This is a genomic window from Xanthomonas sp. D-109, from assembly GCF_017746095.1.
GTDB lineage: Bacteria > Pseudomonadota > Gammaproteobacteria > Xanthomonadales > Xanthomonadaceae > Xanthomonas_A > Xanthomonas_A sacchari.
Map to the genome: position 1 here is coordinate 114,216 of NZ_JAGHWV010000008.1, position 113,471 is coordinate 227,686.

The window sequence follows — 113,471 nt, forward strand, 5'->3', positions numbered from 1 at the left end:
GGTCACGGCCCACCACTTCGGCCTGAAGGGCGAAACCTTCAACGCCTACGGCGCGGTCAGCCTGGATCGGCGCATTCCCGAAGGCGGCACCGACGTCATCAACCACGTCATGGCCGGCGACCCGGTCAGCGCTGCCAGCCGGCACTACGGCCAGGTCCGCATCTATGCCACGCCCGAGGAAGTCGCCACGCTGCAGCGCGCCGGCTACGACAACAGCAAGGGAAGCTGGGAGGCACGCAATCCTTTCAGTGCGGTCGGCGGGTTGATCGTCGAGTCGCACCGCATGCACAACTTCCTGCCGGTGGACGGCAACGGGCGGCCCGACCGGTCCGTGCTGGAAGATCCGGCGGCGCAGCAGCGCGCCGCGCAGGACGCGCCGATGATCGGCAGGTACCGCGAGGATGTCGAGTCCATGCGCATCGGCACCACGCTTCTGGCGCGCGGCGTGCGCGGGCTGGCCGGTGACGCCATCAATGAACTGCGCGGGCCATTGCCGCCGGGCGAAGGCCGGCAGGGCATCGGTGCGGCGGAATGGCCGGGGCACATGCAGCGGCTGAATCTGCCGAAGACGGAAGCCCGCGAGCCGCAGGGTTGGCACGTGCCGCTGAAGGTGCCGGAGCAGGGGGCGGCAGTGCGCGACGAAGACCCGCTCTTCTGTGCCATCAAGGCGCGATTGCCGGCCGCCACGCCGGATGCCACGGTGAGGCATGCCGCGGCGCAGGCCCAGCGCGACGGCATGACGCGGCCCGAGCAGATCAAGCACGTCATGGTCGACGGCTGCAGTGCCTGGATCGAAGGGTATACGCCGGGGTTCAGGGTGAAGGTCGATCTCTCTGCGGCGCCATCGCGACCGGAAGAGGCGATCGCCTCACCCGCCAAGGGCGGGGCGGCGCTCGCTTTGCCGCAGGCCGACAGCGAGGCGCAGCAGGTGTCTGCACGAGCGCGATGAGCGCTTCGGTCATGTCGTGGCTTCTTTCCCCGCTTGATTGAACCGCACGCCGCGCATCTCCTCTACGCGCTTACCTGCACGGTCTGTCCTGACGACTGCGCTCCGGCTTTGCGGCCGCCGCGCCGCGTCAACCTTGCTTCTGCGCCGGCACTGCAGTGGGTTGCGTTGCCGCAGATGCCTCCCACCCGCACATCCGCCCCTGGTTCTGTTGCTTGAGCCATTCCTGCATCGGCGCGAAATACTCCAGCAGCGGGCCGGCGTCGATGCGCTCGCTGCCGGTCAGTTCCTTGAGCGTGGCTTGCCACGGCTGGCTGGCGCCGCGCTGCAACATCGACCAGAACTTCTGACCAGCTTCTTTGTTGCCGTAGAAAGTGCACTCGTACAGCGGGCCCTTGTAGCCGGCGGCGTCGCACAGGCTCTTGTAGAACTGGAACTGCAGGATGTGCGAGAGGAAGTAACGCGTGTACGGCGTGTTGGCCGGCACGTGGTACTTGGCGCCGGGGTCGAAGAAGTCCTCGCCGCGCGGTGTCGCCGGTGCCACGCCCTGGTACCTGGCCTTCAGCTCCCACCAGGCCTGGTTGTAGCGGTCCGGGGCGATCGAGCCGTCGAACACGCCCCAGCGCCAGCGGTCGATCATCAGCCCGAACGGCAGGAACGCGACCTTGCTCAAGGCCATGCGCATCTGCGCGTTGATCAGTGCCTCGCGGCCGACCTGCGGTGCGCCGACCAGGCCGATCGAATGCAGGTACTGCGGGGTCATCGCCAGCACCACGGTGTCGCCGATGGCTTCGTGGAAGCCGTCGTTGGCGCCGCCCTGGAACAGCGGCGGCAACGGGTTGTAGGCCAGGTCGTAATAGACGTGGCCGAGTTCGTGGTAGATGGTGGTGAAGTCCTCTTCGTTCGGCTTGACGCACATCTTGGTGCGCACGTCGCCGGCCGTGTCCATGTCCCAGGCGCTGGCGTGGCAGACCACGTCGCGGTCCAGCGGCTTGATGAACTGGCTGCGCGTCCAGTAGCTGTCGGGCAGCTTGGGCATCGCCAGCGAGGTATAGAAGTCCTGCGCGCGCTCGGTCATCTGCCGCGCGCTGAGCAACTGCGCCTCGCGCTGGGCCATGAACCGCGCCTCCGGCGAGGTGTCGCCATTGCGTCGCGCCAGCGCCGCGCTCAGGTTGCCCTGGTACTGCCGCTCCAGCGCGTCGGTGATGTCCAGGCTGCCGGCGCCGGGGTAGGGCTGCAGCAGGTCCCACAGGTTGCTCCAGTCCTGCTGCCACATGTTGCCGAGCAGGTGCGCCGGCAGCAGGCCGCCGGCCAGTTCGCCCTTGTCCTTGCCGTACTCGGCGTCGAGCTTGCCGCGCGCGTAGCAGTGCAGTTGTTCGTATAGCGGCTTGACCTGGGTCCACAGCCGGTCGGTCTCGGCGGCGAGTTGAGCCGGCGGCATATCGTAGCCGCTGCGCCACAGCGCACCGGTATCGGCGTAGCCCATGTCGCGCGCGCCTTCGTTGACCAGTTCGACGAAGCGCTGGTAGTCCTTGCGCATCGGTTGCACGGCGCCATGCCAGCCCTGCCAGGCATCCAGTTGCTGGTCGTAGTCGCGGCTGCGGCGCAGCACGTCCTCCAGCTCGCCCAACTGCCGGCAGCGGCGCGCGTCGCCCTCGCCGGTGCAGTAGGAGGCGGCGCCGTAGGCGCCCTCCATCTTCGTCGCCAGCGCGGCCAGTTCGCCCAGCCGCGCCGGATCGCGCGGCGCCGGCATCGCGGTCATCTGCTGCAGCAGGCGCAGTGCGCGGGCGCTGTCGGCCGACATCGGCTTGCCGTCGTAGCGCCGCGCCTGCGCGATCCAGCCGTTGAGCGTGGTCAGCCAGCGCGCATTTGCCTTGGCCGCCAGCCGCTCGCTGTCGCCGTTGATGTAGGTGGCCGACAGCCATTGCGCCGCGGTCAGTTCCGGCAGCAGCGCGCGGTATTCCTCGTTGATGCGGGCGACGAACTGGTCGGCGCTCTCGCCCTGAGGCTGGGCCGCGGCGGGGGCGGCGGTCTCGGCCGCGGGTTCCTTGCGGCAGGCGGACAGCGTCAGCAGGCTCGCGACTAGGCACAGCGCGAGCAGCGGAGAGCGGAGGGTCACGGCGAATCCTTGCAGGGCGATTGCCCGGAAGGCTAGTGGGCCGCCCGCACCGCCGCAAGTTCGGGCGGCACGCCCTCGGCTGCGCCGCCGCGTCCGATCACGCCAGGGCGGCGCGTGGACGCTCGGTCATTGCGGCTTGGCGCACTGCGCGAACAGGTCGCGCGAGCGGTCGTAGACGCCGGTCCTGACCTGCATCAGGCCCAGCACCGACGGGAACAGGTTGTCCTGGTCGGCGTAGCGGCGCGACCGCGCCTGCAGGCAGGCCAGGTCCAGGCCGCGCGCGCTGGCGAAGCCCGGCGAGAACCACATCACCATCGGCACGTGGGTCTGCTCCTGCGGTGCGATCGCGTAGGGCACGCCGTGCAGGTACAGGCCCTTCTCGCCCAGCGATTCGCCGTGGTCGGAGAGGTAGAGCATCGCCGTGTCGTAGTCGGGCATGGCCTGCAGCGCGTCGATGGTGCGCGCCAGCAGGTGGTCGGTGTACAGCAGCGAGTTGTCGTAGGCGTTGGTGATCAGCTCGCGGCTGCAGTTGCCCAGGTCGGCGGTGTCGCAGGTGGGGGTGAAGCGGCGGAACGCGGCCGGGTAGCGCTCGAAGTAGCTGGGGCCGTGGCTGCCGAGCTGGTGCAGCACCACCACGCGGTCGCCGGGCTTGGCACGCACCTGCGCGGCCAGGTCCTGCAGCAGGATCTCGTCCATGCAGCGCCCGTCCTTGCACAGCTGCGGATCCTTGGCGTCGTCCAGGTGCTGGATCTGCAGGCCGTCGCACACGCCCTTGCAGCCGGATTGGTTGTCGCGCCACAGCGTGCTGATGCCGGCGTGCTCGAGCACGTGCAGCAGCGACTGGTGCTTGCGGATGTTGCTCTCGTTGTAGTCGTGGCGGCCGAACGGCGAGAACATGCACGGCACCGAGACCTCGGTGCTGGTGCCGCAGGAGTGCATGTCGGGGAAGTTGATCACGTCGCGCTTGGCCAGCTCCGGCGTGGTCTGCCGCGCGTAGCCGTTGAGGCCCCAGTTCTGCGCGCGGGCGGTCTCGCCCAGCACCACCACCAGCAGCCGCGGCTTGCTGCCCGGCGCGCGCGCGGTGGCCTTGGCATCGTGTTCCAGCGGCAGTTTCGGCGCCTTGCGCGTGGGGCTGTCGGACTTGAAGTTCTGCCGCAGCGCGACCAGGTAGTTGATCGGCGTGGCCAGGTAGCGGATCTCGCGATGGTTGCGCATCATCGCCGACAGGTCCTGGAACGAGAGCATCGCACCGATGCCGCCGAGCGCGAGCATGCCGACCAGGAAACCGGCGCGGATCGCCAGCGCCTTCAGCGGCGAACGCCGGATCAGCCGCACCCGCCACAGCACCAGGATTGGCAGCACCGCGTAGAACAGCAGCGGCGCGATCAGCGCGGGGGTCATCAGCTCGCGCGATTCCTTGTGGTCGGTGGCCAGCACGTTGCGCAGCATGTCCGCGTCCAGGTAGACGCTGTAGCTGTTCATGTAGTGCGCGGCGAACGCGGTGGTGATCAGCAGCACCGTCAGCACCGGCTTGGCGATGCCGCGCCACAGCAGCAGGCCGAGCAGCAGGCCGTGCACCGCCAGCAGCAGCAGGAACAGCGACAGCGCCAGCTTGACGTCGCCGCCGTGGCCGCTCATCGCGCTGCGCCAGAACATGCCGTTGCAGGCCAGGGCGAAGAACGCGCTGGCCGCCAGCGCCAGCATCTCGTTGCTCAGTTGCGGGCGCCAGGCCCACCAGCGAGCACGGGATGCGGTGGACGGCGAGGGCGGTGCGACGGATCGGCTCATGCGGCGGCATCGTTGAAGGTGGAGGGGCGTCGATCGGCCTGCGGCGAGGTCGCGCGCGGCCACAGCATCGCCCGGTACAGGCCCAGTGCCACGCCCCAGCACAGGGCCAGCGTCCACAGGTCGTGCGACATGAAATGCGCGCCGCGCAGCTGTTGGCCGAGACCGAACAGCAAGCCTCCCCCGAGGCCGATCGCCAGCGCTGGCCAACGCCAGGCCGGCTTGAGCGCCAACGCGACGAAGTACAGCCCCACCCAGGCATAGCCGGCACTGGAATGACCGGCGGGGAAGCATACCCCGCGCGGCATGCCCGCCGGGCGGGTCTCGAACAGGCCCACGAAGATCCGCTCGCCGCCATAGCGGACCAGATCCCAGGGGCAGTCCATGTGGGTCACCGACTTCAGCAGCGATACCACGCCGGTGCTCAGCGCCACCGTCAGCAGCAGGTACAGCAGCGGCAGCCGGTAGCGGCGGCCATCGGGACGGCGCCACGCCCACACCGCCAGCGCGGCGGTCACTGCCCACGCTGCGGCGCTGAGCATCTTGCCGTCGTGGTGGATCAGGCTACGGGTCAGCGCCGCGTCCTTCAGCGCCCACTGTCCGCCTTCCCAGCGATACAGCAGGTCGGCGATCCAGAAATCCCCACCCAGGCCCATCAGCGCCGTGCTGGCCAACAGCACCAGCGCCAGCGGCACCCAGAGGTGGGAGAGATAGAAGTACCGACGTGCGCCGAGGTCGGGCGCCGCCGCAGCGGACAATCGCAGGGGCGTACTGATCATGGTCGACGAAAGCGGCCAGGGACGGCGGGAAAGTGGGGGCATGGTCGGGTTGGCGGTGTCGGATAGCTGTCGGAACTGCCGGTGAGAGGGCCAGGGCTTCAGCGAAGGTTGCGCACGGCCGCGGTGATGCAAGCGCCGGGCCATACAAGTCCGTGACCGGCAGGAATGCCAGCCTGAGGATGTCGTGTTGGGATTCCTTCCAGGTTTTGTCGAGATTCGATCAAGGGCGCGCGGCCGTTCTGACTTCGTTCCGACACGCTTCCGCTAGCATGGGCAGGTCCGTCCCCCGAATTCGAGCGCGCCCATGCGGCTGCTGGTCATAGAAGACAACCGGAACCTGGTCGCCAACCTGTTCGACTACTTCGAGGTGCGCGGCCACACCCTGGATGCGGCGCCGGACGGCGTCACCGGGCTGCACCTGGCCACCACCCAGCGCTACGACGCGCTGATCCTGGACTGGATGCTGCCGCGCCTGGACGGGCAGCAGGTGCTGCGCGCGCTGCGCGAGGAACACCACGCCGACGTGCCGGTGATCATGCTGACCGCGCGCGACGAGCTGCCGGACAAGATCGCCGGTTTCCGCGCCGGCGCCGACGACTACCTGACCAAGCCGTTCGCGCTGCCGGAACTGGAAGTGCGGCTGGAGGCGCTGCTGGTGCGCGCCAGCGGCCGCGGCCGCAGCAAGCTGCTGCGTGTGGGCGACCTGCAACTGGACCTGTCCACGCTGGAAGTGACCCGTGGCGGGCGCACCCTGCATCTGTACCCGGCCTGCCGCAAGCTGCTGGAAGTGCTGATGCAGGCCAGCCCGGCCGCGGTCACCCGCGATCGCCTGGAGCAGGCGCTGTGGGGCGACGAGCCGCCGGACGGGGACATGCTGCGTTCGCACATCTACGACCTGCGCCGCAGCGTCGATGGCCCATTCGCGGCCAAGCTGATCCACACCCTGCCGCGCATCGGCTACCGCCTGGCGGTGGTCGGCCCCCACGAGGGCGAGCATGCCGACTAGGGCCGGCCTGCGGCAGCGGCTGACCCTGTGGCTGGTGGGCTACGCGGCGCTGCTGTCGCTGGCGGTGTTCGTGCATGGCTACATCGTCAACGACCAGGCCGAGCAGCTCACCTGGCGCTCGCTGCTGACCTCCGAACTGGACCACTTCCTGGCGCGCAGCGCGGCCGACCCGGACTATCGCTGGATCGACACCCGCACGGTGAGCCTGTACGGCGACGAGGGCGGCGCGCCGCTGCCGCCGGCGGTGGCGGCGCTGGGGCCGGGCCTGCACGACGAAGTGCAACTGGAAGGCAGCGAGAAGGTGGTGCTGGTGCAGGACGTGCGCGGCCGCCGCCTGGCGCTGGCGCTGGACATCACCGAACTGCACGACCACGAGGACAACCTGGCGCTGTGGATGCTGGTGTCCAACGCGGTGGCGGTGCTGCTGCTCGGCGCGCTGGTGGCCTGGGGCATGGGCCGGGTGGTGCAACCGCTGATCGACATGGCCCAGCGCATCGGCAGCCTGCGCCCGGACCGGCCCGGACAGCGCATCGAGGTGCATCCGCGCGCCAGCGCCGAACAGGTGGTGATCGCCGAAGCATTGAACGACTACCTGGCACGCAACGACCTGTTCGTGGAGCGCGAGCGCGCCTTCATCGACAGCACCAGCCACGAACTGCGCACGCCGGTGGCGGTGATCGGCGGCGCCGCCGAGCTGGCGCTGGAGCAGCACGACGTGCCGCCCAGCGTGCGCAACCAGTTGCTGCGCATCCGCCGTACCGCCAGCGGCGTCGGTCAACTCATCTCGCTGCTGCTGGTGCTGGCCAAGGATCCGGCGCGGATGGCGCGCGGCAGCGACCTGGTGCGGCTGGACCAGTTGCTGCCGGAGATCGTCGAGGACCATCGTCACCTGTGCGCGGACAAGCGCCTGGAACTGGTGCTGGCGCCGATGCCGGCGTGCGAGGTGGAGACCCCGTTGGCGATCCTGCAGGTCGCCATCGGCAACCTGCTGCGCAACGCCATCGAGAACAGCGACAAGGGCCGCATCGAGATCACCATGCCGGCGCCGGGCGTGGTCTGCATCGACGATCCCGGCCACGGCATGAGCCCGGAAGAGATCAGCGCGATCTACATGCGCATGGCGCGCGGCGGCGGCAGCCGCGAGGGCAGCGGCATCGGCCTGGACCTGATCGCGCGGCTGTGCGAGCACCTGGGCTGGGCGCTGCACCTGGATTCGCTGGCCGGCAGCGGCACCCGCGCCACCCTGGACCTGAGCAGCGCGCTGAAGCGTTCCGGCGCGTCGCCGCCAACGCCTGCGTCGGAGTGACCGGCTAGTCCGGCAGCAGCCCGCGTTGCGCCAGCCAGGCGCGCGCGTCGTCGGCGTCCTGCTCGAACCAGGCGCGAGTGGAGCCGAGCCGGTAGGTGTAGCCCCAGGCGTCCATGTCCGCCATCAGCCGCGCGCGGCCCACCCCGGGCAGGGCGTCGGCCAGCACGATCTGCAGGTAGCAGGTGGCGTCTTCCTCTTCCACCGAGTCGGTGGCGTCGGTATGCACCTGCGCGCGCCGCAGCGGCGGCAGCACGATCAGGTGGCAGGCTTCGTGCAGCAGCGAATGCACCGGCGTGTCGTCGCGCACGTAGACGTCGCTGGCGATCACCCCGGCCTCCGGCTCGCCCCAGTAGCTGCCGGGAATGGCCGCGCCGTCGGCGACGCGGTGCAGGCTCAGCCCGTAGCCGGCCAGCAGCGCACGCGGCGCGTCCAGGCCGATCGCGCCCACGGTCAGCACCTGGGCGGCGGCAGCGGGAAGGGCGGTGTCGGTCTGCATCGTGTGGAGGTCGTCGGGACGGAAAAGGCGCGACGGACGCGCCCGATCACAACAGGCGGGCGCGTCGCGGCGCCGACCCGGATCGACGCATCAGCCGCGGCGGCTGCCACGGCCGACGCGCGGCCTCAGGGCGTCGGCCCTTCCGGCAGGGCGACGGAGATGTCGAGCACGTCGTGCTCGCCGTCCTTGACCAGGTCCACCTTGACCGCGTCGGCGTCGATGTTGACGTACTTCTTGATCACTTCCAGCAGCTCGCGCTGCAGCAGCGGCAGGTAGTCCGGGCCGCCGCGGTGGCTGCGTTCCTGCGCGATGATGATCTGCAGGCGGTTCTTCGCGGTCTCGGCGGTGTTCTTCTTGGTCTTGAGGAAATCGAATAGTCCCATGCTCACCCTCCGAACAACTTGGTGAAGAAGCCCTTCTTCTCCACGGAGATGAAACGCATCGGACGTTCCTCGCCGAGAATGCGCGCCACGGCGTCCTCGTAGGCCTGGCCGGCCGGGGATTCGGCGTCCAGGATCACCGGCTCGCCCTTGTTGGAGGCGTTGAGCACGTCGCCGGATTCGGGGATCACGCCGATCGCCTTCAGCCCTAGCACTTCCTCCACGTCGGTGATGCTGAGCATCTCGCCGGTTTCCACGCGCGCCGGGCTGTAGCGGGTCAGCAGCAGGAACGCGGGCAGGCTCTTGCCGCTCTCGGCCTTGTGGGTCTTGGAGTCGAGCAGGCCGAGGATGCGGTCGGAGTCGCGCACCGAGGACACTTCCGGGTTGACCACCACCACCGCGCGGTCGGCGAAGTACATCGCCAGGAACGCGCCCTTCTCGATGCCGGCCGGCGAATCGCAGACGATGTAGTCGAAGCCGTCGGCAGCCAGGTCCTTGAGTACCTTCTCCACGCCTTCCTGGGTCAGCGCGTCCTTGTCGCGGGTCTGCGAGGCGGCCAGCACGAACAGGTTGTCGAAGCGCTTGTCCTTGATCAGCGCCTGCTTCAGCGTGGCTTCGTTGTGCACCACGTTGACGAAGTCGTACACCACGCGGCGTTCGCAGCCCATGATCAGGTCGAGGTTGCGCAGGCCCACGTCGAAGTCGATCACGGCGACCTTCTTGCCGCGTCGCGCCAGCCCGCAGGCCAGGCTCGCGCTGGTGGTGGTCTTGCCGACGCCGCCCTTGCCGGAGGTGACAACGATAATTTCAGCCAAAGGACTATCTCCTGATACGTTCGAGGTTGGGCCGCGTCAGTCTTGCGCGGCGATCATGATCTGGTCCTGCTCCAGCCAGACCTGGACGGCCTTGCCACGCAGTTCCTTGGGAATATCGTCCAGCACCTTGTAGTGGCCGGCAATGGCGACCAGTTCGGCGTGGAAATCGCGGCAGAAGATCCGCGCCTCGGTGTTGCCCTGGGCGCCGGCCAGCGCACGGCCGCGCAGCGTGCCGTAGATGTGGATGCTGCCGTCGGAGATCACCTCGGCGCCGGCGCCGACGGTGGCCATCACGGTCAGGTCGCAGTTCTCCGCGTACAGCTGCTGCCCGGAGCGCACCGCGTTCTTCTGCATGCGCCCGGGTTGCGGCCGCGCCGCCGGAGCGGGCGGCGGCGGAGGCGGGGGCGGCGGCGAGACCGGTGCCGGAGCCGCAGCGGGCGCGCCGCCATCGAAGCGCTCGTACTGCGCGCGGAACTTGGCCAGCAGCGGCAGGCCCAGCGCCACCGACAGTTCCTCGATCTCGCGGGTGCCGTAGGCCAGCGCCACCGGCAGCACGCCGGCGTCGCGCAGCCCGTCCAGCAGCGCCTGCGCGGTGGCCACGTCCGGGGTCTGCGCCAGGCCGCCGAAATCGATGATCACCGCGGCACGGCCGAACAGCTTGGGCGCGCGCTGCACGCGCTCGCGCATCTCCTGGCTCAGCCGCGCCACGTCCAGCGTGCGCACGCGCAGGTTGGCGATGCCGACCTGGCCGATCTTCAGTTCGCCGGCCTGCTCGAAGTCCAGATTCACCGACGACACGCTCAGGTCCCGGTCGGGCGCTGCGCCCGCTGCAGACGATGGGCGTGGCCGGCCCAGGGCAGGTCGGGCAGGGTGTCGCCGTAGGTTTCGCGCACCCAGGCGTAACTGCACAGGTCCTTCAACAGCATGCTCGCACGCACCTCCACTTCGTTCATCGTGTTCTGGCCCACTTCGCGGAAGCCGAAGCTGCCATGGAACAGCAGCGCCGCATCGGCGCCGTGATCCAGAAAAACCTCGCACGCCAGTTGCGGGTAGCGCAACTCGGCGTAGCTCTGCACGTCGGCGTAGAACGCCCGGCCGACGCCGCCGCCGCGGCGGCGGCTGGCCACCACGATGCGGTCGATGTAGAAAAACTGCGGGTAGCGCTCGCGGAACCAGGCGAAATTGCTGCTGTCGTGGTCGCTGTCGCTGCCGAAGCCGACCAGGAAGCCGGCCAGGTTGCCGTCGCGCTCGGCGACGCGGAAGTACTCTGCGGTTTCGTAGAAGCGGTGCAGCTTGGCCGGATCCAGCGGCAGGATCGCCAGTCCGGCGTTGTTGTTCAGGGCCAGGACCGAATCGAGCTCGTGCTCGCGCACGTCGCGGATGACGATCGACATTGAGACTCCATTGCTGATGCGCGCGCGGCCCCGTGCGGACCGCAGGGGCGGATTATCGCACGCGCGACCCGGGGCGGCGAGCCGCGCCGGCATGACTTCCGTGGGAGTGCAATGCGCGCCGTTCATCCTAAGATGGCTGCATGTTGGGATATCTCAGCCATACCCGCGTTCTGCGCTATGCCGGCCTGTTCACCTGGGCCGTCATCTGCATGCCGTTGCTGTACCTGTACTGGGAGCCGGTCGAGGAATCGGGACGGATGCCCAGCGGCGAGGTGTGGCTGCTGCTGACCAGCTACCTGGGCTTCGGCGTGGTCTATTTCCTGCTGACCCGGCGCCTGCACAGCGGCGACGGCGTGCGCTGGTACGACCGCGGCATGCTGGTGCTGCTGACCATCTGCGCGCTGGCGGTCGGCTACCTGCACCGGTCGGGGCTGGGCAGCATCCTGATGATGGTGGCGGCGGGGGTGATCCCCTGGCTGCTGCCGGTGCGCGCCGGCGTGGCCTGGCTGCTGCTGAGCCAGCTGGCGGTGCTGCCGGTGTACCTGACCATCGGCTTCCCGCCGTTCGAGGCGCTGATGCAGTCGCTGCTGTACGGCGGCTTCTCCATGTTCATCTTCGTCACCAGCCTGGTCGCGCGCCAGCAGACCCAGGCGCGCGAGGAGCAGCGCCAGCTCAACGCCGAGCTGCGCGCCACCCGCGCGCTGCTGGCCGAGAGCGCCCGGGTCAACGAGCGCACGCGGATCTCGCGCGAACTGCACGACCTGCTCGGCCACCACCTGACCGCGCTGAGCCTGAACCTGGAAGTGGCCGGCCACATCACCGAGGGCCGTGCGCAGGAACATGTGCAGCAGGCGCATACCCTGGCCAAGCTGCTGCTGACCGACGTGCGCGAGGCGGTGAGCCAGTTGCGCGACAGCGGTGCGATCGACCTGGCGGCGGCGCTGCGGCCGCTGGCCGAGCGGGTGCCGTCGCTGCAGATCCACCTGCAGGTGGAGGAGCCGCTGACCGTGGAGGATCCCGAGCGCGCGCACGTGTTGCTGCGCTGCACCCAGGAAATCATCACCAACGCGGTGCGCCACGCCCAGGCCGACCATCTGTGGATCGAGGTGCGCCGCGACGGCCCGCAGGTGGTGATCCAGGCGCGCGACGACGGCCGCGGTTGCGAGACCCTGGCCCCCGGCAACGGTCTGCGCGGCATGCGCGAGCGCCTGAGCCAGTACGGCGGCAGCCTGGACGTGGCGGCCGCGCCCGGTGCGGGCTTCCGCCTGCGGGCCGCCGTTCCCGGCGCCGCCACCCTGCTGCCGCCCGCCGTTTCCCAAGGAGTGCTGTGATGATCCGTGTGTGTCTGGTCGACGATCAAACCCTGGTGCGGCAGGGCATCCGCTCGCTGCTGGCGCTGGACGGCGGCATCGAGGTGGTGGCCGAGGCCAGCGACGGCCGCCAGGCGGTGGAACTGATCCCGCAGGTGCTGCCCGACGTGGTGCTGATGGACATGCGCATGCCGTCGATGTCCGGGCTGGAGGCGCTGCAGGTGCTGTCGCGTGCCGCCGCGCTGCCGCCGACCATCATCCTGACCACCTTCGACGACGACCAGCTGGTGCTGGCCGGGCTCAAGGCCGGGGCCAAGGGCTATCTGCTCAAGGACGTGTCGCTGGAGCAACTGGTCGGCGCGATCCGCACCGTCGCCGCCGGCGGCTCGCTGGTGCAGCCGGCGGTGACCCAGCGTCTGCTCTCGGGCCTGGAGCACATGCGCAACGACTTCGTCAGCCTGGACCGGCCCGACCCGCTGACCGACCGTGAGACCGAGATCCTGCGCCTGATGGCCAGCGGCTTCTCCAACAAGGAGATCGCCAATTCGCTGGGCGTGGCCGAGGGCACCATCAAGAACCACGTCTCCAACATTCTCTCCAAGCTGGGCGTGCGCGACCGCACCCGGGCGGTGCTGAAGGCGTTCGAGCTGCAACTGGTCTGACAAGGCCGGCGGCCTGGCGCCGTCTGCGGCCCGGCCGTGCGCGGCAGATGGTCTGAACGAGACAGGAGGACGGCCCGCGAGGTCGGTAGCGCGCACGCCGGGCGGGTCCTGGGCGACCGGGGGCCGTGGGATGCGGGTCGGCACAGGTCGCCCGCGTCTGTTCCGCGCAGCACAGTGGTCTGGCCTGGGGCCGGCATGCATCAGCCACGCCCGTGCGCTTGGGAGTGCCGCCGTTGCTCGTTCCGGTGCGGTCGATGACCGGGTGCGCCTGCCTGTCCGGTGCCGGCGCCAGGACAATGGTCTGGTCGCCCTCGGTGCCGCGCGCACGGCCATCTCCGGCACCGCGCGAGGCCGTTGCGGCGCAGGGCGAAGCGGCATTCCGTGATGTGCTGACCACGGACAGCGAAGCCTGCTAGGATGGGCGCTTCGCTTCATCAACCCGGCCGTGGGATCGGCCCCGGAGACCTCCTGAATGACCCGTATTATCGAGTTCCTGATCGCCCTGGGGATCGTGGCTGGCCTGTTCGTCATTGTCGGCGTGGTGCTGCCCTCGGAGCGTCACATGTCCGAAAGCGTCGAGACCAACCGGCGCATGACCATCGTCTATGACACGGTCAACAGCCTGCGTCGGTTCAAGGACTGGAACCCCCTGGTGCTGCGCGACCCGCGCATCGAGCTGAAGCTCTCCGGCCCGGAATCCGGCGTCGGCGCGCGTCTGGATTACAGCTCCAAGGAGGGCTACATCGGCAAGGGTAGCTGGACCATCACCTCGACCGAGAAGAACAAGGACGTGGTCATCGCCATCGAGGACGAGACCAAGGGCAAGGACAAGACCACCAGCTTCAAGCTGGAGCCGACCGGCAAGAACGGCCGCAACGTGAAGATCACCCAGGACTACACCGTCAAGTACGGTTGGGACCTGCTGGGTCGCTACGCCGGTCTGTATGTCAGCCGCCACGTCGGCGACGACATCAAGCTGGGTCTGTCGCGCCTGAGCAACGTGCTGGCCACCGTGCCGAACGTGGACTACCGCTCCGACGACACCCCGCTGAAGGACCTGAAGGTCGTCGACGTGCCGGCCGAGGATCTGCTGGTGGTCAACGCCGGCAACATCGACCGCGACAACGACTCCATCAAGAAGTCCATCAAGGACAACCAGGAGTGGATCAAGCGGGTGATGGACGCCAACGGCCTGGAAGCGGCCGGTCCGGTGCGCATCGTCACCACCGACTTCGGCGCCGACAAGTACGCGTTCGACGTCGCCCAGCCGGTGCGCAAGCGTGCCGGTGGCGCGCCGAAGGACGACGCCAAGAAGGATGAGAAGAAGGACGACAAGAAGGACGACGCGGCCGCCGCGCCGGTCGATGCCACCCCGGTTGCCGCCTCCGGCGAGCCGCTGAAGGTGACCATCCCGCAGGGCGCCCCGGTGACCTACGTGCGGACCGAAGCGCACCGTTCCGCCTTCGCCAGCTACACCGGCCACATGGCCGGCCTGGATGCGGCGCGCAATGCGCTGCGTGCCTGGGCCGCGACCAGCGGCTACGACGTGACCGACCGTCCGTACGAAGCCTGGAAGGGCGGCGTGGACAAGGCGTTCACGCCGGAAGGCACCTACGACATCTACTGGGCAATCAAGTAAGTCCTGCCCTGGTGGACGAGTGAACCGGAACGCGCCGCATCTTGCGGCGCGTTCTGTTTATGGGGCCGGCAAAACGCTGCCGCGCTCCCGGAGGAAACCCTCATGCTGACATTCGATCGCCGTGCGCGCGGGCCGTTCTGGCTGTGCAGTGCCGGCGCGCTGCTGGCGGCCGTGTCGATCGGCCTGTCGGCCTATGCCTCGCACGGCGTAACCGAGCCCCTGGCGCAATCGCATCTGCAGACCGCGGCGCTGTACGCCTTCGGTCATGGCGTGGCGCTGGCGGCGCTGGGACGCCGCAGCGAGCGCCTGCTCGGGCGCCTGGCGCTGTGCCTGTTGCTGCTCGGCACCCTGCTGTTTTCCGGCAGCCTGGCCGGCAACGCGCTGGCGCAGTGGCCGACCCGGCTGGCGCCGATCGGAGGCACCACGCTGATGCTGGGCTGGTTGCTGTGGGCGGTGGATGCGTTGCGGCGCTGAGCCGGATTCACGTCGGCACTGGGTGAGGCAGGCCAGGCGCAGCGGATAGGTGCGCAACGACGTACTTGAAACCTTGCGGTTGCGAAGCCGAGGCAGTGCGGCGCGATGCTGTCGCTGCGGCACGCGCGCTGGCGGTCGTGTCCGCGCTGGTCGCCGCGGGGTTTGGGGGTGGGGCGCCGCGCCGCGCTCAGGGTGCGCCGACCAGCTCCACCTGCGTCTGCAATCGCACCCACGCGTCCTGGCTGGGATCGTTGACCGTGACCTGCACGGTGTAGGTGCCGAGCGGGTCGCTGTCCTCGAAGCGCAACTGCACCGACAGCGGCGCCAGTTCCAGCAGGCCGGCGGCGGCCGGCGGGCCCCCCATGCCCAGCGGCCGCATCGGATCCTGCAGGGTGGTGCTGCCGTCGGGGCCGAGCACGCGCAGGCTCATCTGCGCATCGCAGGCGCCGCCGTTGTTGGGGCTGGGCGCGCAGCCGGAGTACAGCAGCGCCACGCGCAGCAACTGGCCGCGATGCACGCGCGCGATCGTGCGCAGCTGCGGCGCATGCGCGGCCTCGGTCTGCCCCCACGCCTGCGCGAACGTGGCGAAGTCGGCGTCGTCGGCGATCTGCAGCGCGGCGGCGAAGGCCTTGTCGTGGCCGCGTTCGGCGCTGTCGGGCACGGCCTGGCCCTGCCGGTCGTGCCATTGCGCGGCGGCGCAGGTGGGCAGTGCCAGGGCCAGGAGGGTCAGTGCCCGCCACGTGGCGGTGCCGGTGCGCGACCGGCGCGTGTGGGAGCGGATCATGTGCGAGCGGCCTCCTGCCAGCACCAGTGCCAGGGTTCGTAGACGATGCCATGCGGGTTGTCGCGCGGATAGCTCATCCGATAGCCGAAGGCATCGGTGTGCGCGCGGAGCCAGGCGAAGGCGGGCGTGCGCTCGAAGCTTTCCTCGGCCGGCGGCTCGCCGGGTGTGCCGATGTCCAGCGCGTGCCCGCTGTGGTGCTCGCTGAAGCCCGGCGCGGCATTGACCGCGAGGATCTGCTCCAGGGTCTGCCCGCGGGCGAACTTGCGGGCGAAGATGCCGAGTTGATACGCGTGGCTGCGATAGCCGGAGATCGCCTCCAGCACCACGCCATCGCGCGCAGCGGCGTGGCGCAGCGCGTGCCAGGCGCGTGCGGCGCCCGCGCTCAGCCACAGCGGGCGGCGATAGCGGTCGGCGCCGGCCGCGTGCAGGGTGGTCGGTTCCGGTTGCAGCGGCAGGCCGCTGCGCTGTGCGTAAGCGTCGGCGGCCAGTCCCAACTGGTCCAGTTGGGCCTGCAGTGCGTGCAGCGGCAACCAGGCGTCGGCATCGCGCGGTGCGCCGCGTGCGGGCAGCGCGTCGAGCCGATCCAGTGCCGCGTCGATGCCGGGTTCGTGCATCAGCCGCGGCACCAGTGCGTGCAGCCCGTGTGCGTTCGCAGTCGCCAGGTAGCGCCCGTCGTGCTTGCGCCGCAGCAGCCAGGTCGCCTGTGCGAGCTGGCGCGCGTCGGCGTTGCTGCGGGCGCGCAGCAATGCGGCCGGCAGCAGTTCGATGGTCTCGGTGTTGAGCAGCAGGTGGGGAACGGTGCGCATCGGCACAGGGTAGAGCCAAGCACCGCGGGCGGCCAGTCGTCGGGCGATCCCGCCGCGCCGCGCACGACGGGGCAGGCGCGGCTCAGAAGAACTCGTCGAGCAACTGATGGAACTGCAGCCGCGTGAGGTCTGGCGTGGCGATGCCGTACGCGGCGAAGAAGTGGTCGGCGAGCGCCGGGCCGAATTCGTCCAGGCAGTTGGCCAGGATCGCCAGGTCCTGGTACGGATCGGCGACCCCGGCGCGGCCGAGATCGATCACGCCGACGACGCGGTCCGGCGCGTCGAGCAGGATGTTGTCCAGCGAGTAGTCGCCGTGGCTCAGCACGCGTTCGCTGGCCAGCGGCAGCAGCGCGGTCATCGCCTGCCACACCGCCTCCGCCGACCAGCCGGCGCGCGCGGCGCCGAAGTCCCCGGTGTCGACCAGGCCCGCCTGCAGCCGGCGCTGCGCCGCGGTCAGACGCAGCGGGTGGCTGGCGTCGAACGGACAGGTGTCGATCGGCGTGGCGTGGAAGGCACGCAGGAACTCGGCCAGCGCCTGCACGATGCGCTCGGCCTGCGCCGGCGCCTCCTGCAGCCACTGGTAGGCGGTCTTGCCCGGCAGCGCTTCGCTCAGCAGCCAGGCGCCGGCGGCGTCGGCCTCGAAATGCAGCACGCGCGGCACGCCGCGCGTTCCGCGCAGCCAGTGCAGCCGTGCGAACTCGTCCACCACGTCGTCGTGCGAGGTGCCGGTGCCGCGCTTGAGATACAGATCCGGCGTGCCGGCACCGTCGAGCCGGTAGACCTGGGCGCCGGCTTCGCCGACCAGATTGCGGTGCCAGTGCAGCCCGTGCAGCCGCGCCGACAGCGTCGGCGGCAGCGCCGGTGCGGTAGTGGGAATCTCGCGGGGCGCTGCGTCGTCCATCGGGCCGATCCTCGAGGCGTCATGTGGAAGGCGACGTCGTCGCTGTCGTCGCGACGCGCGCGGCTGGCGACGAGGACGCGGGTGGCTGGTGTTCCAGCATATCGCCTCGCAGACGCCAGAACGCCCGACGCGGTGTGCTCCACGGATCGGGCGCGTCGCACCGCGAGACCTTGCCGCACCGCGCAGCACGTCGTGCCCTGCGCGGCCGGTCGCAGCAGCGGCCGACGCGGCGAGGCGAGGCGCGCCGGACTCAGGCCATGCGGCGCGCCGTGCTGCGGGTGTCTTCGCCGCTGCGCGCCGTCGCCGCGAGCGTCTGCCATTCCTGCAGCACCTGCCGGGGATGTTCGACGCTGAGCAGCAGCCAGCCGCCCTCGTGCAGCGGAACGGCCAGGACGCGGTCGCTGGTGATCAGGCAGAACGCCTTGTGCCCGTCGCGGGTCCGGTAGTGGCCGGCATGGAAGCCGGGGTAGCCGAAGCCGAGCAGCTTCAAGGCCGGCTTGAAGCCGGTGTGCTCGGACAGCGCGACCACGCGCGCGTTGTCCAGGCGCAGGGCGGCCAGCGGCACGCGCTTGGTCAGGAAGGTCGCGCGTACGTCCACCAGGCCGTCGTGCAGCAGCACGCGCTGCCGCGCGAAGGTGGCGGTGCCGGCCACGCCGATCAGCGCCAGCAGCCCGAAATGCCACCAGAGCGCGCCGGGCCGCGCCGCGTGCAGCGCGAACGCGCCGATCACCGCGGCCACGAGCAGCAGCGGCAGCCACAGCCACAAGGCCAGGCCCAGTCGATGCGCCGGCGCCACCGGATACTGCCGCGCCGGGGAGGGCGACGCGGAGCGCAGTCGGCTCATGGTGCGGCTCCATGGCTGGTGGGCAGAGTACGCACCCAGGTCGCGACATCGGCGATCAGGGCGGGGTCGACGTGGCCGGGCGTCGCGTACTCGGCCGGTCCGGGTGCGCCGCTGCCGGCGATGCCCAGGTGGTTCAGCGCGGCGTAGCGGTGCAGGGTCGCGCGCGGGTCGTCGGCCAGCGCATGTTGCCAACGCTGCCAGTCCGGCGCGGTGACCTGGAAATCGCGCTCGCCCTGCAGCCACAGCACCGGCTGCCCGAGCGCGCGGACGTCGGCGACTGGGTCGACCTGGTCGAACGCTCGCCAGTAGGTGGCGGGCACGTCCAGCGGCGAATCGCTGCGCGCGACCTCGCCACCGCCGCGGACCTTGGCCACGCGGCGCTCGATCTCGGCCAGCGCCGCCTGCCGCTGCGGCGACGGCGGATGTTCCTGGCTCAGCAGGTAGCGGTTCTGTTCGATCAGCAGGTCCAGCAGTGGCCGCGCCGGCGCCGCCCACAGCACGATGCCGGCGGTCTTGCCGGAGCGGCGTGCGATGCGGGCGGCGAGCATGCCGCCCTGGCTGTGGCCCATCACCACGATGCGCGCAGGGTCGATGCCGGGCGTGCGCGCCAGCGCCGCCACCGCGGCGACGGCGTCGTCTGTGGTCTCGTCGTCCATGGTGAACCCCTGGTTGATGCGCCCGGCAAAGCTCTCCGGCAAGGCGAAGGTCCGCTTGTCGTAGCGCAGCACCGCGATGCCCCGCGCGGCGAGCCCGCGTGCGACGTCGAGGAATGGACGGTTCGGGCCGATGGTCTCGTCGCGGTCCTGCGGGCCCGAGCCGTGCACCAGGACCACCGCCGGGAACGGACCCTTGCCCACCGGCAGGGCGAGCGTGCCTGGCAGCGGACCGACCGCAAACGCCTGTTCGCGGAAGCCGGCGTTGGCGGCGGGAGGCGGAGGCGCCGGCGGCGGTGCGGGGGTAAACAGCAGGCCGGCGATCTTGCCGTCCGCGTCGATCGACACATGCGCCATCAATGCGCCGCGCTCGAACTGCAGGCGCTGTTCGATCACCCGCAGCCCGTGCTGCTGGCGTTCGCTGGCCGGGCCGCGCTGCTGCAGCGCGCCCAGTTGCGCGGACAAGGTGTGCCACGCCTCGGCCAGTTTGGCGGGCGGCACCGCCTTGGCCATCGCCGGGGTGAACTCGGCTTCGACCGCGGCGAGGTCGCCGGCCTGCAGGCGATCCAGTAGCGCGCTGGCGGTTTGTTGTGGCGCCGCAGCCAGCACCGTGAGCGGCGCCAGCATCGCCGCCAGTACAGGTGCGAGGACCCGATGCCGGCGCATGTCAGAGCTCCCGCTTGAACATCAGCAGCGGTTTGGTGCCCGGCAGTGCGACGACGTTGACCAGTTCCCAGCCGAGCTTGCCGTGCTTGTTCAGGTCGGCCTGCAGCTCGTCCAGTTTCAGCCCCAGCATCAGATTGGTCTTGGCCTCGACGGTGAGGTATTCCCAGCGCTTGCTCATGCTTTCGGCTCCTTGTCGTCACGCGGCTTGGGCAGCCGCCCTGCCTTGCGCAGCGCGTCGCGCAACACGTATTCGATCTGCGCGTTGAGGCTGCGCAGTTCGTCGTCGGCCCAGCGCTGCGCCGCCGCCAGCACGTCGGCGTTGATGCGCAGCGGATAGGCCTTCTTCTCGCTCATGACCGCTCCTGCCGCGCGGCGTCGCTGCGCCGCAGGTGCAGCAGCATCGACACGATCAGCGCGTTCACCGTCAGCAGCAGTGCGATCGCCACCGCATAGACGCCGGCGCGCTGGCCGCCGGTCCAGTACAGCGCCGCCGCGCCGAGCAGGATCGCCAAGCCGATCAGCGCCCAGCGCAGGCCCAGCCCGCGCGCGCGGTCGTCGCCCTTGCCGCCGACCCAGGCGGCGATGACCAGGGCCGGCAGGCCGGAGAGGGCGAGCGCCAGCGGCGCAATGGCGGCATACATGGGCATCGACACCTCAGTACAGCGAGCCGGCGTTGACGATCGGCTGGGTGCCGCGGTCCGAGCACAGCACGGTCAACAGGTTGCTGACCATGTGCGCCTTGCGCTCCTCGTCCAGCGCGACCACGCCGTTCTTCTGCAGTTCGGCCAGGGCCATCTCGACCATGCCCACCGCGCCGGCGACGATGCGGGTGCGCGCGGCGATCACCGCGTTGGCCTGTTGCCGCTGCAGCATCGCCTGGGCGATTTCCGGGGCGTAGGCGAGGTGGCTGATGCGCGCCTCGATGACGTCCACGCCGGCCTGGGTCAGGCGTTCGTCGAGGTGGCGCTTGAGCTGTTCGCTGATCTCGTTGGGATGGCTGCGCAGCGAGATCTGCCCGTCCTCGTGTTGGTCGTAGGGATAGCTGGTGGCCATCGCGCGCAGCGCCGCCTCGGACTGGATGTGCACGAAGCTCTCGTAGTCGTCGACGTTGTAGACCGCCTCGGAGGCATCCATCACCTGCCACACGATCACCGCGGCGATCTCGATCGGGCTGCCGTCCAGTTCGTTGACCTTGAGCCGGCCGCTCTCGAAGTTGCGCACGCGCTGGCTGACCTTGCGCTTGCTGAAGAAGGGGTTGTTCCAGCGCAGGCCCGGGTCCTTGACCGTGCCCACGTAGCGACCGAACAGGCTCAGCACCGCGGCCTGGTTCGGTTCCAGCGCGTACAGGCCGACCACCAGGAACAGCGCGACGGTCAGCACCGGGATCGCGACCAGCAGGGTCCACGGCATCGCCGACGGCTGCAGCACGCCGGTGGCGATGATCGCCCCGGCGCCGGCCACGAACACCAGGACCAGGCCCACGATCATCGGAATGCCGGGCAGGGAGGAACGGGGCTGCTCTTTCATGGTGGACGTCCTTGGGTGGTTGGACGAAACGATATCAAATTGATATCAGGTTGCAAGAGGCGGGGAGCGGGGAATCGGGAATGGGGAATCGTGGAAGCGGGTTCATGGGGGCGGGCGGGTCTAGGGGAGCCGGCTACCCGCCTGCGTGCGGCATCCGCTTTTGAGGATCGGTAGGGCGCTGAAGTCGCGAGGTATGAAGGGGCAGGTGCTGCGGCGGCAGCCCGGGTGTCGACTTGGCGGGCGTCGGCGGTGTGCATCCATCGGCCGCGTGCTGTCACGCCGGGGACAGCAGACCCAGCGCTTTTACGATTCCCCAATCCCGATTCCCGGCCGCCGAGGCGGCCACTCACCCGCCGAGAATCAGCACCGGCGAGCGGAAACCGCTGAGGTGATGGGTGCCGGTGGCGATGTCGCTGCGGTAGCGGCCGGGGATCTCGATCTGGCAGCGTTTGCCGATGCGCACGCCGGGGCCGATGTCGACCTGTCGGCCGAGCGTGGCCTGGGCGCCGATCTGCGCTTCGGCACCGAGCGTCACGCCGGCCTCGATCCATGCCGAGGCGCCGACCTTGACCGCCGATTCCAGCACCGCCGCCGCGCCGATCCAGGCGTTGAAGCCGATGTCGCAGTGCGCATCGACGATGGCGCCGGCGCCGATCGCGCAGTTCTCGCCAACGCGCGCGCTCGCGGCCACCTGCGCGCCGCGGCAGATCAGCGGCGGCATCCTGAAGCCGCGCGCCTTCAGTTCGCCCATCAGCTCCTGGCGGCGGAAGTTGAGGAACTGCGCGCCCCAGGCGACGAAGGCGGTGGCGCCGGTGTCGGCCAGTGCGTGCAGGGCATCGAGGTCGAAGCGGTAGTCCTTGCCCTGCGCCACGTCCAGCGGATGCAGCACGCAGTCCGGCGCCGCCTCGGCCCAGGCGGCGAGCGCCCAGCGCAGCAGCGCACCGCTGCCGACCACGTATTTGTCAGAGGACATGGCGGCCCTCCATGACATCCATGTACCAGCGTTCGATCTGCATGTTGGCGTGCTCGTAGTCGCCCAGCACCGCGCGCGGGGCGCCGGCGCGCAATCCCGACTGCACCTGTTCCATGATCTCGATGTCCTCGCGCAGCACCTTCTCGGCGCCGTGCAGGTGCCCGAGCAGCACCGCGTCGGAACCCGGGTAGCGCTGCTTCTTGCGCGCGGTGACGTAGTAGACCAGCAGGTCGGTGCGCTGCGCCGACACCGGTTGATGGTGCTCGATGATGAAGGAATAGCCGCCCGAGCCCGAGGCGATGTGCAGGTTCGGGTACAGCAGCCAGTTCAGATACCAGTCGTCGTTGCCGAAACGCTCGACGTGCGCGTGCCAGGGGTAGTGCGCCATCGCCAGCAGTGGTTCGTTGAGGCCGCCGCTGCTGAAATCGCGCAGGCGCGCCAGATGCGCCTCGCGCGAGGCGCTGCCCTCGGCGTGGTAGCGGCGCGCCTCGGCGACGCCGGCATCGTCCATCTGCACCTGGAACTTGACCTGCTGCGCCAGCGTGCGCGCATGCACGAAGCGCGGGTGCAGCGCATCGCGCAGGTTCTCGTAGGCCAGTTTCCAGTTGAAGTCGGCCTCGAAGGTCGCCACCAGCACTTCGTCGTCGAACTGCTCGGAGGCGGCGCGCAGCATCTCCAGCGCCTCCAGCGAGAACTGCGTTTCCAGCGGCATCGGCGCGGGCGACAGGTTCACGAACACCAGCTTGCCGATGCAGGCCACCGCGAAGCGGCGCAGCCGCAGGCAGGCGCGCGCCTCCGGTGCCAGGCGGTAGGCATCGTCCTGGAAGGGGATGTTGTCCACGCCGCCGTCGGCGCCGTAGCGCCAGCCGTGGTAGCTGCAGACCAGCGGACGCACGCCCTGCGGTTGCTGCTGCAGCGGGTTCTGCCGGTGCAGGCACAGGTTGTCGAAGGCGCGCAGCTCGCCGTCGATGTTCTGCACCACCACGTCCACCCCGCACACCGAGCGGCGCACGAAGGCATTGGGCTTGTCCAGCAGCATGCGCGGGGCCACGAACTGCCACAGCGGCTTCATCAGGAGCTCGCGCTCCCGGGCGAACCAGGCCTCGTCGATGTAGGCTTCGGCCGGCATCAGCGAATGCACGGGCGACCCTCGATGGTGCGGCAGGGCGTGCCGTGGCGGTTTCCGACGCTGCGTGCGTGCATGGCGAGACATCCCCGGTGACGCTGCAGAAGATAGCACCTCGCTGCGCGCAGGCGATGGCGTGGCCGGCCCTGTGCCGGCGCGGGGCGCCGGCCCGTTAGAATACGGTCCCCCTCTTCGCGCAGGCGCCGCCGTCATGGTCACTCTGGGAACCCCGCTGTCCGCTTCCGCCACCCGCGTGCTGCTGCTCGGCTCCGGCGAACTCGGCAAGGAAGTGGCGATCGAACTGCAGCGCTTCGGCGTGGAGGTGATCGCGGTGGACCGTTATGCCGATGCGCCGGCGATGCAGGTCGCGCACCGCAGCCACGTGGTCGACATGCTCGATGCGATGGCGCTGCGCGAGCTGATCGCGCGCGAACAGCCGCACCTGATCGTGCCGGAGATCGAGGCGATCCATACCGAAACGCTGGTGGCGCTGGAGCGCGACCTGGGCCAGCGGGTGATTCCGACCGCGCGTGCGGCGCGGCTGACCATGGACCGTGAAGGCATCCGCCGCCTGGCCGCCGAGACCCTGGGCCTGCCGACCTCGCCGTACCGCTTCGTGGACACGCCCGAGCAGTACCGCGAGGCGATCGCCGCGGTCGGCCTGCCGTGCGTGGTCAAGCCGGTGATGTCGTCCTCCGGCAAGGGCCAGAGCACCCTGCGCAGCGCCGCCGACATCGATGCGGCCTGGGAGTACGCGCAGACCGGTGGCCGCGCCGGCGCCGGCCGCTGCATCGTCGAAGGCTTCATCGACTTCGAGTACGAAATCACCCTGCTGACCGTGCGCCACGCCGGCGGCACCGCGTTCTGCGATCCGATCGGGCACTGGCAGAAGGACGGCGACTACCGCGAGAGCTGGCAGCCGCAGCCGATGTCGGCGCTGGCGCTGCAGCGCGCGCAGGACATCGCCCGCGCGGTCACCGACGATCTCGGCGGCTGGGGCCTGTTCGGCGTGGAGTTGTTCGTCAAGGGCGACGAGGTCTGGTTCAGCGAAGTGTCGCCGCGGCCGCACGACACCGGCCTGGTCACCCTGGTGTCGCAGGAACTGAGCGAGTTCGCCCTGCATGCGCGGGCGATCCTCGGCCTGCCGATTCCGGCGATCCGCCAGAACGGCCCGTCGGCCTCGTGCGCGCTGCTGGCGCACGGCGAAGGCGTGCCGCGCTTCGGCAACGTCGACGCCGCCCTGCAGGCCCCGGACACCGCCCTGCGCCTGTTCGGCAAGCCCAGCGTGCACGGCCACCGCCGCGTCGGCGTGACCCTGGCCCGCGGCGGAAGCATCGACGAAGCGCGGCAAACCGCCCGCGACGCCGCCGCCGCCCTCAGCATCGACCTAGACGCCTAGAAGTTCAGATGCAGGGAAAGTGGGCCCAAGCGCGGACCCGCTTTCCCATTCCCCACTCCCGATTCCCCATTTTCGGCTCTCAAGCCGGCGGCGCAAACCGTGCCGCCGCCAGCCGGATGCTCCACACCAGTTCCACCATCGCCAGATTGTTGAGCAGGGCCTCGCCGCCCAGCACCAGCCAATAGCCGGCGCCGTCGACCCAGAACGGCACGAACGACCAGTCCGGCAGCAGCAACTGCGGCTCGCTGTAGAACGCCACGTAGCGGTGCGCGCCATGCCAGCCGCGCGCGCTCTGGCGCTGGGCGAAGCCGGAAAAGTCGGCGGCGGCCACGCTGAGCGTCTCGGCCTGTTCCTGGTCCAGGCCGGCATGGCCCAGGCAGAAGCCGCTGTCGGAGGCCAGCACCGCGCGGCGTTCGGCCGACAGCGGGGCGATCACGTGCTGGGCGAAATCGTCCAGGCGGATTTCCGGCCCCGGTACCGCGCGCCGCAGCAACTGCACCCATTGCTGTTCGCGCGCCTCCTGCAGCAGCCGCTGCGCGTCGCCGCCCACGCGCTGGCGCCATTCCTGCAGCGACAACGCACCGTGCGCACCGAGCAACAGTTGCAGCGCGCGCTGCATACGGTCGGGCGTGGCGCTGGCAAAGCCGTGCAGTACGCCGTGCGGGGTCGGCATCAGCCAAGTCGGTTCGGAGCCGGTCGGTTCGTGGGTGGTCATCGCGGCGCACTCGCGCTGGAAAAGGACAGGGCATCGACGCTGCGGCCGCCCAGCGGCTCGCGCTGCTGCAGCCAGCGTGCGGTGCGGTCCCAGCGGTCGCCCAGGGCCAGCGCGTGGCGGCGCAGTTCGCGGGTGGCGAGCATGAAGGCGAGCTTGTCCTGGCAACTGATGCAGTAGTCCAGGAACTCGCGCTCGCAGCGCGCCGCGGCGATCGGCGCGCCATCGCACAGCGCGTCCACCACTTCGCGCACCATCCGCCGCGAATGATCCGGGCTGGCCCGGCGCACCCGCGCCGGCACGTCGGCCGACGGCCGCGCCAGCACGCTCCAGCGCGTGGCCAGGGCGTTGATCGGCAGCAGCGCGTGGCCCTGGCTGTGGCGCTGGAAGGCCTCGGCCACGTGCGGCGGCAGATGCGTCGCGGCCATCTGCAGCGCCAACTGGCGCAAGGCGATGTCGTGGCGTGGCAGCGCCACGAACAGGTCGGCGAGCACGCCCTGGGTCGGTTCGTTGTCGTGCAACTGCAGCGCCGCATGTAGCCGCGCCAGGTGCGCGGCGGCGTCGCGCGGGTCGCGCAGCAACGCGCGGGCATGGGTGCGCATCACCAGGCGTGCGGGGTCGCGGGCGGGAGTGGTGGCCATGGGCGCCTCAGTCCAGCAGGGTGTCGATCAGGTCGATCATGAATTCGGCGTCCTCCGTGGCCATCGCCTCGAAGCCCTGCTCCAGGCCCAGCGCATCGAGCACCGCCTGGTCGTCGCGGTGCGCGGCATCGCCGAGCGCGAGCAGGGTGTCGCGCAGCACCGGCAGTTGCGGGCCCAGGCGCGGATGCGCCAGCAGCACGTGGCCGATTTCGCACAGCGCGCTTTCCACCAGCGGGCGCAGCCGCGCGCGGGTCAGCCGCGACAGGCCGTGGTAGGCGGTGGCCAGGAACAGGCCGGCGTCGGCTTCGCCCTCCAGCAGCAACCGCGCCACCGCGGCGTAGCTGCTGGCCGGGCGCCAGGCGATGCGTTCCGGCTCCAGGTCGGCCGGTTCCAGCAGGCGCAGGCCGATCAGGCGCACGTCGTGGTTGGCGGTCAGCGCGATGCGGCAGCCGTAGGGCAGGTCTTCCACGCAGCGCGCCGGCGCCTCGGCCGCGGTCGCGATCACCACCTCGTCGGCGCGGCCGCGCGGCCGCACCAGCGGCAGGTAGCCGCGGTCGCGGATCAAGGCGCTGGCGTCGAACGGGCTGGCGTACACCAGGTCGACGACGCTGTCGTCCAGTAGTTGCCGCTGTTCGGCGGCGTCGGCCGGCATCAGCAGGCGCAGGCCGATGCCGGCGCGGCGTTGCAGCACCGTGCTGAGCAGGTACCAGCCGCCGAAGTATTCGGGCGCGAAGTCCGGCGCGACCAGGAACGTGCAGCTCATGCCGGCGTCTCCGCCTGTTCGTCCTGCAGCCATTGCGCGTACAGTGGCTGCAGCGCCTCGATGCGCCGCCGCGAGGGCTTGCGCCGCACCGAGGTGAAGCCGACCACGCGGCCGTCGCGCACGTTCGGCAAGGCGGTGGCGTAGACCCAATAGCAGGCGCCGTCGCGGCGCAGGTTCTTGACGTAGCCGTGCCACTTCTCGCCGGCCAGCACGGTGTCCCACAGTTCGCGGAATGCGCGCCGCGGCATCTCCGGGTGGCGCAGGATGCAGTGCGGCGCGCCGATCAGCAGTTCGCGCGGCCAGCCGCTGAGTTCGACGAAGGCGTCGTTGGCATGAGTGATGACGCCGTCCAGGTTGGTGCGCGAAACGATCAGGCGCCCGTCCGGGTAGGCGACCTCGCGCTCGCTCCAGTACACGGTGCGGCGGCTGCCATCGTGATAGCGCAGCTCGGCGCTGCGGTGCGGCTCGTGCGGCGGATCCATCGGCGGCAGCGGCATGGCGGCGCCCTACAGGATCTGCTGCAGCGCCTGCGCGGCGCGCTTGATGTCCAGGAACACCAGGCCCAGCCTGGCGCTGGGCTTGGCCAGCACGGTGAGCACCGCCTCGCGGCCGGCCGCGCTCATGATCACGTAGCCGAGTTCGCCCTGGATCAGCACCCGCTCCAGCGTGCCGCGCGCCAGCTCGCGCGCGCTGCGTTCGCCCAGCGCGAGCAGCGCCGCCGACATCGCGCCGACCCGGTCCTCGTCCATGCCCTGCGGCATCGCCGAGGCGATCATCAGCCCGTCCAGGGAGATCAGCGCCGAAGCCTCGATATCGGCGGTGGCGCCGTTGAGGCCCTCCAGCGCCTGTTGCAACTGTTGCGTTCGCATGCTCGCCTTCCGCTTGCGCATCCCGACCGGGTGCGGGAGGCATTGGACCGCGTCGGCGCGGGTTTGCCCTTGATCTGGATCAAGGCCGATGGCGGTGCTTGGCGCGGCAGTCGGTCCACGGGCAACGCGGGCCATGGTCTGCCAGAAACAACGCGGCGGCCCATGGGCCGCCGATGCTGGCTGCGCGGGCCGCGTCGCGACCCGCGCTATGTTCTCCCGCCTTCGCTTACGGTCCCGCGGCGACGTCGACCCAGACCAGATGGTGGTCGCTGCCGTCGGCGATGGCGGCGGCGGGATCGCTGGACGCCGGCCATAACACGCCGCTGTCCAGGTAGCGGAAGCTGCGCGACGGCAGCACGTAGTCCAGGCGCATGGTGCCGGCCTTGGGCCCGAAATCGCCGGTGACCTGCTGCGGCGGGCCGCGGTGCGCGACGCCGTTGGCCGCGTAGGCGCGCGTGGTCTCCTCGCCGCCGGCGCTGTGCGGGGTGGGGTATTGCAGCACGCGCGGATGCGTCACCAGCGCACGGATCGCATCGTGGCGGCCTTCGCCGTCGATCACGTCGTTGTTGAGGTCGCCGAGCAGCACGAACTGCGCATCGGCGGCCAGTCCGCCGCAGCGGCCGGCGTCGTCGCACAGCCAGCGCGCCGTGCCGCGGCCGGCATCGTCCAGGTAGTCGCGCCACAGCCGCAGTTCGTCGTGGTTGCGCGCCGCGTTGCGCTTCTCCGCGCCGTCGAACACCGGCGGGGTCGGATGCGCCACCAGCGCATGCAGCACGCCCAGCGGGGTGCGCACCGGCACGTCCCAATGCGATTTCGACGACAGCCGCAGCTGCGCCCACACCGCGTCGCTGTAGAAGAAGCGGCCGGTGGCCGGATCGACCGGACGCAGCGCCCCGGGCATCGCGCTCCACTTGAACAGGCGGAAGCTGCGCACCGCGGCGGTGTCGATCGGGTACCTGGACAGCAGCAGCATGCCGTACTGGCCGGGATGCAGGCCGTAGCCCCAGGCATCGTTGCCGCGCGCGCGGCCTTCGCCGCCGATGTGCCCGTCGTTGTCCAGGTCCAGGCCGCTGGGCACGCCGGTGTTGACCGGCGCCAGGTAGCGGTACGGGTAGCGCAGCGCCGCGCCGCCGTGCGGCTGCGGCACCGCCAGGTAGCGCTGCTCGAACAGGTCGGCCGCGCGGTGCGCGTCGTCGTAGTCGAACTCGTTGAGCAGCACCAGGTCCGGGCGCACCTGCTGCAGCACCGCGGCGATCTTGCGCGCCTGCGCGCTGTCGCCCTGCAGCGCGGCGATCAGGCCGCCGGGTTCGTCGGCATTGAGCGAGGTGTTGTAGGTGGCCAGCCGCAGCGTCGTGGCGGCTGGCGCGGCAGCGTCGGTCATCGTGGAAGAAGTGGGAACGGTGTGCGCGCAGGCGCCGCACAGCAGGGTCAGGGCGAGCAGGAAGAGGCGTGATGTCATGCGCCCAGTTTCGCATGCGCTGCATGTCGGCACGATGGCGCAACCGTCCGCGGCGGCACCGGCTGGGCCGCGCTTCGCCAGTGGCCGTCGGCTAGCCGCCGAGCTGGCGCAGGTAGTCGTCGAAATCGCGCCAGTGGCGGCCGTCGTAGGCCTGCAGCGGCCGGAAGCGGCGCTTGTAGTCCATCTTCTGGTGGCCGCGGATCCAGTAGCCCAGATACAGGTGGCGCAGACCCTCGCGTCGCGCCCAGGCGATCTGCTGCAGGATCGCCAGCGTTCCCAGACCGCGTGCGCCGGCGTCCGGGTCGTAGAAGGTGTAGACCGCCGACAGCGCCTGCTCGGCGATGTCGGTCACCGCCACCGCCAGCAGCGGCCCACGCCGGCCGTCCGGCAGGCGTTGCCGCAGTTCCAGGAAGCGCCCATGCGACCAGCGGCCGATCAGGAACTGGTCGAACTCGTGTGCGCCGTGATCGTCCATGCCGCCGCCGGGATGGCGATGGCGCAGGTAGCGTTGATACAGCGCCAGTTGTTCCTCGCTGCGCTCGGCGGCGACGATGCGCACCTCGATATCGGCATTGCGCGCCAGGCAGCGGCGCTGGCTGCGATCGGGCGCGAAGTCCTCGATCGGGATGCGCACCGCCACGCAGGCGCGGCAGTGGTCGCAGTGCGGGCGGTAGACCAGATCGCCGGAGCGGCGGAAGCCCCAGCTCAACGCCAGCGGATACAGCGCCCCCAGGCGCGGATCGTGCGGGTCCAGCACCAGGTCGCGCGCCTGCCGCTCGGGCCAGTAGCCGCACGCGTGCTGGCCGGTCTGGAACAGCCGCAGGTCGTCGCTGGCGTCGGAGTGGATGGCCATGCGCCGAGCATAGCGCTTCGCCATCGCAGGGGCCGCGACTGTCCGCACCATGAATACGCCCGGCAGCCGGTCAACCGTGGCGGCGACGGGGCGTTGTCTGCAGGGAAGGCGCCACGGCGCCGGCCCGATGCACGGGCCGCCCGCGGCGCCGGACGCCTGCCGTCCCGGCAGGTTCCCATCATCCTCAGGGAGTGACCCATGAAGTCTCGCAATCCGCTGCTTGCCCTGGCCGTGCTGGCCGTGCTCTCCGGTGCCGCCTACGCCGTTACCCCGCCGCCGGCCGATCCTGCCGCGCCCGCCGATGCCGGCGGTATCGCCGCGCTCGACAAGAACGGCGACGGCGTCATCGACCGCAGCGAGGCCGCCGCCGATCCGCGCCTGGCCGAGCATTTCGACGCGCTGGACAAGAACCACGACGGCAAGCTCAGCCGCGACGAGTGGCCGCGTCACGGCCGCCACGGTGGCCGTGGCGGCCCGGGTGGCCCGGGCGAACACGGCGTGCCTGGCGCGATGATGGCCAAGCTGGACACCAACAAGGACGGCCGCATCAGTCGCGCCGAAGCGCAGGCCGATCCCAAGCTCGCCGCGCGCTTCGACAAGATGGACGTGAACAAGGACGGCTACATCGACCGTGCCGACTTCGAGTTGCGCGCCAAGCAGCATCGCGATGCCTGGTTCGCCGCCGCCGACACCAACAAGGACGGCATGCTCAGCCGCGCCGAGTTCGATGCGGCGCAGGCCAAGCGCTGGGCGCATCGCCCGGATGGCCCGCGCGGTGGCGACGCACCGCCGCCGCCGATGCCTGCCCCGGACAGCAACTGAGCCATCCGCCGCGGCGATGGCCGCGGCGTCTCTGCACCAAGGCGCCGATCGACAGCGCCCCTGCGCCCCTCGCGCAGGGGCGTTTTTTTGTGTGGAAGGAAACCTGCTGCCTCGTGTCGCGCCGTCATGCACGGGAGGCGATCATCGGCTGGCTGTCACCATCATGGGCGACAGCGCGCAGGCATCGCCTTGCTCGGCGCGGCTCAGTTGCCGCGCGGTGCCGGCTGCACGCGCACGCGTACTTCGTCGCTGCCGGTGTCCTGTGCCGGCGGCCTGGCCGGCTGGGTCGCGGCGGGTTGCGCCGGTGCGGCGCTGGGCGCGCGGTTGTCGCGATGGCGCAGCACCGTGATCAGCGCTACCGCGCCGATCGCCAGCAGCAGGGCGATGCGGATGCGCCAGGCCCAGCGCTTGCCGCCGTCCGCTTCCACCTGCGAGCGGAACTCGTTCAAGTAGGGCGCACGGCCCTGTTCCGGGTCGCGGCGGGTACTGTCGAGCAGGCCGGCGTCGCGCAGCAGTTCGCGCGCGCGTGGCTGGTCGTTGGCATGCACCACCCACACCGTGGGCTGCGCCTGCGCCGCCACCGGATCGAGATAGCTGAACTGGCCGCTGCGGCGGGTCCGGTAGGAGCGGCCGTTGCTCAGTCGCACCTCGATGCCGGCATCGCGCAGCAGGGCGGCCACGCCTTCGGCGGTTTCCACGCGTTGGCTGCTGAAGATCTGACGCATGTTCGTTTCCTCAGCGCTTTGCCGGAACCTGCGCCGCGGCGTCGGCGTCGGGAACCACGCGGATCAGGCCTTCCTGTGCGGTGCTCGCCACCAGGGTCCCGTCGCGGGTGAAGAACTGCCCGCGCGCCAGGCCGCGCGCGCCCTGCGCGCTGGGGCTGTCCAGCGAGTACAGCAGCCAGTCGTCGGCGCGGAACGGGCGGTGGAACCACAGCGCATGGTCGAGCGAAGCCATCTGCACGTTCGGCGTGTAGTAGCTGATGCCGTGCGGGAAGGTGGCGGTGCCGAGCAGATGGAAGTCCGAGGCGTAGGCGAGCAGCGCCTGGTGCAGTTCCGGCGCATCGCCGACCGGCTCGCTCAGGCGCAGCCACATCTGCTGGAACGGCGGGCGCTTGGGCGGATTCAGTTCGTCGCGCGGATACACGTGGCGGAACTCGAACGGGCCGCCGCGCGAGAGCCAGCGCTGCACCTTGGTCGGCAGCGTCGCCAGCACTTCCGGGCGCGCCGCCGGGGTCGGCTCGATGTCTTCCGGCTGCGGCACTTCCGGCATCTTCAGCTGGTGGGTGGCGCCGTCCTCCTGTTCCTGGAACGAGGCCGCACAGAAGAAGATCACCTTGCCGTGCTGGATCGCGGTGACCCGGCGCACCGAGAAGCTGCCGCCGTCGCGGGTGCGGTCCACGTCGTAGACGATGGGGTGCTCGATGTCGCCGGCGCGCAGGAAGTAGGCGTGCAGCGAATGCACCCGGCGCGCGTTCTCCACCGTGGCCTGCGCCGCCGACAGCGCCTGGCCCAGCACCTGGCCGCCGAACACGTACTTGGTGCCGATGTCGCGGCTCTGGCCGCGGAACAGGTTGTCCTCCAGCCGCTCCAGCGACAGCAGCTCGATCAGTTCGGACACGACGGGGGCGGGCTTGGCGGACAAGAGGCGGGGCCTGGCGACGGACGTGGGCCGATTATACCGGGCCGTCCGCGCGTGCCCGCCTGCCGCCGCGCTCAGCCCTTGCCGAGCCGCGCCGCCAGTGCGCGCAGCGCGGCCTGGGTGTCCGGCGCCTGCCAGTCGTCGATCAAGCGCTCCAGGCCGATGTGCTCGTCGGCCAGCGCCGCGCGCAGGTCGGCGCGGGCGATGGCCCGGGTCTGCAGCATCGGCTGTCGCGGCCGCTTCAGCAGGTCCAGCAGCCAGGCCAGCGCGCGCGCCACCACCAGGTCGGCATCGACCAGTTCGTCGACCAGGCCGATCTCCAGCGCGCGCTCGGCGCTGACCAGGTCGCCGCCGACCAGCAGGCGTTCGGCACGGTGCGCGCCGACCACCCGCCGCAGCAGGCGCTGGATGCCTTCCGGCGCGACCAGGCCGACCTGGGTCTCGTTGAGCCCGATGGTGACCGGGCGCGCCGGCTCGGGGCTGCGCGCCATCACCCGGTAGTCGCAGCACAGCGCCAGCACGCAGCCGCCGGCCGGGGCGTGGCCGGTCAGCGCCGCCACCACCGGCATCGGGCTGGCGGCCAGCGCGCGCGCCGCGCCGAAGAACTGCTGCCAGCTGACGAGCAGCTTGGCGCGGTCGTCGCCGTGACTCAGCAGGTGCGGTACGTCCATGCCGGCGGAGAACAGGCGCTCGTTGCCCGACAGCACCAGGCCGTGCGCGCCGTCGGCGCCGGCCTGCTCGATGGCCTGGATCAGCTGCCGGCACAGGTCGGTGTCCAGCGCATTGACCGGCGGCCGCGCTAGGCGCAGTTCGCGGATGGGGCCGTGGTTGATCACGTCGATGAGCGTCGTCATGCTGCGGTCTGCTTTCGAAGAAGGAACCGCGGCGATGATAACCAAACCATTCGCTGGCGTATTGATGGTGCTGTGCACGGTCGCCACGGCGGCATCGGCCGCGCAACCGGCCTGCGTCACCCTCGAGCAGGGCTGGGTGCGGCTGCCGCCGAATCCGGCGATGCCGATGACTGCCGGCTACGGCGTGCTGCACAACGGCTGCGCCAAGCCGGTCACGGTCACCGGCGCCAGCAGCCCCGGCTTCGGCGATGTGTCGCTGCACGAGACCACGGTCGTGTCCGGTGTCAGCCGGATGCGCGCGGTCGAGCGCGTGCCGCTGGCCCCCGGCGCGCGCGTGGAACTCAAGCCCGGCGGCATGCACCTGATGCTGATGCAGGGCAAGGGCGCACTGACCGAAGGCCAGGCCGTGCCGCTGCAGTTGCAACTGGAAGGCGGCGGCAAGGCCGATGCGACGCTGACCGTGCGCAAGCAGGCGATGTAAGGGGAGCGTCCTCGCGAAAAGGGGCCTCCCCTCGTCGTAGGAGCGGTTCTCGTCCCTTTTGTGGAATCAGCCGCGACGGGCGAAGCCCAGCGTCGGCTGACACCATCCGTCGTCGGGACTGAAGTCCCTCCCACAAGGAGCGCACGCTGCTCCTGCGTGGGTAGGTCACTGCAAAGGGGGCGATGCGCCGGGTCGGACCCGGCGCAAGCGCAGGCGTCAGCTCGTCGCCTTGCGTACGGCCTCAGGCAGCGGCGCGCTCTTGCCGGTCTGGGTGTCCATCCACACCACCACCACGTGGCCGTCGGAATAGAGCCGGCTCTCGTCCTGCTGGTCGACGATGCGGTGGCCGATGGTCACGCTGCTGGTGCCCAGGCGCTCGACGAACAGTTCGACCAGGATGTCGTTGGGCCACACGATCGGTGCGCGATAGTTGACGTTGGTCGCCGCCACCACCGGTGCGATGCGGTCGCTCATCGAGACGCCTTCCACGCCCAGCATCCAGCGCACGCGCGCCTCTTCCAGGTAGGAGATGTACTTGGCGTTGTTGACGTGACCCATGCTGTCCATGTCGCGCCAGCGCACGCTGATCGGAATGCGCGCCAGGATCTTGTGTTCGCTGCTCATCAAACGTCCTTCTTCTTCTTGGTGCCGGTACTGGTGGTGCTCTTGCTGGCCTTGCCGCTCTTGGCCGCCACCGCCTGCTTCTTCGCCGGCTTTTCCGGCTTGACCTTGCGCGGCGGGCGCGCATCGGGCTTGTTGGCCATCGCCGCCGGCTGCTCCGGGCGCGCGCTGGTGGAGGGCAGCATCCGCGCCAGGAACTGGCCGGTGTACGATTGCGGGCAGGCCGCCACGTCTTCCGGCGTGCCGGTGACCAGGATGGTGCCGCCGCGGTGGCCGCCTTCCGGGCCGAGGTCGACGATCCAGTCCGCGGTCTTGATCACGTCCAGGTTGTGTTCGATCACCACCACGGTGTTGCCTTCGTCGCGCAGCTTGTGCAGCACGCCCAGCAGCGCCTCGATATCGTGGAAGTGCAGGCCGGTGGTCGGCTCGTCGAGGATGTACAGGGTGCGACCGGTATCGCGCCGCGACAGTTCCTTGGACAGCTTCACGCGCTGCGCCTCACCGCCGGACAGGGTGGTCGCGCTCTGTCCGAGCTTGATGTAGCTCAGGCCTACGTCGACCAGGGTCTCCAGCTTGCGCGCAATCGACGGCACCGGCTCGAACAACTTCAGCGCATCCTCGACGGTCATTTCCAGCACGTCGTTGATGTTGAAGCCCTTGTACAGGATCTCCAGCGTCTCGCGGTTGTAGCGCTTGCCGTGGCAGACGTCGCAGGGCACGTACACGTCCGGCAGGAAGTGCATCTCCACCTTGATCAGGCCGTCGCCCTGGCAGGCCTCGCAACGGCCGCCGCGCACGTTGAAGCTGAAGCGGCCCGGCGAGTAGCCGCGAGAGCGCGCTTCCGGCACCTGCGCGAACAGTTCGCGCAGCGGCGTGAACAGGCCGGTATAGGTGGCCGGGTTGGAGCGCGGGGTGCGGCCGATCGGCGACTGGTCGATGTCCACGACCTTGTCGAACAGGTCCAGGTGCTCGATCTCGCGGTACGGCGCCACGCTGTGCGAGGCGCCGTTGATCTCGTTGGCGGCCAGGGTGAACAGGGTGTCGTTGATCAGCGTCGACTTGCCCGAGCCGGACACGCCGGTGATGCAGGTCAGCAGGCCGGCCGGGATGTCCAGGTCGACGTTCTTGAGGTTGTTGCCGGTGGCCCCGCGCAGGTGCAGGGTCATCTTCGGGTTGGCCTTGTGGCGCTTGGCCGGGATCTCGATGCGGCGCTTGCCCGACAGGTATTGCCCGGTCAGCGAGCGCGGCGCCTTCAGCAGGTCCTGCACGCTGCCCTGGCCGACTACCTCGCCGCCGTGCACGCCGGCGCCGGGACCGATGTCCAGCACGTAGTCGGCCAGGCGGATCGCGTCCTCGTCGTGCTCGACCACGATCACCGTGTTGCCGAGATCACGCAGGCGGGTGAGGGTGCCGAGCAGGCGCTCGTTGTCGCGCTGGTGCAGGCCGATCGACGGCTCGTCGAGCACGTACATCACGCCCACCAGGCCGGCGCCGATCTGGCTGGCCAGGCGGATGCGCTGCGCCTCGCCGCCGGACAGGGTGTCGGCCTTGCGCTCGAGAGTCAGGTAATCCAGGCCGACGTCGACCAGGAAGCCCAGCCGCTCGGCGATCTCCTTGACGATCTTGCTGGCGATCTCGCCGCGCCAGCCGGGCAGGTCGAGCTGGCGGAAGAAGCTCAGCGCGTCGTCGATCGGCAGCACCACCAGGTCCGGAAGCGGGCGGTCGGCGACGAACACGTTGCGCGCGGCCTTGTTCAGGCGCGCGCCCTTGCAGTCCGGGCACGGCCGTTCGCTGATGTACTTGGCCAGTTCCTCGCGTACCGCCGGCGATTCGGTCTCGCGGTAGCGGCGCTCCAGGTTGGGGATGATGCCTTCGAAGCGATGCTTGCGCTGGGTGCGGCCGCCGGCATCGGTGAAGTAGGTGAAGGTGATGGTCTCGTCGCCGCTGCCGTACAGCACGGCCTGGCGCACGCTCGCCGGCAGCGACTGCCAGGGCGCGTCGACGTCGAACTTGTAGTGCTTGGCCAGCGAGGCGATCAGCTGGAAGTAGTACGCGTTGCGCCGGTCCCAGCCGCGCACCGCGCCGGCCGACAGCGACAGCTCCGGATGCACCACCACCCGCTCCGGATCGAAGAACTCCGCCACGCCCAGGCCGTCGCAGCTCGGGCAGGCGCCCATCGGCGCGTTGAACGAGAACAGGCGCGGTTCCAGCTCCGGCAGCGAGTAGTCGCAGACCGGGCAGCTGTACTTGGAGGAGAACAGGTGCGGCGCGGCCGCGGTGTCGTCCAGCGACTGCACCGCCACCATGCCGTCGGCCAGCTTCAGCGCGGTCTCGAAGCTCTCGGCCAGGCGCTGCTTGATGTCCTCGCGCGGACGGAAGCGGTCGATCACCGCCTCGATGGTGTGTTTCTGGCGCAGCGCCAGCGCCGGCACCGCGTCGATCTCGTACAGCTCGCCGTCCACGCGCACGCGCACGAAGCCTTGCGCGCGCAGTTGCTCGAACACCTGCGCATGCTCGCCCTTGCGCTCGCGGATCACCGGCGCCAGCAGCATGTAGCGCTGCTCCGGGTCCAGGGTCAGCACCTGGTCGACCATCTGGCTGACCGTCTGCGCCTCCAGTGGATAGCCGTGGTCGGGGCAGCGCGGCTGGCCCACGCGCGCGTACAGCAGGCGCAGGTAGTCGTAGATCTCGGTGATGGTGCCCACGGTCGAGCGCGGGTTGTGCGAGGTCGACTTCTGCTCGATCGCGATCGCCGGCGACAGGCCCTCGATGTGATCGATGTCGGGCTTCTCCATCACGCTGAGGAACTGCCGCGCGTACGCCGACAGCGACTCCACGTAGCGGCGCTGGCCTTCGGCGTAGATGGTGTCGAACGCCAACGAGGACTTGCCGGACCCGGACAGGCCGGTGATCACGATCAGCTTGTCGCGCGGCAGGTCGAGGTCGAGGTTCTTGAGGTTGTGCGTCCGCGCGCCGCGGATGCGGATGTAATCCATCGCCATGAAGAGATTCCGGAATGTGCCGGCCGTGGCGGTGCCGCTGGCCAGTGTGGGGGCGGAAAGGGGACGGCAATCGATCAGCGTACCCAGCTTGTCAGGTGGGGGCAATTGCCGCAGATCCCAGCGCCGCCGGGCGCCGGCGGCTGGCTGGTTCAGGCAGCCGCGCCGGCCTGGGGGGCTTGACAGCCCGGGCTCGGCCGGGCTTGACCCTGCCGCGCGCGGCGGCTTACAATCCCGCTCCTGTCTGCCCGAAACGGCACGACGGGAACGACCACAATAACTACAGAGGAAGTCTGGTCATGTACGCAGTACTGGTCACCGGCGGTAAGCAATACCGCGTCGCGCAGGGCGAAACGCTCCGCGTGGAAAAGCTCGAAGTCGAAGCCGGCAACGAGATCACGTTCGACAACATCCTGATGCTGGGCGACAGCGACGGCATCAAGATCGGCGACGCGCTGAAGGGCGCCGCCGTCACCGCCAAGGTCGTGGCCCATGGCCGCGCCGACAAGGTGCGCATCATCAAGTTCCGCCGCCGCAAGCACCACATGAAGCGTCAGGGTCATCGGCAGCACTACACCGAAATCGAGATCACCGGCATCGCCGGTGGCGACAAGAAGTAAGGAGCAGCAGTCATGGCACACAAAAAAGGCGTAGGTTCCTCGCGCAACGGCCGCGACTCCAACCCGAAGTACCTGGGCGTGAAGATGTTCGGCGGTCAGGCCATCGAAGCCGGCAACATCATCGTGCGTCAGCGCGGCACCCAGTTCCACCCGGGCGCCGGCGTCGGCCTGGGCCGCGACCACACCCTGTTCGCGCTGGTCGACGGCAAGGTCGAGTTCTCGGTGAAGGGCGCCAAGAAGCGCCGCACCGTGAGCGTGGTCACCGAGGCGTAAGTCGCCGGTGTCCAGGGCCTGCGCCGTGGCGCAGGCTTGCTGACGAAAGCCCCGCTTCGGCGGGGTTTTTGTTTTGCGGCTGGGAATGGGGAGTGGGGAATCGGGAATGGCAAAGGCGTCTCCCGTGAACTCGCCCTGTCCTGGTTGCGCCAAGCAATGCAGTGATGGATTTTGCCGATCTGTGGCTGCGACATAGAATCGTCGCCGCGGTGACGGCTCGCTTTTCCCATTCCCGATTCACCATTCCCCATTCCCGGTTGTTAATCCATGAAACTCGTAGACGAAGCGGAAATCCAGGTCACGGCCGGCAATGGCGGCAATGGCTGCATCGGCTTTCGCCGCGAGAAGTTCATCCCGCTGGGTGGGCCCGACGGTGGCGATGGCGGCAACGGGGGCAGCGTGTGGCTGGTCGCCGACGAGAATCTCAACACCCTGGTCGACTTCCGCCACCAGCGCGCGTTCCGTGCGCAGCGCGGCGAGAACGGCATGGGCCGGCAGATGTACGGCAAGGCCGGCGAGGACCTGACCATCACCGTGCCGGTCGGCACCGTGGTGATCAACGTCGAGACCGACGAGGTCATCGGCGACCTGGTCGCGCATGGCGACCGCCTGCTGGTCGCGCAGGGCGGCAAGGGCGGCCTGGGCAACATGCACTTCAAGAGTTCGGTGACGCGCGCGCCGCGCAAGGCGACGCCGGGCGAGGAGGGCGAGGAGCGCACGCTCAAGCTGGAGCTGAAGCTGCTGGCCGACGTCGGCCTGCTCGGCTTCCCCAATGCCGGCAAGAGCACCTTCATCCGGGCGGTGTCCGCGGCCACGCCGAAGGTCGCCGACTATCCGTTCACCACGCTGTATCCGAACCTGGGCGTGGTCAGCGTCGAGGCCTATCGCAGCTTCGTGATCGCCGACATTCCGGGGCTGATCGAGGGGGCTGCCGACGGCGCCGGCCTCGGTGCGCAGTTCCTGCGTCACCTGCAGCGCACCCGCCTGCTGCTGCACCTGGTGGATCTGGCGCCCATGGAGGGCGGCGTGGACGGCGTGTCGCCGACCGAGCAGGTGCGCGCGATCGAGCGCGAGCTGCAGAAGCACGACCCGGAGCTGTTGGCCAAGCCGCGCTGGCTGGTGCTGAACAAGGCCGACCTGATGTTCGAGGACGAGGCGCGGGCGCTGGCCGAGCAGGTCGTCGCCGGGCTGGGCTGGACCCAGCCCTGGTACCTGGTCTCGGCGCTGGGCCGCGAAGGCACCTGGCCGATCATGAAGGACGTGATGGCGTTCTTCGACCGTCAGCGCGAGGACGCGCTGGATGCGGCTGCCGATGCCTCCTGAGTTCCGCGCCGTGCGATGGCGCGCAGCGTGGGATGACGCGCACACGAAAAACCCGGCCGAGGCCGGGCTTTTTCGTGGTGCTGCCGGAAGCGTAGGCGCTTCCGGCGTCGACGGCGGCCGATCAGGCGGCGGTCTTGATCGCCTTGATGCGGGCGCTCAGGCGGCTCTTGTGGCGGGCAGCCTTGTTCTTGTGGATCAGGCCACGCGAGCTGAAACGGTCGAGGATCGGCTGGGCGATGGCGAAAGCGGCTTCGGCGCCGGCTGCGTCGTTGGCGTCCAGGGCCTTGATGACCTTCTTGACGGCGGTGCGCAGCATCGAACGCTGAGCCGTGTTGCGCGCGTTGCGCACGACGGTCTGCTTGGCGCGCTTCTTGGCGGACTTGATATTGGCCACGGTGGTGGTTTCCTGGAAAGCTGTGTGGTGGATAAAAACAAGCGGGAGAGTATGAAGCGTCCGAATATTCGCGTCAAGTCAATTGTCAAGAGGGCTGCCGCATGAGCCAGCCGCGCATGCTTCGCGGGCTGCTCTCCTTCAGCAGCATGACCATGGTCTCGCGCGTGCTGGGCCTGGTGCGCGACCAGGCCATCACCATTTCCTTCGGCGCCAACGCCACCACCGACGCGTTCTGGGTGGCGTTCCGCATTCCCAACTTCCTGCGCCGGCTGTTCGCCGAAGGCTCGTTCGCCACCGCCTTCGTGCCGGTGTTCACCGAGGTGAAGGAAACCCGCCCGCACGCCGACCTGCGCGCGCTGATGTCACGGGTGTCCGGCACCCTGGGTGGGGTGCTGCTGCTGGTCACCGCGCTGGGGCTGATCTTCACCCCGCAGGTGGCGATGCTGTTCAATCCCGGCGCCAGCGACGACCCGGCCAAGTTCGGGTTGATCGTCGACCTGCTGCGGCTGACCTTCCCGTTCCTGCTGTTCGTGTCGCTGACCGCGCTGGCCGGTGGCGCGCTCAACAGCTTCCACCGCTTCGGCCTGCCGGCGCTGACCCCGGTGATCCTCAACCTGTGCATGATCGCCGGCGCGCTGTGGCTGGCGCCGCGGCTGCAGGTGCCGATCCTGGCGATGGGCTGGGCGGTGCTGGTGGCCGGCGTGCTGCAGTTGCTGTTCCAGTTGCCGGCCCTGCGCGGGATCGACCTGCTGACCCTGCCGCGCTGGGGCTGGCAGCACCCGGACGTGCGCCGCGTGCTGACCCTGATGGTGCCGACCCTGTTCGGCTCCTCGATCGCGCAGATCAACCTGCTGCTGGACACGGTGATCGCCTCGTTCCTGTACGCCGGCTCGCAGAGCTGGCTGTCGCAGGCCGACCGCTTCCTGGAGCTGCCGCTGGGCGTGTTCGGGGTGGCCCTGGGCACGGTGATCCTGCCGGCGCTGTCGCGGCACCACGTCAAGACCGATCGCGCGGGGTTCTCCAGCGCGCTGGACTGGGGGCTGCGCACCACCTTGCTGATCGCGGTGCCGGCGATGCTGGGGCTGATGCTGCTGAGCCAGCCGCTGGTGGCGACCCTGTTCCAGTACGGCAAGTTCACCGCCTTCGACACGCGCATGGCGGCGATGTCGGTGTTCGGGCTGAGCTTCGGCCTGCCGGCGTTCGCCCTGCTCAAGGTGTTGCTGCCGGCGTTCTATTCGCGCCAGGACACGCGCACGCCGGTACGCGCCGGCGTCGCCGCGCTGGTTGCCAACATGGCGCTGAACCTGCTGTTCCTGGCGATCCTGTACCAGTTGTGGGTGCCGGCCGAGTTGCGCGCGCAGGGCGTGCGCGCGGCGCTGGAGGCGGTGCCGGGCCTGCACCTGGCGCTGGGCCTGGCCAGTGCGGTGGCCAGCTACCTCAACCTGTCGCTGCTGTGGCGCTGGCTGCGCCGCGACCAGGTCTACCAGCCCAAGCCGGGCTGGGGCGGTTACCTGCTGCGGCTGGGCGTGGCCTGCGCGGCGATGGCCGCGGTGCTGGCGCTGTGCCTGCACTGGCTGCCGGCCTTCACCACCATGGACAAGTGGCACCGCATCGGCAGCCTGCTGCTGCTGGTCGGCGGTGGTGGCGTGGTGTACCTGCTGGCGTTGCTGGCACTGGGGTTCCGGCCGCGGGATCTGCGCGAGCATTGAGAAGGGCCGGGAGTGGGGATTCGGGATGCGGGATGCGTAGGGGCGGCTTCAGCCGCGACCTGGGGTGCGGGTGAAGTCCTCGGTCGCGGCTGAAGCCGCTCCTACGACGGTTGGCTGCGCCCGGGCTGTGGCCCCACCCGCTATACTCGACGGTTACGCATCATCGACCGGCGCCTCCTGCGCCGGCGCTTCGGACCGAGGAATGAGCAGGCTGTTTAGAGACGTCGAGGGCGGGACCCTGTTCCCGCAGGGAAGCGTGGTCTGCATCGGCGCCTTCGATGGCCTGCACCTGGGCCACCGCGCGCTGGTGCGGCAGGCGACGGCGCGCGCGCGCGAAGCGGGCGTGCCGGCGGTGGCGCTGAGCTTCGAGCCGCTGCCGCGCGAGTTCTTCGCCCCGGCCGCGCCGCCGCCGCGACTGACCCTGGCCCGGGCCAAGGTGCAGGGCCTGCTCCAACTCGGCATCGACAGCGTCGGCCTGCTGCGCTTCGACCGGCGCATGGCCTCGATGAGCGCGGAGGACTTCGTGCAGCGCGTGCTGGTCGAGCGCCTGCGCGCGCGCGAGGTCTGGATCGGCCCGGCGTTCCGCTTCGGCCACAAGCGCGGTGGCGACATCGCGCTGCTGCGCGCGCTGGGCGCCCAGCATGGCTTCGCCGCCGAAGAGATCGCGCCGGTGCACCTGCGTGAGGAGCGCATTTCCAGCACCCGCATCCGCGAGTTGCTGGTAGCGGGGGAGTTCGCCCATGCCGCCGAACTGCTCGGCCGCCCGTATGCGATCGGCGGCCGCGTGGTGCGCGGCAAGCAGCTCGGGCGCACGCTCGGCTATCCCACCGCCAACCTGCGGTTCGCGCGGACCCCGGCGCTGTCCGGCATCTACGCCACCTGGGTGCACGGGGTGGCGGCGCAGCCGTGGCCGTCGGTGTCCAGCTTCGGTACCCGCCCGACCGTGCAGGGCGTGGAGCCGCTGCTGGAAGCGCACCTGTTCGATTTCCAGGGCGACCTGTACGGTCGCCACATCGAGGTGGAGTTCGTCGCCAAGCTGCGCGACGAGGAAACCTTCGCCGATCTGCCGGCGCTGACCGCGCAGATGCACCGCGACGCCGCGCTGGCGCGGCAACTGCTCGCCGAGCCGGCCGCCACGGGCCTGCCGCCCGTGTCCGCCGCCCCGCGTGCGGACCTCCCCCTGAAGACCACCGACCGGTAACTGCCCGTGACCCAGGACTACAAAGCCACCCTCCATCTGCCGGCGACCGAGTTCCCGATGCGCGGCGACCTGCCCAAGCGCGAGCCGGACATCCTGGCGCGCTGGGAGAGCGAGGGCCTGTACACGCGGCTGCGCGACAACGCCCAGGGCCGGCCGCTGTTCGTGCTGCACGATGGCCCGCCCTACGCCAATGGCGCGATCCACCTCGGCCATGCGGTCAACAAGATCCTCAAGGACATCATCGTCAAGTCCAAGTACCTGTCCGGCTACGACGCGCCGTACATCCCGGGCTGGGACTGCCATGGCCTGCCGATCGAGATCGCGATCGAGAAGAAGTTCGGCAAGGTCGGGGTCAAGCTCGATGCCGAGCAGTTCCGGCAGAAGTGCCGCGAATACGCCAACGAACAGATCGACATCCAGCGCCGCGACTTCAAGCGCCTGGGCGTGATCGGCGACTGGGACAACCCCTACCGCACCCTGGACTTCCATTTCGAGGCCAACGAGATCCGCGCGCTGGCCCGGATTGTCGAGAACGGCCACCTGACCCGCGGCGTGAAGCCGGTGCACTGGTGCTTCGACTGCGGCTCGGCGCTGGCCGAGGCCGAGATCGAGTACGCCGACAAGCAATCGCCGACGGTGGACGTGGCCTATACGGCCCGCGACGGCGCGGCGCTGGCCGCCGCGTTCGGCGCGACCCTGCCGGACGGCGCCGAAGTGGCCGTGCCGATCTGGACCACCACGCCGTGGACGCTGCCGGCCTCGCTGGCGGTGTCGCTGGGGCCGGAGCTGATCTATGCGCTGGTCGAAGGCCCGGCCCGCGACGGCCGCCGCCGCTGGCTGGTGCTGGCCGATGCGCTGGCCGAGCGCGCGCTGCAACGCTACGGCGTCGATGAGGTGGTGGTGCACGGCCGCGTCGCCGGAGCGGCGCTGGAGCACCAGGTGCTGGCGCACCCCTTCTACGACGAACGCGACGTGCCGGTGATCCTCGGCGACCACGTCTCCGACACCGACGGTACCGGCGCGGTGCACACCGCGCCCGGCCACGGCCAGGAGGACTACGTGGCGGTGAAGCCGTACGGGCTGCTGGAGCGCTATGGCGCGGCGCAGATCAACCCGGTCGATGCGCGCGGCGTGTACCTGCCGTCGACCCCGGCGGTCGATGGCACGGAACTCGCCGGGCTGCACATCTGGAAGGCCAACGACGTCATCGCCGACCTGCTGGCCGGGCGCGGGCTGCTGTTGGCGCGTGCCAGCATGGTCCACAGCTACCCGCATTGCTGGCGCCACAAGACCCCGATCGCGTTCCGCGCCACGCCGCAGTGGTTCATCTCGATGGAGCAGGCCGACCTGCGCGCCGAGGCGCTGCAGGCCATCGAGGGCGTGCACTGGTACCCGGCCTGGGGCCAGGCGCGCATCGCCGGCATGGTCGCCGGGCGTCCGGACTGGACGATCTCGCGCCAGCGCACCTGGGGCGTGCCGATCGCGCTGTTCGTGCACCGCGAGACCGGCGAGCCGCACCCGCGCAGCACCGAACTGATGCGCCAGGTCGCCGACCGCGTCGAGGAGGGCGGGGTGGACGTGTGGTATGCGCTGGACGCCGCCGAGCTGCTCGGCGACGAGGCGGCCGACTACGACAAGATCACCGACATCCTCGACGTCTGGTTCGACTCCGGCGTCACCCACGAGGCGGTGCTGACCGAGCGTGGCCTGCCCAAGCCGGCCGACCTGTACCTGGAAGGCTCCGACCAGCACCGCGGCTGGTTCCAGTCCTCGCTGCTGACCGGCGTGGCGCTGGACCACGCGGCGCCGTACCGGCAGTGCCTGACCCACGGCTTCACCGTGGACGAGCACGGCCGCAAGATGTCCAAGTCGCTGGGCAACGGCATCGAGCCGCAGGACATCATGAAGACCCTGGGCGCGGACATCCTGCGCCTGTGGATCGCCTCGGCCGACTACAGCAACGAGATGTCGCTGTCGCAGGAGATCCTCAAGCGCAACGCCGACGCCTACCGGCGCCTGCGCAACACCGCGCGCTTCCTGCTCGGCAACCTGCACGGCTTCAACCCGGCCGTGCACCTGCGGCCGCTGCCGGAGCTGGTGGCGCTGGATCGCTGGATCGTGCACCGCGCCTACGAGGTGCAGGAGCAGATCAAGGCCGCCTACGCGCGCTACGACTTCGCCGCCATCGTGCAGGCGCTGCTGAACTTCTGCAGCGTGGACCTGGGGTCGCTGTACCTGGACGTGACCAAGGACCGGCTGTACACGATGGCCGAGGATTCGCTTGGCCGGCGCTCGGCGCAGACCGCGATGTTCCATGTGGCCGAGGCCTTCGTGCGCTGGATCGCGCCGATCCTGAGCTTCACCGCCGACGAGCTGTGGGGCTACCTGCCGGGCGCGCACCTGGGCAACGTGCTGTTCGCGACCTGGTACGAAGGCCTGGCGCCGTTGCCGGAAGACGCGGCGCTGAGCGCGGCCGACTTCGAGCAACTGCTGGCGCTGCGCGAGCAGGTGGCCAAGGTGCTGGAGCCGATGCGCGGCAACGGCGTGATCGGCGCGGCGCTGGAGGCGGAGATCACCGTCGCCGCCGACGCCGCCACTGCGGCGAAGCTGCAGCCGCTGCAGGAGGAACTGCGGTTCCTGTTCATCAGCGGCGACGTGGTGGTGCGCGAGGCCACGACCGACGAGATCTTCGTCAGCGCCCAGGCCACCGAGAAGCCCAAGTGCGTGCGCTGCTGGCATTACCGTGCCGACGTCGGCGCCGACCCGGCGCATCCGGAACTGTGCGGCCGCTGCGTCAGCAACATCGAAGGACCGGGCGAGGAGCGCCGCTGGTTCTGAGTGCCGTCCCCGGCCGCGCGGCTTGCGCGTCGCCGGGGCCGACGGCGGCGCCGTGGCTGCGGCGTCGGCCATCCTTCCTTTCCTTCTTCGCCCAAGGCGGACTTCCCGCATGACCGCACGACCCAACCCCTCCGCCCTGATCTGGCTGCTGTTGTCGGCCGCGGTGATCGGCCTGGACCAGTGGAGCAAGGCCTGGGTGCTGTCCAGCCTGCCCGAGTTCACCGCGGTGCCGGTGATCCCCGGTTTCTGGAACTGGTACCGGACCTACAACACCGGCGCGGCGTTCAGTTTCCTGAGCCAGGCCGGCGGCTGGCAGCTCTGGTTCTTCACCGCGCTGGCGGTGGGCATCAGCGGCCTGCTGGCCTGGTGGCTGGCGCGTACCCCGCGCGGCGAGTGGCGCAGCGCGCTGCCGTACGCGCTGGTGATCGGCGGGGCGATCGGCAACGTGATCGACCGGCTGATGCACGGCCACGTGGTCGATTTCATCCAGTGGTACGTGGGCGAGCATTACTGGCCCTCGTTCAACATCGCCGACTCGGCGATCGTCGCCGGCGCCATCGGCATCGCCCTGTTCGGCGTGTTCGACGGCAAGGCGAAGCGAAAAGCGGGATAATCGGTGCCACTCTCCCTGTCGAAGCGCCTGGCCCCCTGCGGCCGGCGGATCTAGTTATGGATGTCCTGCTCGCCAACCCCCGCGGCTTCTGCGCCGGTGTCGATCGCGCCATCGAGATCGTCAAGCGCGCCATCGAAACCCTGGGCGCGCCGATCTACGTGCGTCACGAGGTGGTGCACAACCGCTTCGTGGTCGACGACCTCAAGCAGCGCGGCGCGATCTTCGTCGAGGAACTGGACGAGGTACCCGACGGCAACACGGTGATCTTCAGCGCCCACGGCGTGGCCCAGGCGGTGCGCCAGGAAGCCGAGCGGCGCGGGCTGAAGGTGTTCGACGCGACCTGCCCGCTGGTCACCAAGGTGCATTTCGAGGTGGCCCGGCACTGCCGCGCCGGCCGCGACGTGGTGCTGATCGGCCACGCCGGCCACCCGGAGGTGGAAGGCACGATGGGGCAGTGGGACCGCGAATGCGGCACCGGCCGCATCTACCTCGTCGAGGACATCGAGCAGGTCGCCACGCTGGACGTGCAGCAGCCAGAGAACCTGGCCTACACCACCCAGACCACGCTGTCGGTGGACGACACCCGCGGCATCATCGAGGCGCTGCGCGCGCGCTATCCGGCGATGCAGGGCCCGAAGAACGACGACATCTGCTACGCCACCCAGAACCGACAGGACGCAGTGCGCGACCTGGCCAGGGAGTGCGACCTGGTGCTGGTGGTCGGTTCGCCGAACAGCTCCAATTCCAACCGGCTCAGCGAGCTGGCGCGGCGCGACGGGGTGGAGTCCTACCTGATCGACGGCGCCGACGAGATCGACCCGGCCTGGATCGCCGGCAAACGCCGCGTCGGCCTCACCGCCGGCGCCTCGGCGCCGCAGGTGCTGGTGGACGGGGTGATCGCGCGGCTGCGCGAACTCGGCGCCGATGGCGTGTCGGAACTGGCGGGCGAACCGGAGTCGATGGTGTTCGCGCTGCCAAAGGAACTGCGGCTGCGCCTGGTCGACTGACGGTCGCGTTCGGTCGCGCGTTTGTGCGCTGGATGGGCGTATCTGTCGTGGCGCGCGTAGGAGCGGCTTTCAGCCGCGACGGGCGTTCCCGGTAAAGCCTGTCGCGGCTGATCCCCGAAAAGGGGACAAGAGCCGCTCCTGCGAGATGACGTGCTGTGTTTCTTCGCCAAAGCTCACTGGCGCTGCATGCCGCGCGGCCGTCCCTGCGCATCGAACTCGATGCCCACGGTCACGCGATCGCCTTGCACGCCATCGGGCATCCAGCGCAGGCGGCCGCGCCGGCCCACCAGCACGTACACGTGATCCACCTTCTTCGGCTCGGCCTGTAGCGCCTCGCGCTGTTCCTGCAGGGCCGTGGCCACCCGGTAGGCGCCCTCGAAATCGATGTCCTGCAGCGCGGCGGTGTCGGTGGCCGGCTTGAGGAACGGCCCGAACATGCGCGGATTCACCGGCGCCTCCTTGTGCCAGGCCTCGTCGTGGAAGCTGTATTCGTCCACGTGGTCCGGCTGTGCGGGGTCCAGCAGTTCGAGTCCGATCCGGTTGTCGTAGAAATGCACGGCATGGAACACGCGCAGGTCGTGGCCCTGCAGGTCGGGCAGGTCCGCCAGCGCCTGCCGCGCCGCGCGCAGCCGCTGCGGGTCGAACAGCAGGTTGCCGCGTGGTGCCGGCGTCGGCGTCGGCGCCGGCTCGGTGTCGGCAGCGCGGGCAGTCGGGGTCGGCGCCGCCAGCGATTGCGGCTTGGAGGGGGACTGTGGGCTCGCCGCCTGCAGGCGCGATCCTGCCTGCAGGGTGGCGCGGATGGTGTCCCAGGCGCCGCCGGCGAAGGCGAGGCCACCGAGCAGCAGCACCACGCCGGCGAAGACCACGGGGGTGGGCGGCGTCTTCATGTCAGCTCCAAGTCGGCGCGGGCGGGGTGTTGCGGGTCGTACAGCACCGACACGGTGTCGCGCGGCAACTGCCCGACGTCGAGCAGCGACACGAACCGTCGCATCGTCGCCTCGTGCGGGTTGCCCGACGCGTCCTCGAACGCCACGCGGAACTCCACCTGCGGCTGCTCGTTGAGGGTGGTGCCGGTCTGGCGCACGTCCAGCACCCGCGCACGCGCGCGCAGGCCGCGGTACTTCAGGGTCTCGTCGGTGGCGTTGCTGCGGATCACGCGCAGGATCACGCGCAGCGCCAGCACATAGCCGTTGAGCACCAGCGCACTCATCAGCAGCGGGTGGTTGAAGGACAGGAAGGTCCAGCCCATGCCGCGGTTCTGCAGGCGCCAGGCCACCACGTAGGCCGCACCGACCAGGACCACCAGCAGCACGGCGCCGGCCGCACGTCGCCACAGGCTGGCGCGGTCCAGCGCCGGCTCGGCGTCCTCCAGCACCAGGTTCGGGGTGGCGCCCGGCGTGGTGCTCAGCCGCAGCGGCACGGTGCGTCCGCTCTCGAAGCGGCGTTGCGCCGGCTTGCGGTCCACGATCAACACGGTGTCGCGGATGGGCGTGCCGGACAGGTTGTCGAAGGCGAGGGTCAGCGACAACTGCGGCCATCCCTTGACCTCGACCCCGGTCGGGGCGGCGCGTTCGATCAACGCCTCGCGGCGCACGCCGTGGGCGAGCAGGTGGCGCACGCGGTGCAGGGCGCGCCCGGGCATCAGCAGCAGCGTGTCCAGGTAGGCGTAGAGCAGGTGCAGCCACAGGCCCAGCGACAGCGCCAGCAGGGTCAGCGCCCATGCGGGCGTGCTGGGCTGGGCCAGCACGCGTGGCCAGTCGCTGGCCAAGTAGAGGATGCAGGGGAAGGGGATGGCGAAAAACAGCAGGAACGCGAGCCAGAACCAGGCGAACAACTTCACGATGAGCACGGGGATGGGTACGACGGGGGCGGGAGGGTAACCCATCGATTGCGGCGCTTGCGCGAAGGCACGGGCAGCGATTGACCCCGGCCCGGGCCGACGCCTAGAATTGCCAGTTCCGCCGGAATAGCTCAGTCGGTAGAGCGGCGCATTCGTAATGCGTAGGTCGCAGGTTCGACTCCTGTTTCCGGCACCAGTTGTATGAAAAGCCCCGGCCTTGGTCGGGGCTTTTTGTTTGGGATGTGCTGGAACTCGTTGATTCGAAAGGGATTGGCTGCAAGGCGATCGTTGGTCGACGCTCATGTTTTGTTGCGGATGGTTCGTGTTCGCACGAATGGGAGGCGCGTTGATCCTGATCACTTGGCTTCATTCCAACTTACATGGAAGCACCTAATTGCCTCACTGATTGAGCCTCCCCCTGGTATCTCGGCGAATTCTCATGGTAGTGGCAAGGTAGTCCTTGATGAGGTACGTTCCGCCTTGGCAGTGAAGCCAGCACAGGGGGATAGGATGCGCGTATCTCAGCAGTACAAGCTAAAACGAAAGCAGGCGGAGCTCGATTTCGTTGACGTTCCTTTGGATACAGATCTTCCAGTTTTTGTGGAGCCCACCGCAATTCGGGCAATGGACACCCCGTGGTCCAGTGAGTGCGTGGCACTCCTTCAGAACTTCTTTAGAAATGTTCTCAGCGCAGTGCAAAAGGGCGACAAAGCTAGGGCTGTCTCGCTACTTGGGGCGTTGAACGAAAGAAATGATTTTCATCTTGGATATTCATCTGGTAAATCGCGTGGCCACGCATTCGGCAAGGGGTCCGCAGGGTCAGTCTGGGATTCACTTCTGACAAGCAAAGCCGCGAAGTCTGGCGTGCTATCTGACTTGGAAGATACCGCCCTTCTCATCGAAGGCGTGGGTGCTGACATGATCTCTGATGCGGTCTGCAACATAATCCGAGCGCCGCTAATTGAGTACACTCAAGACATGTGCCGGTATTACGGCATTCCTGTGGTCTCAAATGTTTCATCAGGCCCCTGCTGGGACATGCAAGCGCAAAGTTGGGTGGCGAGGCATGTGGAGCTTCCCATGCCGAAGGGTGAGAGTCTCGTGTTGGTCCCAAAGTCGATTGTTCGACTCGCGGGTGCTTACGACGCCGGAACCTACTATCGGCATTATTTGTTGCCGGAGCTACAGAAACAACACTTGGCCAGTGGATCTGGTTTGGTAGAAGTGCTGAAGAGTAAGAAGCGAAGGGTTACGAAGACCGCTTTGATGAAGCACTACGGTAAAGACAAAGATGCTGTGGCAAAATTGACGGAGGATAATCCTGATGTCCTCGCGAAATATAAAAAGGCGAAGGCTGCAGATCCTTCACCTCCGATAAGCAATAGTGCGTTCGCAGAGATTGAGAAAGTCGCTAACGTTCAACTGTACGATCTCTATAAGGCGGTGGTAGCTGTCCCTCCTGGAAGAGCCCGTGCCCACGACTATGAGCGAGCTGTCGAAGGCCTCCTTTCGGCCTTGCTTTACCCATCTCTGATACACCCTGTACGCCAAGCGCCAATCAATCAGGGGCGGAAGATTGTCGATCTCCGGTTTTCTAATTCAGCCACGGCAGGCTTCTTTAGTTGGCTTTCAAAGCACTACACCGCGCCCTATGTCTTCGTTGAATTCAAAAATTACACAGCGGATGTTAAGAATCCAGAGCTCGACCAATTGTCTGGGCGGTTCTCAAAATCCGGAGGGCAAGTCGGTATTCTAATTTGCCGTGCGGTTAGTGATCGCAAGAAGATTGATGCTATGTGCAGGGATGCCGCAAAAGATGGGCGCGGCTACATGATCGTGCTTGACGATGCGGACTTGGAGATCCTCGTCAAGTCAACGACCGCGATGCACTACGATACGTCTAGGACAATCCTAAATGATCGCTTCGATAAGTTGGTGCTTTGAGTGATCATCCTGCATGAGCTGTGCGGCGAGACGATTAGATGGCTCGGATTGACGCACTTATAAATCAATTTTCATTGGAGGGGGTGTATGTCGTTTCCGGCCAAGGTGTACAGAATTCTGATTGGCTCTCCGTCAGATGTCGCGGATGAGAGAAAGATCGTTCCGGAGGCACTTCTTGAGTGGAACGTTAAGAACTCCTTTGACAAGAAGACCGCATTTCTACCGACGAAGTGGGAGACTGACGTTGTTCCGATCATGGGGGGGCGTCCACAGGATTTGATTAACAAACAGATTGTTCTGAGTTCTGACATTCTGATAGCCGTTTTTGGTTTGCGGCTAGGAAGCCCTACTGGCAAGGCCAAGAGTGGGACGGTAGAGGAGATACAGACGTTCATGCAGCTTGGGAAGCCTGTGCTTGTTTACTTCTCCAATAAGCCGGTCTCACCTGGTGAACTAAAGAGAAGCGCAGGGCAGCTCGAGGACCTTTGGAGCTTTAGAGATGAGTGCATGAAGAATGGCCTCATCGGTGAATATTCGTCTACCAACGAACTGAAGGAAATGATCATAGGCCACCTCTCCCTCATGGTTGGTCAGTTTGAAGAAAGCGATGTTGGCCCCCCGCGTGTAAAGGTGAGCGACTCGGACTCGATGGTTGCGGTTGCCGCGTCTCCTCAGACGGGGGACTTCACTGTGGCGCCGGTGGTCGTTGACTACAGCGAGAAAGCTATCCTAGTCAAAGGAAACACCGTTCAGTTCAAAGAGAAATTTCTGGCTGTGGGTGGAAAATGGAATGCACAACTTAAAGGTTGGATCTTCTCTAAGAAGCGCACGGATGAAGTTCGGAAAATTCTTGGAATGAGTGCCTAGTTTCGCTTGCTTCTTGTAGTGCATTTCTACATTGCGAGGATCCGTGGAAGGCTGAGCTTTCGCTGACTTTGGATTCGGACGATCCTCATCCAAACACCGCCTCGCATCCTGTCCTAAGTTGGCCCTATCACCACTTACGGACCACCCGCCTCATGGCATTCGCGCTCACCGACGTCCCAGGGAGTTAGGTGAGGTCCGATGCCGTGGTCGAGATGTCACGCTTCCCAATTAATTTAAAGACATTACTTAAAAGCTTTTATATATACAGGGGGCGTGAAATTGCGCCCACATACCCGGGAAATCCTAGCGTTTTGACCTCAGCTACCGGTACGCGCTGCCGTCTCCGGGGAGAGAGTGAGGCTGAGATTGGAGTGCTTTTTCTGAATCCTTAACTCCATCGTTCGTAGAACTGGTGCGGGCGTAGATTTCACAAGCTTGGCTAGATCGAGTGAGTGCCGCTGCGCGCAGGGCTGTTGCACGCTGTCACGGTTGCACGGGAGTTGAACCTCTACCCCATGCGAAGCGCTATCGAAGCGCATGCTACCGGAGGGTAATCCGCTAGATGCGGGCGACTGTGAAGGTTTCACTGCCTGCAATAGCAAGGGTTGGCGGCCATGTATGAAGCGTGCGGTGGTGTTCGACCTTGTAGGGGTAGCGATAAGTTTTACGGCTCAAGTCTCATCTTTTGCGACTGATATGTACAAGGATGCAACAGACAATCGCCGGGATGGCCGCATGGATCGTTGGACGTGGATGATGGTAAAGATGTATGCGCCCGCATTTGGGGCTTTGGCGCTGGGGCTGCTGCTGATGCTGCCGCTGGGAATGCTCCGAGAGAGTCCGTTGCTTGCAGGGGTGTACACGATGGCGCGATGGCTCCCGGCGTTGGCTATCGCGGTATCGGTCACCGTTGCACTTCTCGCTACTCTAAGGCTTTGGCGCTGGGATCAAGGGTGCAGCGCTTTGGTTTGCGAATGCGGTGGCTTGCTGGGACGGGAGCGTCCTGGGCGTTTTGGTGCTTATCGAAAGTGTCTCGCCTGCAGCCGCAACGTCAATGAGAGGTGCCACACGTAGGCTCGGTTCCGGGGCGCGTACACCGTAAGCCGCTGTCCGCCTTGAGCAGGCGTGAGCCCCACTTGGCTTTCCTTGGGCTTCACGGGCTCGAATCGGCTCAACGTGACGGCTTCCTGGCTTACGAGGCATCTATCGGGACCCTGTCTGCCAGTTGGGTTTCTAAGTCATTGTTCCAAAAGGATATTCAGCCATCTGTGGTGCCAGGAGTAACTGCATCAGTACTGCGATGTTCATATATGACAAATGGGATATGACAAATGGGCGTTGAGGACCTGGATTGACTCGAGAAATAAGTTAAGGTATAGTTAAAAAATAACCAGAGCAAAATGCTCACAAGCAACTTGACTCGATTACCCAGGTCTGTGAAGTAGTAGGCCCTTCTCTAGAATTTTCGGTCCTTGCAGCTTTTGATGCTCAGTTGGCATTTGAAAGTGAATACAGTTCCGGAAGTTTTGTCTACGCTAGCGAAGGAGTACGGGCAATGAATTATGAGTCAAAAAGTTTTCGTTTTTCCTACAATCTGTCCATCAAGCTTAAGACGATGGTGTGCGCGGTTTTCATGGCCGCCATTCTTGCGTTTGGTGGGTCTGGAACATGGCTGGGCTCTTTGGGGTCTTAAATCCCAGCCTTGAGGTGCGAGAGGTTGTTCGTGAGGTGCAAAGAGCCCCGCCAATTCTATAAGCACCCCATGGGGTGCTTTTTACTTGTGCTGCCATTACGTCGCGAATTCAGTGGCGCACGACGGGCTTCCGGGTGTCGTCCCGCCGCTCAGTCTGACGGGTGAAGTTTCCATCGGCGTCATCTGGTGCCCCAGCACCCCGCTAGAGTGGGGTGCTGGGGCTGTCAATCTCGGTTCACTCGAGCTCTGTTTGAGTAAAGTCACTGATGTCTATGGTCCAGTCGCCTACAGTGACTGCTCCGACCATGTGGTAGGGGTCATCATCGGATGGGTTGAAGTATGCGCGTAGCCCTTTCTTGCGCATTTCGGTTATTGCTCGACTCGCACTTTGGGATTGATCGATATAACGACGCAATGTTTCTTCTGCATTTTCGACCACTGCTTGCTGATCAGGGGGGAGTGCCGGAAATACGCTTGGAGAGTTGATGGCGTCCCCTTCGTTGTCTCCATAGGGTCTCTCTATATTCTTTATTGGTTCGACGGCTTTCACGACGTCCCGGATGGAGGTCGGTTTGGAATCGTACATTTGTGTGCGTCCATGAATATTGCTCCCTTACATCATTGACGTAAGGGGCAGGAGTGGAGATAGGTGCGGAGCCTTTTGAAAGGCGCGAGTAGCGTTAAAGAAAAATGGGATTGCCGCTCAGAATGAAATCATCCGCTCATAAGGGCGCCTCAGTAGCTCACTTAGAAGATGGCGGCTTCCGCCGAGTTCTTCCAGGTTGACCTGGACGACTTCCTTAGTTTCAGCGAATTATCCACAACCGCTCATGCGGCTTGGCGCACGAGCTTAGCGAGCCCAAAATCGACAGGCACGCTATGAGTTGTGGCATTCAAGGAAACGCAATCAGGGTTGATTGCTGAGTTGAACCTATCCAAATTTAACGTAGTTGTCAAGCATTCGGTTTTGATTGCTTCCGTTGCTGACGAGCTGACGGAGGAGTGTGGGGCAATCGCCTAGTCCTGTTTGTAAAGCATGATTTCCTTCGTGGCGCGCAGCGCATTGGGCTTGTCTTAGTTGGCGCTTAGCGGGGTAGGTGTGGCTTGCGGTTACGCTTAGCTGGTACGCACTCATGGGCTGGTTGTGGGGCGGTGCGCTAGGCCGGCTAGTTCGAGATCAGCTCGCGCGGGGCAGCTTAGAACTTATGAAGTCGTCCTTGCCTGGCCAAAGCATTGATTTTGCATGGGTTCGTAATGCGTAGGTCGCAGGTTCGACTCCTGTTTCCGGCACCAGTCGTACCCAGAAGGCAGCCGCGAGGCTGCCTTCCTGGTTTCTGCGCTCCCGTTTTTCTGCGACGCAGGTCCGTGCGCGCAACGGCCTGCGACGCCGTGTCGCAGGCGGGTGCGGCAATGTGTCGCACATAAAAACGCGGCCTGGCGCCCGCCCGGGCTTGTCAATGACTTCCGGAGTTGCCGCACGGCAGCATAAAATGCGTCGTTGATCGCGCATGCCGGCCCGGATGCCGCGGCGGACGCGGGACAGCCCTTGTGCGGCGCCCCGCCTCCCGCTCCCGCGCGGTTCGCATCCCCTACGCAATTGGATCGTTCGATGATTCCGTTGAAACAACTCCGGCGCTCGCTGCGCTCCGGTCTGTTGCTGCTGGCCGCGCTGCTGCTGGCCGGCTGCAACTCGGCCATCCTCAACCCCAAGGGTCAGATCGGCCACGACGAGAAGACGCTGCTGATCACCTCGGTGGTGCTGATGCTGCTGGTGGTGATCCCGGTCATCGTGATGACCCTGGCCTTCGCCTGGCGCTACCGCGCGTCCAACACCAAGGCCCGCTACGAGCCGAACTGGTCGCACTCCACCGCGATCGAGGTGGTGGTGTGGTCGATCCCGTGCATGATCATCCTGGTCCTGGCGGTGCTGACCTGGCGCTCCTCGCATGCGCTGGATCCGTACAAGCCGCTGGACTCCAAGGTCAAGCCGATCACCATCGAGGCGGTGGCGCTGGACTGGAAGTGGATGTTCATCTATCCGGAGCAGGGCATCGCCACGGTCAACGAGATCGCGTTCCCGGTCGACACGCCGCTGAACTTCAAGATCACCTCCGACACGGTGATGAACTCGTTCTTCATCCCGCACCTGGGCACGCAGATCTACGCGATGGCCGGCATGGAGACCAAGCTGCACCTGATCGCCAACGAGCCGGGCGAGATGTTCGGCCTGTCGGCCAACTACAGCGGCCACGGCTTCTCGAAGATGGGCTTCGCCGCGCATGCCACCGACCGCGCCGGCTTCGACGCGTGGGTGGCCAAGGTCAAGGCCTCGCAGAAGACCCTGGACCAGGCCGAGTTCCAGGTGCTGGCGGCCAACCGCAACGACAAGGCCGCCTACCCGGTGACGTACTACGCCTCGGTGCAGGATGGCCTGTTCAAGTCGTTGATCGACAAATACATGATGGGCAAGGGCCACAAGATGGAAGGCCACGACGCTCATCCGGCATCGGCTGCTGAGCCGGTCGCCATGTGCACTTCTGGAGACAAGTGATGCTAGGCAAACTCACGCTCGAGGCGGTTCCGTACCACGAGCCGATCATCATGGCGGCCCTTGGCGGCGCCGGCCTGCTCGGCCTGCTGGTAGTGGCGGCCGTCACCAAGTACAAGCTGTGGGGCTATCTCTGGAAGGAGTGGTTCACCTCGGTCGACCACAAGCGCATCGGCGTCATGTACATCGTGGTGGCGCTGGTCATGCTGCTGCGCGGCTTCGCCGACGCGGCGATGATGCGCACCCAGCAGGCGATCGCGCACGGCGGCAACGAAGGCATCTTCCCGCCGCATCACTACGATCAGATCTTCACCGCGCACGGCGTGATCATGATCTTCTTCATGGCCATGCCGTTCATGACCGGCCTGCTGAACCTGATCGTGCCGCTGCAGATCGGTGCGCGCGACGTGGCGTTCCCGTTCCTGAACTCGCTGAGCTTCTGGCTGTTCGTGGCCGGTGCGGCGCTGGTCAACATCTCCCTGGGCGTGGGCGAGTTCGCGCAGACCGGCTGGCTGGCCTATCCGCCGCTGTCCGGGCTGGAATACAGTCCAGGCGTCGGTGTCGACTACTACATCTGGGCGTTGCAGATATCGGGCCTGGGCACATTGCTCACCGGCATCAACTTCTTCGTGACGATCATGCGCATGCGCGCGCCAGGCATGACCCTGATGCGCATGCCGATCTTCACCTGGACCGCGCTGATCACCAACATCCTGATCATCGCCGCGTTCCCGATCCTGACAGTGGCGCTGGCGCTGCTGGGTGCGGACCGCTACCTGGGCACGCACTTCTTCACCAACGACGGTGGCGGCAACGCCATGATGTACGTCAACCTGATCTGGATCTGGGGCCACCCGGAGGTCTACATCCTGATCCTGCCGGCGTTCGGCATCTTCTCCGAGCTGATCGCTACCTTCAGCCGCAAGCGCCTGTTCGGCTACACCTCGATGGTGTACGCGACCTCGTGCATCGGCGTGCTGTCGTTCATCGTGTGGCTGCACCACTTCTTCACCATGGGCTCGGGCGCCAACGTCAATGCCTTCTTCGGCATCACGACGATGATCATCTCGATCCCCACCGGCGTGAAGATCTTCAACTGGCTGTTCACCATGTTCCGCGGCCGCGTGCACATGACCGCACCGGTGCTGTGGACCATCGGCTTCATCATCACCTTCGTCATCGGCGGCATGACCGGCGTGATGCTGGCGATCCCGGCGGTGGACTTCGTGCTGCACAACAGCCTGTTCCTGATCGCGCACTTCCATAACGTGATCATCGGCGGCGTGGTGTTCGGTTACCTGGCGGGCCTGACCTACTGGTTCCCGAAGGCGTTCGGCTTCAAGCTCAACGAGAAGCTGGGCAAGGCCTCGTTCTGGTGCTGGATCATCGGCTTCTTCGTCGCCTTCATGCCGCTGTACGTGCTCGGCTTCATGGGCATGACCCGGCGCATGAACAGCTACAACCATCCGGAGTGGGCGCCGTGGTTGATGGTGGCCGCGGCGGGTGCGGCGATCATCGGTACCGGCATCTTCCTGAACCTGGTGCAGATCGGCTACAGCATCTGGAAGCGCAAGGACAACCTGGACCTGACCGGCGACCCGTGGGACGGCCGGACCCTGGAATGGGCGACTTCCTCGCCGCCGCCGTTCTACAACTTCGCGGTATTGCCGCACATCGATGACCGCGACCAGTTCTGGGAAGACAAGCTCAAGGGCAAGGGCTGGACGCGTCCGGCCAAGTACGAACCGATCCACATGCCGCGCAACACGGCGGCGGGCTTCTGGATCGGCGCCTTCAGCATCGTCATGGGCTTCGGTCTGACCTGGCACATCTGGTGGATGGCGGTGATCGGCCTGGTCGGCATGATCGGCAGCTTCATCGCGCGCACCTTCGATGACGACATCGATTACTGGGTCCCGGCGGAGGAAGTGGAACGCATCGAGAACGCGCGTTTCGCCCTGCTGGAACAGCAACACGCGGCCAACGCCGCAAAGGCGGTCTGAACCATGGCTTCCACGACGCTCGATCCCCACGCCGCCCACGCGGGCGGCCACGACCACGACCACGAACATCACGACGCGGGCGGCAACACCGTCTTCGGGTTCTGGGTCTACCTGATGAGCGACTGCCTCATCTTCGCCGGCCTGTTCGCCACCTACGCGGTGCTGGCCGGTGCGACGGTGGACGGCCCGACCGCCAAGGAACTGTTCGACCTGAAGTTCGTGCTGGTGGAAACCTTCCTGCTGCTGTTCAGCAGCCTCGGCTTCGGCCTGGCGATGATCTCGGCGAACAAGCGCAGCATGGGCGGCCTGTACGGCTGGCTGGCGGTCACCGCGGCGCTGGGCCTGGGCTTCCTGGGCATGGAACTGTACGAGTTCCACCACCTGATCGAAGAAGGTGCCGGCCCCGGCCGCAGCGCGTTCCTGTCGGCCTTCTTCACCCTGGTCGGCACCCACGGTCTGCACGTGGCCTCGGGCCTGTTGTGGATGACCGTGCTGGTGATCCAGATCGCGAAGAACGGCCTGACCCCGCGCAACATGACCCGCCTGGCGTGCCTGAGCCTGTTCTGGCACTTCCTGGACGTGATCTGGATCGGCGTGTTCACCATCGTCTACCTGCTGGGAGCGCTGTAATGGCCAACCATCATTCCTCCGACACGCACGCCGAGCACGGCCACGGCGGCGGCCTGAAGTCCTACCTGGTCGGCTTCGTGCTGGCGGTGATCCTGACCGTGATCCCGTTCGGCATGGTGATGAGCGGGGCGTTCCCGCGCGGCGTCACCGTCATCGTCATCGCGGTGCTGGCCGCGGTGCAGATGCTGGTGCACCTGATCTACTTCCTGCACATGGACCGTTCGGCCGAACAGCGCTCCAACGTGCACGTGGGCCTGTTCTCGCTGCTGATCATCGGCATCGTGGTGGTCGGCTCGCTGTGGGTGATGCACAACCTCAACGTCAACATGATGCATTGAGGGCGGGCACCGCCGCAGGTTCGCGAAGGCCGCCTTCTGGCGGCCTTTTGCGTTCCACGGTCCGGTGCGGCAGCCCTGCAAGGCGCAGGCGGCCGACAGGCGCAATGTCGGCGTCGCGGGTTTTGTGCGATCGGCGTACCGAGGCGACCCGCGCGCATCGGCGCAGGGCGGGCGGCCGCGACGACGCGCGGCGCGCCGCCGTCAGCTGCGGTCCGAGCCGAGCGTCGCGGAGAGTTTCAGCAGGACCTGCGCGTCTTCCGCGCTGAGGCGATCGAGCAGCCAGGTTCTGACCGCGGCGGCGTGGATCGGCCGCGCCGCCGCGATCTTCTCCCGGCCCAGGGCGGTGATGGCCACCGTCACCACGCGCGGTTCGGCGTCGCTGCGGCGGACCAGGCCGCGCGCCTGCATGCGCGTGAGCTGATGCGACAGCCGACTCTTGTGCCATCCCATGGAATCGGCGAGCGCCTGCTGACGCAGCTCGCCCTTGCCCAGATCCACCAGCCGCGACAGCACGCCGAAGTCGCTGCCGGTCAGGCCGGCGTGGTCGGCCAGGTCCTTTTCGACGGCGGCCATCACCGTTTGGCCCATCTGCTTGAAGGCGTGCCAGATCGCCAGTTCGCCTGCGGAGAGTCGTGCGTGTTTCATGCGGGTCACCATAGGTGGCGGCGGTTGACATGGCAACCCGAAGGGCGTACTTCTAGGTTGACGTGACAACCTGTGCGTGTTCGCTGGCAGCGTGCGATGCCAGCCGAGCGGACACCCATTTACCGGAGGCGATGGCGATGTCTGCAATGACGTTCGCAGGTGTGGATGTGTTGATGACCGGCGGCAGCGACGGCATCGGGTTCGGCCTCGCGCGGCGCTTCCTGGCCGCGGGCGCAAACGTGCTGGTCACCGGCCGCGATGCAGGCAAGCTCGACCGCGCGGCTGCGGCCGCGCCCGGCCTGCAGACCCTGGTCAACGACATCGGGGTCGCCGAAGAGCACGAGCGACTGGCGCAGTACCTGCATGCGCGGCATCCCGGGCTGCGCGTGGTCGTCAACAACGCCGGCATCCAGCGACGCGTCGCGCTCGCCGACGACCAGGCGCCCTGGGCCGAGCGCCAGCGCGAGATCGACATCCTGTTCGCGGCCGTCGTGCATCTGAACCATTTGCTGGTCCCGCTGTTGCTGCAGCATGGCGCGCCTGCGCTCATTGCCAATGTCTCCTCCGGCGGCGCCTTCGTCCCGCAGCCGTTCGCCCCGGTCTACAGCGCCTGCAAGGCCGCGCTCCACAGCTATACGTGCAATCTCCGCTTCGCGCTTGCCGCGTCGCCGGTCAGGGTCGTCGAGATCATTCCGCCCGCGGTCCGCACCGCCCTGGCGGGCCCTGGCATGGCCCATGGCGCGGACCTGGACGACTTCTGCGACGCCATCTTCGCCGGCCTCGCGGCGGGGCAGGCCGATGAGCTCGGCTTCGGAATGACCGATACGGCGGAGTTTCGGCAGCGTCTCGACGTGGAGCGTGCCGTGTTCGATGGATTCTCCGGGCGTTTTCCCGTTCGCAGGTATTGAAGCGCGATCTGCCGCGTCTTCGGGCTCGCCTCTCGTCGAGCGCGGCACGAACGGCCGCGCGATCGCCGCAGGCATGACCTATGGCATGGCACGCGGCGGCGGCGCGGGCATAGCATGGGGGTTTGCCTGTCCGCTGTCGTTCGCCCCACTGGAGACCCCATGAACAAGTCCACCGCCTGGATGGCGCCGTTGCTGCTGGCCGCCACTGTCGCGTTCCAGGCCTCGGCGCAGACCGTCCCGCCGCGCGACGTGCCGTTCGCCGGTACGCTGAAGATCGATGTCGACGCCACCGATCTGGCCCATCGCATCTTCCGCGTGCGCAGCACCATCCCGGCCACGCCGGGGCCGATGACCCTGCTGTATCCGCAATGGATCCCCGGCAACCATTCGCCGACCGGTCCGATCGACAAGCTCGCCGGGCTGGTGATCAAGGCCAACGGCAAGGTGCTGCCGTGGACGCGCGACCAGTACGACGTCTATGCGTTCAAGATCGACGTGCCGGCCGGCGTCAGCGAGATCGTCGCCGAGTACCAGTTCCTGTCCTCGCAGGGCGACGGCCAGGGCCGGGTGATGATGACCCCGGAGATGCTCAACCTGCAGTGGAACACCACCGCGCTGTATCCGGCCGGGGTGTACGCGCGCAACATCAAGGCGCAGGCCAGCGTGACCCTGCCGGCCGGCTGGAGCTATGCCACCGCGCTGGAGACCGCCACGCGCAGCGGCGACACGGTGACCTTCAAGCCGATCGATTTCGACGACCTGGTCGACTCGCCGATGTTCGCCGGCAAGTACTACAAGCGCATCGTGCTGGACGACAAGAGCAAGGCGCCGGTGGCGCTGAACGTGTTCGCCGACAAGCCCAAGTCGCTGGAGGCCAAGCCCGAACAGGTCAAGGCGCACGTGGCCCTGGTGCAGCAGATGGACAAGCTGTACGGCGCGCGCCACTTCGACCACTACGAGTTCCTGCTGGCGTTGACCGACAAGCTCGGCGGCATCGGCCTGGAGCATCATCGCTCCAGCGAGAACAGCGGCCCGCTCGACTACTTCACCGAGTGGGACAAGAGCTGGGAGATGCGCGACCTGCTCGCGCACGAGTTCAACCACTCCTGGAACGGCAAGTACCGGCGCGGCGCCGACCTGGCTACGCCCAACTTCAACGTGCCGATGGGCGACAGCCTGCTGTGGCTGTACGAGGGCCAGACCCAGTTCTGGGGCGAGGTGATCGCCGCGCGCGCAGGGCTGTGGACCCAGGACCAGGCGCGCGACATGCTGGCCAACGTCGCTGCGACCTACCAGCGCGGCCGGCCCGGCCTGGCCTGGCGCGCGCTGCAGGACACCACCAACGACCCGACCATGTCGATGCGCCGGCCGCGCGCCTATCGCAGCTACCAGTTGAGCGAGGACTACTATTCCGGCGGGCAGATGGTCTGGCTGGAGGTCAACGCCAAGCTGCGCGAGCTCAGCGGCGGCAAGCGCTCGCTGGACGATTTCGCCAAGGCGTTCTTCGGCATGCACGACGGCGCCTGGGACGTGAACACCTACACCTTCGACGACATTGTCGCCACGCTCAATGGGATTGCCCCGTACGACTGGGCGAGCCTGCTGCGCAGCCGTCTCGATGCGCACGGTTCGTTGGTCGGTGGCATCGAGGCCAGCGGCTGGAAGCTGGTCTATACCGATCAGCCGAACGCGGCCAACAAGACCAGCGAGGCGCGCAACAAGAGCCTGGACCTGAGCTATTCGCTGGGCCTGAGCCTGGACCAGCAGGGCCAGGTGCAGTCCGTGCTGTGGGACAGCCCGGCGTTCAATGCCGGCATCATCGCCGGCAACCGCGTGGTCGCGGTCGGCGGCGCCGAGTACGGCGCCGACGCGCTCAAGGACGCGATCACCGCGGCCAAGGGCGGCAGCACGCCGATCGAACTGCTGGTCAAGCGCGGCGATCGTTACGACACCTTGCGCATCGCCTACCACGGCGGCCTGCAGTATCCGCACCTGGAGCGCATCGCCGGCACGCCGGATCGCCTGAGCGAGTTGTACAAGGCGCGCTGAGGTTGGCCGATGCGGCCGACGACCCGGCGCCATGGCGCGCCGGGTGGTAGGCAGGGTGTGTCATGGCGTCTTGATGTGGATCTTCCGGCCGCTGCGGATCGCCCAAGGCTGCAGTGGCGCCATTCCTGCAGCCAGCGGAGCGTCGTGTGGGAGCGACTTCAGGCGCGACGAGCGGGAAAGGCAACGCCTCCCGGGCAGCGTGCAGTCGGGACTGAAGTCCCTCCCACAAGGCATCGTCTGGGCGCATCGTGTAGGAACGGCTTCAGCCGCGACGCTTCACCGTTGAGGCTTCGCGGCTGAAGCCGCTCCTACAAAAATGCGTGGTTTGCCTGCTGCCGATGCCGCTGGACGGGCGTGGCGCACCTCCGTCGCGGACGCTGAGACCGCCAGCCACTATGCTGGTGCATTGTCTGAGCGGACCAGAAGCAGATGGCGAAAGCGAAAACGGCCTATGTCTGCGGCGAGTGCGGCGCCGAATACAACAAATGGCAGGGCCAGTGCACCGAATGCGGCGCCTGGAACACGTTGAGCGAGATCGTGCTGGAGAGCGCGGCCACGGCCAAGGCGCCGGCCGCGGCGCGACGCAGCGGCTGGGCCGGCAAGGCCGAGACGCCGAAGATCACCGCGCTCAAGGACGTGGAGCATCGCGACCAGGCGCGCGTGTCCACCGGCATCGGCGAGTTCGACCGGGTGCTGGGCGGCGGCCTGGTGGAAGGCGCGGTGGTGCTGATCGGCGGCGACCCCGGCATCGGCAAGTCGACCCTGCTGCTGCAGGCGCTGGCGAAGATGGCCGGCACCCTGCCGGTGCTGTACGTGACCGGCGAGGAATCGCTGGGCCAGGTCGCCGGCCGCGCGGTGCGCCTGGACCTGCCGCTGGACGGCCTCAACGCGCTGGCCGAAACCGGCATCGAGCACATCCTGCAGCACGCCAGCGCGGCGCGGCCCAAGCTGATCGTCGCCGACTCGGTGCAGACCCTGTGGACCGAGGCGTTGACCGCCGCGCCCGGCTCGGTCAGCCAGGTGCGCGAGAGCGCGGCACGGCTGGTGCGCTATGCCAAGGAGACCGGCACCGCGGTGTTCCTGGTCGGCCACGTCACCAAGGAGGGCGGCATCGCCGGCCCGCGCGTGCTCGAACACATGGTCGATGCGGTGCTGTACTTCGAGGGCGAGAGCGGCAGCCGCTTCCGCCTGCTGCGCGCGTTCAAGAACCGCTTCGGCGCGGTCAACGAACTGGGCGTGTTCGCGATGGGCGAAAAGGGCTTGAAGGAAGTCTCCAACCCGTCGGCGATCTTCCTCTCCGGCGGCAGCGCGCACCAGCCCGGCAGTTGCGTGATGGTCACCCGCGAGGGCACGCGGCCGCTGATGGTGGAAGTGCAGGCGCTGGTCGATGCCTCGCCGCTGTCCAATCCGCGGCGCGTGGCGGTGGGCCTGGAGCAGAACCGGCTGGCGATGCTGCTGGCGGTGCTGCATCGCCATGGCGGCATCGTGGTCGGCGACCAGGACGTGTTCGTCAACGTGGTCGGCGGCATCCGCGTGCAGGAGACCGCGGCCGACCTGCCGGTGCTGCTGGCGGTGCTGTCGTCGCTGCGCGACCGGCCGCTGGCGGAGAAGACCATCGCCTTCGGCGAGGTCGGCCTGTCCGGCGAGATCCGCCCGGTGCCCAACGGCGAGGACCGGCTGCGCGAAGCCGCCACGCACGGCTTCAAGCGCGCCATCGTGCCCAAGGCCAATGCGCCCAAGACCGGCACGGTCAAGGGCATGGAGGTGATCGCGGTGGAGCGTTTGTCGCAGGCGTTGGAGGCGGCGAGCGAATAGGCCGCGGCTCGACGGTCGCGTCTTCGCCGTTTCTGCGGGCTGCGTCGCTGCGGATCGCGGCGAGGTGGCACGTGCGATGGCGCGGCCCAGGTCGCTCGGCCGCTGCATCGCGCGGCGGGCGTGGGGGTCTCCGCTCGCACCGTCGGCATGCACTGCATCCATTCGCTGCACCCGGATGTGCGCCACTGGCAATGCTCGCAACCGGCGCATGGAAACTCCGACACAGCGAACGGCGCGCGTCGCCACGCGCGCCGTTGCCGTTGCGGCGCCGCAGTCGCGATGGCGCCCGCGATTGCGTCAATCCTTCCGGTACACCACGCCGAGCTTGTCGATCTCGTCGCCGTCGCGGCCGGTGAAGCCGGCGATGTGCCAGCCGCTGGGTGCGGTGAGCGTGTAGGTCTCGGCGGTCGGCGTGCCGGCGCTGAGGCTGCGGCCCTGGTTGGTGCGCAGGCTCAGCGAGAACAGCCGGGTGTGGCCGTTGTACTGGCCCACGCTCAGCGTGGCCGAGGTCAGTCGTTCGTTGGCCGCCAGGCGCAGCGTGACCGCATCGCCGCCACTGCCGCCGTGGGCCAGGGTGCTGCCGTTGTCCAGGCCCAGCGCGATGCCGTCCAGGCGCTCGGCGCCACGCAGGGTCACGCTGGCGATGGTGCGCTGCTCGGCGCCTTTGGCGATGTCGTTGAACGGCGTGCCGTGCGGGCCGCCGAACTGGTCGCTGGTACGCACGGTGGTGCCGACCGCCCAACCGAACTGCGCGGCCAGCGGGTAGTGGTCGGACAGCGGCTTGCCGGCGCTGTCGTAGAAGTTGCCGTCGTCGAGCTTGTAGCGGTTGGCGACCAGGGTCAGTTGCGGCGCGTCGCGGTACAGGATCTTGTCCACCACCTCGCAGTCGTTGGTCGGCGGGGTGCCGCACAGCAGCGGCGCGGCGCCGGCGGCGGGTGCGCTGCCCTTGACCAGTTCCACCCAGGCATCGGTCAGGCCGTTGCCGGCGATCAGCGTGCGGATGTTGTCCTCGGCGCGGGTGTAGCGGGTGTTGGAGTCCATCATCACCAACACCGCGTTGCCCGCCGACCAGGTCTGGATGAACTGCGAGAGCTGGCTGATGTTGGCGCGCCGCGCGGCCAGGTCCGCGCTCTCGGTGCCGGCGTTGGGATGGGCGTTGTACACGTCCAGCAGCACGCCGTCGTCCAGGCGCACGCGCATGTAGCTGAAGCCCTTGGGGGTGAGACAGTCGGTGCCGTTGCACTTGTCCCACTTGATGCGGGTGAAGTCGTCGAAGCGATAGTTGCTCAGCGTGTTGAGGCCGTCGCCGATCGCCGCGCCGCCGCTGGTGGGCGTGCGATAGGGGTGCTGGTCGCCCGCGTACAGCGTGGCGTGGTAGTTGAAGTCTTCCTGCACGTTGATCAGGCCGTACGGCGCCAGCTTCGGTGCGATCTGGGCGGTGTTGGCGGCCGGGTTGCTGCTGGAAATGCCTTGCGGCAGGCCGGCGACGTTGTAGGTGAGCACGTCGAGCACGCCGACGTCCGATTGCGCGTGGACCACGCCGGCGCAGGCCAGGCTCAATCCGATACCGTAGCTCACGAGGGTGCGTAGATGCTGGATCATGAATCGCCTCTTGCGGGTTGGGAGGAACAGCGGGTGGCGCGAGCGCCAGGGGCGGTGCCGGAAGGCACCGATGCCGCCGCGCGACCGGCCGGGGCCGGCGCACGTGGCGTCATGGGGTCAGGAACTGCGGATCGAGCGCGGTCTCGACCGCGGCGGCGAAGGCCGGCAGCGGGCAGTCGTAGGCGGCATCGCTATGGCTGCATTGCGGAATGAAGACCGCCGACTCCAGCGGCGGCGCCTGCACCGTCAGCGCGCGGCGTTCGCGTAGCTGCGCCAGGCTCTGCGCGGTGTAGCGCAGGCGGATCACGCGTTCGCCGTCGGCGCGGCGCCAGCGCTCGAACACCAGCGCGCCGCCGGGCACGGTCTGGTCGGGCTGGTACCCTTGCAGTTGCCAGTGCAGGTCGAGCATGCCGGCCAGCAGGGTCAGGGTGCCGTCGTGGCCGGACAGCACCACCAGCCGCGCCGCGCCGCCGATCGGTTCGGCGCGCGTGGCCTGGCCGCTGCCGTCCAGCAGCGTCGCCAGCAGCCGCGCCGCCAGCGGCGAGGCGGCCATGCGCGCCACCGCCGGCGCGCGCAGGCGCAGCGCGAATTCGGCCTGGTGCGGGGCGAAGGCGCGCAGCAGGCTGGCCTCGTCGATGCCGCGCCAGCCGAGCGCGGCGAAGTCCTGGCCATCGGCCCAGGCCATCAGCAGGCTTTCGCTGAGGCCGGAGGCGGCCGCGGCCGGGCCTTCGATGCCGGGGATCGCGTCGTCGGCGTCGTCCAGCCGCGCCGGCACCGCATCCAGGCGCAGCTTGCCGCTGCCGGCGTCGGCCGCGCAGGGCCGTTGCGCGCACTGCAGCAGCAGTTGCTGCAGGCTATCGATGGCATCCGCCTGGGCCGCGTTCCAGGCCTGCGCGTCGCCGCCGATGCGGCCGGCGATGGCCGCGCGCATCCTTGCCACTGCGGCGGGATCGCGCAACGCGGGTGCGCCGTCGAACAGCGGGTCGGAGGCACCCTCGGCGACGCTGTGCACCGGGTTGGCGCAGCCCGGGGTCAGCGTGCTGGCCAGCGCCTGCGCCGAGGCGAGGGTGCGCTGGGTGCGGTTGGCCCAGTAGTACGCGGCCGCGCAGCCGTCGCCGGCGAACAGCCCCAGGGGTGCATAGCGCGCGCGGTAGTAGGCGCCGAACAGCCGTTCCAGCGCCGCGCCGTTCGCGGTGAGATAGCCGGCCGGCACCGCGAAGCGCGGCCATGGGCGTGCCGAATAGCGCTCCAGTTGCTCCGCGCTGGACATTGCCGCGCGCACGCCGTGGCGCTTGAGGATGACGACTTTTTCCAGCGTTTCTGTCGCGGCCGGTTGCGCGTGTGCCGCGGCGCAGCCCAGCGGCATCAGGGCGAACAGGACGAGGGTGGCGAGGCGCGGCAGTGATGGCATCGGCAAGCTCCAGGCAGAGGCGGTGCGCCGCGCGGCGGTGTGCGGCGCACGGTGCGGTGGCGGGCGCCCGCGGCCATGCAGGCCGCGGGCGCCGGCTGGCTGCCGCGCGTGGCGGCAGCGCGGCAGATCAGAAACGTGCGCGCAGGCCCACCGACCAGGTGCGGCCGTAGTCGGTGTAGCCGCCGAACAGGCGGTCGCCGACGTACTGGCGCTGCACCGCACCGGTGAGGTTGATCGCGTTGACGAACACCGACAGGGTGTCGTTGACCTTCCAGGCCACGTTCGCGTCGAGGCTGCCGAACTGGTCGCTGTTGAGCGTGGCGACGTTGGCGGTGCCGACCGCGTTGACGATGTTGTCGCTCCAGCTGTAGCTCACCCGCGCCATCAGCGGCCCCTTCTCGTAGAACAGCACCGCGTTGTACGTGTTCTTGGCCACGCCTTCGAGGCTGTCGGTGAAGGTGCGGTTGCCGTCGCGGTAGGTGGCCTCGCTGTCGGTCCAGGTGTAGTTGAGCTGCATGCCGAGTCCGTCCAGCGGCGCCGGCAGGCCGGCGAAGACTTGCTGGTAAGCCACCTCCACGCCCTTGACGCTGGCCTGGCTGCCGTTGGTCTTGGACGAGAGCAGGTAGGTCTGGCCCTGGTACTGCAGGTTCGACATCTGGGTCTGGATGAAGCTTGAGATGTCCTTGTAGAACACGCCGCCGGTCAGCGCCGAGGTGCCGTCGATATACCACTCGAAGGTCAGGTCGTACTGCCAGGCCTCGAACGGGCGCAGCGACGGATTGCCGCCGCTGGCGGTGAGGATCTCGCCGCTGGAATTGAAGGTGAGCTTGGAGGAAAGATCGGTCAGGTCCGGACGGGTGATGACCTTGGCCGCGGAGCTGCGCAGCACCATGTCCTCGCGCACGTCCCAGGCCGCGTTGAACGAGGGCAGCGCGTTGCTGTAGCTGCGTGCGAAGTGCACCGGTTGCGCGCTGCCGTTGACGTCGGCATGGCCGTCGGTGGTCTGCTCGGTGCGCACCAGGCGCACGCCGAGGTTGCCGCGCAGTTCGCGGCCGGCCAGTTCGCTGCCGAAGTCGGCCATCGCATAGGCCGAGCCGATCTTCTCCTTGACCTCGTAGGAGTTCTGCAGGTCGGCGCTGTTGGGCGTGTTGACCAGGTCGGCCGCGGTCGGCCAATTGCCGAAGAAGGTCGATTCGATCGGCGCCAGCCAGTGTCGCGGCAGGTTGCCGTTGGCGTCGGCGAGCATGTCGTCCACCGGCAGCGCGGTGAAGTTGCCGGCTGGGAAGCGCACGCCGGCGATGCTGGTCAGCAGCAGGTCGGCGCGATCGTAGGTGCGCGAGCGCTGCCGGTACTTGGCGCCGACCTTGAGGTCGCGGAAGAAGCCGTCGCCGAGCGCGCGCTTGGCGTCGAACTGCAGCGCGTCCTCCTTGTCGCGCGCGTCGATCTCGCGCCACTCCAGGCGCCGGCCGGCCACGCTGGCGGGGTTGGTCGGATCGAAGCCGTTGGTGAAGCGCCAGTCGGGCACGTCGTCGCCATCGGCCTGCGGCATGTCCACGCGCATCGACAGGTTGGTGCCGCTGCGCAGGCGCGTGCGCCGGATCGGATCGGAGTCGTAGCTGTGCGCCTGCGAGTGGAACGCCACCGCGCCGAGCGTCCATGCATCGCCGTTCCAGGTGCTGGACAGGCGCGCGCTGCGGTTGTCGTCGGTGATGCCGGAGGTCTCGCGCGAGATCTGCACCTGGCCATTGCGGTAGTCGAAGCCGGCGATGCCGTCGTGCGCCACGCGCAGGTTGCTGAGCTTGGCCAGGCTGTCGAAGCCCACGCCCAGGCTGTACTCGTCGTAGTGCACGGTCTGCTTGGCGTACAGCAGGTCCAGGTTGGTTTCCCAGGCCGCGCTCGGCTTCCACTGCAGCGAGGCGGCGATGCCGGTGCGTTCGCGCTGTTCCAGTTCCAGCGTCGGGCGCAGGCCGGTGGGCACGTAGTGGGCGCCGGGCACGCCCGGCACGCCGTCGCGGTAGTAGTCCCAGCTCACTTCGTTGACCCGGTCCTGGCGCAGGCTGCGCTGCGCGTAGGCGCCGGACAGCAACACGCCGAAGGTGCCCTCGGCGTTGACCCAGTTGAACAGGCCGGACACGCGCGGATCGTTGGCGTGGGTGCGCTGCGCCTGGCTCGACTCCAGCGACACGTTGGTCAGGGGTTTGCCCAGTTCCAGCGGGCGAAAGGTGCGCACGTTGACGATGCCGCCGATCGCGCCTTCGTCCAGGTCGGCGGTGGGGCTCTTGATCACCTCCAGGCCTGCGACCAGTTCCGCCGGCAGGGTGTCGTAGCGGAACTGGCGGCCGGTCTGGCCGGAGGTGCGCACGTTCTCGTTGACCGCCATGGTCTGGCCGTTGAGCGTGGTCACCTGGAAGTTGGGGCCGAGGCCGCGCACGCGCACGTACACGCCTTCGCCGCGGTCGCGCACGATCGACACGCCGGGCACGCGCTGCAGCGCTTCGGCGACGTTCTGCGCCGGCAGCTTGCCGATGTCCTCGGCGGCGATCACGTCGACCACGCTGTCGGCGTAGCGCTTCTCGCGCAGCGCGGCGCTGAGGCTGCCGGCGTAGCTGCCGAGCACCTGGATGCCGTCCAGTTGCTTGACCGGTGCATCTGCCGGCGTTGCCGGTGCCGGCGTCGGTGAGGCCGTCATTGCCGGCGGCGCGGTGGTCGCTGTTTCGGCCGGCGCGCTCGCCGCCTCGATGGTCACCGTGGTCGGGGTGAGGAAGCGGTAGCGCAGCCCGGTGCCGTCGAGCAGTTGCTGCAGCGCCTGTTCCGGCGCCGCGCCGGCGCGGCTGCCATGGGTCTGCGGATTGCCGGTGCTGCCGGCGGCATAGACGAACTGCAGGCCGGTCTGCCGCGACAGTGCATTGAGCGCGCGCGCCAGCGGCTGCGCGGGAATCGCATCGACCGCGACGGGCGCGGTCTGCGCGCCGGCGGCGCCGGCGTGCAGGGCGAGGGCGATGGAAAGGAACAGGGTGCGGCGCATCGTCGGGTCCTGTGAAAGCGGGGGTGGTGGTGCGCGCGGCATCGCCATCGGGCGTTTGCCTGCGCTGTCCCCGGACTACGAGGCGCGACGGCGAAGATCGGGCACCGTTTTTCGATGAATTTTCTGTGACACGTGCAGCGCGTGCTGGCGTCGCGTGCGCGCACGGATGCGCGTGCACGATGCGTATGACGCGTTGATGGCACGCGACGGAGTACTGACCCAGGTCTGGACGATGCGTGCGGCGTGCATCGCGCGCGACGCGCTTGTCGCGCTACTGCAGGTGCGTCTTGGTGGGCGTGCGGCTGCGCACGTGGATGCCGTCGGCGCTGGTGCGCACCTGCAATGTCGGCTGCGCATCGAGGAACGCACGCAATGCGGCGACGTCGTCGCCACGCAGGTTGCCGGTCAGCCGCATCGCCCCGGCGTCGGCATCGTCGATCAGCAGGCGGGTGCGGTTGAGCCGGTTGAAATCCTCGGCGACGTTGGCCAGCGGTTCGTCGCGGAACACGATGCGGTGTTGCCACCACGCGTGCATGGCGGCGACATCCTCGTTGCCCAGTTCGATCCGGCCGTCGGCGGTGTCGATGCGTGCGCTCTGGCCGGCACCCAGATCGGCCAGCATCGGCTGCTGCGGCCGGTCCTCGCGCCACACCTGCACGCGTCCGGACGACACCTCGATGCGCGCCTGGTCGGGGTGCAGGGCGATGTCGAAGGTGGTGCCGATGTCCTGCACGCGCAGGCCGCCGGCCTGCACCTGCAGCGGGCGGCGGTCGGCGGCGACGACGAAGCTGGCCTGGCCCTGCAGCAACTGCAGCGTGCGACTCCACGGGGTCAGTGTGGCGCGCACCCGGGTCTGCGCATTGAGCCGCACCACGCTGCCGTCGGCCAGTTGCACGCTGCGCTGTTCGCCGAGCGCGGTGCGGTAGGTCTGGCTGCGCGGCCAGGCCCAGCCGATCAGCACCGCCATCGCGCACACCGCGGCGGCCGCGGCCAGGCGCCAGCGCGAGGCGGCATGGACGCGCGGCGCGCGCACTGCTGCCGCCGCTGGCGCGCGCCGCGGCACAGGCAGGGCGATCACGTTGCCGCCCGCGGCACCATCGGCGGCGGCGTCGCTGGCGAGCAAGGCGTCCACGTCCAGGTCCATGCCGCGCAGCGCTTCGCCGAGGTCGCCGGCCACGCGCTGCATCGCCAGATACTCGCGCAGGTGCTGCGGCGAGGCGGTCAGCCAGTCCAGCAGTTGCTGTTCCTGTTTCGCATCCAGCGGCTGCATGCGCTGCAATGCATGCCAGTGCGCGGCATCGGCGATGGCGCTACGCGAAGAGAAGGCGCTGTCGTTCACCAGCGGTCTCCGCTGTCGGCCAGCGCGCGTCGGCAGGCCGACAGCCCGCGCACCACGTGTTTCTTGACCATGTGCGGCGACACGCCCATGCGTTCGGCGATCTGCTTGTAGCTCAGCCCGTCGCGGTACTGCATCACCAGCACCGCACGGGTGCGCGCGGGCAGATCGGCGAGCAGGGCCTGCAACTGTTGCTGGCGCTGCCGCCGGTGTGCGCTGTCTTCCACGTCGTCTCCCGCCGCCAGCAATTGCGAGAACTGCTCCATCTCGTCGATGCGCAGCGGCGCCTGGCGGCGACGCGCGGCCTGTTCGCGCGCCAGGTTCTGCGCGACGGTGTACAGATAGGCTTCGGGATTGGCGATGGCCTCGCCCTGCTGCCGATGCGCGCGCAGCAGCCGCAGATAGGTCTCCTGCACCATGTCCTCGGCGTCCTCGCGTGCGCCGCGGCGCACGAAGAAGCCGCGCAGCACCGGGCCGTGTTCGGCGAACATGCGCGCCCATGTGCGTTTGGGGTGAGCCGCCACCGCGCCTGCCTTGTCCCTGGGGTGCCGGGCAGGCTAGAAGCTGCAGATGACGGTTCGGTGACGTGGGGTGCGATGCGCGGGGAACACGGCGGTGTTCGCCACTTCCTGTGGGAGCCGACTGTCATGCAGTGGCGGCGCGCGACGTGGTGCGCTTTCCGATGGCGCAATGCGTCGGGACTGAAGTCCCTCCCACAGTGCACACGGCGGGCTTGCTGTAGGAGCGGCTTCAGCCGCGATGGGCTCTACCGGTAGCGCCCATCGCGGCTGAAGCCGCTCCTGCGAAAGCAAGATGGATGCATCTGGCCGCGACCCACTAATGCGAATCGCGCGCCACCGCGTCGCCGCTGCCGCCGACCAGGAAGTCCAGGTCGGCGCCCAGGTGTGCCTGCTGCACGTGCTCCACGTAGAGCTTGCTCCAGCCGCGCGTCGGCGCCGGCGGCGGGGTCCATTCGCTGCGCCGGCGCAGCAGTTCCTCGTCGCTGACTTCCAGGTGCAACGCGCGGCCGGGGACGTCGAGTTCGATGATGTCGCCGTCGCGCACCAGCGCCAGGGTGCCGCCGGCGGCGGCCTCCGGCGAGGCGTGCAGCACCACCGTGCCGTAGGCGGTGCCGCTCATGCGCGCGTCGGAGATGCGCACCATGTCGGTGACGCCGGCGCGCAGCAGCTTCGGCGGCAGCGGCATGTTGCCGACCTCGGCCATACCCGGGTAGCCGCGCGGGCCGCAGTGCTTGAGCACCATGATGCAGTCGGCGTCGATGTCCAGCGCCTCGTCGTCGATGCGCGCCTTGAAGTCCTCGATGCTCTCGAACACCACCGCGCGCCCGCGGTGTCGCAACAGGTGCGGCGAGGCGGCCGAGGGCTTGATCACCGCGCCGTCCGGCGCCAGGTTGCCGCGCAGCACGGCGATGCCGGCCTCCGCGCGCACCGGCGCGTCCAGCGGATGGATCACCTCGCGGTTCCAGCACGGCGCCTGCGCCACGTTCTCGCCCAGGGTGCGGCCGTTGACGGTGCGCGCGTCCAGCGCCAGTTCGTTGCCGAGTTCGCGCATCACCGCCGGCAGCCCGCCGGCATAGTAGAAGTCTTCCATCAGGTACTGGCCGGACGGTTTGAGATTGACCAGGCACGGCAGCCGCGAGCCCAGCCGGTCCCAGTCGTCCAGTTGCAGCGGCACGCCCACGCGGCCGGCCAGGGCGAGCAGGTGCAGCACCGCGTTGGTGGAGCCGCCGATCGCCGCATTGACCTTGATCGCGTTGGCGAAGGCGTCGGCGCTGAGGATCTGCGACATGCGCAGATCCTCTTCCACCATCTGCACGATGCGCCGCCCGCTGAGCCGCGCCAGCCGCGCGCGGCGCGCGTCCACCGCCGGGATCGCCGCGTTCTCCGGCAGCGACATGCCCAGCGCCTCGACCATGCTGGCCATGGTCGAGGCGGTGCCCATGGTCATGCAGCTGCCCTTGGAGCGCTGCATGCAGGCTTCGGCCTCGACGAAATCGTCCTGGCTCAGGGTGCCGGCGCGGACCATCTCCGACATCTCGATCACGCCGGTGCCCGAGCCCAGCGCTTGCCCGCGCCAGTTGCCCGACAGCGACGGCCCGCCGGACACGCCGATGGTCGGCAGGTCCACGCTGGCCGCGCCCATCAGCAAGGACGGGGTGGTCTTGTCGCAGCCCATCAGCAGCACCACCCCGTCCAGCGGATTGGCGCGGATCGATTCCTCCACGTCCATGCTGGCGAGGTTGCGGAACAGCATTGCGGTGGGGCGCATCTGCGTCTCGCCCAGCGACATCACCGGGAACTCCAGCGGGAACCCGCCGGCCTCGTACACGCCGCGTTTGACGTGTTCGGCCAGTTCGCGCAGGTGGCCGTTGCACGGGGTCAGTTCCGACCAGGTGTTGCAGATGCCGATCACCGGGCGGCCATCGAACATGTCGTGCGGATGGCCGGCGCTCTTGAGCCAGCTGCGGTAGTAGAAGCCTTGCTTGCCTTCGCGCCCGAACCACGCCTGGCTGCGGCGCGGCGGTTTGCTGGGTGAGCCCATGTTGGCGGATTCCTCGAGTCCAGGACGCCGGGATCCGCCTTGTGCGCAAGCCGCCCCCGGATGCTTTACGCCGGGGATGCTAGCGGGCATATTGATACGTGAAAAATAGCAAATATCTCCGAATGGATATTTGTTTTCATATATCGAAATCCTATCCACCTAGAGCGAAACGGCATGGACAACTCGGCAAGCGCAGCGCCTTCCTCCCTCGGCAACGCAACCTACGGCAGCCTGCACGGGCGCCGCGTCTTCATCACCGGCGGCGGCTCCGGCATCGGCGCCGCGCTGGTCGAAGCCTTCGCCGCGCAGGGCGCGCAGGTGGCCTTCGTGGACGTCGCGGCCGAGGCCAGCGCCGCGCTGGCCGAGCGCCTGGCCGCGGCCGGCCTGACCGCGCCGTGGTGGCGCCGCTGCGACGTCACCGACGTGGCCGCGCTGCAGGCGGCGATCGGCGACGCGGCGGCCGAGCTGGGCGACTTCCACGTGCTGCTCAACAACGTCGGCAGCGACGACCGCCACGCGCTCGACGCGGTGACCCCGGAGTACTGGGAGCGCTGCGTGTCGATCAACCAGCGTGCGGCGTTCTTCGCCATCCAGGCGGTGGTGCCGGGCATGCAGCGGCTGGGCGGCGGTTCCATCGTCAACCTCGGCTCCACCGGCTGGCAGAGCAAGACCGGCGGCTACCCGGTGTACGCCACCGCCAAGTCCTCGGTGAACGGCCTGACCCGCGGCCTGGCCCGCGACCTGGGCGCGGCGCGGATCCGCATCAACGTGCTGACCCCGGGCTGGGTGATGACCGAACGCCAGGTCACCCTGTGGCTGGACGAGGCCGGCGAACGCGAACTGGCGCGCAACCAGTGCCTGCCGGACAAGGTGATGCCGGAGGACATCGCGCGCATGGCGCTGTTCCTGGCCTCGGACGAGGCGCGCGCGATCACCGCGCAGGAGTTCGTGGTGGACGGCGGCTGGACCTGAGCGACGCGGGATTCGGGCATCGCGCGTCGCGGCTGAAGCCGCTCCCACAAAAGCCGCGCGCCGGGACCGCGGCGGTGTTGTGGGAGGGACTTCAGTCCCGACGCGATCGGCTGTCCCTGGCAGTGGCAGGTGCGTCACGCATTGCGCGTCGCGGCTGAAGCCGCTCCTACGGCAGACGCAATCAGTCGTCCGTCGACAGCGACGGTGCGGCGACGCCGTAGACCGTCGCCGCCGCCTCCTGCAGCGCCTGCAGCACGATCCGCGCGCCCGGCGACAGCAGCCAGTCGCGGCGGGTGATCAGGCCGAAGGCGTCCATGCGGCAGGACAGCGCCGCCGGCACGATCGCCACGCTGCCGTGGTCGGCGAAATGCCGGGCCACGTCCTCCGGTACCACCGCCAGCGCGTCGCCATGGCGCAGCAGCTGCGGCAGCACCACCAGCGCCGAGGTCTCGATCACCCGCTTGGGCGCTTCCAGCCCGGCGTTCTGGAACATCAGTTCGAAGCGATGGCGCAGCACGCTGCCGTCCGGCGGCACGATCCACGGCGCCTCGGCCAGCACGGCCAGCGTCGGCAGCGGCCCCGCCAGCAGCGGATGGCCGGGGCGGGCGATGGCGCAGACCTTTTCCTCGGCCAGCGCCTGGTAGTGCAGGTGGCGCTTGTCGTGCCGCGCGAACAGCCGCGCCACCACGATGTCCAGCTTGTTCTGCGCCAGTTGCTCCAGCAGCACGTCGCTGCCGTCCACGCGCAGGCTCACCCGCAGCAGCGGATGCTGCGCGCCGACCTGGGCCAGCGCCGACGGCAGCAGGCTCATCGCCGGGCCGGCGATCGCGCCGACGCCGACGCTGCCGGCATAGCCGGCCTTCAGCGCCTCGATCTCGGCGCCGGCCTCGCCCAGGCTGGCCAGGGCGATGCGCGCGTGGCGGATCATCGCCTCGCCGTACCAGGTGGCGCGCATGCCGCGCGGCAGGCGCTCGAACAGCGGCACCGCCAGCATGTCCTCCAGGTCCTTGAGCAGCTTGGAGGCGGCCGGCTGCGACATGTTCAAGGTCTCGGCGGCACGGTGGATGTTGCCTTCCTCCTCGATCGCCAGCAGCAGCATCAATTGCCGGGTCTTCAGGCGGGCGCGGACGAACCAGGGCGGGGCAGCGGGCATGGCGCTCAGAGCGATATGAATGTTCGTATACGTTAAGCCAAAACCGATATTTGTTGCATATAGGTCGTCCGGCCAGAATAGGTCGGGCGCATCGCGCCGCGCGTGTCCCGCGTCGCCCGCTGCGAGTCCGCATCCCGACAGGCGACAGATTCATGCGATTGATCCAGTTGCTCGATGACGCAGGCAGCCCCGGCGTCGGCGTGGTGGAAGACGATGGCCGCCAGGTGCGGCTGCTGCGCGAGGTGGCGTCCACCTATGCGCTGGCCAACGCGGCGCTGGCCGCCGGCAATAGCCTGGAGGCGCAGGTGCAGCAGCTACGCGGCGAGCGTGTGCTCGACTACGCCGCGCTGCTGGCCGCCGGCCGGGTGCTGTCGCCGCTGACCCATCCGGACCCGGCGCATTGCCGCGTCACCGGCACCGGCCTGACCCACCTGGGCAGCGCCGCCACCCGCGATGCCATGCACCAGAACCTGCAGCAGCAGGCGGCGCAGGGCACGCTCACCGATTCGATGAAGATCTTCCAGCTCGGCGTGGACGGCGGCATCCCGCGCGATGGTCAGCCCGGCGCGCAGCCGGAGTGGTTCTACAAGGGCGACGGCAGCAGCCTGGTCGCGCCGGGTGCGCCGCTGCCGTCGCCGGATTTCGCCCTGGACGGCGGCGAGGAGCCGGAACTGGTCGGGCTGTACGTGATCGGCGTCGACGGCGTGCCGTACCGGCTCGGCTTCGCGCTGGGCAACGAGTTCTCCGACCACGTCACCGAGCGCCAGAACTACCTGTACCTGGCCCATTCCAAGCTGCGTGCCTGCGCGGTCGGCCCGGAGCTGCGTTGCGGCCCGTTGCCGCGCGACCTGCGCGGGCACAGCCGCATCCGCCGCGGCGATGCGGTGATCTGGGAGAAGCCCTTCGTCACCGGCGAGGCCAACATGTGCCATTCGCTGGCCAATCTCGAGTACCACCATTTCAAGTACGCCGCGCACCGCGTGCCCGGCGACGTGCACCTGCACTTCTTCGGCACCGCCACGCTGAGCTTTGCCGACGGCGTGCAGGCGCAGCCCGGCGACCGCTTCGAGATCGAACTGGCCGAGTTCGGCGCGGCGCTGGTCAATCCCTTGCAGCGCGTCGACAGCGGATTCGCCCTGGGCGGCGTGCGCGCGCTGTAGAACCGCACGGAGGTAGGCATGACCCGACGTTTCCAGAGCTACATCGACGGCCGCTGGGTGGCCGGCGACGACCTCGCCCCCGACGAGAATCCGTCCGACCTGTCGGCACCGGTCGGCGAAGCCGGCAGCCTCGACGCGGCCACGGTGCGCGAGGCGATCGCCGCCGCCAACGCGGCGCAGTCGGCGTGGGCCGCGAGCACCCCGCAGCAGCGCGCCGACGCGCTGGACGCGGTCGGCAGCGAGATCCTGGCGCGCAAGCAGGAACTGGGCGCGCTGCTGGCCTCGGAAGAGGGCAAGACCTTGCCGGAGAGCATCGGCGAGGCGGCGCGCGCCGGGCAGATCTTCAAGTTCTTCGCCGGCGAGGCGCTGCGCATTCCCGGCGAGACGCTGGCCTCCACCCGGCCCGGGGTCAACGTCGAGATCACCCGCGAGCCGGTCGGCACGGTCGGCATCATCGCGCCGTGGAATTTCCCGCTGGCGATCCCGGCGTGGAAGATCGCGCCGGCGCTGGCCTACGGCAACACGGTGGTGTTCAAGCCGGCGGAGATCGTGCCCGGCTGCGCCTGGGCGCTGGCCGAGATCCTCAGCCGCGCCGGCCTGCCCGACGGCGCGTTCAACCTGGTGCTCGGCAGCGGCAGCACGGTCGGCCAGGCGCTGGTCGGCGAGCGCGGCATCGATGCGCTGAGCTTCACCGGCTCGGTGCCCACCGGCAACCGGCTGCTGCGCCAGGCCGCCGAGCGCGGGCTGAAGATCCAGTTGGAGATGGGCGGCAAGAATCCGCTGGTGGTGCTGGCCGACGCCGACCTGGACCTGGCGGCGGAGATCGCGGTCAACGGCGCCTACTTCTCCACCGGCCAGCGCTGCACCGCGTCGAGCCGGCTGATCGTCGAACGCGCAGTGCACGACGACTTCGTCGCACGTGTGCGCACGCGCCTGGCCGCGCTGAAGATCGGCCATGCGCTGGAGCCGGGCGTGGACATCGGGCCGGTCGCCAGCGCCAGCCAGTTCGAACAGGACCGCGACTACCTACGCATCGCCCGCGAGGAAGGCGCCGAACTGCTCTACGGCGGCGAGGCGCTGGAGTGCGCGCACCGCGGCTACTACCTGCGCCCGGCGCTGGTGGCCGCGCAGCCGCAGCACCGCATCGCGCGCGAGGAGGTGTTCGGCCCGGTCGCCGCGGTGCTGGTGGCCGACGACTACGAACACGCGTTGGCCCTGGCCAACGACACCGAATTCGGCCTGTGCGCCGGCATCGCCACGCGCTCGCTGAAGCACGCCACGCATTTCAAGCGGCACGCGCAGGCGGGCATGGTGATGGTCAACCTGCCCACCGCCGGCGTCGACCCGCATGTCCCGTTCGGCGGACGCAAGGCCTCCAGCTACGGCCCGCGCGAACAGGGCCGGTATGCGGTGGAGTTCTACACCACGGTCAAGACGGCTTACACATCCGCACCATGAACTGATCGAATCAGCGCACGCCGGCCTGGGAGGGTGGGCGGCGCGGCGCGGCCTCCGGGCCCGTCCGCCGCCAGCGTGCCATCAACGAGGAGGGGCTATGCACAAGCACACGTCGGGAATGCGGGCGCTGGGAATCGCGGCACTGCTGGGGATGGCGCTGGCCGCGTGTTCCGGCGGCGGCAAGGACGCCGGCAAGGCGCACGGGCAACTCACCGTCGGTTTCAGCCAGGTCGGCGCCGAGAGCGAATGGCGCACCGCCAACACCGCTTCGATCAAGCAGGCCGTGGCCGATGCCGGCATGACGCTGAAGTTCTCCGACGCGCAGCAGAAGCAGGAGAACCAGATCAAGGCGCTGCGCTCGTTCATCGCCCAGCGCGTGGACGTGATCGCGTTTTCGCCGGTGGTGGAGTCGGGCTGGGAGACGGTGCTGCGCGAGGCCAAGGCCGCGAAGATCCCGGTGGTGCTGACCGACCGCGCGGTGAAGGTGTCCGACGACAGCCTGTACGTGACCCTGATCGGTTCGGATTTCGTCGAGGAAGGACGCAAGGCGGCGCGCTGGCTGGTCGAGCGTTCGCCGCTGAAGGACGGCGACACGCCGGTGCGCATCGTCGAACTGCAGGGCACCGTCGGCTCGGCGCCGGCGATCGATCGCATGAAGGGTTTCAAAGAGATACTGGCCGCGCATCCGCGCTTCCAGATCGTGCGCTCGCAGAGCGGCGACTTCACCCGCGCCAAGGGCAAGGAAGTGATGGAGGCATTCCTGAAGTCGGAGGGACGCAACATCGACGTGCTCTACGCGCACAACGACGACATGGCGATCGGCGCGATCCAGGCGATCGAGGAAGCCGGCCTGAAGCCGGGCAAGGACATCCTGGTGATCTCGGTGGACGGGGTGAAGGGCGCGTTCGAGGCGATGCAGGCCGGCAAGCTCAACGTCACCGTCGAATGCAATCCGCTGCTGGGCCCGCAACTGGTGCAGGCCATTCGCGACCTCAAGGCCGGCAAGCCGCTGCCCAAGCGCATCGTGGTGGAGGAGTCGGTGTACACCCAGGACCAGGCCGCGGCCGAACTGCCCAAGCGCAAGTACTGAGGCCGCGCGCATGCATCCGCTGGTGCTGGAGGCGCAGGGACTGAGCAAGGCCTATGCCGGCGTGGCCGCGCTGGAGGACATGGCGCTGCGCCTGCGCGGCGGCGAGATCCACGCGTTGATGGGCCAGAACGGCGCCGGCAAGTCGACCCTGATCAAGCTGCTCACCGGCGTGGCCGCCGCCGACGCCGGGCGTATCGCGCTGGACGGTGCGGTGGTGGCGCCGGCGTCGCCGCAGCAGGCGCAACGGCTCGGCATCAGCACCGTGTACCAGGAAGTGAACCTGTGCCCGAACCTGTCGGTGGCCGAGAACCTGTTCGCCGGCCGCTACCCGCTGCGCGGCTGGCTGCGGCGCATCGACTGGCGCCGGGTCGAGCGCGAGGCCGAGGCCGGCCTGCAGCGTTTGGGCATCGCCATCGACGTGCGGCGCGCGCTGGGCAGCTATCCGGTGGCGGTGCAGCAGATGGTGGCGATCGCGCGCGCGGTCGGCGTGTCGGCGCGGGTGCTGATCCTCGACGAACCCACTTCCAGTCTCGACGAAGGCGAGGTGGCCGAACTGTTCCGGGTGATGCGCGCGCTGCGCGATGGCGGCATGGCGATCCTGTTCGTCACCCACTTCCTGGACCAGGTGTACGCGGTGGCCGACCGCATCAGCGTGCTGCGCAACGGCCGCCTGGTCGGCGAATACACGCCGGCGGAATTGCCGGCGCCGCAACTGGTCGCGGCGATGGTCGGGCGCGCGCTCGACCCGGCCAGCGCCGCGGCCGCCGCGGTGCGCGCGGCCGCGCCCGAGGACGCTGCGCCGCTGCTGCAGGCGCAGGGTCTGGGCCGGCGAGGCCAGTTGCAGCCGGTCGACCTGCAACTGCGTCAAGGCCAGGTGCTGGGCCTGGCCGGCCTGCTCGGCGCCGGCCGCACCGAACTGGCGCGGTTGCTGTTCGGGCTGGACCGTGCCGATCGCGGCCGCGTGGCGATCGACGGCCGCGACGTGGCGCTGCGCGGCCCGCCCGATGCGATCGCCCACGGCCTGGCGCTGTGCCCGGAAGAACGCAAGACCGAGGGCATCGTCGCCGAACTGTCGGTGCGCGAGAACATCGTGCTGGCCTTGCAGGCGCGCATGGGCCTGCGCCGGTTCCTGGCGCCAGCCGAGCAACTGCGCATCGCGCAGGGTTACGTGGACGTGCTGGGCATCAAGACCGCCAGCCTGGAGACGCCGGTGGGGCTGCTGTCCGGCGGCAACCAGCAGAAGGTGGTGCTGGCGCGCTGGCTGGCGACGCGGCCGCGGCTGCTGATCCTGGACGAACCCACCCGCGGCATCGACATCGCCGCCAAGCAGGAGATCATGACCCGGATCCTGGCCCTGGCCCGCGAGGGCATGGCGGTGCTGTTCATCTCCGCCGAGGTCGCCGAGATCGCGCGCATCGCCGACCGCATCGCGGTGCTGCGCGAACGCCGCCTGGTCGGCGAATTGCCGGGCGGCTGCGGCGAGCGCGCGATCTTTGAGCTGATCGCCGGGAGCGCGGCATGAGCGCCGCCGCCACACCCGACGCCGCCGTGGCGCGCTGGCCGGCACGGCTGCGCACGCACCCGCTGTTTTGGCCGCTGGCGACGCTGGCCGTGCTGCTGCTCGGCAACGGCCTGTTCGATCCCGGCTTCCTGAGCCTGCAATGGCGCGACGGCCACCTGTACGGCAACCTGGTCGACATCGGCAACCGCGCCGCGCCGCTGGCGCTGGTGGCGATGGGCATGACCCTGGTGATCGCGGTGCGCGGCCTGGACATCTCGGTCGGCGCGGTGGTGGCGATCGCCGCGACCGTGGCGGCGTGGATGATCGGCGGCGGCGAACACAGCCGCTTCCCGCTGTGGGCGGTTCTGCTGGCACCGCTGCTGGCGGCGGCGCTGTGCGGGCTGTGGAACGGGTTGCTGGTGGTCAAGGTCGGCATGCAGCCGATCATCGCCACGCTGATCCTGATGGTGGCCGGGCGCGGCATCGCGCAGCTGATCGGCGACGGGCAGATCCTGACCATCTACTACCCGCCGTATTTCTACCTGGGCAACGGCTTCCTGCTCGGCCTGCCGTTCGCGCTGTTCGTGGTCGCGGCGGTGTTCGCCGCCTTGCAACTGCTGCTGGGGCGCACCGCGCTGGGGCTGTTCGTGCGCGCCATCGGCCACAACCCGCGCGCGGCGCGGGTGGCGGGCGTGCGCGCGCGGCTGATCGCGGTGCTGCTGTACGTGTTCTGCGCGTTCAGCGCCGGCCTGGCCGGGTTGCTGATCAGCTCCAACGTCAAGAGCGCCGACGCCAACAACGCCGGGCAATTGATGGAACTGGACGCGATCCTCGCGGTCACCCTCGGCGGCACGCTGCTCGATGGCGGCCGCTTCAGCCTGGCCGGCAGCGTGATCGGCGCGCTGATCATCCAGACCCTGACCGCGACCATCTACGCCTTCGGCGTGCCGGCGCAGGTGACCATGCTGATCAAGGCATTGCTGGTGTTCGCGGTGATGCTGCTGCAATCGCCGCGCTTCCGCGCCAACCTGCGCGGCTGGATCCGGCGGCCGCCGCCGCAGGTGCGGCCATGAGCGCGGCGGCTCCGCGCCTGGTCGGGTCCGGACTGCGCAAGGCGGCCGGCATGCTGCAGGGCGCGCGCCTGCCGCTGGCGATCACCGTGGCGCTGTTCGTGGCCATGCTCGCGGCCGGCGGGGTGCTCTACGACGGCTTCCTGGCGCCGCAGGTGCTGGCCAATCTGCTGATCGACAATGCCTTCCTGTGCATCGCCGCGGTGGGCATGAGCCTGGTGATCCTCAGCGGCGGCATCGACCTGTCGGTGGGCGCGGTGCTGGCGTTCACCACCGTGCTGTCGGCATCGCTGGTCGAGCGCCATGGCTGGTCGCCGCTGGCGGCGATCCCGCTGGTGCTGCTGCTCGGCGGCGTCTTCGGTGCGTTCATGGGCCTGCTGATCCAGCGCTACCGCCTGCAGCCGTTCGTGGTGACCCTGGCCGGCATGTTCCTGGCGCGCGGCGCCAGTTACCTGATCAGCGTCGATTCGATCCCGATCACCGACCCGCTGTACACCGCGATCGCGCAGGCGCGGCTGCCGCTGGGCGGCGACGCGTCGCTGTCGGTCGGTGCGTTGATCGCGCTGGCGATGGTGGCGCTGGGCATGTGGCTGACCCAGTGCACCCGCTTCGGCCGTTGCGTGTACGCGCTTGGCGGCAGCGAGGCCTCGGCGCGGCTGATGGGCCTGCCGGTGGAGGCGACCCAGGTGCGCGTCTACGCCTTCAGCGGCTTCTGCTCGGCGCTGGCCGGGGTGGTGTGCACGTTCTACATGCTGTCCGGCTACAGCCTGCATGCGCAGGGCCTGGAACTGGACGCCATCGCCGCGGTGGTGATCGGCGGCACGCTGCTGGCCGGCGGCAGCGGTTACGTGATCGGCACGCTGTTCGGCGTGCTGATCCTGGGGGCGATCCAGACCCTGATCGTGTTCGACGGCACGCTCAGTTCGTGGTGGACGCGCATCGTGATCGGCGGCCTGTTGCTGCTGTTCTGCCTGCTGCAGCGGTTGCTGACCCGGCGCCTGCCGGCGGCGGATGCGCTTGCCTGACCCAGGCCGCCGCGTGGCACCAGTGCGCCCGCGCGTGCGCGCCTGCGTTGCCGGCGGCAGCACCCGCTAGCGGGGCGCCAACGCCGCGGTGTCGTCCTGCAGCGGGGTGACCGCGATCCAGTCGATGTCCGGCGCGTACCGCGAGCGCAGCAGGATGTTGGGCGCGCGCTGCGAGATGTAGTGGACGCCGTCGGCGTCCGGCACCTCTTCGCCGGAGATCTGGATGCGATTGCGCCCGGCGTGCAGTTCGACCGGCACGCTCAGTTCCCACCAGTTGTTGCGGTGGAAGCTGTGCGGGAAGCTCGCCAGTATCGGCGGCGCCCCGTTGACGCGGATGCGCCCGATGCGGGCCAGCGGATCGGGATTGTAATGGCTCGCTTTTGACTGCTCGTCGTTGGCGTAGCGCAGGGTGAGCATGTACGAACCGGTGCGCGCGACCGCGACCGAGTCGAAGGTGAGCGTATTGCCGTTGCCGGGTGCGCCGCCGATCCCGGTGACCGCCTCGCCGCCGCTGGCGAGGGTGGCCTTGGTGCGCTGCGTGCTGCCGGCGAGCGTCGCCTGTTCGGCTTCGTAGCGCGGGCCGAGCACGGCGCCGGGGCCTACACGCAGGCGATCCAGCAGCGGGCGCTCGGCGCTGCCGCCGACCACGATCTTGTTGATCCCGTCCATCAGGAACACGCGCTGCGCAGGCGCCTGCAGCGGGTGGCCGTTGACGGCGAGCGACAACGCGCCGGGCGTGGCCACATCCAGCGACAGCGGCGTCAATCCTGCCTGCGGCGCATACACCCAGAAGGTGGCGGTGGCGCCGGCCGGCAGCGCCACCGCGCCGGCGCCGGAGACGTCGTCGCGGTCGTAGCGCGCCTGCGCGCCGCCGTCCAGTCTGGCGAGTTCGGCTTCGTAGATATGCGTGTCGCTGGCGGGGTCGGGCAAGGACAGGCTGATGCGATCGATCAGCGCATTGCCGTGCGTATGCCGGCGCCCGTCCGCGCTCGCGCTGGCGATGCTAAGCACATGGCGGCCCGCGCGCAGTGCGATGCGCAGGTCGGCGTGGTCCCACACCACCGGCTTGTAGCCGAGCGGCAGCATCACCTCGCGTTCGCTGGCCGCGTCCCCGTCGACGCGCACGAAGACATTGGTCGGCCCGAGCGCGGCGACCAGCGGATCCTGATTGAAACTGTTGGCGAGGATGCGCAGATCGTACACGCCGTCCTGCGGCACCTCGATGGGGAAGTCCAGGCGCACGTCGCGCGCGCTGGCGAATCCGCCGACCGCGTAGCGGCCGGAGGTGAAGAAGCGATCGAGCGCCTGCGGCGAGCCTTCCGGGCCACGCCGTTCGTAGCCGCTGCCGTGGTGCGCGGCGTCCTCGGCTTCGTACTGCCGCTGCCAGCGCAGTGGCGGCGTGCCCGCAGCGCCGCCGTGCGTGCCGGGCATGACCACCAGGCTGTAGGCCGATTCGGCCGCCAGCGCCGGCAACGCGCCATGGCCGAACTGCAGATCGATGCCGTCCGCGACGACCGGCACCTGCACGTCCGCAAGCAGGCGCGGCGCAGCGGCGTCGCCGAGCTGTCCGGTCCAGGAGATTTCGTGCACCACCACGCGGGCCTGCGCGCCGAAGCTGGCATGGGGAAGGTGGGTCAAGGAGAGCGTGGCGGGCCCGCTGCCGCCGCCGAACAGGACCCGCGCTTGCGTCTGCTGCGGGTCGAACGCGGCCACGGCCTGCAGGCTGTCGTCCTGCCCAGGATGCGGTGGCGTGACCGCCACGGTGCGCATGCCGCGCATCGCGGCATAGGCGTTCAGCAGCCACCACTGGCCGTTGCCGCGATTGGCCTGGACGGCCGAGTCGCTCAGGTTGCCGTCGATGTTCCAGTACGCCAGATCGGCATCGACCTTCGCCGCTTCGATCGCCGCCGCCCACTGCACGATCTGCCCCGGCACCGACGTGTGGTAGTTGAACGCGTATTCGTCGATGTTGATCGGCAGGTGCCGGCCGGCCAGCGCGGTGCCGGCGAACAGTTCCTGCTCCCAGCCGCGGAAGCGGGCCACGCTGCGCGTCAGCGACGCGGGATTGGTCAGCTCGTGCCAGGTGACCACGTCCGGCAGGGTGCCCGCGCGCAGCGCATGGTGCAGGAACCCCTTGTCCTGGTCGTACAGGATGCTGGTGTTGGGGCCGGCGATGCGCGCGTCCGGCAGGATGGCGCGGATACGTCGCCATGCACGGTCCCACGCGTCGAAATAGGCGCTCGGGTCGCTGCGCCAATCCACGCCATTGCAACTGTCCGGACCCTCCTGTCCGGGTGCGGCGGCCTTGGCGAACATGTTGCCTTCGGGCTCGTTGAACGGCACGAACACCACGTGCCGGCGGTACTCCGCAGGCAGCGCCTTGACCTGTTCGACCTGGCGCGCGATCTCGTCCAGATAGTGCGCCACCGACTGCGCACAGTCGCCCTGCGTCCAGCGGTAGGGGAAACCGCGGTGGATGTCGGTCATGTAGATGTAGGTATCGCCACCGGAGCCGCTAGCGATGGAACGGATCACCTCCAGCGCATCGGCGCCGGGATGCTGCAGCCCGTCCTGCGCCTTGGTCGCCACGCTGCGCAGGCCGATGCCCTCGACCAGGTTCGGGGACGGCAGGCGTGCGTCGTAGAGGCCGTAGAGACTGCCGGACGCGCCGCCGTGGAACGGGCCGGTGTCCTGCCCCAGGTCGACGGTGAGGCGATCGGCCGCGACCGCGGCGCCTGCCCAGGTGGCGAGGCAGGAGGCCAGCAACCGCGAGATGGGGGAACGAGCGAATGCACGCATGGGCGAGAGGTCGGCAGTGGCGCGGTAGGTCTGGCGGGGCGCAGAACAGCGCAGGCCGGGCCTTGGCGGCAGGATAGGGCAGCCGTCCGGCGCCGACCAATCACGTAAATCGGCCGCGCGATACGCAAACTGGAATGGTGCGCTGCGCACGCCGCCGACCGCGATGGCGCGGCGGCGCATGCCGCGTTGGGCGCTGGCGCAGCGTGCCGGCGTAGAATCCGGCAACCGCAAGCGGAGTGCCGACATGCTGACCATCTGGGGCCGCCACAACTCGAGCAACGTCCGCAAGGTGCTGTGGTGCGCCGAGGAGATCGGCCTGGCCTACACGTCCATCGAGGTTGGCGGCGCCTTCGGCGGCAACGACGCACCGGCCTATCGCGCACTCAATCCCAATGGCCTGGTGCCGGCGATCGAGGACGATGGCCTGGCGCTGTGGGAATCCAACGCCATCGTGCGCTACCTGGCCGCGCGCTACGCGCCTGGCACGCTGTACCCGCAGGATCCGGTGCTGCGCGCGCACGGCGACAAGTGGATGGACTGGACCACCTCGCGCTTCGCTGGCGCCTTTCGCGATCTGTTCTGGGGCGTGCTGCGCACCGCGCCCGAACAGCGCGATGCGGCCAGGATCGCCACCGCGCTGGAACAATCGGCCGCGTTGCTGCGCACCGCCGACGCCGCGCTGGCGCAGCAGCCGTGGCTGTCGGGCGAGCACTTCGCGATGGGCGACATTCCGCTGGGCAGTTTCGCCTATGCCTGGTTCGAGATGCCGATCGAACGCCCGGCGCTGCCGCACCTGCACGCCTGGTACCAGCGCCTGCAGCAACGCCCGGCCTACCGCAAGGGCGTGATGACGGCGCTGACCTGAGTGCGGCGCGCACGGCCGGCGCCTCTCCGCGGCGGCGGCGGCCATGCGCGTGCGCTGTTCGCACATGTGCGAGTCCATCTGACGGCAAGGAGCCGCCTCCCTTGATCGAGCCTCCCAAGATCGTGCTGTGCATCCCCGGCCCATGGCTGGATCGGTCCGACCTGCTCGCGCGCATCGTCCAGGACAGCGGCGGCTACCTGTTCGCCGGCCAGGTGCTGATGCACATGGACAGCGGCCAGGCGTGCGAACTGCACTACGAACCGCACGACGCACGCATGATCGACGCGTTCGCCGCTGCCGGGCCGCACTGGCGCGGCTCCGCGGACATGGCGCGCGTCGGGACGCACGCCTCGGTCGTCTACCTGATCGGTGCCGGCGGCTCGCGGGTGCGCGCGGAGGCGATGATGCGCGCGGCCGCGGCAGTGCTGGACGCCGGCGGCCTGGGAGTGAAGGTCGAAAGCAGCGGCGTCGCCCATAGCCCGGCCGATTGGCGGCAGCTGTGCATGAATCTGTCGCAAGGCAGTGCCCATCGCGCCTATGTGCTGAACATCACCGGCGAGCAGGTGCATTCCTGCGGCATGCACCAGTTCGGCATGAAGGACGCGATCGTCGGGGCGCAGGCGGCATCCGACCCGGTCGGTCTGCTGCACACCTTCACCTGCTACCTGTTCAACGAAGCGCCCGACGTGCGCGCCGGCCATACCTTCTCGGTCGCGGCGGACGCGCCGCGCTACCGGCTCCAGGCCGAGCCGAGTACCCAGTTCCAGCCCGGCGACCTGTTCGCCAATCCCTACGGACTGTGGCGGCTGACGCCGCTGTGACCGCGGGTTTCTTCCCGCATCCGGGTACGTGGATCGGGGCTGCCGTCGTCGAACGCCTGCGTGGCCTCAGGGGCGTCCGCCCGCCACCGCCGGCAGTGCGTCGCCACCCGCGCGGCGCATCACCCAGTTGAACAGCGGGGTGGCCATCAGCGTGGAGGTGATGGCCATCAGCACCAGGATCGAGAACAGGCCCTGCTCGATCACCCCGGCCTGCAGGCCGATGTTGATGATGATCAGCTCCATCAGCCCGCGCGCGTTCATCAGCGCGCCGATCGCCATGGCATTGCGGTTGTTCTCGCCGCTGATCCGCGCCGCGGCCCAGCAGGCGATGCCCTTGCCCAGGAACGAGGCCAGCAGGACCACGCCGGCGGCCAGCAGGATCTGCGGATCCAGCAGCACGCTCAACTCGGTCTTGAGGCCCGAGAAGGTGAAGAACATCGGCAGCAGGAACACCACCACGAACGGCTGCAACTGCTCGCGCAGCTTCTCGGTGAGCGCGCCCTTGGGCAGGCAGGCGCCGAGCAGGAAGCCGCCGAACACCGCGTGGATGCCGATCGCGTCCATCGCCCAGGCGCTGAGGCAGAACAGCATCAGCACCACCGCCAGCACGCCGGCGCTCAGCGGCTGGTCGGGGCGCACGTGGTCGGCCAGGCGGCGCAGCCAGTGGCGGCCGACCAGCAGCATGAACAGCGCGTAGCCCACGCCGCCGCCGATCGCCAGATAGGCGCTGCCCCAACTGCCGCCGAAGCTGGCCAGCACCACCGCCAGGATGCACCAGGCCGCGGCGTCGTCGACCGCACCGGCGGTCAGCGCCAGGGTGCCCAGTGGACTGTTGGTAAGACCGCGCTCGTGGATGATCCGCGCCAGCATCGGGAACGCGGTGATGGCGATGGCCGCGCCCAGGAACAGCGAAGCCTCCAGCAGCTTGGCCTTTGCCGAGAACAGCCCCGGCACGTGCAGCAGCCACGGCGCCAGCACGAACGCCAGCACGAACGGCACGGCGATGCCGGCCAGCGACACGCCCATCGCGCTGCGGTAGCGCGTGCGGAAGTGGTCGCCACGGAAATCGGTGCCGACCAGGAACATGTACAGGCCCACGCCGAACTGCGCGGCCACGTACAGCATGTCCAGGGTCGGCTTGGGAAACAGCGCCTGCTGCAGGTCCGGCAGCAGGGCGCCGAACAGCGATGGGCCCAGCGCGACGCCGGCGATCATCTCGCCGACCACCTGCGGCTGGCCCAGGCGCCTGGCCAGCAGGCCGACCAGCCGGCACACCAGCAGGATCACCGCCGCCTGCAGGAAGAAGTACACCGACATCTGCGGGGTGGTCATGGGCGGCCGTCCTGGAAGTGTCGGCGGATGATAGGAGGCCGGCGCTGCGAAATCCATGCGCGCGCCGCGTCACATGGTGGGGCGGGGCGCGTTTGCGGTATGGTGCCTCGCGCGCCGCGTGGCGCATGCCTGGTACACGCGCGCAGGCCGACACCGCAGGACGCACCGGAGGACGAAGCGATGAGCACGGGATGGACGCGGCGACAATGCCTGGGTGCCGTTGCCGCAGGCGCAGTAGCCGGTTTGCTGCCTGGGGCGGCCATCGCGGGCACTGCGACTGCAACTGCCGCCACTGCCGATGCGAGCGGTGCCGATGCGCTGTATCGGCGTGCGTTGGTGCTCGACGCCAACGCCCTGGCCTCGATCGGGCAGGTGTTCGATGGCCCGGATGTGCCGCAACTGCTGCAGCAGTTGCACGACTCCGGCGTGTCGGCGCTCAAGACCACGCTGGGCGGTGCCGCCGGCGACTTCGAGACCGCCGTGCAGGACATCGCCGCCGCGCAGGCGCTGGTCGACCGCTATCCGCAGCACTTCCTGAAGGTGCTGCAGCCGGCCGACCTGCGCCGCGCCAAGCGCGACGGCCGCGTGGCGTTGATTTTTTCCTTCGAGTCGGCGGCGATGCTGGGGGACAAGCCCGCGCGCATCGACCTGTTCCGCCAGCTCGGCGTGCGGGTCATGCAACTGACCTATAACCGCACCACGCCCTTTGGCGTGGGCTGCCTGGATGGCGACACCGGCGGCGTCACCGCGCTCGGCCGCGACGCCATCGCACGCATGAACCGGCTCGGGGTGGCACTGGATCTCAGCCATTGCAACCTGCAGACCACCCGCGACGGCATTGCGCTGTCGCAGCGTCCGCCGGTCATCACCCATGCCGGTTGCGCCGCGGTGTTCGCGCATCCGCGCAACAAGCCGGACGCCGAACTGCGCGCGCTGGCCGACAAGGGCGGGGTGATGGGCGTGTACATGCTGCCGTTCCTAACCGAGGACAGCCGCCAACCGCAGCTTGCCGACTACATGCGCCACCTGCTGCACGCACTGGAAATGTGTGGCGAGGACCATGTCGGCATCGGTACCGATTCGCTGTTCTTCCCGATCACCGAGCAGGACCGGCGCGCCTTCGAGGAAGACCTAGTGCAGCGCCGTCGCGACGGCATCGGCGCTCCGGGCGAGAACCGTTTGCCCTACCTGCCCGACGCCAATACCCCGCGCAAGCTCGAACGCGTCGCCGATGCGCTGCTGCGCCAGGGCTATAGCGCCCGCGTCGCCGAGAAGGTGCTGGGGCTGAACTTCGAGCGGGTGTTCGGCGAGATCTGGGCCACCTGACACCGCGGAACGATGCAAGGGCGTGCCTGCGGTCGTGTCACGTGACGCCATGCCGTCGTTCCACGCAGCGTTCCCGACCGTTCCAGCAACGCTGCGGCGCGTGCATTGACCGCGATCTCGCGCAGGTTCAGACTTCCCGCTCTCATACGCACCCGATCGTCCTGCCGCCATGGCCCACGCACCGCTGCTGATATTGCCCAACGCCCTGCGCGTCAGCGCAGGCCGGGTGCGCCTGCCTGAAGGAGTGGTCGACGCCGTGCGCTAACGCCGGCCATCGCCGATCCGCCGCAGACAAGCACCCGATGGGTGCTTTTTTATTGCCTGTTTTTCGCTGTTCCACCGTTCCGACACGCCAAGGAGAACGTGCCATGCACTACGCCGCCGAACCCGAAACCTAGCCGCATGCCCGCCTCGCCAACCGGGGCATGCGGCATCCCCCGTGTTGGCAATGCGGAACCTATCTCATGAACACGCACACCCTTTCCCGCTGGCGCAATCTCGGCATCATCGCCCACATCGACGCCGGCAAGACCACCCTCACCGAACGCCTGCTGTGGGCCACCGGCGCGATCCACCGCATCGGCGAAGTCCACGATGGCGCCGCCACCACCGACTTCTCCGAGATCGAGCGCGCCCGCGGCATCACCATCGGCGCGGCCGCGGTACAGGCGCAGTGGGCGCCAGCCGGGCAGCCGATGCATCGCCTGACCCTGATCGACACCCCTGGGCACATCGATTTCGCGATCGAGGTGGAACGTTCGCTGCGCGTGCTCGACGGCGCGGTCGCGGTGTTTTCCGCGGTCGACGGCGTGCAGCCGCAGTCGGAGACCGTGTGGCGGCAGGCGCGTCGCCACGGCGTGCCGATGCTCGCCTTCGTCAACAAGATGGACCGTGCCGGCGCGTCGTTCGATGGCGTGCTGGCGCAGTTGCGCGGCAAGCTCGACGCGACGGTGTGGCCGGTCGGCGTGCCGTTGCCGGGCGACTCCGGTTTCGACGGCTGGAGCGATCTGGTCGGCGGCCGTCTGCTGACCTGGGACGACGCGGGGCAACTGCACACGCGCGCCTGGAACACCGAGGAGGACGCCGCGTTCGCGGATGCACGCGAGCAGTTGATCGCCGCGGTGGCCGAGCACGACGAGGCGCTGGCGCAGGCCTATCTCGAGGAACGCGCGATCGACGCCGGATTGCTGCGCGCTGCCTTGCGCCGGGCCACTCTGGCCGGCGCCGGCGTGCCGGTGCTGGCCGGCTCGGCGTTCAAGGGCAAGGGCATCGAGCCGTTGCTGGACGCGATCGTCGACTGGTTGCCGTCGCCGCTGGACCGCCCGCCGGTCGCCGCCCGCGCCGACACCAATGCCGGTGCCGAAGACGGGCGCGAGACCTTGCTGGCGCCGGACCCGTCCGGTCCGCTGGCGGCGCTGGTGTTCAAGTTCGCACATACCGCGCAGGGGCCGCTGGCCTTCGTGCGCGTGTATTCGGGCACCTTGCGCGTCGGCGACACGGTGTGGACCTCGCATGCGCGGCGTCCGCGCCGGGTCGGGCGACTGGCGGTGGTGCAGGCGCAGCGCACCCACGACGTGGAGCAGGCCCAGGCCGGCGAGATCGTTGCCGTGCTCGGCTGGAAGGACGCGGTCAGCGGCGAGACGCTCAGTGGCGTGCAGGCGCGGTGGGTGCTGGAACACATCCGCACACAGCCGCCGGTGCTGGCGTGGCGGCTCGGCGCGGCCAACGCGACCGAGCTGGTGCGGCTGGGTCAGGGCCTGGCGCGGTTGGCGCAGGAGGATCCGTCCTTCCGCGTCGACAGCGATCCGGAGACCGGTGAAGCGGTGATCTGGGGCATGGGCGAACTGCACCTGGAGGTGATGGTCGAGCGATTGCGCAGCGAGTGGCACGTGGACGTGCGCACCGGGGCGCCGCGCGTGGCCTACCAGGAAACGCCGCGCGCGGCTGCGCTGGGCGTGGCGGCGCGGCTGTCCAAGCAGAACGGCGGCCAGGGCCAGTTCGCGCAGGTGGTGCTGGATGTGCTGCCGCGCGCGGATGGTGCGGTCACCTTCGTCGACCGCAGCCGCGGTGGCGTGGTGCCGAAGGCCTTCGTTGCCGCCACCGAGAAGGGTGCGCGTGCGGCGCTGGCGCAAGGCCCGCTCGGCCATCCGGTGGTCGGTGTGGAGGTGGTGCTGGTCGATGGCCAGGCGCACGCGGTGGATTCGTCGGACCTGGCGTTCCAGCGCGTGGCATCGGACGCGGTGAAGGCGGCGCTGGCGCAGGCCGGCACGCAGTTGCTGGAGCCGGTGATGGCGGTGGCGATCGACACGCCGGCGAACAGCGTGGGTGACGTGCTCGGCGATCTGCAGCGGCGCGAGGGACGCGTCGTGGCGATCGAAGAGCGCGGCTCCCGTGCCGAGGTGGTCGCGCAGGCGCCGCTGGCGCAACTGCAGGCCTATACCACCGCGTTGCGTTCGCTGACCCAGGGACGCGCATCGGCGAGCATGACCTTCGACGGCTATGCGCCGGTCAAGGCTGCGTGAGCCGGATCGCCTGCTGGCGATGCGGCAGGAGGACGAGGAGCCGGTTCGCCGGCTCCTCTTTTTTTGTCCGCGCTTGCGTTGGCGCCGCGATCCGGGCTTCATAGCCGGCCCCGATCGCCGGAGCCACCCATGCATCGCCGTCTTGTCCTCCTGACCCTGCTTGCCCTGTCGCCGGCGCTCGCCGCGGCGCAGCCGCCGGCATGCGCGACGCCGCTGCAGATGGCCGAGCACCTGTACAAGGCGCGCGATTTCTACTGGCAGCCGCAGAACCTGGACGGCTTGCTAACGCCATCCTTTGCGCATGCGCTGCAGGCCGACCAGCGCTGCGCGGCGCGCGAGGGCGTGTGCCGGCTGGACTTCGACCCGTGGACCAGCGCGCAGGACGGCGACATTCAGGGCGCGCCGACCTTCACCCTGGTCTCGGGCGGTTCGCAGGCCACCGTGGTGGAGGTGCGCATGGACTACCGCTTGGCGCTCGGCGGTCGTGCCGCGCGGGCGCAGTCGGTCAAGATCGAGCTGCAGCGCCGCGGCAACGGCTGCTGGGCGGTCAGCGACCTGATCGCGCCGGACGGGCAGTCGCTGTTCGCGCTGCTGACCGATCCGGAGGACTAGGGGCGCGGAGTGTCACGCCGGCCTGGAATCCAAGTCCTGCTGCTGGGAGAGGGGCTGGTGCGCCGTGCGGATGGCTGCATGCCGCCCTCAAAGTGCGGAGGTGATGGATGCGCTGGCAGGTGGGTCTATCCCGCGCGCACCTACCCTCACCCCAACCCCTCTCCCGGGGGGAGAGGGGCCAGGAGCGGGGCGGTGAGCTGGGCTACTGCAGCTTCAGCATCACGATCGCCTTGGCCGGCAGCGCCACCTGCAGCGTGTCGCCTTGCAGGCGGGCATCGGCGAACGCGGCCGGGCGCACCGCCTGCGGCTGGGCGAAGGTGTTGAGCGCGTCGATGGTCGGGGCGGTCAGGATCTGTCCGTCGACGCTGCGCGCCTGCACGCCGTCGACCTGCACCGCGATGTCGGCGCTGCGGTTGGGGTCCAGATTGGTCAGCGCCACGTACACGTGCCCGTCCTTGGCCCGCACCGCCGAGCCGTGCACCGCCGGCACCGTGTAGCCGGCATGCCGATAGTCCGGCGTCGTGATCTGCAGCGGCAGCGCGGTCGCGTCCTGGTAGGGCTTGTACAGCATGAACACGTGGTAGGTCGGCGTCAGCAGCATCCTGTCGCCGTCGGTGAGGATCATCGCCTGCAGCACGTTGACCATCTGCGCGATGTTGGCCATGCGCACGCGGTCGGCATGCTGGACGAAGATGTCCAGGTTGAGCGAGGCCACCAGCGCGTCGCGCAAGGTGTTCTGCTGGTGCAGGAAGCCCGGGTTCGCATCGGGCAGGCCCTTGTACCAGGTGCCCCATTCGTCGACCACCAGCGCGACCTTCTTGTCCGGGTCGTACTTGTCCATGATCGCGCTGTGCTTGGTGATCAGCTCGTCCATCAGGAGTGTGCGCGACAGCGTCTCGATCCAGGCCGCCTCGTCGAAGCTGGTCGAGGAGGCGCGCGGCGGCCAGCCGCCAGGGATGGTGTAGTAGTGCAGGCTGAGGCCATCCATGAACTTGGTGGCCTCGCGCATCATCACCTCGGTCCAGTGATAGTCGGCATCGCTGGGGCCGGGTGCGATCTTCATGATCTTCTGGTCGGCCGGCGCCTTGACGAAGGTCTGGTAGCGGCGGAACACGTCGGCGGCGTATTCGGCGCGCATGTTGCCGCCGCAGCCCCACAGCTCGTTGCCGACGCCGAAGAACGGCACCTTCCACGGCGCCTGGCGGCCGTTGCGGCGGCGCTGCTCGGCCAGGGTCGAGCGCGTGGGCGCGGTCATGTACTCCACCCACTGCGCCATCTCGTCCGGCGCCGCGTCGCCGACGTTGCCGGCCACGTAGGCCTGCGTGCCAAGCAGTTCGGTGAAATCCATGAACTCGTGGGTGCCGAAGCTGTTGGGTTCCTCCACGCCGCCCCAGTGGGTGTTGACGCTGGTCGGGCGCTGGTTGCGCGGACCGATGCCGTCGCGCCAGTGGTACTCGTCGGCGAAGCAGCCGCCGGGCCAGCGGATGTCGGGGACATCCAGCGCCTTCAGCGCGGCGACCACGTCGTTGCGGTAGCCGCGGGTGTTGGGGATCTTCGAGTCCGGGCCGACCCAGACGCCGCCATAGATGCCGGTGCCCAGGTGTTCGGCGAACTGCCCGAACAGGTGGCGCGACACCGCGGCACCAGGGCGGTCGGCACGCAGGGTGCCGCGCACCTCGACGTCGGCGGCCTGCGCCAGCGTGGCGGCCAGCGCCAGGCCGAGCGTCGCGGCGATCAGCGGCAGCCGCCGCCACTGCACCGCACGCTGCTTCAGGAAACGGGGCGAACGCATCAGGAACTCCTTGTCGAGTCGGGCGGCGCTGTCGCCAGCGTCGCGTGGAAGCGACGGCCGGCAGGCGGCCACGACGTGGCGCCAAACCGATGCCGCATTCGGGTGGCGCAACCCCGGCACGCGTCGCTCCGCGCCTGTCCCCGGTTGCCCCTGTCCCGAGCATAAAAGAGACGCGCAGAGCGGACCAATGTCCGAATGAGCTGCCGCCATATCCGAATTGCAATACGCGGCACCGCCCCTCGCGCAGCCCGGTCCGCGAGTGTGCGCGCTATCGCACAGCGCATGGCCGCTGCTCGCGCAGCGATGGCCGCGCCGCGCCATCGCTGGTTATGCTGCGGGCCCCGCGCATGCGCATCACCGAACAGGCTCCTGCATGTCCTCGCTCTTCGGTCATCTTCCCGACGGTACCGCCATCCAGCGCATGGTCCTGGACAGCGGCGACGGCCTGCGCGCCGAAGTGCTGACCTACGGCGGCCTGCTGCGCAGCCTGCGCCTGCACGGCGCGCATGGCGAGACCGACCTGGTGCTGGGGCTGCCGACGCTGCAGGACTACCTGCACGACCCGGCCTACCTGGGCGTGCTGGTCGGCCGCTTCGGCAACCGCATCGCCGGCTCGGCCTTCACCGTCGATGGCCGGCACTACGCGGTCACCGCCAACGAGGGCGCCAACCACCTGCACGGCGGCGCGCTGGGCTTCGGCCGGCGGGTATGGACGGTGCTGGCGCAGACCGAGCGCACGTTGCAGTTGCGCTACGACTCGCCGGCGGGCGAGGAAGGCTATCCGGGGAACGTCGCGGTGGAGGCGACCTACCGCGTCGATGGCCGCTGCCTGAGCGTCGAGTTCGTCGCGCAGACCGATGCGCCGACCCCGCTCAATCTCACCCATCATCCCTATTTCAACCTGGCCGGCGACGCCGCGGTGCCCGCCGCGGCGCAGTGGCTGCGGGTGCCGGCCGACCGTTACCTGCCGGTGGGCGACGCCGCGCTGCTGCCGCGTGGCGAGGTCGCCACGGTGGCCGGCACGCCGTTCGATTTCCGCCACGCGCGTGCCATCGCCGACAAGGACATCGCCGCCGATCCACAGCTGTCGCTCAGCGCCGGCTACGACCACTGCCTGGTGCTGGCCGACGGCCACGATTGCACCGCGCTGCTGTATTCGCCGCACAGCGGCGTGGCCATGCGCATCGCCAGCCCAATGCCGGCCGTGCAGCTGTACGAAGGCCAGGGCCTGGACCGGCAGCATCCGGCGCTGGGCCGCGGCATCTGCCTGGAGCCGCAGGGCTACCCGGACGCGCCGAATCAGCCGGGCTTTCCCGATTGCATCCTGCGTCCCGGGGAGGTCTACAGGCACCGCATCGTGTACCAGTTCGCCGAGGTCGGCCGCGGCGCGGAGTGGGCGGCGGTGGAGGCAGCGCTGGCGGAGCAGGGCGGCGGTTGACGTAGGGGACGTTGTAGGAGCGGCTTCAGCCGCGACCGGGCCGTTCCCGGTATCACCGGTCGCGGCGGAAGCCGCTTCTACGGGAAGACGGGGCCGCTACTGCGCGTGCCCCAGCACCAGCTCGATCACGAACTTGCTGCCGAAGAACGACAGCAGCAGGAGCACCATTGCCGCCAGGGTCCAGTGCACCGCCTTGACCCCGCGCCAGCCGTAGCGCCAGCGGCCGAACAGCAGCGCGCCGAACACGATCCACGACAGCACGCTGAGCACGGTCTTGTGCACCAGCCGCTGCGCCAGGAAATCCTGCACGAACAGCACCCCGGTCAGCAGGGTCAGGGTCAGCAGGATGAACCCGACCACGATGGTGCGGAACAGTAGCGTCTCCAGCGCGGTCAGCGGCGGCAGCGCGCGCAGCCAGGGATGGAAGTCGCGGCGTCGCAGCGCGCGTTCCTGCAGCCACAGCATCACCGCCAGCAGGGCGGCGATGCCCAGGGTGGCGTAGGCCAGCAGCGCCAGCCAGGCGTGCAGTTGCAGCCGCCAGTCCAGCACCGGCGCCGGCTCGTGGCCGTAGCCGTGGTAGGCCAGCAGCAGCGCCGCCGACAGCGGGAACACCACCACGCCCAGCGCGGCCATGCGCCCGCTGGCGCCGACCAGGGCGGTCATCAGCGCCATGCCCAGGCTGACCAGCGACAGCGCGGCGAAGAAGTGCATGTCCGGGCCGCCGGCGGTGTGCAGGGCGACCAGCACGTGATAGCCCGCGTGCAGCGCCACCGCCGGCAGCGCCGGCAGCAGCCAGGCCCGGCTGCGGTCCACCCGGTCGCGCACCACCGCGGCGATCAGCAGGCCGGTCGCGGTCAGGTACAGCAGGGCGGCAAGGACGGTGATGAGCATCGCGCCAGTTTCGCATATCGGGCCGGCCGCCGTGACGGCGGCGGCCGGGGATCGCCGGCGCGCCCGGCTATAATCGACGGCCGTTTCCCGTCCGCGACCCGCCCGCATGTTCGAATCCCTCACCCAACGCCTCTCCGGCACCATGCAGCGCCTGCGCGGCCGCGGTCGCCTGACAGAGGAGAACATCCGCGAAGCCACCCGCGAAGTGCGCATCGCGCTGCTCGAGGCCGACGTCGCCCTGCCGGTGGTGCAGGCGCTGATCGAGCGCATCAAGGTGCGCGCGGTCGGCCAGGAAGTGCTCAAGAGCCTGACCCCGGGCCAGGCGCTGATCAAGGTCGTGCGCGACGAGCTGACCGCGGTGATGGGCTCGGCCGCCAGCGACCTCAACCTCAACGTGCCGGCGCCGGCGATCGTGCTGATGGCCGGCCTGCAGGGCGCGGGCAAGACCACCACGGTCGGCAAGCTGGCCAAGCACCTGAAGGAAAAGCGCAAGAAGAAGGTGATGGTGGTGTCGGCAGACGTGTACCGCCCGGCCGCGATCGAGCAGCTCAAGACCCTGGCCGAGCAGGTCGGGGTGCTGTTCTTCCCGTCCGAGGCCTCGCAGAAGCCGGTGGACATCGTCCGCGCCGCCATCGCCGACGCGCGCAAGTCCTTCGTCGACGTGCTGCTGGTGGATACCGCCGGCCGCCTGGCCATCGACGCGGCGATGATGGAGGAGATCAAGGCGCTGCACGCGGCGATCGCCCCGGTCGAGACCCTGTTCGTGGTCGACGCGATGACCGGCCAGGACGCGGCCAACACCGCCAAGGCGTTCAGCGAGGCGCTGCCGCTGACCGGCGTGGTGCTGACCAAGACCGACGGCGACGCCCGCGGTGGCGCGGCGCTGAGCGTGCGCTACATCACCGGCAAGCCGATCAAGTTCATCGGCGTCGGCGAGAAGCCCGACGGCCTGGACGTGTTCCATCCCGACCGCCTGGCCAGCCGCATCCTCGACATGGGCGACGTGCTGTCGCTGGTCGAGCAGGTCGAGCACCAGGTCGACAAGGACAAGGCGCAGAAGCTGGCCGAGAAGGTCGCCAAGGGCAAGAAGTTCGACCTCAACGACATGCGCGACCAGCTCGAGCAGATGCAGAACATGGGCGGCCTGTCCGGGCTGATGGACAAGCTGCCGGGCATGGGCCAGATCCCCGAGCACCTCAAGCAGCAGGTCGCCGGCAACAAGGACGTGCCGCGGATGATCGCCATCATCGGCTCGATGACCAAGAAGGAGCGGCGCAACCCGGGCCTGCTCAACGGCTCGCGCCGCGCGCGCATCGCCCGCGGCTCCGGCACCCAGCCGGCCGACGTCAACAAGCTGATGAAGCAGTATCAGCAGATGGAAAAGATGATGAGCAAGATGGCCGGCGGCGGCATGAAGGGCCTGATGCGCGGCATGAAGGGCATGCTCGGCGGCATGGGCGGCCGCGGCGGCCTGCCGTTCCGCTGAGCCTGCAGCCACGGCACGCGTGGTGAGCGCGTCCGCCGGCACGCGCGTGCTGCGTCTGGCCCTCGCGCTCGCCCTGGCGCTGCACGCGACCTCCGGCTGGGCGGTGCTGCCGGCGACGCTGGTGTACTGGGTGCTGGTGGTGCTGGTCGCCGCCGCAATCGATCACGCGATGGCGCGCCGCACGGTCGGCAGTGCCGCGGCGGCGTCCATGGACTCCGTCAGTGGCGAGGCCGGCGCCGCGCCCGCACCGGCGCGGTTGCCGCCGCCAGCGCAGCCGGTCATCCCACCTGCGGCGCTGCGCGCGCGGCAGTCCGGTCCGCGCCAATGGCGCCGCCATCTCGAGGACATCGTTCCGTTCCCGGAGGAGCGCTTCCCGCGCCAGGGCATCTGCACCACCTCCGAACTGGTGCTGTACGCCGGCGATGCGCTGGTGCTCGCCTTCCATCCTGCTGCCGACGGCCCCGCACAATGGCGCTGCGACGTGCTTGCGCCGGGCGCGACCCAGCCGCAATGGCTGGACGTGGCGGCGGACGTCGAGTGCGTGGTGTCGATCGCGCAGACCGGCGTGTACTCGATCGGCATCGGCCAGGCCGAACTGCATGTACCCGGTACGGTGGCGCTGTGGCGACGCGTGCCGGAACCGGAACGGCTGGCGTGGCCGGTGCAGCCGCTGCGCGGCGCCCCCTTGGTCTATGCGCAGCGCTACGACGGCACCCTCGCCATCGATGACGCGCCGGCTCTGGATGCATGGCCGCTGGCGCAGTTGCCGCTCCGTTGCGTGGCACGCGCGCCGGCGGGAGCCGCGTTGCTCTTCGCCAGCGTCGATCGGAGCTGGGATGTGCCTGGAGCATCCGACGCCGCGGTGGCGGATCCAGCGGATGGCGCGATCGTGCATCGCCACTTCCTGCAGCTGAGCCAGGGTGACGTCCTGGTGCTTGAGGCGGTGTGGACATCCGCCCTCTTCGGCCAGCCACTGCCGGTGCCCGGCGGCACCCGTCCGACCGACGGCGAACTGCGGCTGTTCGCGCTGTTGCACGGGCCGCAGCTGGCGGCCTTGCATTCGTCCGCGACTGCGCCGACATGCGTGGAGGTGGTCTGTCCGGTCGACGGGCTGTATTGCCTGGAGTTGTGGTTGTCCGGCCCGGCGTCGTGGCGCGATCGTGCTGTGGAGACGTTGGTCGATCTGCGGCTGTGGGGCGCCTTCGTGCAGCGCCCGGCGCGGCTGCGCGCTTTTTCCCTGCAACAGGTGTGGGTCGGCGATCGGGGCCGGCAATGTCTGCCGGTGCCGGTGCCGTGAGCGTCGCCGCGTCGGTGGTACGGCGGCTCGGAGGCAGCACGGCTAACATGGCGATTCCTGGAATCGCGGAGCACGCATGATGGAGCGCCTGGCGCGCGTGGAGGCCTTTCGGCAGCGCTTCGGCCTGCGCCTGCCGATCCTGCTCAGCCCGATGGCCGGCGCCTGCCCGGTGCCGCTGTCGGCCGCGGTCGCCGCGGCCGGCGGCATGGGCGCGATGGGCGCGGTGCTGTCCGCGCCGCAGGACATCGGGGCGTGGATGGGCGCATTCCGCGCCGCCGGCGGCGGGCCGGCGCAGGTCAACCTGTGGGTGCCGGATCCGCCGCCTGCGCGCGATGCCGCCGCCGAGGCCGAGGTGCGCGCCTTTCTCGCTGCGTGGGGGCCGCCGGTCGAGGCGGCGGCCGGCGACGCGGCGCCGGCCGACTTCGACGCCCAGTTCGAGGCCTTGCGGGCGGCGCGGCCGGCGGTGGCCTCGTCGATCATGGGCCTGTTCCGCCCGGACCAGGTGCAACGCCTGCAGCAGGCGGAGATCGCCTGGTTCGCCTGCGTCACCACCCTGGACGAGGCGCTGGCCGCGCAGGCCGCCGGCGCCGATGCGGTGGTCGCGCAGGGGGCCGAGGCCGGTGGCCACCGCGGCGCCTTCGAGCCCGCCAGCGCCGAGCGGCAACTGACCGGGCTGTTCGCGCTGCTGCCACGGCTGGCCGACCATCTGCGGATCCCGGTGATCGCCGCCGGCGGCATCGGCGACGGCCGCGGCATCGCCGCCGCGCTGACCCTGGGCGCGAGCGCGGTGCAGATCGGCACCGCCCTGCTGCGCAGCCCGGAGGCGGCGCTGGCACCGGCCTGGGCCGACGCGCTGGCCAGGGCCGAACCCGAACAGACCACGCTGACCCGCGCCTTTTCCGGCCGCCTGGGCCGGGCGTTGGTCACCGACTACGTGCGCGCCGCCGCCGCGCCGGACGCGCCGCCGCCGCGGCCGTACCCGGTGCAGCGCGGGCTCACCGCACCGATGCGCCAGGCCGCGCAGCGCGCCGACCGCCTGGCGGCGATGCAGGCCTGGGCCGGGCAGTCGGCATGGATGGCGCCGGCCGAGCCCGCCGCGACATTGGTCGCGCGCTGGTGGACGCAGGCGCAGGCCCTGCTGTGAGCGCGCAGGTCTTCCACCACGGGCAGCCTGCCGGCGCCGAGCTGCTGGCCGCGGTCGCGCTGGTGAACTACGGGCATTTCAGCACCATGCAGGTGCGCAGTGGCGCCGTGCGTGGGTTCGACCTGCATCTGCAGCGGTTGCAGCAGGCCAACGCGGCGCTGTTCGGGAGTGCCTTGCCGCATGAGCGCGTGCGCGACGAGCTACGCGCGGCGCTGGCCGCCTTCGGCACTGGCGACGCCTCGCTGCGCGTCACCGTGTTCTCGCCCGCATTCACGCTGCGCCGGGCCGACGCCGACTGCGCCGTGGAACTGCTGGTGTCGCTGACGCCGCCGACACGGGCCGAGGCGGCGCCGCTGCGGCTGCGCAGTAGCGTATTTGCCCGCGAGACGCCACACATCAAGCATGTCGGCACCTTCGCCGCCTTCCACCAGCGCCGCCTGGCGCAGCAGGCCGGCAGCGACGACGCGCTGTTCGTCGACGCGCAGGGGCAGGTGGCCGAGGGCCCGACCTGGAACCTGGCGCTGTGGGACGGAGCCTGCCTGCACTGGCCGCAGGCCCCGGCGCTGCATGGCACCCAGCAGCGGCTGCTGCAGGCGGGCCTGGAGGAGTTGGGTGTGGCGCAAGGAGTGCGGTCGCTGTCGCTCCAGGAACTTGGGCCCGACGTGGCCGCCTTCACCTGCAACGCCCGCGGCCAGCAGCCGGTGGCGGCGGTGGACGGGCGCGCGCTGCGTCCGGCCGCGGATCTATTGGCCATGCTGGAGGCCGCGTTGCACACCCAGCCCTGGCAGGCGATCTGAGCACTCCGTGGACGGCCATCGCGGCATGGCTGCCGCTCCTGGCGAATCCCCAAATCTCGAATCCCCAATCCCGCGGCCGCAGGCCACGGCCCAGACTTGGCAGAGCCGGAGCCGGCCGCTATAATCGTCGGTTCACCGCGCCATCCTGGCGACTGGGCAACACCGGAAACTCACCATGGTCAAGATCCGCCTCACCCGTGGCGGCGCCAAGAAGCGCCCCTTCTACCACATCATCGTCACCGACGTGCGCAGCGCGCGCGACGGCCGCAACATCGAACGCGTCGGTTACTACAACCCGGTCGCCCAGGGCGCCGAGCCGCGCGTGGTGCTGGACCTGGCCCGCGTCGACCATTGGGTGTCCAATGGCGCGCAGCTGACCGACAAGGTGCGCAACCTGTACAAGGAAGCCACCAAGAACCAGGCCGCCGCGGCCTGATTCCGCGGGCCGCGCCCGGCGCGCGGCCCTTGCGTTTGCGCCAATGAAAGACAGCCAGCGCCGCATCCTGCTCGGTCGGGTCCTCGGCGCGTTCGGCATCCGTGGCGAGGCCAAGCTCGAGTCCTGGACCGAGCCGCGCCTCGCCATGTTTCGTTATCAGCCCTGGATCGTGCGCAAGCCCGATGGCAGCGAGAGCAGCCTCAGCGGCGTGCGCGGCCGCGAGTCCGGCAAGTACCTGATCGCCACGCTGCCCGAGGTCACCGACCGCGACGCCGTGGAAGCCCTGCGTGGCACCGAGATCTACGTGGCGCGCAGCAGCCTGCCGCCGCCGCGCCCGGACGAGTACTACTGGGTGGACCTGGAAGGCCTGGACGTGCGCACCGTCGACGGCGTGGCGCTGGGGCAGGTGTCGCACCTGTTCTCCACCGGCGCCAACGACGTGCTGGTGGTGCGCGGCGACCGCGAACGGCTGGTGCCGTTCGTGCAGCCGGACTACGTCAAGTCGGTGGATTTCGAGGCCAACCTGGTCGTGGTCGACTGGGACCCCGAGTTCTGAGTGAAGCGGCCATGCGGCCGCTTTTGCTTTTGCCTTTCCCATTCCCCATTCCCCATTCCCGGCTCCCCATTCCCAGCCTCATGCGCATCGACGTCATCAGCCTGTTCCCCGAGTTCGTCGCCCAGTGCGCCGGGTTCGGCGTGGTCGGGCGTGCGCAGGAGCGCGCGCTGCTGGACCTGCACGGCTGGAACCCGCGCGACTACGCCAGCGGCGGCTACCGCAAGGTCGACGATCGCCCGTTCGGGGGCGGTCCGGGCATGGTGATGATGATCGAGCCGCTGCAGGCCTGCCTGCAGGCGGTGCGCGACGCCGATCCGCAGCCGGCGCCGCTGATCTACCTGAGCCCGCAGGGGCGGCCACTGACCCAGGCCAGGGCCCGCGAACTGGCCGCGTTGCCGCGGCTGCTGCTGCTGTGCGGGCGCTACGAGGGCGTGGACGAGCGCTTCGTCGCCGCCGCGGTGGACGAGGAAATCTCGATCGGCGACTACGTGCTGTCCGGCGGCGAACTGGCCGCGGCGGTGCTGGTGGATGCGGTGACCCGGCTGCAGGAGGGGGCGCTGAACGACGCCGAATCCGCCGCCCAGGACAGTTTCGAGGGCCCGGACGGCCTGCTCGATTGTCCGCACTACACCCACCCGCGCGAACACGCGCTGGGCGAGGTGCCCGCGGTGCTGCGTTCCGGCAACCACGCTGCGATCGCCCGCTGGCGGCGCATGCAGGCGCTGGGGCGGACCTGGCTGCGGCGCCCGGAGCTGCTGGACGAGGCCGCGCTGAGCGCGGCCGACCGGCGCCTGCTGCAGGAATTCCGCCAGGAGCGGGAGGCAATGTTGGCCGCCGAACAGGAAAATCCATCCAGGCCCTAGCCATTGCCGCCGGGCTGGGTTAAAATGCCCGGCTTTCCGGCCAGTGCGTTCCGTGCTTGGCCCATCCGATATCGCGCAATCGCCGTGCGGCGACTGCCGGACCACCTCACCAGACACAAGCGGTGCCCACCATGAGCAAGCTCAACAAGACCATCCTGGCCGACTTCGAAGCCGCCCAGATCCAGCGCAAGCTGCCGGAGTTCAACCAGGGCGACACCGTCGTCGTCAACGTCAAGGTGAAGGAAGGCAACCGCGAGCGCGTGCAGGCCTACGAAGGCGTGGTGATCGGCACCAAGAACGCCGGCCTGAACTCCTCGTTCACCGTGCGCAAGATCTCGCACGGCTACGGCGTCGAGCGCGTGTTCCAGACCCACAGCGCCACCATCGACTCGGTCGAAGTGAAGCGCCGCGGCAAGGTCCGCGCCGGCAAGCTGTACTACCTGCGTGGCCTGGAAGGCAAGGCTGCCCGCATCAAGGAAGATCTGGCCGCCGCTGCGCAGGCCAAGGTCGCCCGCCAGGCCGCCGCTGCCGCCGCCAAGGCCGAGTAATCCCCGGCGACCAATCGGTCGCTGCCGCAACGGCCGCCTTCGGGCGGCCGTTTGCGTTTGTGGCGTCGGCCGTTGTGTCGGCCTGTTATGTCAGCCAAGGCCGCGCGCGATGCCTTGTAGGATCGGCTTCAACCGCGACAAGCTCGACCGGATCAAGGCCGATCCAGGCGCGTAGCGGCAATGGCTTTGCGGGGAATGCCGTCGCGGCTGAAGCCGATCCTACGCGAGGATGGTGCGATACGCGGACGGTCACTCAGCGCGCCGGATCCTGCGCCACCGCCACGTCGGCGACCGGCGCCGGCGGCTGCACCGGCACTTCCGCCGGATGCGCCACCGTCTCCGGCGGCGCGGGCGTCAGCATCCGCGCGGTGCGCCAGTTGCCCCAGCGGTAGTACGCCAGCGACACCAGCATCGCGCAGGTGGCGCTGGTCGGGAAGCTCCACCACACCGCATCGGCGCCCAGTTGCGGCTGCAGCAACTGCGCGAACGGCACGCGGATGCCCCACAGCGACAGCGCCAGGATCAGCAGCGGCGGGATCACCGCGCCGGTCGCGCGGACCACGCCGGAGATCACGAAGGTCACCCCGAAGAACAGGAACGACCACACCGCGATGTGGTTGAGGTGGCGCGCGATCTCCAGCGCCGCGCTGTGCGGCGGCAGGAACAGCGCCAGGGTCCAGCGGTCGAACAGGATCAGCGGCGCGATCAGTGCGCCGGTCAGCAAAAAGTTGAACAGCACGCCCTTGCGCGCAGTCGCCGCGACGCGGTCCCAGCGCTGCGCACCGACGTTCTGCGCGGCCATCGACGAGCAGGCCGCACCGATCGCCATCGCCGGCATCTGCAGATAGGCCCACAACTGCAGCGCTGCGCCGTAGGCCGCGGACGTGTCGGTGCCGTAGCCGTTGACCAGGGCGATCATCACGATCATCGCCAGCGAGATCAGCACCATCTGCAGGCCCATCGGCACGCCCTTGACGATCAGCGCGCGCAGGATCGGCAGGTCGAGCCGGAACAGCCGCGCGTCGCGGCGGCCCAGCCACAGCACGTGGCGCTTGTGGCGCAGGTACAGCAGCAACCCGGTCAGCGACACCGCCTGCGCGATCAGCGTGGCCCAGGCCGCACCGGCGATGCCCAGCTTGGGGAACGGCCCCAGCCCGAACAGCAGCAACGGGTTGAAGCCGATGTCCAACGCCACCGACAGCAGCAGGAAGCGGAACGGCGTGCGCGAATCGCCGGTGCCGCGCAGCGCCGCCGACAGGAACGCGAAGGTGTAGAGCAGCGGCATCGCCAGGAAGATCACCCGCAGGTAAGCCTCGGCCAGCGGCAGCGACGCCGCCGGCGTGCCCATCGCCGCCAGCAGGTGCCGCGCCAGCCACCAGCCGCCGGCGGCGATCAGCACCGAGATGCCGATGAAGAAGGTGGCGCTGGTGCCCATCACCCGCCGCGCCTGGGCCACGTCGCCGCGGCCCATCGCCTGGCCGATCAGGATGGTGGCGGCCATGCCAATGCCGAACACCGAACCGATCAGGAAGAACATGATGCTGTTGGCGTTGGCCGCGGCAGTGAGCGCCGCTTCGCCGAGATAGCGGCCGATCCACACGGCATTGACCGACCCGTTGAGCGACTGCGCGATGTTGCCGGCGAGGATCGGCAACGAGAACAGCAGCAACTGGCGGCCGATCGGGCCTTCGGTGAGCGCGGCAGGCTTGGTCATCGCGGGTCGGGATCGAGCGTGAGCCGGCCACACTAGCACCGACGGATGTCGGCAGGGCGATGGGCGGACCGGGATCTGTAGCGTTCGTGCAGCAGAGGGGCTGTGGGGCTGGCCTGCGCCGCCCCACGGCGGGTGGCGTGGGCCGTCACGCGTGGCGGCCGGTCCTGCCCGAGTCGCGGTAGTGCGCTTGCGCCGAGGATGGGCGCGCGTTCGGCATGGGTCGCGTCATGCGCCTGGTGTGGGTGTGGAGCAAAGCCAGCGCCAGCCTGGGACAGTAAACCTGGGTGAGCCACACCCACGGTGCGCCTGCCTCGAGTTCGCGCGCTACCTGCCAACGCATTCATCCTGAAGGGGCGTATCCCTGTGGGCGCGGTGCTTGCATTGGTGCGATCGCATCGCCATCTGTGCGGAAAGACGTGCGCGCCGCCCATTCACTCTGCCGGTGCCATGGTGTCCGATCCGGCGTGCCTGCAACCCCAACGCGAGTGATGTCGAGCAACGCAATGAATGAATCTGTCGTGCAAGCTGCCTCGGTGCGCCTGGATGTCTGGCTATGGGCCGCGCGCTTCTTCAAGACCCGCAGCCTGGCCAAGCAGGCCGTGGAAACAGGCAAGGTGGACGTGGCCGGGCAGCGGCCCAAGTCATCGCGCGCGGTGCGCGTGGGCGAGCAGGTGCGGGTGCAGCGTGGCGACGAGCTGTTCGAGATCCAGGTGCTGGGGCTGAGCGATACGCGCGGTCCTGCCAGCGTGGCGCAGGCGCTGTACCAGGAAAGCGAGGCGTCGCGCGAGCGCCGCGCCCAGTTGCGCGCGCAGCGCAGCGCCGAGCGCAACGGCTACCAGGCACCCGAGGGCAAGCCGGACAAGCGCGCGCGGCGGTTGATCCGCGCGTTGGGTGATCTGGACGCGCTGTAGCCGAACCTGCGTCGCCGTGCTTGGCCGGGCGGCGTTGCGCTGATCTTGGTCAGAAGGCGGGCTGCGGCCTGTAAGCCGCGCGCGTCGATGGCAGTGGCGACGCGTCCGGTATGCCGGAGTCGCAGCTGAAGCGGCTCCTACGAGGAGGCTTTTGCCGCCGCCAATGCCCGGTATTCCCGATCCAGCCGCTCCACCGACGCCTGCAAATCCGCTGCGGCGCCGTCGTTGACCACCACGTCGTCGGCAATGGCCAGGCGTGCGGCGCGGGTGGCCTGCGCCGCCAGCATGCGCTGCGCCAGGTCGGCGGTGATGCCGTCACGCTGCATCAGGCGGGCGTGCTGCATTGCCTCGGGGGCGTCGATCACCAGGATCCGGTCGAGCCAAGGATAGGCGGCGCGTGCGCCGACCTCCGTGAGCAGGGGAATGGCCGCGATCGCGTACGGTCCTGCGGCTTCGCGGCACTGTTGCTGCAGTAACTGGCGGATGGCGGGGTGGGTGATCGCTTCCAGGTCGCGGCGTGCCGTCGCGTCCTCGAAGATCCGCTGGCGCAAGGCCGCGCGGTCCAGGTTGCCATCGTCCTGCAGGATCTGCGGCCCGAACCGCGCCACGATCTGCGCCAGCGCCGGATGCCCGTGCGCGACCACCGCACGTGCGGCGAGGTCGGCATCGGCGACGACGATGCCCCTGGCCTCGAAGCGGCGACTCAGTTCGCTCTTGCCGGAGGCCACGCCTCCGGTCAGGCCGACGACGAAATCAGTCAAGCCGTGGGCTCCGTCAGCGCAGTCCCGACCAGCGCATGTAGGTCTCGACGATCTCCGTGCCCCAGAAGAAGGTGATCCAGCCGGCGATCGCCAGGTACGGGCCGAACGGGATCGGCGTGGCGCGGTCGCGGCCCTTGGCTGCCAGCCACAACGAACCCAGGATCGCACCGACCAGTGAGGAGATCAGGATGGTCGGCAGGATGCCCTTCAGGCCGCACCAGGCGCCGATCGCGGCCAGCAGCTTGAAATCGCCATGGCCCATGCCTTCCTTGCCGGTGATCTGCTTGAACAGCCACCACACCGACCACAGCGAGAAATAGCCGACCGCCGCGCCGAGCAGGGCAGGTTTGGCTGGCATGTACAGGTTGTCCATGCTGCCGATCAGACCGAGCCACATCAGTGGCAGGGTCAACTGGTCCGGCAGCAGGCGGGTGCGCAGGTCGATCCCGGACAGCGCCACCAGGAAACAACTGAACACGATCGCGCCGAAGCCCTGCCAGCCGAAGCCGAAGCGCCACACGCTGGCGACCACCAGCAAGCTGGTGAGCAGTTCCACCAGCGGGTACTGCGGCGAGATCGGCGCATGGCAGTAGCGGCACTTTCCGCGCAGCGCCAGCCAACTGAACAGCGGAATGTTCTCGAACCAGGCCAGCTTGTGCTTGCAGTGCGGGCAGTGCGACGGCTCCACCACGATGCCGGGCGGCGGCGGATCGTAGATGTCCGGCAGCTCCAGGATCTCGCGCGAATCGCGCTTCCACTGCCACTCCATGCGCTTGGGCATGCGCAGGATCACCACATTGAGGAAGCTGCCCACCAGCAAGCCGAGTCCGGCCGCGGCCGGAAAGCCGAGACCGGGGTGTTGATCGAGAAATGCCATTAATGCTTATCCAACGACGGAGGCCAGCTTGAAGATCGGCAGATACATGCCGATGACCATGCCACCGACGATGGTGCCGATGAACACCATGATCAGCGGCTCGATCAGGCTGCTCAAGGCATCGACCGCGTTGTTCACTTCCTGCTCGAAGTACTCGGCCACCTTGAACAGCATGGCATCCAGCGCGCCGGCCTCTTCGCCGATGGCGGTCATCTGGATGACCATGTGCGGAAACAGATTCGTCTGCTTCATCGCCACATTGACCGGGTAGCCGACCGCCACGTCGTCGCGCATGCGCAGTACGGCAGTCTCATAGACGCTGTTGCCGGTGGCGCCGGCGACGATGTCCAGCGCTTCCACCAGCGGTACGCCGGCACGGAAGGTGACCCCCAACGTACGCGAGAAGCGCGCCACTGAACTGTTGTGCATGATCTGACCGATGATTGGCACCTTGAGCACCAACCGATCCATTCCATGCTGCATCGCAGGCGAGCGTTTGTAGGCGAAGATGAAGCCGCCGATGCTGCCGATCAGCCCAATCAGCATGACTAGCCAATAGGACACCATGAAGCGCGAGGCTTCCACGATCATCTGAGTGAAGGCGGGAAGCTCTGCGCCGAAACCCTTGAACACGTCCTCGAACTGCGGCACCACCCAGACCAGCAGGATGGAGCTCACGATCAGCGCCACAGCCATCACCATGGCTGGATAGAACAAGGCCTTCTTGATCTTGCCCTTCAGTGCCTCGATGTTTTCCTTGTAGGTGGCGACCGTCTCCAGCACCGTCTCGAGCACGCCGGCGCCTTCGCCGGCCTTGACCAGATTGCGGTACAACTCGTCGAACTGAACGGGATGCTTGCTGACCGCTTCATAGAGCGAGGAGCCGCCCTCGATATCGGTGCGGATCTGATCGACCATCTTCTTCATCCGCGGGTTCTTGTGCCCGCTGGCGATGATTTCCAGTGCGCCCACGATCGGGACGCCCGACTTCATCATCGTCGCCATCTGGCGGCTGAAGAAAGCGATGTCCTTTGGGGTGATCTTTTTGCCCGCCGCGCCGAACAGCGGTTTGGGTTTGGGTTTGACGACCGATGGCGTGATGCCCTGGCGGCGCAGTTCTGCGCGCAACAGATTAGCGTTCTTGGCGGTCTGCTCGCCCTTCATCTTGACGCCGCGCTTGTCGGTCCCCTCCCAGACGAAGGGCATCTGCTGACTGGTATTGCGCGCGACCGGCTCTTTCTTGACTGCGCTACGAGTTGCGGACATCAGGTGGTCTCCCCCGTCCGGCCATCCCCGGGCGGACATGCAGAGCATGGTATCGGTTTCCTTGGCGTCTGGCACCCGGAGGCCCGCTGCGTTTGCACGATCCTTCGTCCATTGATGTGACCCTCGGCGTCACTTTCTGCCGAAATTTGGCAGAGGGTCCATTCTGTCGCAAATTGCCGATTTATCTGCCTCTTGCCGCGCCTGATAGGGCATGATGCGCCACGAGGCATGAAGCCGGATAGCGTGGGAAGTTGGCACGCATTCTGCTTGTATCACCTCGCACGTGGCGCTTCGCCGCGGCGCTCGGGGAGTAGATCCGCGGGCGAGTGCCTACATCACCACACCACTTCACATTCCATCTCTAGGGGCATGTTATGAAGAAACAGCAGGGCTTTACCCTGATCGAACTGATGATCGTGGTTGCGATCATCGCCATCCTGGCGGCCATCGCGCTGCCGATGTACCAGGACTACGTGGCCAAGTCGCAGGCCACCGCTGGTCTGGCCGAAATCACTCCGGGCAAGACGCAGTTCGAAGTCAAGAAGAACGACGGCAGCACCCTTTCCTCGCCGACTCAGATTGGCTTGCAGGCCAGCACGTCGCGTTGCGCCATCACTGTGACCAATACCACCATTGCCTGCAGCCTGAAGGGTAACGCGAGCAAGATCCAGGGCAAGATCATCACCCTGACCCGTGCAGACAGCGGTACGTGGACCTGCAGCGGCGGTGCCCTGGACGCGAAGTACAAGCCGACTGGTTGCACCTAATAATATTAGGCACAGTTGATGGAAAAGCCCCGCTCTATGCGGGGTTTTTCTTGGGTCGAAATTGGATTTCGAATCTTCTGGAGCAACCATTCCATGAAGAAACAGCGTGGCTTCTCCTTGGTGGAGCTTATGATAGTGGTCGCAATCGTTGCCATCCTGGCCGCGATTGCGCTTCCGCTTTACCAAGGGTATGTGGCGCGTGCGCAAGTGGCGAGCGCGCTGGATGAAATCACCATTGGCAAGGTGGGCTACGAGACGCTCATTAGTCAGGGGGCGGGAGATTCGAGTTACACCAACGATCGGCTAGGGGTGCATACCTCTACCGTGCGTTGTAGCCAAATTAGCGTGTACGCTCCGTCGGGCGGTTCCGCCATGCCTGCGATTTCCTGCAGCATGGTCGGTTCCAGTGGGGTGGACGGTGAGGTCATTAGATGGGATCTGGCTAACGATGATGTGTGGAGCTGCAGCACGACCGTCGATGCACGATATGCACCCGTCGGATGTAAGGTCATCTAGTTCGTGGCGCAGGGTTGTGTCTGACGTTTCTTCGTATCGAGGTCATGCCGAGTGAAGTCGCGCTTTTTCTTCTTGTGCGCTTTGTGTGCCGCGATGGTGGCCTGTGCCGTCTTCATTCCGGGGGTCGGCGGTGGTTTTCTGTTCGACGATTATCAAGCGGTCGTTTCGAATCCGCAGATTCATCTTGATCACTTGACGATTGAGGGTCTCGTCGCGGCATGCAAGGCTTATGGCGGTCCCTATGGTCGGCCTGTTGCGACGCTGAGTCTGGCGTTAAGCTACTGGTTGCACGGAATGGACGCGTCGGCCTTCAAGGTCGGGAACCTTGCTATTCATTTCATCAACATCGTGCTGTTGAGCTACTTGCTGCGTAGCTTGCTTCAATTGGCTTGGCCTTCTCTCCAGGAAAAATCCAGGGATCGGTATTCTCTTGTGATTGCCTTGGCTTGGGGATTGCACCCTCTCCAAGTATCGGCGGTGCTCTACGTCGTGCAGCGTATGGAGCTGCTGGGATATACGTTTACTTTTCTATCCCTTCTTGCATACGTTCATGCCAGAAATAAGCAGATCCTTGGGGAGCGATCTTGGCCGCTGTTTGTGATAAGTGGCTTGGCTTGCTTGCTCGGGCTGTTGTTCAAAGAAAATGCAGTGCAGTTGCCGCTCTATACGTTGGTATTGGAAGTGGTGCTATTGCGTTTTAAGGCGGGTCGCAGCGCTGCTTCCTCTTTTCTCAAGTTGAGCTATGCAATTGTTTTTTTTGTTGGCGTATCGGCATTTGCATGGTTTGTGTCGTCGCGCGCCGCAGATCAATTTATTGTGCGTGACTTCGGGATGTGGGAGCGTGTAATCAGTCAATTCCGCGTCCTGCCTATGTATCTTTACTGGGTGATCTGGCCATCGCCAAGTAATTTGAGCTTCTATCACGATGACTTTTTGCCATCCCAAGGATTGCTTGCCCCATGGACCACGCTTGCGGGTCTGGCGCTGTTGGCATGTCTTGTTGCTT

General features: G+C 68.6%; 103 protein-coding genes and 1 tRNA gene (2 of these 104 cut by a window edge). 53 read left to right on the top strand and 51 right to left on the bottom strand.

All coding sequences use genetic code 11. The features are described from left to right. A protein-coding gene (locus J7357_RS08660; protein ID WP_244667381.1) for a hypothetical protein crosses the window boundary here: on the top strand, positions 1-949 show its 3' portion. Its footprint begins 398 nt before the window's first position; only the last 949 of its 1,347 coding nucleotides appear in the window; its start codon lies off the left edge, out of view; the stop codon is at positions 947-949. A 127-nt stretch (positions 950-1,076) separates the two neighbouring features. Here the strand turns inward: J7357_RS08660 and J7357_RS08665 are convergent, their stop codons facing one another. From J7357_RS08665 to J7357_RS08675, 3 genes are all read right to left on the bottom strand, one after another. After that, positions 1,077-3,065 carry a M2 family metallopeptidase gene (locus tag J7357_RS08665; protein WP_209245815.1) on the bottom strand — a complete coding sequence of 663 codons (1,989 nt, stop codon included), beginning with the start codon at positions 3,063-3,065 and terminating at the stop codon, positions 1,077-1,079. Between the two features lie 126 nt (positions 3,066-3,191). Further along, positions 3,192-4,853: a phosphoethanolamine--lipid A transferase gene (locus J7357_RS08670; protein ID WP_209245816.1), complete on the bottom strand. Its 1,662-nt coding sequence runs from the start codon at positions 4,851-4,853 to the stop codon at positions 3,192-3,194. Then, positions 4,850-5,629 carry a phosphatase PAP2 family protein gene (locus tag J7357_RS08675; protein ID WP_209245817.1) on the bottom strand — a complete coding sequence of 260 codons (780 nt, stop codon included), beginning with the start codon at positions 5,627-5,629 and terminating at the stop codon, positions 4,850-4,852. The genes J7357_RS08670 and J7357_RS08675 overlap by 4 nt, the downstream gene beginning before the upstream one ends. A gap of 304 nt (positions 5,630-5,933) precedes the next feature. Between J7357_RS08675 and J7357_RS08680 the strand changes: the two genes are divergently transcribed. Both J7357_RS08680 and J7357_RS08685 read left to right on the top strand, forming a co-directional pair. Further along, entirely contained in the window at positions 5,934-6,635 is a 702-nt protein-coding gene (locus J7357_RS08680; RefSeq protein WP_010340248.1) for a response regulator transcription factor, read from the top strand. Then, positions 6,625-7,941, top strand: a complete 1,317-nt coding sequence (locus J7357_RS08685) for a HAMP domain-containing sensor histidine kinase (RefSeq protein ID WP_209245818.1) — start codon at positions 6,625-6,627, stop codon at positions 7,939-7,941. Before J7357_RS08680 ends, J7357_RS08685 begins: the two co-directional genes overlap by 11 nt. Positions 7,942-7,945: 4 nt before the next feature. Here J7357_RS08685 and J7357_RS08690 read toward each other — a convergent pair whose 3' ends face one another. The 5 genes from J7357_RS08690 to J7357_RS08710 form a co-directional block, all read right to left on the bottom strand. Next, complete coding sequence (locus J7357_RS08690) at positions 7,946-8,437, bottom strand: hypothetical protein (protein WP_209245819.1); 492 nt, start codon at positions 8,435-8,437, stop codon at positions 7,946-7,948. 125 nt (positions 8,438-8,562) lie between these two features. Then, on the bottom strand, positions 8,563-8,820 hold the full coding sequence (minE, locus tag J7357_RS08695; protein ID WP_010340245.1) for a cell division topological specificity factor MinE: 258 nt from the start codon (positions 8,818-8,820) through the stop codon (positions 8,563-8,565). Between the two features lie 2 nt (positions 8,821-8,822). Continuing rightward, positions 8,823-9,632 carry a septum site-determining protein MinD gene (gene minD, locus J7357_RS08700; RefSeq protein WP_209029460.1) on the bottom strand — a complete coding sequence of 270 codons (810 nt, stop codon included), beginning with the start codon at positions 9,630-9,632 and terminating at the stop codon, positions 8,823-8,825. A 36-nt stretch (positions 9,633-9,668) separates the two neighbouring features. Continuing rightward, positions 9,669-10,430, bottom strand: a complete 762-nt coding sequence (gene minC, locus J7357_RS08705; protein WP_209245820.1) for a septum site-determining protein MinC — start codon at positions 10,428-10,430, stop codon at positions 9,669-9,671. A 2-nt stretch (positions 10,431-10,432) separates the two neighbouring features. After that, positions 10,433-11,026 (bottom strand): GNAT family N-acetyltransferase, encoded by a 594-nt coding sequence (locus J7357_RS08710; RefSeq protein WP_209245821.1) that lies wholly within the window; start codon positions 11,024-11,026, stop codon positions 10,433-10,435. Positions 11,027-11,166: 140 nt separating this feature from the next. On the opposite strand from J7357_RS08710, the gene J7357_RS08715 reads away from it, so the two are divergent. The 4 genes from J7357_RS08715 to J7357_RS08730 all read left to right on the top strand — a co-directional run bounded on the left by J7357_RS08715 (position 11,167) and on the right by J7357_RS08730 (position 15,111). After that, positions 11,167-12,357: a sensor histidine kinase gene (locus J7357_RS08715; RefSeq protein WP_209245822.1), complete on the top strand. Its 1,191-nt coding sequence runs from the start codon at positions 11,167-11,169 to the stop codon at positions 12,355-12,357. Next, entirely contained in the window at positions 12,357-12,998 is a 642-nt protein-coding gene (locus tag J7357_RS08720) for a response regulator transcription factor (protein WP_010341202.1), read from the top strand. The genes J7357_RS08715 and J7357_RS08720 overlap by 1 nt, the downstream gene beginning before the upstream one ends. Before the next feature lie 472 nt (positions 12,999-13,470). Continuing rightward, entirely contained in the window at positions 13,471-14,637 is a 1,167-nt protein-coding gene (locus J7357_RS08725; protein ID WP_010341201.1) for a polyketide cyclase, read from the top strand. A 102-nt stretch (positions 14,638-14,739) separates the two neighbouring features. Then, positions 14,740-15,111 carry a DUF423 domain-containing protein gene (locus tag J7357_RS08730; protein ID WP_010341200.1) on the top strand — a complete coding sequence of 124 codons (372 nt, stop codon included), beginning with the start codon at positions 14,740-14,742 and terminating at the stop codon, positions 15,109-15,111. Positions 15,112-15,298: 187 nt separating this feature from the next. Here J7357_RS08730 and J7357_RS08735 read toward each other — a convergent pair whose 3' ends face one another. From J7357_RS08735 to J7357_RS08785, 11 genes are all read right to left on the bottom strand, one after another. After that, on the bottom strand, positions 15,299-15,895 hold the full coding sequence (locus tag J7357_RS08735; protein WP_209245823.1) for a hypothetical protein: 597 nt from the start codon (positions 15,893-15,895) through the stop codon (positions 15,299-15,301). Continuing rightward, positions 15,892-16,701 (bottom strand): M15 family metallopeptidase, encoded by an 810-nt coding sequence (locus J7357_RS08740; RefSeq protein ID WP_209245824.1) that lies wholly within the window; start codon positions 16,699-16,701, stop codon positions 15,892-15,894. The genes J7357_RS08735 and J7357_RS08740 overlap by 4 nt, the downstream gene beginning before the upstream one ends. Before the next feature lie 82 nt (positions 16,702-16,783). Further along, the gene (locus J7357_RS08745) at positions 16,784-17,602 is read right to left on the bottom strand and encodes an APH(3') family aminoglycoside O-phosphotransferase (protein ID WP_209245825.1); all 819 of its coding nucleotides are present in this window, start codon (positions 17,600-17,602) and stop codon (positions 16,784-16,786) included. Positions 17,603-17,852: 250 nt separating this feature from the next. Then, positions 17,853-18,446, bottom strand: a complete 594-nt coding sequence (locus J7357_RS08750) for a hypothetical protein (protein WP_209245826.1) — start codon at positions 18,444-18,446, stop codon at positions 17,853-17,855. Next, on the bottom strand, positions 18,443-19,765 hold the full coding sequence (locus J7357_RS08755) for an alpha/beta fold hydrolase (protein ID WP_209245827.1): 1,323 nt from the start codon (positions 19,763-19,765) through the stop codon (positions 18,443-18,445). Before J7357_RS08755 ends, J7357_RS08750 begins: the two co-directional genes overlap by 4 nt. Before the next feature lies 1 nt (position 19,766). Further along, positions 19,767-19,943, bottom strand: coding sequence for a DUF4177 domain-containing protein (locus J7357_RS08760; protein WP_209245828.1), 177 nt, complete (start codon positions 19,941-19,943; stop codon positions 19,767-19,769). Next, positions 19,940-20,119 carry an Arc family DNA binding domain-containing protein gene (locus J7357_RS08765; RefSeq protein WP_209245829.1) on the bottom strand — a complete coding sequence of 60 codons (180 nt, stop codon included), beginning with the start codon at positions 20,117-20,119 and terminating at the stop codon, positions 19,940-19,942. Before J7357_RS08765 ends, J7357_RS08760 begins: the two co-directional genes overlap by 4 nt. Continuing rightward, on the bottom strand, positions 20,116-20,406 hold the full coding sequence (locus J7357_RS08770) for a hypothetical protein (protein WP_209245830.1): 291 nt from the start codon (positions 20,404-20,406) through the stop codon (positions 20,116-20,118). The genes J7357_RS08765 and J7357_RS08770 overlap by 4 nt, the downstream gene beginning before the upstream one ends. A gap of 13 nt (positions 20,407-20,419) precedes the next feature. After that, positions 20,420-21,292 (bottom strand): SPFH domain-containing protein, encoded by an 873-nt coding sequence (locus tag J7357_RS08775; RefSeq protein WP_148828822.1) that lies wholly within the window; start codon positions 21,290-21,292, stop codon positions 20,420-20,422. 346 nt (positions 21,293-21,638) lie between these two features. Beyond that, positions 21,639-22,265, bottom strand: a complete 627-nt coding sequence (locus tag J7357_RS08780; RefSeq protein WP_209245831.1) for a DapH/DapD/GlmU-related protein — start codon at positions 22,263-22,265, stop codon at positions 21,639-21,641. After that, a complete protein-coding gene (locus J7357_RS08785) occupies positions 22,255-23,406 on the bottom strand; it encodes an aromatic ring-hydroxylating dioxygenase subunit alpha (RefSeq protein ID WP_209245832.1) in 1,152 nt (383 codons plus the stop codon). Before J7357_RS08785 ends, J7357_RS08780 begins: the two co-directional genes overlap by 11 nt. 196 nt (positions 23,407-23,602) lie before the next feature. Between J7357_RS08785 and purT the strand changes: the two genes are divergently transcribed. Beyond that, positions 23,603-24,790 carry a formate-dependent phosphoribosylglycinamide formyltransferase gene (gene purT, locus J7357_RS08790; RefSeq protein WP_209245833.1) on the top strand — a complete coding sequence of 396 codons (1,188 nt, stop codon included), beginning with the start codon at positions 23,603-23,605 and terminating at the stop codon, positions 24,788-24,790. Positions 24,791-24,869: 79 nt separating this feature from the next. Here purT and J7357_RS08795 read toward each other — a convergent pair whose 3' ends face one another. The 7 genes from J7357_RS08795 to J7357_RS08825 form a co-directional block, all read right to left on the bottom strand. Next, on the bottom strand, positions 24,870-25,505 hold the full coding sequence (locus J7357_RS08795; RefSeq protein WP_010341187.1) for a hypothetical protein: 636 nt from the start codon (positions 25,503-25,505) through the stop codon (positions 24,870-24,872). Next, complete coding sequence (locus tag J7357_RS08800) at positions 25,502-26,143, bottom strand: hypothetical protein (protein WP_244667382.1); 642 nt, start codon at positions 26,141-26,143, stop codon at positions 25,502-25,504. The genes J7357_RS08795 and J7357_RS08800 overlap by 4 nt, the downstream gene beginning before the upstream one ends. A 7-nt stretch (positions 26,144-26,150) precedes the next feature. Beyond that, on the bottom strand, positions 26,151-26,906 hold the full coding sequence (locus J7357_RS08805; protein WP_209245834.1) for a PhnD/SsuA/transferrin family substrate-binding protein: 756 nt from the start codon (positions 26,904-26,906) through the stop codon (positions 26,151-26,153). Beyond that, entirely contained in the window at positions 26,903-27,403 is a 501-nt protein-coding gene (locus J7357_RS08810) for a PAS domain-containing protein (RefSeq protein WP_209245835.1), read from the bottom strand. Before J7357_RS08810 ends, J7357_RS08805 begins: the two co-directional genes overlap by 4 nt. A 9-nt stretch (positions 27,404-27,412) precedes the next feature. Beyond that, on the bottom strand, positions 27,413-27,775 hold the full coding sequence (locus tag J7357_RS08815) for a roadblock/LC7 domain-containing protein (RefSeq protein WP_010341183.1): 363 nt from the start codon (positions 27,773-27,775) through the stop codon (positions 27,413-27,415). A gap of 226 nt (positions 27,776-28,001) precedes the next feature. Further along, a complete protein-coding gene (locus tag J7357_RS08820) occupies positions 28,002-29,234 on the bottom strand; it encodes an endonuclease/exonuclease/phosphatase family protein (RefSeq protein WP_209245836.1) in 1,233 nt (410 codons plus the stop codon). A gap of 91 nt (positions 29,235-29,325) precedes the next feature. Beyond that, positions 29,326-30,216 (bottom strand): arginyltransferase, encoded by an 891-nt coding sequence (locus J7357_RS08825; RefSeq protein ID WP_343237405.1) that lies wholly within the window; start codon positions 30,214-30,216, stop codon positions 29,326-29,328. 69 nt (positions 30,217-30,285) lie between these two features. Between J7357_RS08825 and J7357_RS08830 the strand changes: the two genes are divergently transcribed. Further along, a complete protein-coding gene (locus J7357_RS08830) occupies positions 30,286-30,909 on the top strand; it encodes an EF-hand domain-containing protein (protein WP_209029482.1) in 624 nt (207 codons plus the stop codon). Between the two features lie 203 nt (positions 30,910-31,112). On the opposite strand, the gene J7357_RS08835 is transcribed toward J7357_RS08830, so the two are convergent. The 3 genes from J7357_RS08835 to J7357_RS08845 all read right to left on the bottom strand — a co-directional run bounded on the left by J7357_RS08835 (position 31,113) and on the right by J7357_RS08845 (position 33,404). Further along, positions 31,113-31,634, bottom strand: a complete 522-nt coding sequence (locus tag J7357_RS08835; RefSeq protein ID WP_209245837.1) for a DUF2007 domain-containing protein — start codon at positions 31,632-31,634, stop codon at positions 31,113-31,115. 10 nt (positions 31,635-31,644) lie between these two features. Continuing rightward, positions 31,645-32,553: an acyl-CoA thioesterase II gene (gene tesB / locus J7357_RS08840; protein ID WP_010341175.1), complete on the bottom strand. Its 909-nt coding sequence runs from the start codon at positions 32,551-32,553 to the stop codon at positions 31,645-31,647. A 71-nt stretch (positions 32,554-32,624) separates the two neighbouring features. Then, positions 32,625-33,404, bottom strand: a complete 780-nt coding sequence (locus tag J7357_RS08845) for an enoyl-CoA hydratase/isomerase family protein (protein ID WP_209245838.1) — start codon at positions 33,402-33,404, stop codon at positions 32,625-32,627. A 34-nt stretch (positions 33,405-33,438) separates the two neighbouring features. Here J7357_RS08845 and J7357_RS08850 point away from each other — a divergent pair, with 34 nt between their 5' ends. After that, positions 33,439-33,885, top strand: coding sequence for a copper chaperone PCu(A)C (locus tag J7357_RS08850; protein ID WP_209245839.1), 447 nt, complete (start codon positions 33,439-33,441; stop codon positions 33,883-33,885). A gap of 216 nt (positions 33,886-34,101) precedes the next feature. Here the strand turns inward: J7357_RS08850 and J7357_RS08855 are convergent, their stop codons facing one another. Both J7357_RS08855 and uvrA read right to left on the bottom strand, forming a co-directional pair. Next, positions 34,102-34,509, bottom strand: a complete 408-nt coding sequence (locus tag J7357_RS08855; RefSeq protein ID WP_209229832.1) for a thioesterase family protein — start codon at positions 34,507-34,509, stop codon at positions 34,102-34,104. Continuing rightward, positions 34,509-37,508: an excinuclease ABC subunit UvrA gene (gene uvrA / locus J7357_RS08860; RefSeq protein WP_209245840.1), complete on the bottom strand. Its 3,000-nt coding sequence runs from the start codon at positions 37,506-37,508 to the stop codon at positions 34,509-34,511. The genes J7357_RS08855 and uvrA overlap by 1 nt, the downstream gene beginning before the upstream one ends. Positions 37,509-37,804: 296 nt before the next feature. Here uvrA and rplU point away from each other — a divergent pair, with 296 nt between their 5' ends. The 3 genes from rplU (at position 37,805) to obgE (ending at position 39,721) form a co-directional block, all read left to right on the top strand. Further along, positions 37,805-38,125, top strand: coding sequence for a 50S ribosomal protein L21 (gene rplU / locus J7357_RS08865; RefSeq protein WP_010341170.1), 321 nt, complete (start codon positions 37,805-37,807; stop codon positions 38,123-38,125). Between the two features lie 12 nt (positions 38,126-38,137). Next, positions 38,138-38,398 carry a 50S ribosomal protein L27 gene (gene rpmA, locus J7357_RS08870; RefSeq protein WP_010341169.1) on the top strand — a complete coding sequence of 87 codons (261 nt, stop codon included), beginning with the start codon at positions 38,138-38,140 and terminating at the stop codon, positions 38,396-38,398. Positions 38,399-38,665: 267 nt separating this feature from the next. Then, a complete protein-coding gene (gene obgE, locus J7357_RS08875; RefSeq protein ID WP_209245841.1) occupies positions 38,666-39,721 on the top strand; it encodes a GTPase ObgE in 1,056 nt (351 codons plus the stop codon). Between the two features lie 121 nt (positions 39,722-39,842). On the opposite strand, the gene rpsT is transcribed toward obgE, so the two are convergent. After that, positions 39,843-40,115, bottom strand: a complete 273-nt coding sequence (rpsT, locus tag J7357_RS08880; RefSeq protein WP_010341167.1) for a 30S ribosomal protein S20 — start codon at positions 40,113-40,115, stop codon at positions 39,843-39,845. A gap of 116 nt (positions 40,116-40,231) precedes the next feature. Here rpsT and murJ point away from each other — a divergent pair, with 116 nt between their 5' ends. The 5 genes from murJ to ispH all read left to right on the top strand — a co-directional run bounded on the left by murJ (position 40,232) and on the right by ispH (position 47,483). Next, the gene (gene murJ, locus J7357_RS08885) at positions 40,232-41,824 is read left to right on the top strand and encodes a murein biosynthesis integral membrane protein MurJ (RefSeq protein ID WP_209245963.1); all 1,593 of its coding nucleotides are present in this window, start codon (positions 40,232-40,234) and stop codon (positions 41,822-41,824) included. A gap of 202 nt (positions 41,825-42,026) precedes the next feature. Continuing rightward, entirely contained in the window at positions 42,027-43,025 is a 999-nt protein-coding gene (locus J7357_RS08890; RefSeq protein ID WP_209245842.1) for a bifunctional riboflavin kinase/FAD synthetase, read from the top strand. A 6-nt stretch (positions 43,026-43,031) separates the two neighbouring features. Continuing rightward, positions 43,032-45,863 carry an isoleucine--tRNA ligase gene (gene ileS / locus J7357_RS08895; RefSeq protein WP_209245843.1) on the top strand — a complete coding sequence of 944 codons (2,832 nt, stop codon included), beginning with the start codon at positions 43,032-43,034 and terminating at the stop codon, positions 45,861-45,863. 109 nt (positions 45,864-45,972) lie between these two features. Continuing rightward, positions 45,973-46,476, top strand: coding sequence for a signal peptidase II (gene lspA / locus J7357_RS08900; protein WP_010341163.1), 504 nt, complete (start codon positions 45,973-45,975; stop codon positions 46,474-46,476). Positions 46,477-46,532: 56 nt separating this feature from the next. Next, the gene (gene ispH / locus J7357_RS08905; protein ID WP_150409294.1) at positions 46,533-47,483 is read left to right on the top strand and encodes a 4-hydroxy-3-methylbut-2-enyl diphosphate reductase; all 951 of its coding nucleotides are present in this window, start codon (positions 46,533-46,535) and stop codon (positions 47,481-47,483) included. A 173-nt stretch (positions 47,484-47,656) separates the two neighbouring features. On the opposite strand, the gene J7357_RS08910 is transcribed toward ispH, so the two are convergent. Next, positions 47,657-48,370, bottom strand: coding sequence for a hypothetical protein (locus tag J7357_RS08910; RefSeq protein ID WP_209245844.1), 714 nt, complete (start codon positions 48,368-48,370; stop codon positions 47,657-47,659). After that, complete coding sequence (locus J7357_RS08915; protein WP_209245845.1) at positions 48,367-49,323, bottom strand: hypothetical protein; 957 nt, start codon at positions 49,321-49,323, stop codon at positions 48,367-48,369. Before J7357_RS08915 ends, J7357_RS08910 begins: the two co-directional genes overlap by 4 nt. A gap of 120 nt (positions 49,324-49,443) precedes the next feature. On the opposite strand from J7357_RS08915, the gene J7357_RS08920 reads away from it, so the two are divergent. From J7357_RS08920 to J7357_RS08930, 3 genes are all read left to right on the top strand, one after another. Then, a tRNA-Thr gene (locus J7357_RS08920) sits at positions 49,444-49,519 on the top strand. 314 nt (positions 49,520-49,833) lie between these two features. Beyond that, positions 49,834-51,267: a hypothetical protein gene (locus J7357_RS08925; RefSeq protein ID WP_209245846.1), complete on the top strand. Its 1,434-nt coding sequence runs from the start codon at positions 49,834-49,836 to the stop codon at positions 51,265-51,267. Between the two features lie 87 nt (positions 51,268-51,354). Then, positions 51,355-52,134: a hypothetical protein gene (locus tag J7357_RS08930; protein WP_209245847.1), complete on the top strand. Its 780-nt coding sequence runs from the start codon at positions 51,355-51,357 to the stop codon at positions 52,132-52,134. 1,928 nt (positions 52,135-54,062) lie between these two features. On the opposite strand, the gene J7357_RS08935 is transcribed toward J7357_RS08930, so the two are convergent. After that, a complete protein-coding gene (locus tag J7357_RS08935; protein ID WP_209245848.1) occupies positions 54,063-54,413 on the bottom strand; it encodes a hypothetical protein in 351 nt (116 codons plus the stop codon). Between the two features lie 1,023 nt (positions 54,414-55,436). Between J7357_RS08935 and cyoA the strand changes: the two genes are divergently transcribed. Genes cyoA through cyoD form a run of 4 tightly spaced genes read left to right on the top strand, consistent with a single transcriptional unit; the run spans position 55,437 to position 59,346 of the window. After that, positions 55,437-56,378, top strand: coding sequence for a ubiquinol oxidase subunit II (cyoA, locus tag J7357_RS08940; RefSeq protein WP_010341159.1), 942 nt, complete (start codon positions 55,437-55,439; stop codon positions 56,376-56,378). Further along, positions 56,378-58,378 (top strand): cytochrome o ubiquinol oxidase subunit I, encoded by a 2,001-nt coding sequence (gene cyoB / locus J7357_RS08945; RefSeq protein ID WP_209245849.1) that lies wholly within the window; start codon positions 56,378-56,380, stop codon positions 58,376-58,378. The genes cyoA and cyoB overlap by 1 nt, the downstream gene beginning before the upstream one ends. Before the next feature lie 3 nt (positions 58,379-58,381). After that, complete coding sequence (gene cyoC / locus J7357_RS08950; RefSeq protein ID WP_010341156.1) at positions 58,382-59,008, top strand: cytochrome o ubiquinol oxidase subunit III; 627 nt, start codon at positions 58,382-58,384, stop codon at positions 59,006-59,008. Further along, positions 59,008-59,346, top strand: coding sequence for a cytochrome o ubiquinol oxidase subunit IV (gene cyoD / locus J7357_RS08955; RefSeq protein ID WP_010341155.1), 339 nt, complete (start codon positions 59,008-59,010; stop codon positions 59,344-59,346). The genes cyoC and cyoD overlap by 1 nt, the downstream gene beginning before the upstream one ends. A 201-nt stretch (positions 59,347-59,547) precedes the next feature. Here the strand turns inward: cyoD and J7357_RS08960 are convergent, their stop codons facing one another. Next, positions 59,548-60,003, bottom strand: a complete 456-nt coding sequence (locus tag J7357_RS08960) for a MarR family winged helix-turn-helix transcriptional regulator (protein ID WP_244667383.1) — start codon at positions 60,001-60,003, stop codon at positions 59,548-59,550. A 125-nt stretch (positions 60,004-60,128) separates the two neighbouring features. Here J7357_RS08960 and J7357_RS08965 point away from each other — a divergent pair, with 125 nt between their 5' ends. The 3 genes from J7357_RS08965 (at position 60,129) to radA (ending at position 64,763) form a co-directional block, all read left to right on the top strand. Then, the gene (locus J7357_RS08965) at positions 60,129-60,899 is read left to right on the top strand and encodes an SDR family NAD(P)-dependent oxidoreductase (protein ID WP_244667384.1); all 771 of its coding nucleotides are present in this window, start codon (positions 60,129-60,131) and stop codon (positions 60,897-60,899) included. 159 nt (positions 60,900-61,058) lie between these two features. Next, a complete protein-coding gene (locus J7357_RS08970; protein WP_209245850.1) occupies positions 61,059-62,948 on the top strand; it encodes a tetratricopeptide repeat protein in 1,890 nt (629 codons plus the stop codon). A 429-nt stretch (positions 62,949-63,377) separates the two neighbouring features. Continuing rightward, entirely contained in the window at positions 63,378-64,763 is a 1,386-nt protein-coding gene (gene radA, locus J7357_RS08975) for a DNA repair protein RadA (RefSeq protein ID WP_010341150.1), read from the top strand. A 297-nt stretch (positions 64,764-65,060) separates the two neighbouring features. On the opposite strand, the gene J7357_RS08980 is transcribed toward radA, so the two are convergent. The 6 genes from J7357_RS08980 to J7357_RS09005 form a co-directional block, all read right to left on the bottom strand. Then, the gene (locus tag J7357_RS08980; RefSeq protein ID WP_209245851.1) at positions 65,061-66,365 is read right to left on the bottom strand and encodes a jacalin-like lectin; all 1,305 of its coding nucleotides are present in this window, start codon (positions 66,363-66,365) and stop codon (positions 65,061-65,063) included. Positions 66,366-66,474: 109 nt separating this feature from the next. Continuing rightward, positions 66,475-67,776, bottom strand: a complete 1,302-nt coding sequence (locus tag J7357_RS08985; protein WP_209245852.1) for a histidine-type phosphatase — start codon at positions 67,774-67,776, stop codon at positions 66,475-66,477. Between the two features lie 127 nt (positions 67,777-67,903). Next, on the bottom strand, positions 67,904-70,801 hold the full coding sequence (locus J7357_RS08990) for a TonB-dependent receptor (protein ID WP_209245853.1): 2,898 nt from the start codon (positions 70,799-70,801) through the stop codon (positions 67,904-67,906). 271 nt (positions 70,802-71,072) lie between these two features. After that, positions 71,073-72,071, bottom strand: coding sequence for a FecR domain-containing protein (locus tag J7357_RS08995; RefSeq protein ID WP_209245969.1), 999 nt, complete (start codon positions 72,069-72,071; stop codon positions 71,073-71,075). 65 nt (positions 72,072-72,136) lie between these two features. Next, on the bottom strand, positions 72,137-72,661 hold the full coding sequence (locus tag J7357_RS09000; protein WP_209029497.1) for an RNA polymerase sigma factor: 525 nt from the start codon (positions 72,659-72,661) through the stop codon (positions 72,137-72,139). Positions 72,662-72,974: 313 nt separating this feature from the next. Then, positions 72,975-74,699, bottom strand: coding sequence for an IlvD/Edd family dehydratase (locus J7357_RS09005; RefSeq protein WP_209245854.1), 1,725 nt, complete (start codon positions 74,697-74,699; stop codon positions 72,975-72,977). Between the two features lie 174 nt (positions 74,700-74,873). Here J7357_RS09005 and J7357_RS09010 point away from each other — a divergent pair, with 174 nt between their 5' ends. Beyond that, positions 74,874-75,671, top strand: coding sequence for an SDR family oxidoreductase (locus tag J7357_RS09010; protein WP_153751266.1), 798 nt, complete (start codon positions 74,874-74,876; stop codon positions 75,669-75,671). Between the two features lie 181 nt (positions 75,672-75,852). Here J7357_RS09010 and J7357_RS09015 read toward each other — a convergent pair whose 3' ends face one another. Beyond that, positions 75,853-76,824, bottom strand: coding sequence for a LysR family transcriptional regulator (locus J7357_RS09015; protein WP_209245855.1), 972 nt, complete (start codon positions 76,822-76,824; stop codon positions 75,853-75,855). A gap of 152 nt (positions 76,825-76,976) precedes the next feature. Here J7357_RS09015 and araD1 point away from each other — a divergent pair, with 152 nt between their 5' ends. From araD1 to yjfF, 6 genes are all read left to right on the top strand, one after another. Beyond that, the gene (araD1, locus tag J7357_RS09020; RefSeq protein ID WP_209245856.1) at positions 76,977-77,984 is read left to right on the top strand and encodes an AraD1 family protein; all 1,008 of its coding nucleotides are present in this window, start codon (positions 76,977-76,979) and stop codon (positions 77,982-77,984) included. Positions 77,985-78,002: 18 nt separating this feature from the next. Beyond that, positions 78,003-79,442 (top strand): aldehyde dehydrogenase family protein, encoded by a 1,440-nt coding sequence (locus J7357_RS09025; protein ID WP_209245857.1) that lies wholly within the window; start codon positions 78,003-78,005, stop codon positions 79,440-79,442. 97 nt (positions 79,443-79,539) lie between these two features. Beyond that, a complete protein-coding gene (locus J7357_RS09030; RefSeq protein ID WP_244667385.1) occupies positions 79,540-80,532 on the top strand; it encodes an ABC transporter substrate-binding protein in 993 nt (330 codons plus the stop codon). A 10-nt stretch (positions 80,533-80,542) separates the two neighbouring features. Further along, positions 80,543-82,054 carry a sugar ABC transporter ATP-binding protein gene (locus tag J7357_RS09035; RefSeq protein WP_209245858.1) on the top strand — a complete coding sequence of 504 codons (1,512 nt, stop codon included), beginning with the start codon at positions 80,543-80,545 and terminating at the stop codon, positions 82,052-82,054. Next, positions 82,051-83,106 (top strand): ABC transporter permease, encoded by a 1,056-nt coding sequence (locus J7357_RS09040; RefSeq protein ID WP_209245859.1) that lies wholly within the window; start codon positions 82,051-82,053, stop codon positions 83,104-83,106. The genes J7357_RS09035 and J7357_RS09040 overlap by 4 nt, the downstream gene beginning before the upstream one ends. After that, on the top strand, positions 83,103-84,128 hold the full coding sequence (yjfF, locus tag J7357_RS09045) for a galactofuranose ABC transporter, permease protein YjfF (RefSeq protein WP_209245860.1): 1,026 nt from the start codon (positions 83,103-83,105) through the stop codon (positions 84,126-84,128). The genes J7357_RS09040 and yjfF overlap by 4 nt, the downstream gene beginning before the upstream one ends. A gap of 66 nt (positions 84,129-84,194) precedes the next feature. Here the strand turns inward: yjfF and J7357_RS09050 are convergent, their stop codons facing one another. Continuing rightward, positions 84,195-86,927, bottom strand: coding sequence for a cellulosome protein (locus J7357_RS09050; RefSeq protein WP_209245861.1), 2,733 nt, complete (start codon positions 86,925-86,927; stop codon positions 84,195-84,197). A 244-nt stretch (positions 86,928-87,171) separates the two neighbouring features. On the opposite strand from J7357_RS09050, the gene J7357_RS09055 reads away from it, so the two are divergent. Both J7357_RS09055 and J7357_RS09060 read left to right on the top strand, forming a co-directional pair. Further along, entirely contained in the window at positions 87,172-87,792 is a 621-nt protein-coding gene (locus J7357_RS09055; protein ID WP_209245862.1) for a glutathione S-transferase, read from the top strand. 101 nt (positions 87,793-87,893) lie between these two features. Then, on the top strand, positions 87,894-88,613 hold the full coding sequence (locus J7357_RS09060) for a hypothetical protein (RefSeq protein ID WP_209245863.1): 720 nt from the start codon (positions 87,894-87,896) through the stop codon (positions 88,611-88,613). A gap of 66 nt (positions 88,614-88,679) precedes the next feature. Here J7357_RS09060 and J7357_RS09065 read toward each other — a convergent pair whose 3' ends face one another. Further along, the gene (locus J7357_RS09065) at positions 88,680-89,945 is read right to left on the bottom strand and encodes a cation:proton antiporter (protein WP_209245864.1); all 1,266 of its coding nucleotides are present in this window, start codon (positions 89,943-89,945) and stop codon (positions 88,680-88,682) included. A gap of 336 nt (positions 89,946-90,281) precedes the next feature. On the opposite strand from J7357_RS09065, the gene J7357_RS09070 reads away from it, so the two are divergent. The 3 genes from J7357_RS09070 to J7357_RS09080 all read left to right on the top strand — a co-directional run bounded on the left by J7357_RS09070 (position 90,282) and on the right by J7357_RS09080 (position 94,405). Further along, the gene (locus J7357_RS09070; protein ID WP_343237401.1) at positions 90,282-91,271 is read left to right on the top strand and encodes a membrane dipeptidase; all 990 of its coding nucleotides are present in this window, start codon (positions 90,282-90,284) and stop codon (positions 91,269-91,271) included. A gap of 464 nt (positions 91,272-91,735) precedes the next feature. Further along, a complete protein-coding gene (fusA, locus tag J7357_RS09075; RefSeq protein ID WP_209245866.1) occupies positions 91,736-93,793 on the top strand; it encodes an elongation factor G in 2,058 nt (685 codons plus the stop codon). 129 nt (positions 93,794-93,922) lie between these two features. Next, a complete protein-coding gene (locus tag J7357_RS09080) occupies positions 93,923-94,405 on the top strand; it encodes a hypothetical protein (RefSeq protein WP_209245867.1) in 483 nt (160 codons plus the stop codon). Positions 94,406-94,607: 202 nt separating this feature from the next. Here J7357_RS09080 and J7357_RS09085 read toward each other — a convergent pair whose 3' ends face one another. Beyond that, positions 94,608-96,197: an alpha-L-arabinofuranosidase C-terminal domain-containing protein gene (locus tag J7357_RS09085; protein WP_244667387.1), complete on the bottom strand. Its 1,590-nt coding sequence runs from the start codon at positions 96,195-96,197 to the stop codon at positions 94,608-94,610. Positions 96,198-96,570: 373 nt separating this feature from the next. Between J7357_RS09085 and J7357_RS09090 the strand changes: the two genes are divergently transcribed. Beyond that, positions 96,571-97,635, top strand: coding sequence for an aldose epimerase family protein (locus tag J7357_RS09090; protein WP_209245868.1), 1,065 nt, complete (start codon positions 96,571-96,573; stop codon positions 97,633-97,635). A 96-nt stretch (positions 97,636-97,731) separates the two neighbouring features. Here the strand turns inward: J7357_RS09090 and ccsA are convergent, their stop codons facing one another. Continuing rightward, positions 97,732-98,526 carry a cytochrome c biogenesis protein CcsA gene (ccsA, locus tag J7357_RS09095; protein WP_209245869.1) on the bottom strand — a complete coding sequence of 265 codons (795 nt, stop codon included), beginning with the start codon at positions 98,524-98,526 and terminating at the stop codon, positions 97,732-97,734. A gap of 106 nt (positions 98,527-98,632) precedes the next feature. On the opposite strand from ccsA, the gene ffh reads away from it, so the two are divergent. From ffh to rplS, 8 genes are all read left to right on the top strand, one after another. Continuing rightward, the gene (ffh, locus tag J7357_RS09100; RefSeq protein ID WP_010342245.1) at positions 98,633-100,012 is read left to right on the top strand and encodes a signal recognition particle protein; all 1,380 of its coding nucleotides are present in this window, start codon (positions 98,633-98,635) and stop codon (positions 100,010-100,012) included. Positions 100,013-100,034: 22 nt separating this feature from the next. Beyond that, positions 100,035-101,309: a hypothetical protein gene (locus J7357_RS09105; protein WP_209245870.1), complete on the top strand. Its 1,275-nt coding sequence runs from the start codon at positions 100,035-100,037 to the stop codon at positions 101,307-101,309. Positions 101,310-101,388: 79 nt separating this feature from the next. After that, on the top strand, positions 101,389-102,453 hold the full coding sequence (locus tag J7357_RS09110; protein WP_209245975.1) for a nitronate monooxygenase: 1,065 nt from the start codon (positions 101,389-101,391) through the stop codon (positions 102,451-102,453). Further along, positions 102,450-103,250 carry an aminotransferase class IV family protein gene (locus tag J7357_RS09115; RefSeq protein WP_209245871.1) on the top strand — a complete coding sequence of 267 codons (801 nt, stop codon included), beginning with the start codon at positions 102,450-102,452 and terminating at the stop codon, positions 103,248-103,250. Before J7357_RS09110 ends, J7357_RS09115 begins: the two co-directional genes overlap by 4 nt. A 175-nt stretch (positions 103,251-103,425) precedes the next feature. Beyond that, positions 103,426-103,686 carry a 30S ribosomal protein S16 gene (gene rpsP / locus J7357_RS09120; protein WP_010342240.1) on the top strand — a complete coding sequence of 87 codons (261 nt, stop codon included), beginning with the start codon at positions 103,426-103,428 and terminating at the stop codon, positions 103,684-103,686. A 43-nt stretch (positions 103,687-103,729) separates the two neighbouring features. Then, entirely contained in the window at positions 103,730-104,242 is a 513-nt protein-coding gene (gene rimM, locus J7357_RS09125; RefSeq protein WP_209245872.1) for a ribosome maturation factor RimM, read from the top strand. A gap of 80 nt (positions 104,243-104,322) precedes the next feature. Then, a complete protein-coding gene (gene trmD / locus J7357_RS09130; protein WP_209245873.1) occupies positions 104,323-105,105 on the top strand; it encodes a tRNA (guanosine(37)-N1)-methyltransferase TrmD in 783 nt (260 codons plus the stop codon). Between the two features lie 131 nt (positions 105,106-105,236). After that, positions 105,237-105,653, top strand: coding sequence for a 50S ribosomal protein L19 (rplS, locus tag J7357_RS09135; protein ID WP_010342237.1), 417 nt, complete (start codon positions 105,237-105,239; stop codon positions 105,651-105,653). Positions 105,654-105,906: 253 nt separating this feature from the next. Here the strand turns inward: rplS and J7357_RS09140 are convergent, their stop codons facing one another. Next, a complete protein-coding gene (locus J7357_RS09140; protein ID WP_209245874.1) occupies positions 105,907-107,367 on the bottom strand; it encodes an MATE family efflux transporter in 1,461 nt (486 codons plus the stop codon). Positions 107,368-107,870: 503 nt separating this feature from the next. On the opposite strand from J7357_RS09140, the gene J7357_RS09145 reads away from it, so the two are divergent. Further along, the gene (locus tag J7357_RS09145) at positions 107,871-108,278 is read left to right on the top strand and encodes an RNA-binding S4 domain-containing protein (RefSeq protein WP_209245875.1); all 408 of its coding nucleotides are present in this window, start codon (positions 107,871-107,873) and stop codon (positions 108,276-108,278) included. Positions 108,279-108,415: 137 nt separating this feature from the next. Here J7357_RS09145 and coaE read toward each other — a convergent pair whose 3' ends face one another. The 3 genes from coaE to J7357_RS09160 are packed head-to-tail and all read right to left on the bottom strand — an operon-like array spanning position 108,416 to position 111,182. Next, positions 108,416-109,039 carry a dephospho-CoA kinase gene (coaE, locus tag J7357_RS09150; protein WP_209245876.1) on the bottom strand — a complete coding sequence of 208 codons (624 nt, stop codon included), beginning with the start codon at positions 109,037-109,039 and terminating at the stop codon, positions 108,416-108,418. Positions 109,040-109,052: 13 nt separating this feature from the next. Beyond that, positions 109,053-109,916 (bottom strand): A24 family peptidase, encoded by an 864-nt coding sequence (locus J7357_RS09155; RefSeq protein WP_010342233.1) that lies wholly within the window; start codon positions 109,914-109,916, stop codon positions 109,053-109,055. 6 nt (positions 109,917-109,922) lie between these two features. After that, positions 109,923-111,182, bottom strand: coding sequence for a type II secretion system F family protein (locus J7357_RS09160; protein WP_209245877.1), 1,260 nt, complete (start codon positions 111,180-111,182; stop codon positions 109,923-109,925). 374 nt (positions 111,183-111,556) lie between these two features. Between J7357_RS09160 and J7357_RS09165 the strand changes: the two genes are divergently transcribed. The 3 genes from J7357_RS09165 to J7357_RS09175 form a co-directional block, all read left to right on the top strand. After that, complete coding sequence (locus J7357_RS09165; RefSeq protein ID WP_209245878.1) at positions 111,557-111,949, top strand: pilin; 393 nt, start codon at positions 111,557-111,559, stop codon at positions 111,947-111,949. Positions 111,950-112,042: 93 nt separating this feature from the next. Beyond that, positions 112,043-112,465, top strand: a complete 423-nt coding sequence (locus J7357_RS09170; RefSeq protein WP_209245879.1) for a pilin — start codon at positions 112,043-112,045, stop codon at positions 112,463-112,465. 51 nt (positions 112,466-112,516) lie between these two features. Beyond that, positions 112,517-113,471, top strand: partial view of a hypothetical protein gene (locus J7357_RS09175; RefSeq protein ID WP_343237402.1) — the 5' portion only. Its footprint extends 893 nt past the window's final position; only the first 955 of its 1,848 coding nucleotides appear in the window; its start codon is at positions 112,517-112,519; the stop codon falls past the right edge of the window.

Bases quoted from the DNA above. Each gene is read 5' to 3' on its own strand.
- J7357_RS09170 (WP_209245879.1), top strand. From the start codon at position 112,043: ATGAAGAAACAGCGTGGCTTCTCCTTGGTGGAGCTTATGATAGTGGTC.
- J7357_RS08990 (WP_209245853.1), bottom strand. From the start codon at position 70,801: ATGCGCCGCACCCTGTTCCTTTCCATCGCCCTCGCCCTGCACGCCGGC.
- rpsP (WP_010342240.1), top strand. From the start codon at position 103,426: ATGGTCAAGATCCGCCTCACCCGTGGCGGCGCCAAGAAGCGCCCCTTC.
- J7357_RS09035 (WP_209245858.1), top strand. From the start codon at position 80,543: ATGCATCCGCTGGTGCTGGAGGCGCAGGGACTGAGCAAGGCCTATGCC.
- J7357_RS08980 (WP_209245851.1), bottom strand. From the start codon at position 66,365: ATGATCCAGCATCTACGCACCCTCGTGAGCTACGGTATCGGATTGAGC.
- rplU (WP_010341170.1), top strand. From the start codon at position 37,805: ATGTACGCAGTACTGGTCACCGGCGGTAAGCAATACCGCGTCGCGCAG.
- J7357_RS08855 (WP_209229832.1), bottom strand. From the start codon at position 34,509: ATGAGCAGCGAACACAAGATCCTGGCGCGCATTCCGATCAGCGTGCGC.
- J7357_RS08935 (WP_209245848.1), bottom strand. From the start codon at position 54,413: ATGTACGATTCCAAACCGACCTCCATCCGGGACGTCGTGAAAGCCGTC.
- J7357_RS08810 (WP_209245835.1), bottom strand. From the start codon at position 27,403: ATGCCGCTGCCGCCGATGGATCCGCCGCACGAGCCGCACCGCAGCGCC.
- J7357_RS08965 (WP_244667384.1), top strand. From the start codon at position 60,129: ATGTCTGCAATGACGTTCGCAGGTGTGGATGTGTTGATGACCGGCGGC.
- J7357_RS08740 (WP_209245824.1), bottom strand. From the start codon at position 16,701: ATGCGCACCGTTCCCCACCTGCTGCTCAACACCGAGACCATCGAACTG.
- J7357_RS08745 (WP_209245825.1), bottom strand. From the start codon at position 17,602: ATGGACGACGCAGCGCCCCGCGAGATTCCCACTACCGCACCGGCGCTG.
- J7357_RS08690 (WP_209245819.1), bottom strand. From the start codon at position 8,437: ATGCAGACCGACACCGCCCTTCCCGCTGCCGCCGCCCAGGTGCTGACC.
- J7357_RS08835 (WP_209245837.1), bottom strand. From the start codon at position 31,634: ATGCGTCAGATCTTCAGCAGCCAACGCGTGGAAACCGCCGAAGGCGTG.
- J7357_RS08775 (WP_148828822.1), bottom strand. From the start codon at position 21,292: ATGAAAGAGCAGCCCCGTTCCTCCCTGCCCGGCATTCCGATGATCGTG.
- J7357_RS08720 (WP_010341202.1), top strand. From the start codon at position 12,357: ATGATCCGTGTGTGTCTGGTCGACGATCAAACCCTGGTGCGGCAGGGC.
- obgE (WP_209245841.1), top strand. From the start codon at position 38,666: ATGAAACTCGTAGACGAAGCGGAAATCCAGGTCACGGCCGGCAATGGC.
- J7357_RS08685 (WP_209245818.1), top strand. From the start codon at position 6,625: ATGCCGACTAGGGCCGGCCTGCGGCAGCGGCTGACCCTGTGGCTGGTG.
- J7357_RS08850 (WP_209245839.1), top strand. From the start codon at position 33,439: ATGATAACCAAACCATTCGCTGGCGTATTGATGGTGCTGTGCACGGTC.
- J7357_RS08730 (WP_010341200.1), top strand. From the start codon at position 14,740: ATGCTGACATTCGATCGCCGTGCGCGCGGGCCGTTCTGGCTGTGCAGT.
- yjfF (WP_209245860.1), top strand. From the start codon at position 83,103: ATGAGCGCGGCGGCTCCGCGCCTGGTCGGGTCCGGACTGCGCAAGGCG.
- J7357_RS09165 (WP_209245878.1), top strand. From the start codon at position 111,557: ATGAAGAAACAGCAGGGCTTTACCCTGATCGAACTGATGATCGTGGTT.
- trmD (WP_209245873.1), top strand. From the start codon at position 104,323: ATGCGCATCGACGTCATCAGCCTGTTCCCCGAGTTCGTCGCCCAGTGC.
- J7357_RS08725 (WP_010341201.1), top strand. From the start codon at position 13,471: ATGACCCGTATTATCGAGTTCCTGATCGCCCTGGGGATCGTGGCTGGC.
- J7357_RS09145 (WP_209245875.1), top strand. From the start codon at position 107,871: ATGAATGAATCTGTCGTGCAAGCTGCCTCGGTGCGCCTGGATGTCTGG.
- J7357_RS08970 (WP_209245850.1), top strand. From the start codon at position 61,059: ATGAACAAGTCCACCGCCTGGATGGCGCCGTTGCTGCTGGCCGCCACT.
- J7357_RS08995 (WP_209245969.1), bottom strand. From the start codon at position 72,071: ATGCAGCCGCTGGATGCGAAACAGGAACAGCAACTGCTGGACTGGCTG.
- J7357_RS08715 (WP_209245822.1), top strand. From the start codon at position 11,167: ATGTTGGGATATCTCAGCCATACCCGCGTTCTGCGCTATGCCGGCCTG.
- J7357_RS08780 (WP_209245831.1), bottom strand. From the start codon at position 22,265: ATGTCCTCTGACAAATACGTGGTCGGCAGCGGTGCGCTGCTGCGCTGG.
- J7357_RS08750 (WP_209245826.1), bottom strand. From the start codon at position 18,446: ATGAGCCGACTGCGCTCCGCGTCGCCCTCCCCGGCGCGGCAGTATCCG.
- J7357_RS08930 (WP_209245847.1), top strand. From the start codon at position 51,355: ATGTCGTTTCCGGCCAAGGTGTACAGAATTCTGATTGGCTCTCCGTCA.
- rpmA (WP_010341169.1), top strand. From the start codon at position 38,138: ATGGCACACAAAAAAGGCGTAGGTTCCTCGCGCAACGGCCGCGACTCC.
- J7357_RS09010 (WP_153751266.1), top strand. From the start codon at position 74,874: ATGGACAACTCGGCAAGCGCAGCGCCTTCCTCCCTCGGCAACGCAACC.
- J7357_RS09040 (WP_209245859.1), top strand. From the start codon at position 82,051: ATGAGCGCCGCCGCCACACCCGACGCCGCCGTGGCGCGCTGGCCGGCA.
- J7357_RS08710 (WP_209245821.1), bottom strand. From the start codon at position 11,026: ATGTCGATCGTCATCCGCGACGTGCGCGAGCACGAGCTCGATTCGGTC.
- murJ (WP_209245963.1), top strand. From the start codon at position 40,232: ATGCTTCGCGGGCTGCTCTCCTTCAGCAGCATGACCATGGTCTCGCGC.
- J7357_RS08910 (WP_209245844.1), bottom strand. From the start codon at position 48,370: ATGAAGACGCCGCCCACCCCCGTGGTCTTCGCCGGCGTGGTGCTGCTG.
- lspA (WP_010341163.1), top strand. From the start codon at position 45,973: ATGACCGCACGACCCAACCCCTCCGCCCTGATCTGGCTGCTGTTGTCG.
- J7357_RS08890 (WP_209245842.1), top strand. From the start codon at position 42,027: ATGAGCAGGCTGTTTAGAGACGTCGAGGGCGGGACCCTGTTCCCGCAG.
- J7357_RS09050 (WP_209245861.1), bottom strand. From the start codon at position 86,927: ATGCGTGCATTCGCTCGTTCCCCCATCTCGCGGTTGCTGGCCTCCTGC.
- J7357_RS09005 (WP_209245854.1), bottom strand. From the start codon at position 74,699: ATGGGCTCACCCAGCAAACCGCCGCGCCGCAGCCAGGCGTGGTTCGGG.
- ispH (WP_150409294.1), top strand. From the start codon at position 46,533: ATGGATGTCCTGCTCGCCAACCCCCGCGGCTTCTGCGCCGGTGTCGAT.
- J7357_RS08770 (WP_209245830.1), bottom strand. From the start codon at position 20,406: ATGTATGCCGCCATTGCGCCGCTGGCGCTCGCCCTCTCCGGCCTGCCG.
- J7357_RS09085 (WP_244667387.1), bottom strand. From the start codon at position 96,197: ATGCGTTCGCCCCGTTTCCTGAAGCAGCGTGCGGTGCAGTGGCGGCGG.
- J7357_RS08795 (WP_010341187.1), bottom strand. From the start codon at position 25,505: ATGACCACCCACGAACCGACCGGCTCCGAACCGACTTGGCTGATGCCG.
- J7357_RS08845 (WP_209245838.1), bottom strand. From the start codon at position 33,404: ATGACGACGCTCATCGACGTGATCAACCACGGCCCCATCCGCGAACTG.
- ccsA (WP_209245869.1), bottom strand. From the start codon at position 98,526: ATGCTCATCACCGTCCTTGCCGCCCTGCTGTACCTGACCGCGACCGGC.
- J7357_RS09015 (WP_209245855.1), bottom strand. From the start codon at position 76,824: ATGCCCGCTGCCCCGCCCTGGTTCGTCCGCGCCCGCCTGAAGACCCGG.
- J7357_RS09140 (WP_209245874.1), bottom strand. From the start codon at position 107,367: ATGACCAAGCCTGCCGCGCTCACCGAAGGCCCGATCGGCCGCCAGTTG.
- araD1 (WP_209245856.1), top strand. From the start codon at position 76,977: ATGCGATTGATCCAGTTGCTCGATGACGCAGGCAGCCCCGGCGTCGGC.
- J7357_RS09025 (WP_209245857.1), top strand. From the start codon at position 78,003: ATGACCCGACGTTTCCAGAGCTACATCGACGGCCGCTGGGTGGCCGGC.
- rplS (WP_010342237.1), top strand. From the start codon at position 105,237: ATGAGCAAGCTCAACAAGACCATCCTGGCCGACTTCGAAGCCGCCCAG.
- J7357_RS08800 (WP_244667382.1), bottom strand. From the start codon at position 26,143: ATGGCCACCACTCCCGCCCGCGACCCCGCACGCCTGGTGATGCGCACC.
- J7357_RS09055 (WP_209245862.1), top strand. From the start codon at position 87,172: ATGCTGACCATCTGGGGCCGCCACAACTCGAGCAACGTCCGCAAGGTG.
- J7357_RS09080 (WP_209245867.1), top strand. From the start codon at position 93,923: ATGCATCGCCGTCTTGTCCTCCTGACCCTGCTTGCCCTGTCGCCGGCG.
- minE (WP_010340245.1), bottom strand. From the start codon at position 8,820: ATGGGACTATTCGATTTCCTCAAGACCAAGAAGAACACCGCCGAGACC.
- fusA (WP_209245866.1), top strand. From the start codon at position 91,736: ATGAACACGCACACCCTTTCCCGCTGGCGCAATCTCGGCATCATCGCC.
- radA (WP_010341150.1), top strand. From the start codon at position 63,378: ATGGCGAAAGCGAAAACGGCCTATGTCTGCGGCGAGTGCGGCGCCGAA.
- J7357_RS08735 (WP_209245823.1), bottom strand. From the start codon at position 15,895: ATGATCCGCTCCCACACGCGCCGGTCGCGCACCGGCACCGCCACGTGG.
- purT (WP_209245833.1), top strand. From the start codon at position 23,603: ATGGTCACTCTGGGAACCCCGCTGTCCGCTTCCGCCACCCGCGTGCTG.
- J7357_RS08830 (WP_209029482.1), top strand. From the start codon at position 30,286: ATGAAGTCTCGCAATCCGCTGCTTGCCCTGGCCGTGCTGGCCGTGCTC.
- J7357_RS09110 (WP_209245975.1), top strand. From the start codon at position 101,389: ATGGAGCGCCTGGCGCGCGTGGAGGCCTTTCGGCAGCGCTTCGGCCTG.
- J7357_RS08765 (WP_209245829.1), bottom strand. From the start codon at position 20,119: ATGAGCGAGAAGAAGGCCTATCCGCTGCGCATCAACGCCGACGTGCTG.
- J7357_RS09065 (WP_209245864.1), bottom strand. From the start codon at position 89,945: ATGACCACCCCGCAGATGTCGGTGTACTTCTTCCTGCAGGCGGCGGTG.
- J7357_RS08805 (WP_209245834.1), bottom strand. From the start codon at position 26,906: ATGAGCTGCACGTTCCTGGTCGCGCCGGACTTCGCGCCCGAATACTTC.
- cyoB (WP_209245849.1), top strand. From the start codon at position 56,378: ATGCTAGGCAAACTCACGCTCGAGGCGGTTCCGTACCACGAGCCGATC.
- rimM (WP_209245872.1), top strand. From the start codon at position 103,730: ATGAAAGACAGCCAGCGCCGCATCCTGCTCGGTCGGGTCCTCGGCGCG.
- cyoA (WP_010341159.1), top strand. From the start codon at position 55,437: ATGATTCCGTTGAAACAACTCCGGCGCTCGCTGCGCTCCGGTCTGTTG.
- uvrA (WP_209245840.1), bottom strand. From the start codon at position 37,508: ATGGCGATGGATTACATCCGCATCCGCGGCGCGCGGACGCACAACCTC.
- J7357_RS09155 (WP_010342233.1), bottom strand. From the start codon at position 109,916: ATGGCATTTCTCGATCAACACCCCGGTCTCGGCTTTCCGGCCGCGGCC.
- J7357_RS09160 (WP_209245877.1), bottom strand. From the start codon at position 111,182: ATGTCCGCAACTCGTAGCGCAGTCAAGAAAGAGCCGGTCGCGCGCAAT.
- J7357_RS08755 (WP_209245827.1), bottom strand. From the start codon at position 19,765: ATGCGCCGGCATCGGGTCCTCGCACCTGTACTGGCGGCGATGCTGGCG.
- J7357_RS08760 (WP_209245828.1), bottom strand. From the start codon at position 19,943: ATGAGCAAGCGCTGGGAATACCTCACCGTCGAGGCCAAGACCAATCTG.
- J7357_RS08680 (WP_010340248.1), top strand. From the start codon at position 5,934: ATGCGGCTGCTGGTCATAGAAGACAACCGGAACCTGGTCGCCAACCTG.
- J7357_RS09090 (WP_209245868.1), top strand. From the start codon at position 96,571: ATGTCCTCGCTCTTCGGTCATCTTCCCGACGGTACCGCCATCCAGCGC.
- ffh (WP_010342245.1), top strand. From the start codon at position 98,633: ATGTTCGAATCCCTCACCCAACGCCTCTCCGGCACCATGCAGCGCCTG.
- J7357_RS08675 (WP_209245817.1), bottom strand. From the start codon at position 5,629: ATGATCAGTACGCCCCTGCGATTGTCCGCTGCGGCGGCGCCCGACCTC.
- cyoD (WP_010341155.1), top strand. From the start codon at position 59,008: ATGGCCAACCATCATTCCTCCGACACGCACGCCGAGCACGGCCACGGC.
- J7357_RS08925 (WP_209245846.1), top strand. From the start codon at position 49,834: ATGCGCGTATCTCAGCAGTACAAGCTAAAACGAAAGCAGGCGGAGCTC.
- cyoC (WP_010341156.1), top strand. From the start codon at position 58,382: ATGGCTTCCACGACGCTCGATCCCCACGCCGCCCACGCGGGCGGCCAC.
- J7357_RS08815 (WP_010341183.1), bottom strand. From the start codon at position 27,775: ATGCGAACGCAACAGTTGCAACAGGCGCTGGAGGGCCTCAACGGCGCC.
- J7357_RS08960 (WP_244667383.1), bottom strand. From the start codon at position 60,003: ATGGTGACCCGCATGAAACACGCACGACTCTCCGCAGGCGAACTGGCG.
- J7357_RS08985 (WP_209245852.1), bottom strand. From the start codon at position 67,776: ATGCCATCACTGCCGCGCCTCGCCACCCTCGTCCTGTTCGCCCTGATG.
- J7357_RS08670 (WP_209245816.1), bottom strand. From the start codon at position 4,853: ATGAGCCGATCCGTCGCACCGCCCTCGCCGTCCACCGCATCCCGTGCT.
- J7357_RS08820 (WP_209245836.1), bottom strand. From the start codon at position 29,234: ATGACATCACGCCTCTTCCTGCTCGCCCTGACCCTGCTGTGCGGCGCC.
- J7357_RS09030 (WP_244667385.1), top strand. From the start codon at position 79,540: ATGCACAAGCACACGTCGGGAATGCGGGCGCTGGGAATCGCGGCACTG.